General features: G+C 40.4%; 66 protein-coding genes and 1 riboswitch. Of the genes, 22 read left to right on the top strand and 44 right to left on the bottom strand.

The window, feature by feature from the left end; all coding sequences use genetic code 11:
- Window positions 1-173: 173 nt before the first annotated feature.
- From ACN0T8_RS13620 to ACN0T8_RS13600, 5 genes are all read right to left on the bottom strand, one after another.
- Window positions 174-3,128 carry a CRISPR-associated endonuclease Cas3'' gene (locus ACN0T8_RS13620; RefSeq protein ID WP_417881170.1) on the bottom strand — a complete coding sequence of 985 codons (2,955 nt, stop codon included), beginning with the start codon at window positions 3,126-3,128 and terminating at the stop codon, window positions 174-176.
- Window positions 3,125-4,102, bottom strand: coding sequence for a type I-F CRISPR-associated endonuclease Cas1f (gene cas1f, locus ACN0T8_RS13615; RefSeq protein WP_417881169.1), 978 nt, complete (start codon window positions 4,100-4,102; stop codon window positions 3,125-3,127). Before cas1f ends, ACN0T8_RS13620 begins: the two co-directional genes overlap by 4 nt.
- A gap of 110 nt (window positions 4,103-4,212) precedes the next feature.
- Complete coding sequence (locus tag ACN0T8_RS13610) at window positions 4,213-5,046, bottom strand: WYL domain-containing protein (protein WP_417881168.1); 834 nt, start codon at window positions 5,044-5,046, stop codon at window positions 4,213-4,215.
- A gap of 98 nt (window positions 5,047-5,144) precedes the next feature.
- On the bottom strand, window positions 5,145-6,359 hold the full coding sequence (locus tag ACN0T8_RS13605) for a sensor histidine kinase (RefSeq protein ID WP_417881167.1): 1,215 nt from the start codon (window positions 6,357-6,359) through the stop codon (window positions 5,145-5,147).
- Window positions 6,352-7,023, bottom strand: coding sequence for a response regulator transcription factor (locus tag ACN0T8_RS13600; protein WP_417881166.1), 672 nt, complete (start codon window positions 7,021-7,023; stop codon window positions 6,352-6,354). The genes ACN0T8_RS13605 and ACN0T8_RS13600 overlap by 8 nt, the downstream gene beginning before the upstream one ends.
- 122 nt (window positions 7,024-7,145) lie before the next feature.
- Between ACN0T8_RS13600 and ACN0T8_RS13595 the strand changes: the two genes are divergently transcribed.
- On the top strand, window positions 7,146-8,468 hold the full coding sequence (locus tag ACN0T8_RS13595; protein WP_417881165.1) for a DUF5666 domain-containing protein: 1,323 nt from the start codon (window positions 7,146-7,148) through the stop codon (window positions 8,466-8,468).
- Window positions 8,469-8,570: 102 nt separating this feature from the next.
- On the opposite strand, the gene ACN0T8_RS13590 is transcribed toward ACN0T8_RS13595, so the two are convergent.
- The 13 genes from ACN0T8_RS13590 to ACN0T8_RS13530 all read right to left on the bottom strand — a co-directional run bounded on the left by ACN0T8_RS13590 (window position 8,571) and on the right by ACN0T8_RS13530 (window position 36,840).
- Entirely contained in the window at window positions 8,571-8,966 is a 396-nt protein-coding gene (locus ACN0T8_RS13590) for a DUF1090 domain-containing protein (protein ID WP_417881164.1), read from the bottom strand.
- 268 nt (window positions 8,967-9,234) lie between these two features.
- A complete protein-coding gene (locus tag ACN0T8_RS13585; RefSeq protein ID WP_417881163.1) occupies window positions 9,235-9,771 on the bottom strand; it encodes a HEPN domain-containing protein in 537 nt (178 codons plus the stop codon).
- 157 nt (window positions 9,772-9,928) lie between these two features.
- The gene (locus ACN0T8_RS13580) at window positions 9,929-11,476 is read right to left on the bottom strand and encodes a VWA domain-containing protein (RefSeq protein WP_417881162.1); all 1,548 of its coding nucleotides are present in this window, start codon (window positions 11,474-11,476) and stop codon (window positions 9,929-9,931) included.
- Window positions 11,473-13,002, bottom strand: coding sequence for an AAA family ATPase (locus ACN0T8_RS13575; protein ID WP_417881161.1), 1,530 nt, complete (start codon window positions 13,000-13,002; stop codon window positions 11,473-11,475). Before ACN0T8_RS13575 ends, ACN0T8_RS13580 begins: the two co-directional genes overlap by 4 nt.
- Window positions 13,003-13,049: 47 nt before the next feature.
- On the bottom strand, window positions 13,050-16,328 hold the full coding sequence (locus ACN0T8_RS13570) for a DEAD/DEAH box helicase (RefSeq protein WP_417881160.1): 3,279 nt from the start codon (window positions 16,326-16,328) through the stop codon (window positions 13,050-13,052).
- 214 nt (window positions 16,329-16,542) lie between these two features.
- Complete coding sequence (locus tag ACN0T8_RS13565) at window positions 16,543-17,337, bottom strand: hypothetical protein (protein ID WP_417881159.1); 795 nt, start codon at window positions 17,335-17,337, stop codon at window positions 16,543-16,545.
- Between the two features lie 100 nt (window positions 17,338-17,437).
- Complete coding sequence (locus ACN0T8_RS13560; RefSeq protein ID WP_417881158.1) at window positions 17,438-18,880, bottom strand: AAA family ATPase; 1,443 nt, start codon at window positions 18,878-18,880, stop codon at window positions 17,438-17,440.
- 26 nt (window positions 18,881-18,906) lie between these two features.
- Entirely contained in the window at window positions 18,907-25,257 is a 6,351-nt protein-coding gene (locus tag ACN0T8_RS13555) for a DEAD/DEAH box helicase (protein ID WP_417881157.1), read from the bottom strand.
- On the bottom strand, window positions 25,258-28,566 hold the full coding sequence (locus tag ACN0T8_RS13550; RefSeq protein WP_417881156.1) for an STY4851/ECs_5259 family protein: 3,309 nt from the start codon (window positions 28,564-28,566) through the stop codon (window positions 25,258-25,260).
- A gap of 361 nt (window positions 28,567-28,927) precedes the next feature.
- A complete protein-coding gene (locus ACN0T8_RS13545; RefSeq protein ID WP_417881155.1) occupies window positions 28,928-30,139 on the bottom strand; it encodes a restriction endonuclease subunit S in 1,212 nt (403 codons plus the stop codon).
- The gene (locus tag ACN0T8_RS13540; protein WP_417881154.1) at window positions 30,136-31,713 is read right to left on the bottom strand and encodes a type I restriction-modification system subunit M; all 1,578 of its coding nucleotides are present in this window, start codon (window positions 31,711-31,713) and stop codon (window positions 30,136-30,138) included. Before ACN0T8_RS13540 ends, ACN0T8_RS13545 begins: the two co-directional genes overlap by 4 nt.
- 130 nt (window positions 31,714-31,843) lie before the next feature.
- On the bottom strand, window positions 31,844-35,293 hold the full coding sequence (locus ACN0T8_RS13535; protein ID WP_417881153.1) for a DEAD/DEAH box helicase family protein: 3,450 nt from the start codon (window positions 35,291-35,293) through the stop codon (window positions 31,844-31,846).
- Window positions 35,294-35,355: 62 nt separating this feature from the next.
- Complete coding sequence (locus ACN0T8_RS13530) at window positions 35,356-36,840, bottom strand: sigma-54 interaction domain-containing protein (RefSeq protein ID WP_417881152.1); 1,485 nt, start codon at window positions 36,838-36,840, stop codon at window positions 35,356-35,358.
- Window positions 36,841-37,032: 192 nt separating this feature from the next.
- Between ACN0T8_RS13530 and ACN0T8_RS13525 the strand changes: the two genes are divergently transcribed.
- Genes ACN0T8_RS13525 through ACN0T8_RS13515 form a run of 3 tightly spaced genes read left to right on the top strand, consistent with a single transcriptional unit; the run spans window position 37,033 to window position 40,769 of the window.
- Window positions 37,033-38,217, top strand: a complete 1,185-nt coding sequence (locus ACN0T8_RS13525) for a TniQ family protein (RefSeq protein WP_417881151.1) — start codon at window positions 37,033-37,035, stop codon at window positions 38,215-38,217.
- Complete coding sequence (locus ACN0T8_RS13520) at window positions 38,218-40,119, top strand: type I-F CRISPR-associated protein Csy2 (RefSeq protein WP_417881150.1); 1,902 nt, start codon at window positions 38,218-38,220, stop codon at window positions 40,117-40,119.
- A gap of 5 nt (window positions 40,120-40,124) precedes the next feature.
- Window positions 40,125-40,769 carry a type I-F CRISPR-associated protein Cas7f/Csy3 gene (locus ACN0T8_RS13515; protein ID WP_417881149.1) on the top strand — a complete coding sequence of 215 codons (645 nt, stop codon included), beginning with the start codon at window positions 40,125-40,127 and terminating at the stop codon, window positions 40,767-40,769.
- Between the two features lie 114 nt (window positions 40,770-40,883).
- Here the strand turns inward: ACN0T8_RS13515 and ACN0T8_RS13510 are convergent, their stop codons facing one another.
- The 3 genes from ACN0T8_RS13510 to ACN0T8_RS13500 form a co-directional block, all read right to left on the bottom strand.
- Window positions 40,884-41,927 carry a GMP reductase gene (locus ACN0T8_RS13510; protein WP_417881148.1) on the bottom strand — a complete coding sequence of 348 codons (1,044 nt, stop codon included), beginning with the start codon at window positions 41,925-41,927 and terminating at the stop codon, window positions 40,884-40,886.
- Window positions 41,928-42,215: 288 nt separating this feature from the next.
- The gene (locus ACN0T8_RS13505) at window positions 42,216-42,449 is read right to left on the bottom strand and encodes a hypothetical protein (RefSeq protein WP_417881147.1); all 234 of its coding nucleotides are present in this window, start codon (window positions 42,447-42,449) and stop codon (window positions 42,216-42,218) included.
- A gap of 184 nt (window positions 42,450-42,633) precedes the next feature.
- Window positions 42,634-43,170: a DUF3332 domain-containing protein gene (locus ACN0T8_RS13500; protein WP_417881146.1), complete on the bottom strand. Its 537-nt coding sequence runs from the start codon at window positions 43,168-43,170 to the stop codon at window positions 42,634-42,636.
- 484 nt (window positions 43,171-43,654) lie between these two features.
- Between ACN0T8_RS13500 and ACN0T8_RS13495 the strand changes: the two genes are divergently transcribed.
- Complete coding sequence (locus ACN0T8_RS13495) at window positions 43,655-46,024, top strand: fatty acid cis/trans isomerase (protein ID WP_417881145.1); 2,370 nt, start codon at window positions 43,655-43,657, stop codon at window positions 46,022-46,024.
- Between the two features lie 115 nt (window positions 46,025-46,139).
- On the opposite strand, the gene ACN0T8_RS13490 is transcribed toward ACN0T8_RS13495, so the two are convergent.
- Window positions 46,140-47,150, bottom strand: a complete 1,011-nt coding sequence (locus ACN0T8_RS13490; RefSeq protein WP_417881172.1) for an adenosine deaminase — start codon at window positions 47,148-47,150, stop codon at window positions 46,140-46,142.
- A gap of 180 nt (window positions 47,151-47,330) precedes the next feature.
- A riboswitch (purine riboswitch) is annotated at window positions 47,331-47,443 on the bottom strand.
- Between the two features lie 84 nt (window positions 47,444-47,527).
- Window positions 47,528-48,520 (bottom strand): beta-N-acetylhexosaminidase, encoded by a 993-nt coding sequence (gene nagZ, locus ACN0T8_RS13485; protein ID WP_417881144.1) that lies wholly within the window; start codon window positions 48,518-48,520, stop codon window positions 47,528-47,530.
- Between the two features lie 425 nt (window positions 48,521-48,945).
- On the opposite strand from nagZ, the gene ACN0T8_RS13480 reads away from it, so the two are divergent.
- Together ACN0T8_RS13480 and ACN0T8_RS13475 are read left to right on the top strand one after the other, a co-directional pair.
- Window positions 48,946-50,049: an anhydro-N-acetylmuramic acid kinase gene (locus ACN0T8_RS13480; RefSeq protein ID WP_417881143.1), complete on the top strand. Its 1,104-nt coding sequence runs from the start codon at window positions 48,946-48,948 to the stop codon at window positions 50,047-50,049.
- Window positions 50,050-50,257: 208 nt separating this feature from the next.
- Window positions 50,258-51,223: a porin gene (locus ACN0T8_RS13475; protein WP_417881142.1), complete on the top strand. Its 966-nt coding sequence runs from the start codon at window positions 50,258-50,260 to the stop codon at window positions 51,221-51,223.
- A 90-nt stretch (window positions 51,224-51,313) separates the two neighbouring features.
- Here the strand turns inward: ACN0T8_RS13475 and ACN0T8_RS13470 are convergent, their stop codons facing one another.
- A complete protein-coding gene (locus ACN0T8_RS13470) occupies window positions 51,314-54,412 on the bottom strand; it encodes an FAD-binding and (Fe-S)-binding domain-containing protein (RefSeq protein ID WP_417881141.1) in 3,099 nt (1,032 codons plus the stop codon).
- 267 nt (window positions 54,413-54,679) lie between these two features.
- Here ACN0T8_RS13470 and ACN0T8_RS13465 point away from each other — a divergent pair, with 267 nt between their 5' ends.
- Window positions 54,680-55,366 carry a DUF2786 domain-containing protein gene (locus tag ACN0T8_RS13465; RefSeq protein ID WP_417881171.1) on the top strand — a complete coding sequence of 229 codons (687 nt, stop codon included), beginning with the start codon at window positions 54,680-54,682 and terminating at the stop codon, window positions 55,364-55,366.
- Between the two features lie 319 nt (window positions 55,367-55,685).
- Window positions 55,686-55,871: a hypothetical protein gene (locus ACN0T8_RS13460; protein ID WP_417881140.1), complete on the top strand. Its 186-nt coding sequence runs from the start codon at window positions 55,686-55,688 to the stop codon at window positions 55,869-55,871.
- Between the two features lie 165 nt (window positions 55,872-56,036).
- Here ACN0T8_RS13460 and ACN0T8_RS13455 read toward each other — a convergent pair whose 3' ends face one another.
- Window positions 56,037-56,291 carry a hypothetical protein gene (locus ACN0T8_RS13455; RefSeq protein ID WP_417881139.1) on the bottom strand — a complete coding sequence of 85 codons (255 nt, stop codon included), beginning with the start codon at window positions 56,289-56,291 and terminating at the stop codon, window positions 56,037-56,039.
- A 165-nt stretch (window positions 56,292-56,456) separates the two neighbouring features.
- On the opposite strand from ACN0T8_RS13455, the gene ACN0T8_RS13450 reads away from it, so the two are divergent.
- The 3 genes from ACN0T8_RS13450 to ACN0T8_RS13440 all read left to right on the top strand — a co-directional run bounded on the left by ACN0T8_RS13450 (window position 56,457) and on the right by ACN0T8_RS13440 (window position 58,616).
- Window positions 56,457-56,864 (top strand): hypothetical protein, encoded by a 408-nt coding sequence (locus tag ACN0T8_RS13450; RefSeq protein ID WP_417881138.1) that lies wholly within the window; start codon window positions 56,457-56,459, stop codon window positions 56,862-56,864.
- A 222-nt stretch (window positions 56,865-57,086) separates the two neighbouring features.
- A complete protein-coding gene (locus ACN0T8_RS13445) occupies window positions 57,087-58,190 on the top strand; it encodes a phosphoribosylaminoimidazolesuccinocarboxamide synthase (RefSeq protein ID WP_417881137.1) in 1,104 nt (367 codons plus the stop codon).
- Between the two features lie 174 nt (window positions 58,191-58,364).
- Window positions 58,365-58,616 (top strand): DUF2999 family protein, encoded by a 252-nt coding sequence (locus ACN0T8_RS13440; RefSeq protein WP_417881136.1) that lies wholly within the window; start codon window positions 58,365-58,367, stop codon window positions 58,614-58,616.
- Window positions 58,617-58,706: 90 nt separating this feature from the next.
- On the opposite strand, the gene ACN0T8_RS13435 is transcribed toward ACN0T8_RS13440, so the two are convergent.
- The 6 genes from ACN0T8_RS13435 to norR form a co-directional block, all read right to left on the bottom strand.
- Entirely contained in the window at window positions 58,707-59,828 is a 1,122-nt protein-coding gene (locus ACN0T8_RS13435) for a 2Fe-2S iron-sulfur cluster-binding protein (protein WP_417881135.1), read from the bottom strand.
- 43 nt (window positions 59,829-59,871) lie between these two features.
- The gene (gene hcp, locus ACN0T8_RS13430; RefSeq protein WP_417881134.1) at window positions 59,872-61,542 is read right to left on the bottom strand and encodes a hydroxylamine reductase; all 1,671 of its coding nucleotides are present in this window, start codon (window positions 61,540-61,542) and stop codon (window positions 59,872-59,874) included.
- Between the two features lie 267 nt (window positions 61,543-61,809).
- Window positions 61,810-62,718, bottom strand: a complete 909-nt coding sequence (gene secF, locus ACN0T8_RS13425) for a protein translocase subunit SecF (RefSeq protein ID WP_417881133.1) — start codon at window positions 62,716-62,718, stop codon at window positions 61,810-61,812.
- 2 nt (window positions 62,719-62,720) lie between these two features.
- Entirely contained in the window at window positions 62,721-64,589 is a 1,869-nt protein-coding gene (gene secD / locus ACN0T8_RS13420) for a protein translocase subunit SecD (protein WP_417881132.1), read from the bottom strand.
- 226 nt (window positions 64,590-64,815) lie between these two features.
- Entirely contained in the window at window positions 64,816-65,316 is a 501-nt protein-coding gene (locus ACN0T8_RS13415; protein WP_417881131.1) for a hypothetical protein, read from the bottom strand.
- Window positions 65,317-65,477: 161 nt separating this feature from the next.
- A complete protein-coding gene (norR, locus tag ACN0T8_RS13410) occupies window positions 65,478-67,016 on the bottom strand; it encodes a nitric oxide reductase transcriptional regulator NorR (RefSeq protein ID WP_417881130.1) in 1,539 nt (512 codons plus the stop codon).
- A gap of 189 nt (window positions 67,017-67,205) precedes the next feature.
- Here norR and ACN0T8_RS13405 point away from each other — a divergent pair, with 189 nt between their 5' ends.
- A complete protein-coding gene (locus tag ACN0T8_RS13405; protein ID WP_417881129.1) occupies window positions 67,206-68,423 on the top strand; it encodes an NnrS family protein in 1,218 nt (405 codons plus the stop codon).
- Window positions 68,424-68,708: 285 nt separating this feature from the next.
- Here ACN0T8_RS13405 and ACN0T8_RS13400 read toward each other — a convergent pair whose 3' ends face one another.
- Both ACN0T8_RS13400 and helD read right to left on the bottom strand, forming a co-directional pair.
- Complete coding sequence (locus tag ACN0T8_RS13400; RefSeq protein ID WP_069494605.1) at window positions 68,709-69,158, bottom strand: GyrI-like domain-containing protein; 450 nt, start codon at window positions 69,156-69,158, stop codon at window positions 68,709-68,711.
- A 966-nt stretch (window positions 69,159-70,124) separates the two neighbouring features.
- Window positions 70,125-72,275 (bottom strand): DNA helicase IV, encoded by a 2,151-nt coding sequence (gene helD, locus ACN0T8_RS13395; protein ID WP_417881128.1) that lies wholly within the window; start codon window positions 72,273-72,275, stop codon window positions 70,125-70,127.
- A 308-nt stretch (window positions 72,276-72,583) separates the two neighbouring features.
- Here helD and yccS point away from each other — a divergent pair, with 308 nt between their 5' ends.
- From yccS to ACN0T8_RS13380, 3 genes are all read left to right on the top strand, one after another.
- The gene (yccS, locus tag ACN0T8_RS13390) at window positions 72,584-74,794 is read left to right on the top strand and encodes a YccS family putative transporter (protein ID WP_417881127.1); all 2,211 of its coding nucleotides are present in this window, start codon (window positions 72,584-72,586) and stop codon (window positions 74,792-74,794) included.
- A 522-nt stretch (window positions 74,795-75,316) separates the two neighbouring features.
- Window positions 75,317-75,706: a GreA/GreB family elongation factor gene (locus ACN0T8_RS13385; protein ID WP_417881126.1), complete on the top strand. Its 390-nt coding sequence runs from the start codon at window positions 75,317-75,319 to the stop codon at window positions 75,704-75,706.
- 555 nt (window positions 75,707-76,261) lie between these two features.
- On the top strand, window positions 76,262-77,128 hold the full coding sequence (locus tag ACN0T8_RS13380) for a DMT family transporter (protein ID WP_417881125.1): 867 nt from the start codon (window positions 76,262-76,264) through the stop codon (window positions 77,126-77,128).
- Between the two features lie 194 nt (window positions 77,129-77,322).
- On the opposite strand, the gene ACN0T8_RS13375 is transcribed toward ACN0T8_RS13380, so the two are convergent.
- Complete coding sequence (locus ACN0T8_RS13375) at window positions 77,323-78,294, bottom strand: biotin-dependent carboxyltransferase family protein (RefSeq protein ID WP_417881124.1); 972 nt, start codon at window positions 78,292-78,294, stop codon at window positions 77,323-77,325.
- Window positions 78,291-79,043 carry a 5-oxoprolinase subunit PxpB gene (gene pxpB / locus ACN0T8_RS13370; RefSeq protein WP_417881123.1) on the bottom strand — a complete coding sequence of 251 codons (753 nt, stop codon included), beginning with the start codon at window positions 79,041-79,043 and terminating at the stop codon, window positions 78,291-78,293. Before pxpB ends, ACN0T8_RS13375 begins: the two co-directional genes overlap by 4 nt.
- Before the next feature lie 109 nt (window positions 79,044-79,152).
- On the opposite strand from pxpB, the gene ACN0T8_RS13365 reads away from it, so the two are divergent.
- Complete coding sequence (locus tag ACN0T8_RS13365; RefSeq protein ID WP_417881122.1) at window positions 79,153-79,815, top strand: DsbA family oxidoreductase; 663 nt, start codon at window positions 79,153-79,155, stop codon at window positions 79,813-79,815.
- Window positions 79,816-80,009: 194 nt separating this feature from the next.
- On the opposite strand, the gene ACN0T8_RS13360 is transcribed toward ACN0T8_RS13365, so the two are convergent.
- The 3 genes from ACN0T8_RS13360 to ACN0T8_RS13350 all read right to left on the bottom strand — a co-directional run bounded on the left by ACN0T8_RS13360 (window position 80,010) and on the right by ACN0T8_RS13350 (window position 82,193).
- Complete coding sequence (locus tag ACN0T8_RS13360; RefSeq protein ID WP_417881121.1) at window positions 80,010-81,467, bottom strand: coniferyl aldehyde dehydrogenase; 1,458 nt, start codon at window positions 81,465-81,467, stop codon at window positions 80,010-80,012.
- A 110-nt stretch (window positions 81,468-81,577) separates the two neighbouring features.
- Entirely contained in the window at window positions 81,578-81,979 is a 402-nt protein-coding gene (locus ACN0T8_RS13355) for an ATP-binding protein (protein WP_417881120.1), read from the bottom strand.
- Between the two features lie 4 nt (window positions 81,980-81,983).
- Window positions 81,984-82,193, bottom strand: coding sequence for a maltose acetyltransferase domain-containing protein (locus ACN0T8_RS13350; protein WP_417881119.1), 210 nt, complete (start codon window positions 82,191-82,193; stop codon window positions 81,984-81,986).
- 175 nt (window positions 82,194-82,368) lie between these two features.
- Between ACN0T8_RS13350 and ACN0T8_RS13345 the strand changes: the two genes are divergently transcribed.
- A complete protein-coding gene (locus tag ACN0T8_RS13345) occupies window positions 82,369-83,226 on the top strand; it encodes an NAD-dependent epimerase/dehydratase family protein (protein ID WP_417881118.1) in 858 nt (285 codons plus the stop codon).
- 95 nt (window positions 83,227-83,321) lie between these two features.
- Here ACN0T8_RS13345 and ACN0T8_RS13340 read toward each other — a convergent pair whose 3' ends face one another.
- Complete coding sequence (locus tag ACN0T8_RS13340) at window positions 83,322-83,951, bottom strand: TetR/AcrR family transcriptional regulator (protein WP_417881117.1); 630 nt, start codon at window positions 83,949-83,951, stop codon at window positions 83,322-83,324.
- A 217-nt stretch (window positions 83,952-84,168) separates the two neighbouring features.
- On the opposite strand from ACN0T8_RS13340, the gene ACN0T8_RS13335 reads away from it, so the two are divergent.
- From ACN0T8_RS13335 to ACN0T8_RS13325, 3 genes are all read left to right on the top strand, one after another.
- Window positions 84,169-85,335: an efflux RND transporter periplasmic adaptor subunit gene (locus tag ACN0T8_RS13335; RefSeq protein ID WP_417881116.1), complete on the top strand. Its 1,167-nt coding sequence runs from the start codon at window positions 84,169-84,171 to the stop codon at window positions 85,333-85,335.
- Window positions 85,332-88,400 carry an efflux RND transporter permease subunit gene (locus ACN0T8_RS13330; RefSeq protein WP_417881115.1) on the top strand — a complete coding sequence of 1,023 codons (3,069 nt, stop codon included), beginning with the start codon at window positions 85,332-85,334 and terminating at the stop codon, window positions 88,398-88,400. The genes ACN0T8_RS13335 and ACN0T8_RS13330 overlap by 4 nt, the downstream gene beginning before the upstream one ends.
- A gap of 117 nt (window positions 88,401-88,517) precedes the next feature.
- Window positions 88,518-89,549, top strand: a complete 1,032-nt coding sequence (locus tag ACN0T8_RS13325; protein ID WP_417881114.1) for an AbrB family transcriptional regulator — start codon at window positions 88,518-88,520, stop codon at window positions 89,547-89,549.
- A 60-nt stretch (window positions 89,550-89,609) separates the two neighbouring features.
- Here ACN0T8_RS13325 and ACN0T8_RS13320 read toward each other — a convergent pair whose 3' ends face one another.
- The 4 genes from ACN0T8_RS13320 to ACN0T8_RS13305 all read right to left on the bottom strand — a co-directional run bounded on the left by ACN0T8_RS13320 (window position 89,610) and on the right by ACN0T8_RS13305 (window position 93,686).
- Window positions 89,610-90,815: an HPP family protein gene (locus ACN0T8_RS13320; protein WP_417881112.1), complete on the bottom strand. Its 1,206-nt coding sequence runs from the start codon at window positions 90,813-90,815 to the stop codon at window positions 89,610-89,612.
- Window positions 90,816-90,953: 138 nt separating this feature from the next.
- Window positions 90,954-91,898 carry a hypothetical protein gene (locus tag ACN0T8_RS13315; protein WP_417881111.1) on the bottom strand — a complete coding sequence of 315 codons (945 nt, stop codon included), beginning with the start codon at window positions 91,896-91,898 and terminating at the stop codon, window positions 90,954-90,956.
- A 108-nt stretch (window positions 91,899-92,006) separates the two neighbouring features.
- Complete coding sequence (locus ACN0T8_RS13310) at window positions 92,007-92,489, bottom strand: DUF1456 family protein (RefSeq protein WP_417881110.1); 483 nt, start codon at window positions 92,487-92,489, stop codon at window positions 92,007-92,009.
- 153 nt (window positions 92,490-92,642) lie between these two features.
- Entirely contained in the window at window positions 92,643-93,686 is a 1,044-nt protein-coding gene (locus ACN0T8_RS13305; protein ID WP_417881109.1) for a phospholipase A, read from the bottom strand.
- Between the two features lie 235 nt (window positions 93,687-93,921).
- Here ACN0T8_RS13305 and ACN0T8_RS13300 point away from each other — a divergent pair, with 235 nt between their 5' ends.
- Complete coding sequence (locus ACN0T8_RS13300) at window positions 93,922-94,512, top strand: outer membrane beta-barrel protein (RefSeq protein WP_417881108.1); 591 nt, start codon at window positions 93,922-93,924, stop codon at window positions 94,510-94,512.
- A 151-nt stretch (window positions 94,513-94,663) separates the two neighbouring features.
- Here the strand turns inward: ACN0T8_RS13300 and guaD are convergent.
- On the bottom strand, window positions 94,664-95,599 hold a 936-nt coding region (guaD, locus tag ACN0T8_RS13295; RefSeq protein WP_417881107.1), incomplete at its 5' end, for a guanine deaminase.

Here is a 95,599-nt window from a genome sequence, read left to right as displayed (position 1 = left end):
ACCGCCATGTTAGAGGCAGTATTAAGTGTTGGCTTTAGTCAGGTGGCGAAAAATTAGACACTCATGCGGTTGCCCTGCCATTCCAGTTCACTACGCCATGACCTAACGCGACAATCTTAAAATCGACACTTTTAATTCCTGTTACTTTTTCCATGTATTTTTCCCTTCTTCGTTTATGATTGAATAATTTTGCTGAATGGCATTGCACCAATTACTTGTTTGGTGCCTTTTAAGTAATAAATAGCAGATTCGTCATTTTTGTTTTCACCTAATTTTGATAGTAAATCTGATGGTGTATAACTTAAGTAAATTGGAAACTGAGGATCTACTGCAGCCCCTTCTAAAACCTGCTTACGCAAGCCAATATTTTTAGCGGTAATCCCTTTACTTGGGCTAGTTTCATCTATTTGGTGGTGCTTTTTGGCTACGTAATCAATGATCCCTGCGTTGCGCAGCAAATTCAGGGATTCTGTATAACAATTTGAAAAGTCACTATCCGTCTCTTGCCAATCAACTGCGTACTCATTAGTAATCGTAAAGTTATCGAAGCTTTCAATATCCATCACAACCATTTGCACAAAGCGACTATCACCCCGTAGCGATGATTTTTTCAATTTCTTTTTATCACTGGCTTTTCGTTTTTTTATAAAGCGAATTGGGTCATGTACTTTTGCAACAATAACTTTGACACTTTCTTTTAATGCCGCAAACAAATCTTGCCTTACCGCTTCTTGCCCTTGATTAGATTGATAAAAGGATTCATAAAGCTGATAAATCTCATTAATAGTTAAAGGTTGTTCTGGTAAGTTCTTTTGTAAAAACTCATACCACGCATAGGCGCTTCGATAGCTATTACTACCATTTAAAAAGCGAGCACAATTACAGGTGATTTTTCCATTGGATTCCGGAATAACTTTCGGTATAGCAACCGTATATTGATTAATAGACCGACTCTCACTAAAACGGTCTAAACGCCCTAAGCGCTGCAAAAAGTTTTCCGCCGTTGTAAATTCACTCGTCATTTGAGAGCAGGTAATATTAAGTGCAGCTTGCACTATCGGACCACTTCGTAGTACATCGAATTCCCTACTCCCTTTCGCTTTAAAACTTTCATACACTTTGCTGAAAATGGCTTGCTTATCTTTTGTTTTAAATTTTCCATGAAACACAATCGCATTTTCAATCGTTTGGTTTTTAATAAAAGCTTGCTGAGCTAATGTTGCTGTATTACTTATAACAATGGTGTTTTTCGGTTGTACTTTAAATAGAGGATTATTTTGATCTTGTTGTGCTTCATCAAACAATTCGAAATTTATTTGATATTGGCTTTGATTAAAACTCTGTATCGACTTGATGTCTTGTTTATCTATTTCTAAAATATTTTCAATAAAGCTATAATTAGGTGTTGCTGAAACAAGTAATGTATTGGCACGACTCCCCATTAATTTTTTCGCTTGCACCAACTCGGCAAACAATAAGTTAAATGCAGGCATGGGGATATATTCGTGAAATTCATCAAATACAATATGACTATTTAAAAAATCGGTAAGTACCGTCACATTGGTATGCGTAGTAATACTATTAATGATTTGATCGATCGTCGTTAATACAATATCGCCTGAAAATTCTTTCCCTTGTAAGGTGGATTCTTGTTCACCTTGATTATTAATATACTTAAACTCCCCTGTACAAATTTCAATTTTTCCAGATGGTAGATATTCATCACTTATCAGATCTTGGTAAAGTCCTTCACATACTTGCACGCGTGGACAAATCCAAATGATCTTCTTAGCCTCGCTTAATTTCGCCCATTCCAAAGCAATTTTTGTTTTGCCACAACCTGCAGGGCCGTTAAGTACCGCAACATGCTCTACGTCTAGTAACGATTTAGCTGTAACCGCTTGTTCGCTATTTCGTTTACTATTTGGGTATTTTTGCTCAAAACCAGCTAAACAATCTTGTATTTGCTGGGCTAAGTTACTCTCCTGTTTGAGTGTTTTCTCAACCAATAAATTCAACGTGCCAGTTGCTATGTAATTACTCAACTCTTCTGAACTTAATGCAGAAATTTGACGATCAGCACTTATCACACAAGATCTTAAAATATCAGTTTTACTATTAAAACTAATGTCATCAATATAAGGTTTAAACGATCCTTCACATTCGTATTGTTTATAATATGGTAATTCTGTTTTACGGAATCCTGAGGTTAGGTCTTCACTATATTTAATTGAGCATTTTTTAAAGTCAGCACTTAAATTCGATTGAGTATAATTTATTTGGATATCTACTACATCGTGTAGTAACAATTCTGCATGTGCTACTAACTCTTGTATACCTTTATCTTTATATATAACATTCAGTTTACGATGCACATCATTAATCTTTATATATTCATCTTTACGAATTGGCTTGGCATGATGCCAAAAAACCGTGTGCTCAATATATTCAACTAACCCTTTATTTGGGAGCACAGCCTCAAGCCCTATAAACTGACATAGCCATAACGAAATCTCATTGTGTCTAGGATGTTTTTCAAAAGAAAACTTAGCAGCGTCGATATGCACCCCATCATCTTGTAGTTCTACTAATTGCTGTTTATTTTTATTGATCTCTTTTTCAAGCCAAGCTCGGTATTCAGGGTCTAATTTACCAATATCATGTAAAGATCCACTTACAAAAGCGGCTTGCCTTAAGCTTGATTGCTCACTGCCGAATAACTGCTCAATTAATAGTGCTGCTACAGTGCCGACAGCAAATAGATGCTCTGAAAGTAACTGTTTTTGTGTATTTGCATAAACTACTTCTGACATGATTTTTGTTTCATCCATTTTTATATCATTCACTTCGGTGTAATTTACTGGCACCACACCCTCTAGATTAAACTTACTTTTATTTCCCACTACCCACAAAAACTGGCTTCTTGATCTGGAACGAATCCAATGGCAACTAACCGCAGTACTCCGACTGGCTGTTTTTCTTAGCATCCTTTTAACAGTTTGTAGGCCATCTTCAGTAATAACAGTTTGCCAAGTGTTGTCGCCAATTCTATTTGCGAAAGCATCCAACACTCGGCGGGTTTTCTTGAGGGCGTTCTTCTCGCATTGAGAAACAAAGGTCACCATCATAACGATTGCTCCTCTTGCTCTTCGGGTAGTGCAATCGCTTTTACAGTATTAAACATATATTCAAGCGATTTATTATCGGTGAAGGCTTGTAAAACTTGCTGGCGAAACTCTTGTTGGCTATCGCCTTCTTTGGCACAAATAAATGCCCAAGGTAAAACAACTGCATCTTTGATGAGATCAGCAACATCGAACACTAAGGCTCCACGGCGAGTCTTACCATGCATGACAGCAAAACCATGTGGTATTCCAAGCACCCATAAAGTAGTCGCGGCTAATCCATAAGCTAAGTAATTACCATGGTTCAAAAAATCATTCGCAAGGTCTGTAGATTGGTGTTGACGTTTAAAGTTAGTTTGCTTAGTAGCATTTGCAGCATAACGGTATAAACGCTTAGTCAGTTGAGCTTCGGTGAGTAATAGCTCTTGCTGTTTGGTTGCTTCATCTGTGCGAGTATAAAAATCGTCAAGAAAAGCTTGAATTTGTTTATCGTCAAAATCAAAGCCTTCCATTTTTAATTCACGATTGTTCTGCCACGTCTTTTGTAAATAATGAATACGAGCCAGTTGAAACTGCTTGGCTGCGGCAAGCCTTTTGTCACTATCAAACCAAAAACCCAACCAACCTTGTAAATATTCAGTCGGTCGATATTCACTTTGAGGCGTTAACCACTCTATGGGTTGTTCAGCATCGTTCGCCATATAAAGAGGGCTTCCGCCACCACCAGAAAACCCAACTAATACTCCCGCCTGTGCCAGCATTCTCATTGCAGCTTGAGTAATAGAAGTACCATTACCTAGAAGTAAAACGGTGGTATTTGCGATTGGAATATTGAAATATAGGTTTTCTTTTGAGCTTTCTGTTAAATATAAAACTCGCCCATCTTTTTGCATCACTCGACAATATTCTAAATAAAATATATTGGCGCGTTTTGAATGCAAAATGGCTTTCAAATCTGATGGGCTAAAATCATCCATAATATTCATCCTCAATTTCACTATGGATAACTTAGCAAAACCTTTGCTTCATTCAATCCTGTCTATTTACCCATGTAAACTTACTTTACACTCTTACTGCTTTTTCTCTTTTAATCGTATAGCCAAGGCTCAATTTCCTTTTGATTATGTAAAATAAGTTGTTGTGCTTCCGGTACTTTATGCCAATGCCCATAGTTTATTTGCATTGCTTTTAATACATAGCTGACTAATGCCGCTTTGGTTTTGATGACTAATTGCCCATCGTCCATGTTGTAATCTTTCATTAGGATTTGCTGCTGCATGGAATTAAGTCTTGGATCAGGAGCAAGAATAATCTCAACTTCCGTATTCCATGCATTATCATCTAATGAGGAAACATGAGATGTCCCAAGGACTTCGGGCTCACTATAAAATCGAGTTAATACTAGGTCTCTAAAACCTTGGGATTTTTCACAATATCCACGTACATGCCATCGAATACCAGTGTAAACAAAGGTATGAGGATGAAAAATGCGTCCATCTTTTTCTGGGTGAGAAATTGAAACGTAGTCGACTTCAAGTTTTTGTTTTTCTCGTATTGCTTGAACTAAACGACGAATGACCAGTGGTAATACATTACGAACCGGAAGCTCAATTTGGTAAGCGTCTGATTGAATATGACTATGTTTAAGGAAATTTAAGTTACGACTATGCAGCCAGCTAAGGTATTCATCGGCATTCTTGGAGATTAAAAAAGGAGAAAACGCTTCTACGCCTGATGTATGTAAATAGTTAGATTCAAGTTTAATCGGTTGGTATTGCTGGCTATATAAATGAATATCTTTACTCACTTGCTGTCGAGTAATGTTGAACTGCTCGGTAATTTGTTTTTTGGTAAAACCCCCTTCCCAATAAAGCAATAACTCCATAAATTGAAAACGTATTCTCTGCTGCCCAGGCTTCATAACCCCTCCGAAATGATGAAGATTGAGAATACGCTATCTTGTGAAATTTATTTTAGGCGTAGATCTAAATTTGTTGAGGTCACATTTACCCCCTCCTCTTACCCAAACACCACTCTCGCCTTAAATAATTTACCGTTATTTTCGGTATTAAATTGCCAGTTCATTCGGTTGCATACTCGTTCGATAATGACCAAACCGCAGCCGTAACCGGAATTGTGCATGTCGTTGCCATCATGTTGATTTGTGATAATTAAGCTTTTATCTGTTAATTCCACGACGATATCGCCAATGCTATAACTAAAGGCATTCTTTAATAAATTCGTCATCACAATATCAATAAAGCTTGATGGTGCATCGATCGTACCCGGATTGACTTCCTTGAATTGATAGGTGGCATCTTGCGTTGAGAAATACTCAGACATATTTTCTAGCACTGTATATATATGCTCAGAAAGAGGCTCACGGCTAATATGGTGCGCTTCAATGTCTTCTTTACCTAGTAGCAGAAATGCCTCCGTTAAGATCTGCATTTGGTTACCGGCATACTCAATACGATTAACGGCTTTAGTTGCTACGCGAGGCATATCAGGCACTTTACGCAGTAACTCGGTCGACCCTTTGATCACCATAATGGGGGTACGCAGCTCATGTGAAGCAAAGCGACTGAATTCTTGTTCACGCTGAAAATAAGAGGCAATTTTGGCTTTATTATCTAGTAATGTGTATTCAATACTTCGGGTTTCTTTATACGGCGTATCGACCACAAAATCTGGCTTATCAGGGGCCATTGAATCAATTTTACTTTCAATCTGAATCAATGGACGTGAAAATAAGCGAACGAAATATAAGCCATAAGCCATTACCGCCATTAAGAAAACCGCACCAACCAAAAAGGTAATAAGGTGAAGGTTATCTTCGTATTCATCTAGATAATCATCGGCATCATCTTGGAAAACCACGTATAACCAACCGCTACCTGATGGGTGTTTGGTGACTAAAAAGTGTTTATCTTCTGGGCCGAGTTGCACTTCAAAAAAACCGGGAGTTTGATAAGGTTCTAACCAGTCTGGGTGTTCTTCTTTTGACCAATAAGTATCGAGTTCTTGCGGATCTGGTTGAGCTGCTTTGAAACCATAACGTCGATAATTTTTTAAATATTCTTGAGTTTCAGTGGTTAATCGATGTTCAAGACTGATCATTTCTAATCGGTCTTGAGCAAAATAAATCAGTCCCCCAAATAGCAAGAACATCACGCTAGTCAGCACGATAAAGGTTAAGCGTATTTTCTTAAAAAAACTGGGCGCGTTAGTCATCTTTTAATCGATATCCTTGACCATGTAGAGTTTCCAATCGAGTTGAATCAAAGCCTTTATCAAGCGCACTTCTCAAACCATAAATATGACTACGTAATGAATCACTTGATGGGCTTTCTTCTCCCCACACTTCAGAAATTACCGCCTCTTTTGAAACTACCCCTGGTGCGTTTTTAAGGAGTAATTTGAAGATCGTACGTTGGATTTTACTTAATTTAATTGGCTGACCAGAACGGGTAACTTCATTGGTTTGTAAGTTCATCGATAGATCGGCAAAACTTAAATTACCGACATCGAGTCTAGGCCCACGGCGATGTAACGCATGCAAGCGTAAGCATAATTCTTCCATGGCAAAAGGCTTATTTAAGAAGTCATCACCACCTGAATTAAACGCTTCAATTTTATCGTTCAAAGTATCTTTAGCAGTTAAAAACAAAATCGGTGTATTACAGAATAATTCTTCACGCAGCTTTTTCACCGCGCTGATTCCGTCCATTTTCGGCATCATGATGTCCATAATAATCACATCATAATGGTTCTCTTCAATAAGCTTTAATGCACTCTCTCCGTGATAAGCACAGTCAGCGACGATACCTTCAAGCTCTAAATAGTCCATTATCGTTTCAACAACACTATGCGTATCATCCACAATTAACACTTTCATGACTTTATAGACCTTCCTCTGACTTTGTGTGTTTTTTCTTCACGTTTTCTTTACGTTTGGCCAATTAAGATACCTGTAAATCAACGACTCCTACAATACAAATATAAAAATTAAGGTTTATTATGAAAAAGACAATTTTATGCTTATCGGTTGCAGCGCTACTTTCAGCTTGTGGTGGTAGCGGTAGTGATAACAATTCATCAGATAATGCTAATTCTTACTCATCTCCGGAAAAGTTAACCGGAACAGTAACAGAAGTTTCAGAGAGCAAAATTACCGTAAATGGCTTTGAACTTGATGCTTCTAACGCTGAAGTGGAATATGACGAAACACGACTAAACTTAACCGATATTCAAAAAGGCATGCGTGTTGATGTTGAAACTAACCGTAACGGTGTAGCGACAGAAATCGAACTCGATCCTAGCCTAGTCGGTGAAATAACGGCTGTAAACGCTGATACGATTACTGTAAATGGTACAGATATTCCGACAACAACAAGCACACGAACTTACTCATCTGCCCCTCACTATCAAGTTGGTGACTGGGTTTTAGTAGATGGTTACATTGATAACAGTGGCCAATGGCAGGTTATTGGTATTTATGACGCTGCTTTCATTCACAATGGTGAAGCCGAAATTGAAGGTCCAATCTCATCACTTAATACTACAAACCAAACCTTTTACATCGGTCAAACCTTGATTTCTTATGCTGGCGCTATAGAGATAGATGACGATGCTCCATTATCTAACGGACTATGGGTTGAAGTTGAAGGTCATTTTGTAAACACTCAATTTAATGCCATTGAAATTGAAATCGAAGATGATAACCAATACAGCGGTGCTGAATTAGAAGGTATTATCACTTGGGTGAACAATGAACAAACATCGTTCGAACTCAATGGCCGTACTAGCATTACGATCACTAATAGCACTGTATTTGATGATGGCATGCAATCTGACCTTATTGAAGGTGCACATATTGAGGTAGAGCTTGTAAATGGTACGTCAGGTCTAGAAGCGACTGAAATTGAATTTGAAGATGGCTCCGGCTCTCAAACTCAATCTAGTGTTAAGTTTGCACTATCTGGCACAGCAACGTTAATCGATGATACTAGTTTCTCAATTAATGGTTATAAATTTATTACTGATAGCCGTACTCAATTCGAAGATCGCTTAAACATGGCAAGCATTAATAACGCAAACATTGAAATTGAAGGTGTAGAATCTACCGATGCTAGTGGCAATATCATTTACTTAGTCAAAGAAGTGGAAGAGCTAGAAACTAACGATAACGAAATCGACCTAGAAGGTTCTATTGAGAATGACAGTCTTTGGGGATATACCAATATCAATGGATCATTTGGTAATAACGGCTCTCGTACTGATGTTGAATGTACTTTAATCAACCTAAACACCGAGGTCTCTAACTGTCGCGTAGATGACTAATCTTATTATTACAAAAGATAGCTAAACTAAAATGGCGCATAGGCATTAATCCAAGCGCCATTTTCTATTGAAACTTATTAATATATACCGATCATAAGAGCTTTACAGCTTTTGCAATTCAGCCTTTAATTGTTCAAGCTCCTGCTTATCTTCAGCAATTTTTTGTTTGTATTTTTCGACTTTATCAAGCTCTTGGTCTTGAATCGCTTCCGCTAAATCATCTTGATGCTCTGCCAAGTCATCCATTACATCATCGATGTCGTCTTGCAAGTCGTCTTTCAAGCCATCTACTGTACAATGATCTTTCACTTCCGTTAACGCTTTTTGTAAACCTGCTTCTTTATTTGAATTGTTGTGCTGTTTAGCGAATTCCATTTGCTTTTCAATCTGACAAACTTTTGCCTCACAACCAGACAAGCCACTACACTCTTGTGCCGCGACAGAACCAAAAGACATTAACACAGCAAAAACTGACATTGCGACAGTAATAGGTTTCATAATTGCATCCATAAAAAGTATGAAAAGAAGCTAACTATAGCTCAGAGTCATTGTCGATTGACATCAAAATATCAATTTATTTTATATGGTTATTAATAAAAATGGCCACTTAAAAAAGCGGCCTTTGTTGGTATTAGTAATCCAGTTGTTGAAACAACCATAAGTTGATATTTTTGTGAATCAAATATTTCAGCAAAACTACTGCAGTAAGAAAGTTACTTTCAGCTAACTGGTAAGACTCATCTCAAGATTAGAAAACATACAATCATTACAGTTCCGATAACCTTGTATCAGTCACGTTCACCAACTCTCGAAAAAACCTGATGCACTTATTCAACTCTTCACGCTTGACGATGTGAGCTTCAGTTCTATCTGTATGGGCACGATGCACAGCTTCACCTCGTTTTTTGAGCCATTTGTTTAGCTGTGATCGAGATTCATCTGCGGTAATGTAGCTAGCCCATACCCAAGCCTCAGTAACATCAATACCAAAAAACTCTTCAAATAAAGCTTTCGTTTTCCTAGAGCCAGGGTTATGAAAGTACTTAAGCTGCTCCTCTAAACGATTCTCTATAATTTGTCCTAGTTGAGAGCCCATAACTACCCCATATTTGGCATCAACAAGCTCTTTTGCTATATCTTCTACATAGGTTTCCCAAGCAGTAAGGGTCATTATCAGAGTAGCTCTCTTAAGTACCTCTGGAGGTTGGGTATTGGATTTACATCCGTTTAACTGATCGTAACACTCTAATAATTGCTCTGCGTCTGAGATCGCGTACTCAAAATTGGCTTTCGCTTCTGACATCCTTTGTCCTAATTATCATGATTATGTGAATAAAGTGGAATTTACCATATTTAGGATTAAATCAATGTTAACTAGATTCAATAAAGTTGAGTTACTTCAATAATCTAGTGGCGGTTAACTACTAACCTTTCTGAGAGTTAATTTCCCATATAAGCGTCTAATGTCTTAAATTAACCCACTCCGAAAAGTAATGAATAGGGTCACAAATTTTGCTCATTGATGTGTAATGCGAGTGACCAATTTGAATGCCATGAACTTGTAGTCCCTGCTTCTCTCTTCGATTGCTAATTTTCCTACTCAGCCCTGAAGACACTGGAAATTCGCCATCACTCACTAGCAGGATATCGGCTTTATACCACTCTTCCGAATCACATTTTTCTAGAGCTTTGTTGAGTGGTCCTTCAGCATCAGTACCACCTCCAAAAGACATCGTAAGGAAGTTAAGCAAGTCATTAAACCTTGAAGCATCTAATGTCAGGTCAAGTTCACGAACCTCCTTCTTACTTCCAAAGAGATAAACGTAACAACGCCGTTGTTCTTTATAGGCAACTTTCAAGCATTCCAAAACGGTCGCTTTAGCAATGTTTTCTGGTAGCCCTTTCATAGATCCTGAAGTATCCAAACAAATTACCATTGGGCCCCGGTTCTTATTGCTTTTATCGCCCTGCTTTTCACTAACAGACTCTTGATCTAGCTTCTCTTCTGTTTCCAGAACCTCTGTCCCTTCCACGGAGTATGAAAGTAAAGCATGCTCGGCTCGCTTGGCATGCCAGAGTTTTTTGAGTATAGGGTTGGTTAATAGCGAAGCTTCTTGGGGCAACATTCGAGAGACCGAATCTGAGCGAGTAATGCCTTTCGTTTCCATAGGAACAATAGGTGTTGCTACAGACTTCTCTTGTCTAGAAGCGATACTCATTTTGATCACGATCTCTTCAAGTACTGAGCCTTCAGCTTGATCATCACGCCCTAAGTCTCGAATCAAGTTTTGCAACTTAGGGAGCTTTTTAACTAATTTATTTAATCGCGTGATATCGAGCCAACCATGGCTTTGGAAAACGCCTTTTGATAAGTCAAAGCCTAAATCTGTGATCAGCCCAAGTTCAGTAAATACCTCTTCTAATTGAGCCCATACCACTAACCTTTCATGCCATACATCAGGTAAGATGCCAACACCATCCTGTTTAGAGATTAATTGCTGCCATATTTCCTCTGAGGCAGTAACGGCAATTCTTGTTCGTTGAGTATTAGTGAGGGAAATGGGTTTAGTTTGTTTACGCTTGTTCTTACTCTTCTCTAAAGCTTGCTTGATTTGATTTAATGCTTCTTCTTCCAACTGCTTAATCTGGTCAGGAACTAACAACGATGCTTTAGACTGAAGCGTATCTATCGTAGTGAGAATGTCAGATAGCAAAGCATCTGTGACCTCTTCATTCTGTAAGCAGTACCGACTTAATTTTGTTTCTTCTACCGCTTTGCAAATAACATTTGTCAGAGGTTGAGGCGCTAAGGGAGATAAACTTGTCGGACTCCCTCCCCTAAAGAGTTCATTTCTAGAATTAACTAATGACTCGCACCGCTCGACTAAATCACCGGCAGAGCTCGTAATAACCGCCGGAAGAAACTTCTCCGGCACATTATCGATGCATGTAAATTGGCTATCCAAGTTGAATGACGGAGACTGAATTTGATAGGTTTCCGTTATCATATAAGCTCACCTTCAATCGCATCTGACTCTCCCTGTACATCTTTTATTTTTGATGTTAGGACTTTTTCTACTGGCAAGTTTGAGAACTCTTTTGCTAATTTCTCTGCTCTTAATAAAAGCTTCTTGGCTGTCGTTTTCGATTCATTTAGAGACTCAATCACATCCGGTAGTAAAGATAGATCGAGCCATAAACTATTCATAAAGTAGGTATTCACATTTAATAGCTCGTCCTCAATATTATTGAGGTGGCCTGTTATGCTATTAATTAAATCTGTCGCTGTGTTCACCCTGCTATCAATATGGGCTTTAGAAAACGTATTGTTTAAGAAAGCTTGTTTGTGTGTAACCTTTTCTTTGGCTGGTTTATATGTGATCTGTTGATAACCATAAGAGTATTCTTTCTCGATCGTTTCATATCCATCACGATCTAAAAAAAGTAACCTTCCCTTAGCGTCTTTTTTCTGTCTATAACTGCTCTTATCATGTGTTTCTTTCCCATCTGGATCGAGGTAGATTAATTGCCCATCATTGTTGCATTTAAGTGATTGTTTCTCTTCTTTTAACTTAGCTTCCCAAACAGATAAATACTTGATTAAACTTGATGGTGCCTGCTTGCCATCAACCGACACCAAGCGTCTATAAAGATCTTGAAGCCCCTCAAATTGCTCTGGTTGTTCCCATAAACAATGAGGAAGAATCCAAGTATCGTAAATGCTGGTTTCGTTAAAACCAGAAGTGAAAGCGGACACTTTCATTAATTTCACCAGCTTACGCCAACGGCGGTCAGATACCTTAATCTCTTGCGATTTAAGGTAGTGTTTGAACTCTTTACACGCCTCAATCGTAACGGTGGTTAACTCCACTTTTTCAGCTAGCTTCTGTACCTCATCTAGGTCATCAAGCTTTAAACGAATATTCAGATCAGGATCAAACTCTTTCAAAGTACCGCTCAGAAGTTCTTCAAATGCCCCATCAGACACAGGCGACACATAAGAACGCAAAATAAATCTATCGTATAAAGCGCTTAGCTCTTCCCCTTCCGGTAACTCGTTGCTTGCTGCTACAACAGAGATTAAAGGAACATTGACTCTTCGATTTCCATTATCAAACTGACGCTCATTTAACAGTGTTAGAAGACTATTCAAAATTGCACTGTTTGCTTTAAAAATTTCATCAATAAACGCCACGGATGCTTCAGGCAGATATCCACTGGTAAGCCTGTTGTAACGATCCTCTTCCAACGCTTTGATCGAAAGCGGCCCAAACAGCTCTTCTGGAACAGAAAAACGCGTCACTAATCGTTCAAAGTAATTAGCCTCAACAAAGACACTTTTCAGTCGCTTTGCCAATTCACTTTTAGCCGTTCCTGGAGGCCCAACGAGTAAGACATGCTCACCGGAAAGTGCGGCTAGCATCATAAGTTTAACTTGATGCTCCCTTTCCAATAATCCATCGCTCATCTGAGCCATTAGGGTTTGGAGCTTGTCTTTTCTGTTCATCGTTGCTGTACATACTGTCGTTGTCACAATAAATTCCTTCTATTTATATCGTTAGCGTAAATTTGGGAACGGATTTACTCCGAGCACCACACGCGTAAATCAGCCAATGTTGTTTTCTTTATGAAAAGTTCTGTTGTTCCAAGTAATTTGAGCATTTCTTCTGTAATTTGCTCTTTGCTCACTCCCGGTTGCACCACTGCGACTTGAAACTCGATAGGAGTGGTACGTGAGCGATTTTTGATGCTTTCCAACTGAGCTATATTCCCTTTAAGAAAACGGCTGTGACCTCGCCCTTTCCAAGCCCCTTCACGCTTTTGAATATGTTTGTATAGATAAGGAAGACCAACATGCTTCCAACGCACAGAACGTTGAGCCTGCCCGCAGACTTCATAAAGATCACTTAGTCGTCTTCCAGGTTCACTACCATGAGAGTATTTGCAGTGGTATAGGCTTAGAATAATCTTGTCTGGTAGAGATTTAATCGCTACTAAATCAGCAGCTTCTCCATGGTCATCATCATTGATGACGATGTCGTACTCTGAGTCGATAAGCTGCCAAGTTTGGTGCTGTACTGTATCAGTATTTAAGTTCACACCCATTGACTCTTTCGTTATGTCTACGATCCATTCGACGGAATTCAAAGAGTCAGGAGAATAACTACCTATATTGTCCCTAACTTCAACCCAGTAACAGTTATAAGAAAATGAGCCATCAGCGTAGTAGACGAATATTGGATCGTGGTACATCTCTTCTATGAGCGGTCTAGGTTCAGAGTTTCCTACTTGAATGGATATCGGCTCACCTTCTAACAATTGATAGTCATAACCTTTAGACAGCTCTTGGTCGATCAATAATTTGTATTTTGATGTGGTTTGAGAGGACTCAAAAACCAGAATAGGTTCTTTAGTTTGTTCATCCCATGTCACTTTTAAGTCGACTCCGTACAAGTAGAATGAAGATGAACCAAAGTAGATTTTGACGCCCTCTTCATAACGGACTTGAAGTTGCTCCCCCCACTGAATTGATATCGGCATATAAGGATGAGGGTTGTCTATTTTCTGAGGTCTCAAGAAGTCACGTGTAATATTAGTATCCTCATTACCACCCTCTACTACTTTATCCCACGCTGCTTTTGCCCAGAGTAACCAGTCGGCGATTGAACCCGCTTTGGGAGACCAAACTTTACCTTTACGTTCAGAACACCCCCACAATACTTTGTTGCCATCCTCGTACCCCATGGCCGCAATATTGCTAAGAGTTGACGCTGATTTTTCAACTGCGCTTAGCCCCTCAGTAACGTTTGGTCCAAAAAACTGCGTAAAGCTTATCGCTCCGTTTTGTGCAGAACCAAGATTATTCACTAGTGGATATTCGATGTTATTGAGGACATTAAAAATCTGCTTTCCGGACATCACATAAGTCGACTCACCACATAATTTTTCAGCCAGTACTTCTACTTTAAAACCCTTATAATCATTTGAATAAATGAGTAAAGCGTTCCGTTCATTATCCCAATGAGCTATCAGTATTTTGTAGTTGATGTCTTTAACATCTTTAAAGTGGCCCCATTTCACTGACGTGCTGGCTACAGCCAACAGCACCAAAATATTTTCCTCAGCCGAAATTGAATGCCACATTTCATCATGACTGAATTTTATATCCGTGAACTTCTCAGGATTCCAACTTTCACAATCTGTCTTGAATAACATAGCTGAACAAGATGGTCGCAAGTTCCAGAGCGAGAGCTGTTCGTGCAAGTCCCCTTGCTCTCTAAGAGAGTCAACAACCTCTTGTAATCGCACCTCTCGTTCTATTTGATTCTCTGACAAGCGTCTTAATACTTCATCCCAATCAGCACCAAGTGCGTACAATTTCTGCAACGCACCTTCAACGCCAGGGTCAGCTATATTCACAACCACGCTTGCAGAACCGAGTGTTTCTTTATGAGAGACACGGGTAAACCGCCCGATAAACTGTAACGTTATCGCCAAACTTTTATGATGGTCATGAATAGCCGCAATTTTTAAGTTTGGTAAATCGTACCCTTCACCTAGCATATCAACACATACTACCACTTTGGCTTCTCGTGCTCGCAGAGAGGCAAGGCGCTTATTTTGTTCCGTTTTAGAAAGGTCAGAATGCACCAAGACTGGTTTAAGCTCTGGTGCCAGTTTCTGATAAAGAGCAAAGACTTCTTTCGCTCTCTCTTTCGTTTTCACTCTAGCCATCATTAAGTGATCAAGCCGTGACGCCATATCATGCTTTAGCAACTTAATCGCTTTATCTGCGATAGCGAGATCCATAGAGTCTTGGAAATATTCTTCTACTGGTTCGAGTTGTACGTTAGTAAAATAACCTGCTTTTTGAGCTTCTCCCATGGTGTAGTTATAAATGATTTTTGCACCTAAGCTCTGAGTGTCATTACGGAAAGGCGTAGCGGTAAATTGGATAACGCGCTTGCCGACAAATTGCTCTTTTATTCCATTCCAGGTACTCGCGGAAATATGATGAGCTTCGTCAACAAACAGATGACTACAAGCGTTGCAGATTGTTTCAAGCACGCCAGAATTGGCAAAGCGTGATTTCAATATTTGTGGTGTTGCAACGAGCACATTAGCACTATCGAGTAGCTTCTGCGCCTCTTCTACAGTCTTAATGCCCTTTTTAATTTTCACGACAGCAGGATGGAGTATTTTCTCGGGTACAACACCCAGCTCTGCCAAACAACCAAGAGTTTTGAATTTATCGCCGATTTGATCACGCAACGAATTTGAAGGAACCAACACCAGGACTTTATCGCAGCGGTGGTAGATCGTTGTCGCCAACATAGTCTCTGTTTTGCCTGTTCCAGTTGGTAGAACGACTGTACTAGGCTCTATATTCGCTGACCTTGAAAACTCAGCAGAGATTGCATGAAGAGCACCGACTTGAGGCGTACGCAGCCCCATAGTATCCGACTCTTTATCCTCGGCCTTAAACATGAACTGATTCTGCCAAGATTTGGCAATTTGCGTGGGTTTCAAATCGTTCAATTTCGTCAACGGATGATTTAGCCACCGAAGTTCAGATTCAACGACCAGCGCCTTAAAACTCGAAGGTTTTAGTGTGTATAAAACGGGGTAACCTTCAAGGTGTGAAGTACAAACGCACTTACTTTTAACAATATAGAACTGGGAGAAATCACCTCCAATTGGCGACTTGCAGACAACGATATCAGCGTTATCTGTAGCAGCTATCGATACAGCGAGCTCAAACGAGCGACGTCCGAACCTCTCGACTCTATTTCCAGATACTTGGATATCCGGAAAAGAAAATGATGGAATTGTTAAAGTAGTAGAATTAGCGTCTGTCATATTCGATGGCACCTCGATTCGTAAATGTTGATACAACAATGCAATCAACAAGCATGCCAAACGCTAACATTATGATTTAATTGAATCTTTGCAAACTATCACAGTTTCATATGGTAACAATATTTATTAAAGGTAAATATTGTTACATGCGTGCTAAAAAAAACCGCCATGCAGTGGATAGCGGTTTAGTATTTATGGTTCTAGTGTTTGTTTCCTAAGAGCCAACGGTGACAATTGGGTCTCCTTGACGAATAGCTGTGTTTGAAAACTTACGATATTCAGCCTGCCTTGCAGTCTCTGCCAGTCGATGAATATTGACTTCGATTGCACCTTGATAAGCGGCTTCGTCCAAACCATGGCCAAATGAGTAACCAACTTGCTTAGTTAATACAAACCGATCATGCATTTGATTCGACGGCCAAATAGATAGTTCTAACTCAAATCCAGTTGGTAATAGTGGTTGAATATGGTCCTCAAGTCCTCTCTGCAAAACAGCTTTTGTTTTATCTCCTTGGAGAGCTGTATACACTAGCGCTCTTCGGCACGGACGGCGGCCACCAGAAAGTCGCTCAATGAACTCAATAAAAGGCCTTCTATATCTATCGTCAGAAGGGTGAAAGTAGGGGTCGATAAACATAGCGACTTCAGCTAGCGCAAGTGACATGGAAATAGCATCAGCTAACGACTCGGCATTTCTAGGTACGCTATTGGTTTGATTTATTATCCAATCTTTTGGCTGAGTAAACATCATACTTGCGTAATCGTATTCACTATTGGCTTCATTAAAGATAGATGTAATTATTGCTTGAATAACGAAGCTCTCTTTCGCATGTCTAGCTTGAGCTAACCATTCATCAATATGCTCAGGCACTGTAATACCTGGGATCAAAGATGTATTACAAAGTTTTCTGAGCTCATCAAAGCACTTCCTGCGTTCTACTGGTTGCAAATCCATAGCGCGTATACTTGCTTGTTGTGCCCTTTCCCAGTTTTTTGGGATTGCAGACAAACTCTGCCCTGCTCAGCCCGAAAGTCCGTGAAGAAGCGTTGTAGGGAGTCACGATTTCTTGTGTAGGCATCAGGATCAACGGCATATTCTCTGATCATTCTTACACCTCTCCGTAGCGCTCTTCAAAGAAACCTTCCGGCCAATCAAGTTCGAAATCTCCACTGTCCGTAATACGCTGGCGTTGATAATGGATTTCTTCGTCGTGTTTAAACACATTGATAACGCTAATCTCATCAGGCGTTATTGAAAGAGCCCCTTCATCAATCGTTCTTCTTAGAAGGCGTAACATCAAGTGCTCACTATGAGTTTCGATGAGAAACATTCTATCTGGGTTATTCTTAACTGCTTCAATCATCATATCCCCTAAGGCTAACTGCCACTTTGGGTGGATATGCAGTTCGGGTTGCTCGCACGACACGATAAGATCTTGCTCAAGCGATGTAGCAACTACAAATGGGAACACTTGTGATACGCCGACACCGACGCTTGACGGCAATAGAGGGATGTCTGTATGGGAGTCTTTAAGAATGACTGATTTTTCACTCAAACTTGTTTCGCCGTAAGCTGGAGACTCAAAGCAGTAATTAGTGCCAAAGAACTGGCTACTAACGAACTTTTCATTAGTTTTGGCTTTTACTCTTTCATTGGCAAAGGCGAAGGTCTCCCAGCCAGCTGTTCCGTCATACCAGCGCTGCGAACTAGTCTTTTTGTTCAAGACGGTTGCGCGTGTTGGCACAATGCGTAACGGCCCAATATGAAGCAAATCTTCAAGTTTATTCACTAATAGCTTTAGTGGCGCAAGCGCTGCTTGAGAGAGTGAGGCTTCGGCAAACAGCTGGGCGGCTAACGGATGACTTTCGAAAACATCAGACCAATCGAAAGGTGCGTTGGATAGATCAAGCCTTTTATGGATATTCGGCAACGCATCTTGGCCATTTATTGAGACATCTTCCCACTGGCCAGAATCAAAGAGGTTTTCGATTTTAAATGATTCATCTACTTCCCAATGTGGCAGTGGTTGATAGTGAGCAATTTGGCAATCTGGTCGACCGGCTTGAGCTGTTGTTTTGAAATACTCAATGCCGTGGCTTTTACATACATATCGGCTGATAAACGCACGACTTTTGGTATGGTCCCATTTAATGTCTAACTCAAATGATACAACATCAGCGTCTGAATCTGGTGTAAAGCCTAAATGGGATTCTAGTAACCATTGTTCAGAGCTGGACAAATAATCATCCCAAATATCCGCCACTCCATCTCTAAAATCTAGTGTTGCACCTAAGGTGATAACTCCATTTAAATCCTTACCATGAACAATATTGTGAAAACCACCAAAGTAGAGCGACTCCCCAGCGATTGAGCTGTACTGTGCATCAAAATTACGTTTAGCGATCACTTCATACAGATACAGTAATGCATGTAATACAGTGCTTTTACCTGTACTGTTTGCCCCAAAGAACAACGTGATAGGTGCGAGTGGAATCGTGGCTTTATTCTTAATACCTTTGAATCCACCAACGGTAAGTGATGTTATTTTCATTTTTAACCTATTAACATTCGAAATGCTTACAACACGTTAATTGCAATCCAAGTAGACCAGCTGGCACTATTAGACACCTTAGCCAATTTATAAATATCAATTAGCCGCTTTATCTGATCTTGCGTATCTCTCATGAAATCAAATCGATGCATCCCACCAGCAAGACCTAATCGCCAATACCCAAAGCCTTGGTCTAGAGTAACCTCAACGATATCACCGGTAGAAAAATGCAACTGTATTGCTCTTCGGTGCGGTACTTCGCGTTTGTTATCAATTATATTTATATCGATTCTTTTGCCCGCCATATGAGTCAACCAGGCATTAAATATTGCATCGTAATCGTAGCGATTGTTCCAATCATGATTAACGGCAAATGGGCTTCGATTTTGTTCATCAAAACAGCTATTTACTTCTATTTGGCAATCCGCTGTTTCTCCTAGCGCTTTGAGTACTTCAGCTAGCAACAATAAAGAAACCGGACTTTGGAGATATCTATCTGAGTACGAAATGCTCTTCAATTCACCACCTGTGAAGAGCTTTGTTAATCGCTCATCTTTACTCTTCAATAAGTTAACAAAACCTCTGCCGAAGTTTGATAACGACCCATTCAATTCAGTCGTAAGATCAACATGGACGGCTCCTAACAAGTGGGTTGGCTCTATGGAGTCTAATTTGAAAGGGGTTGTCGCTATTTCTGGTTCACTATAAGAAACAATGGAAATATCTTCCGCTGTAAGCCAATGCTCTCCAGGGGTGGTTGCTTTAATATCAAGGTTCGCTAGTGTAGACCAACCGCTACTTGTTAAGCCTTGAAAAACAATAGCTCCACACTCTTTTCCATATTTAAGCTGAACGCCAATTTTTTGTATTTCCCTTAAGAAACTCACAATTTCATCTGTGAATTCAACTTTAGGGACGACTATTGAAACAGCGATATTCTTCGCTAATAGTTCATGCAATTTCGATTTCATCAAGACAAGAGATGTATCCCACCCTTCGACTTCAGAAGAAAGAACAAATAAACATTCCGACACCTTTTCATTGAGTAAATCGGTCAACTGCGCCTCGATAGTTTGAGGGCAGTATTTTCCATCCTTGATAAGGTTTTGGTGCTTAGTCGAGAGTGATACGTAATGTTTAAAATTATCACCTAACCATTCTATCGCTAACATGCGATCGAGCTTATCGGTATCGTGTTTCGAATCCGACTCTAAAAGGCATTCAGGACAAAACGCGTCACATTGCTTCCTACAATCAAGTTTTCCAACTAATCCATTCAATATCTCGGAAATATGAAATGGCGCGGATGTCGAAAATCCGGCACCACCGCCCACGCTGTCGAACAGTTGTAGCACTAATGCGTGTTGATTATCACCAATAACTGTTGGCCTAACGCTATATTGGACCTCGTTTGTAGATATACCGAGTTGCTCTACTAAGCACTTTCGTAGTGCCACCGCTAATGTGGTCGCTATTTTTCGACCCTGCTCATTATCAGGTATGTATTCACCCGTTTTAGGGTTCTTAATCACCAGTTCAAATACATCGGTTCGGGAGTTAATACCTAAATGAATCGAAGATATTATCTTGGCAGACCCGTCACAATCAGCGTGTCGACCTACTTCATCTTTATCGAATTTACTAGGACGCGGTGGTTTATGCGCTTTTTCCAAGTTAAGTGCTTTTGGCAACTCACCTTTCGCTGTCATTGACTCTGCGCGGCCACAAGCCATACATAACGCATACCCTTTACCCGACAATCCAGAACTATGATGGAAGACCTTGCCATTGGCATCCGACACCATATAACCAAGTGCAGGTATTGGTAATGGCGTTGCTGTACCTGATGCAATAACCCAAGAAGGTTGAACGGGAACATAATTATTATTAGAAATATTATTGGTTGGTTCTCGATAATAATCGGTAACAAAGCCTGTAGGTTGAATCACCTTTTTTCGATAATCTTTTTTGCTTGGATCTTTTTCATCATTTTTTGGAATAGCTTGGCCACAAGCTATATTAGTGCACATCAAGTTACTCGAATCAGATTGTGTTGCCAGATCTGTTTTATATCCTGTCTGACCACAACTTGGACAACGCCAGGCTAGGTCAAACTTCTGAGAATCTTTCGCACCATCAACGTGAATTTTCTGCCAATTCAGCGAGATACCTGCCGCTCTATGTACTCTGCCATCGAGTACTATTTCTGAACCGGGAGCATACTCTCGAATTGCTACAGCTAGGTTTCGACTTGGCAATCCTCGATTGATAGAAACATTATCCTCTCGATCGAGTTTGCTAACGTTCCTAAATTGAAGCCGCCTTCTAAAATCAACGATATTATCGGTATCCAAATTTACAACATCAGTAGGGAAACCATATCCAGGGAGAAACGCCTTAGTCGCTAAATCCCGCAGTAAGTACTCTCGGCATAAACGGGACTTTTCACTATTTAGCTTAAAAGCATAAGGGCCATCGGGATCAACGCCAACCAATTCATTTTCTATGTATTGATATTCATTTACCCACCGAGTGGTGATTTCCTCTATTTTCTTTGCTGAGTGTTTACAGATGTGTGCTAAAGGAGCATTTCTCAACGCTGTACCTTTAACTAAAGTAGCTAAGGCTGATTGAAACCTCTTATCACACGTTTTGACCCAGTTGATATAACGTTCTGCTATAGATTTTTCACCATTAAGCTTCGAGTTAAACCACTCAAGATCTAAGTTGAATTTCTCTTTACTGGTTAATCCGACTTCTTCAATTAAAAAGCGTCCCATCAAAAATGAGTTTACATGTCTCTGCACCAATTTCTCAGACGAAAATGCAACATGAGGGGCTGATATAACAGTAGTAAATGGCCATTTCGGGTTATTAAAAACCAACATATCATGGGGATTACTTTTACATAGTGTGTAACTTATCGCTCTCGATTCTTTAGATCGACCAGCTCGGCCTGCTCGCTGAAGATAGTTCGCTGGGTGTGGTGGTACATTATTCATCACTACTGCAGTAATACCACCGATATCAACGCCCATTTCCATTGTTGTAGAGCAGTTGAGGACATTTTTCCTACCAACTTTAAACTCATCCTCATAGATTTTAAGTCGCTCAGCGGATTGTTGTGCAGAGTGTTCTGCTGAAGCATAGTAAAAACCACCCTCTACCGTTCGATCATTAATATCCGTCCACAAATTCTGCTCTCTAAGTGATCTTACTTCCGGTGAATTCGCAATATCTTTGCGCATTAAGATAAGTGAAAGCAAGAAGTCATCACTTCCTTCGAAAGCCCATACGGCGGGAAGTTTCACTTTTTCACATAGGTTGCCATCTAACTGGCCTTTAAACGGAATATAAGGAGTAATTCCTTTAAACGTAGTGTCTAGCAGTTTGTTCGTAATCGGACATATATAAGCCGAATTCATCAATGAAAAACTGACATTAGTCAGGTTCAAACTATATTGTTTATCTGCTGTTGAATCTTGCAAGATTTTCGAACCGGTTAACGCATTCCAAGCAGAAACCAACCAGCCATTAACCGTGTCCTCCCCTGCCGTACTCGTAATATCAATGCCAGTGGCGACAGTGAGCAAAGTAATTATACGTTGTTGACGTTTACTGCCTTTTCGTACTAACGGCCAACTCTTGGCTCTGTTTTCATCGACATCATTCGCGTCAGGCCCTAACAAAGTTTTAGGTGAAAAGTGCATACCGATCCAACGAATCCATTCACGATCAATGGTTATATAAGAGTTTTCACGTACAAAAAAATCCAAACAAACTTTAAGGTAATCACGCCAATCTTTTACCGTTAGACCATAATTCCCCCAAAGCTCCGGGACAGCCTCGATTTTGTCCAATGCCGGGTAGACTATTTTAACTAACCCCTGAGTCTCTAGATTGTTTCTATTTTTTGGCCGTCTCGCAAACTCTCTCGTCAGTAGCATTTGCGTAAGTCGTAAAGGCCCTGTCGAATCATCGAAAATTTCTGGCGATAACCGCTTGTTCTCTTTTAACATCGACTCTTTTAAATCATTATCTTGTTTAATAACAGCTGCAAGATCAGACCAAGTGATTGTTTGAGGCAAAGGTATAGCAACCGAACTACTGGCAATATCAATATATTCTTTTAGTGCCTTAGCATCTTCAGGCATGGATTTTTCGATGGATGGCAGCATAACTCGTAATTTTTCGATAGGCATACTCAAGTAGTCTTTTACGCTGTCGAGTAACGCCTCATCTATAATGACTTTCTCTTCCACATGCCTACGAAGCTCCTTAAATACCAAACCTCGCAATCGCGACCGTTCTGCTTCTTGCTGCATACGAATTGACATTTTTGCCGTTCCTTGTCGACTATCGGTAAAGGTAATTAACCGACGTCCTCGACCAGGAACAGAGTTAGGGCCTATCTTGGATTCTTTATCCACCTCAATATCTGGGCAGTATTCCAATACTGTTGGTACAGCAATCGCTGTATAGAATGGCGCCCCCAGTAACCCTCTTCGTAACGCTTTACTGTACTGACCTCTACCTGAGTAACCACATTCGCAGCACTGTTGCGATTCACTCATCAACTCAGCTAAGTGAATTGAACTGTTTTCCAAAGATTCTTCGCGCCCAGCAGTATCAAATCCTTTTAATTGGTATTTATATTCATCGCTCTGTTTTGCTCCAATAACAACTTGAGTATCACTTGCGGTTCTGTTTTTAGAAAACTGATCTGAGCGCTCCTCGTCTAGCTCTTTTTCTTCTTCATCAAGCAATGAAAACTCATCATTAATTTTTCCGGTCCATTGTTGCAAGTGACCATTGTGATCAGTTGCCAATAAATGTGGTTCGTTACAATCATTGCAAAACGCTAATTCAAGCACTGCTGCCCCACAATGACATTTCTGACGATGCTCACTATAAACAAACCCAAATGGCCATGCGCCATTCAATTTAGACTGCTGTTTATTCGGGCAGTTTGGGTCAATACAGCACCACAAACCATGCAACGTTCGCTGAAAATAATGAGCTCTGAGTTTTAAAAACGCCTCACTGCTATGAGAATGTTTGGTTCCTGTACAAATATCCAGCCATCGGCATAACTCTGCTTCGTTTAAATCATAAGGTTTTAATTTATCGAATAATTCAGCGTAATGTACCGGGCCTACATTGTCGCCAGCTAACAACTCTCGTATTTTAACGGCTAGTGCAGAACTCGCTAAAGCAGAGTATCGACGCTCTGATACTTCCGAATTTTGACTCCGCTTCTTATCTTTGGGTTGTTCACCCTCTGGCTCTATCGCTTCTATTTCACTGATAGTTAAATCTGCTGGCGTAACTTGGGGTAAGCCAGGAACTACACGTCTTCCCCCAATGACAGCTACCTGCTCTACGCCTACATTAGCTAGCCTAGCGAGGTATTCTTTAAGTTGTGTTTCAGCTTCAGCACCCGCAATTGTTGCCGATGTCGCAATAAATCGAATATCCTCAGGCTTAACATCAAAAGCTTGCATCACACGTCTTAGCTGCAAAGCAAGTTCAGCGGCTTGCGAACCAATATACGTATGTGCTTCATCTAGTACGATCCAACGCAACTTACCCTGTGACTTTTGGATGATGGGTGCGTCGGCTTGCCTCACCAACATATACTCCAACATGGTTCCGTTGGTGACCAAAATAGGAGCCGGGTTGTCTCGCATCAACTTTCTAGAAAGTACTTCCTGAGGCTGCTTTGTTTGTCTTTGCCTATCTTGAGCTTTAAGATCATTAGGCGTATTGCCGTTATACAGACAGAATCGAATATCTCCGTTAAAGTGCCTCGTCCAAGCGTTTAGCCGTTCTTTCTGCGAGTTAATTAACGCGTTCAAAGGATACAGAAATAACGCCCTCACACCTGTTAGCGAGCTGTTTGTCTGTTGTGTCTCTCGGTACAAGTCTTCGAGCACCGGAACCATAAAACACTCTGTTTTGCCTGAACCAGTGCCACTGGTAATAATTTGAGATTGAGGGAGAGGATCAAGTAACCCTTTCCATGCTTCCAATTGATGTTTGTACGGTTTTATTTCTCTATTCAATACATACTTACACTTGCAGCGACTGTCTTTTTTACACCCCTCTTTATGTGGTGAAACATCTAGGGCATTTAATAGCTCAGGGCTAAGTAGGTTGTTATAAGCAGAGGTAGAAAGGTCTTCTATCGTTATTTCGTCTGCTTCCCAAGAGAACATTTGCTCAAACACAGGGCCGTGAACAAACTTTTCATCCGTTTCCATTCGCTCACTTAAATGGTTTCTAAGAGCAGGATTGTTAATCCCCAAAATACTTAGAGTTGACTCTTTTGCACGGCTATTCGCTTGTTGTTTTAGTGTGGAAAAATATTGCTTCATTTAAGCTTCCTCTTGAGTAAATACGCACAATGCACTCTGAAATACGGGGTTAAACCAATGACGGTCAAACTCGACAATCTGTCGTAGATGGAAATAATCTATGGGATAAAGCGACGATGACAGTTCTTCTAATTGAGCTTTTCCACACACTACGGCAGCTGCAAAGATTGGAAAATATAGGACGCTCTTATGGAACCCTCGACTAACTTTAAAATGAAGTAGCGATTTACAATGCTTATGGCACCATGTTTCTAACTCAAAACTAAATGCTGTCGGCCATTCACGGTCAGACAAATGAATTCGCATCAAGTCTTGACTCCAATCAGGGAGGCAATATTGAAACACAGCTGATAGATTAGTCTTTTGTTGAATCAATTGATCGTCAATTAGAGTACAGCACTGCTTTTCAAACAGTGGCGTAAATTCAGAAAGAGCTTCTAGCTTGCTCTTAACTTTGTTATCCACCACTTTTTCAGGTAACCCTACATTTAGTAGCATCTGGCGAAACTTAACAACATGTGACTGCCAAATACTCAACGGTATAAGTTCCCAAATAACATTGAATTCTACTTTCAAACGCTCCATTAATTGAACGGGATTATCTGCTTTAAACGCTAGCGCAGATAAGCAAGCAGTATGTTTCACTATTGCTTTCCACACCTCAAAGGTCGCCATTGGAAGATGTGAGTAATTAGCAAACAAGTCGTTAATAAATCGCCAGCTACTATGGTTAAAGTCATTCGCTAACATAGGGAGCACATCGGCTATCGCGTTTGGATTTATTACTGGATGAAACAACGCCACAGCCTTGTTTAAGGTTTTTACATCACTACCATATTCAACAGGCTCACCACCCGGAATAAATTTTGCTCGAAAAGCCAGCTGAGTATTGTTTGAAGGGACGATTAACCCTGGCTGAGATAACTTCGTACTTAGCTCGAATACGCCTGTCGCTACGCCATTGGAATAACGTTGTTGAAGGGCATGCGCTTTTTCTGAAGGGTCACCCAAATTAATCAATTCTGGCTTAATAACTAGTTCTTTTTCCAGTTTTACGTCAAAGCTCACTGTCTCATTGAACTGTTGAGCTTCTATGGCATATCGCCCAATGATCGTTTGTTGCTCTTTACAACCCGCCCCTCCAATGACCATTCGGACTTCATCATCCAGCTCACCAGATGCAGCCAGTAGTTCTTGAACTCGATGACGAAACTCATATAGGCTCACCTCTAGGACTTTATCTGTAACCTTATACTCCCAATAATAAGACGCATCACGAGACCTCATTGGCCCTTTCAATTCAATGTGATAACTCGCCGCTACACCTATACGTGGGAAAAACTGAATACGCGCACCTAATAAATCATCGATGGTGATACGATTGGCTAGACAGTTACCATCTTTGTCAAAGGTTAACGCTCCTGAAGCTGGAAAAGGGACCCGTACTTTTATCGGGTCAGCCATCAAGTTAGCGCTGATAGAGAGAATAATATCCGCTGGCGGTGATCCTTCGGCGCTCACCGTGATTCTCTTACCACCCTCTATATTGGTTTGTTTATAGGAGACCTGTTCGCCTTCTATGGATACAAATAAGTCGCGTCCACAATGAAGATCGACGTAACCGCTATTAGCTTGCTTAGACGGCTTAAGCTCAAGCTGGAATGACTGCGGAAGAATAGCGAGCCGTTTGCGGAGCATTGTTCGATTACCACTCGCCTTTAAACGTACTGATTGGATACCAAACAAGCCAGCTTGATGCGTTTCTCCTAGTGGTTTATCACCTAACCATAATTCTGTATTGGCTTCTTGGCTCGTAATAGTCGGTAAGCCCAAATAGATAGGTTGTCCGGTAGTGGAGTAATATTGTAGTTTGGTCCCTCGAATATCCACTTGTTCCGCCAATACTGCCGACTGACGAGTCGATATTACATAGGTATCGTGCTCATCGTCTTCAGTACTATAATCAACCTTAACTTCCCCACAAAAGTGGACAAACTGGTAGCGTTCAGTCGTCACTAACTCACACAATTCAGGGAACTCAGCTGTGTAAGCCGCATCTTTTATTAAGATGGCTTTAAGTTGGTCAGCTTTAGTACTAACGCTTCCTTGCCCTACGACCCAATCATGCTCGCCGTCTGACTTAAGTACAATCGGCATCTCATTAATCAAAAGGTCAGAGTTAGGAATTTCTTCTCGATGAAGCTCCACACCGGCTTGCAATACGACTAAGTACAGATCTTGCTCTATGGTTTGGCGACGAAACTCACAAGCAGGGGTTCGCAAAATAACCTTGGTTATCTCTCCTTCAAAGGTTGTATGACCAATGCCTAGCTCTGCTATTACTTTATTGCCTTCTTGTATGAACAACTCAACTCGACTGTTAATCAATGCTTCCCGTTTAAAAGGCATAGGTATCGCCTTCATCAATTTAACTTGAGCAACAAAGCCTAAATCATCATTGTTGGAAAGTCTTTGTCTGCAAATAATTCGTTTTGTTTGTTGGGGTTTGTCTTTTCGTTGAACTGAGGCTGAAGTCAGTAGGCCGGTGAGAAATTCACTTCCGGTGTCTACATCAAGCGGGATTGGAAATAGATCTCGCCAATTTGGTAATTGGGTGTCTAAATAATTGGCTGGTTGTTCTTGTTGTTGCAGGTTGTATTCATCGGTTAAACGCAGCAATAGCTCCGCCATATTAGTTATAAGATCAACCGTAGTTTCTTGCCTAAATGCCTCAGGTAAATGTTCAAGGCCCTCCGACACCAACTGAGAGGGCGACTGACCGTATGTCTGTGCATCGTCAAAAACCCTAAGAATACGTTTAAAAATTGCTTGGAAACGGCCACCTTCGCTCGCTAGCAGGCCATAGGGCAAACCGCCCTCTCGAAAAACTGACCCAAGAAAACTATGCCTTTCATCGTTATATTGGCTAACCGTACGCTGCCAATATTTAAAACCAGTTTTTATTACCTTACTACGTTGGTTAGCATCTAACTCAAACTCTAAGCTGCTTGATATACCACTCCAGCTCCATCCACCTTGATATTGACGTCGATACCATTCAGCACTAAAAAGGCAAAAAGCGGCACACCAGCTACTATCTCCGTGCAACCTTGTTGGCAATTTTTGTTTTTTTAAACTGGTTCGTAAGTGATGATATTCGGATTCTGATAGCTGATAGGTAAAGAGCGGTTGACCTGTTGGCTGAGATAGTTCTCGCTTCGTCAAAATGGCTCGTAGGCAACCATTAACCGAAATTGAGCCGAGTATCGCGCCTTTAAGTTCAAATGCCCTGGGGGAAGTAGAATCCATTAATAACCTAACCTTATTTACTTAAACGTAATACAGCCAAATACTTTGCACTTAGCCATTTTTATACAAACCAATGCATTGCAACAAACATTCCAACTAGCAACAAGTTGATTTGTCAAGGAATAAGTCGGTAATCACATTTTAAATTGGGAAGTTAATTTACAAGTATGTAATTAATTTTACGGTTAAGTTAAGAGAGATTATCTGAATAGCCACTGATGTGATATGTATCATTGAGGTCTCAACTTGGCTTTTATGCCCTTGAAATCACCAATGATAAGCGATGTTATTTTCCGGTATTTAAAATAGAAAGGACCTAACCTTTGAGCAAAAAAGAGGCATCCGAAGACACCTCTGAAATTTATAGTTGGCCTGAGAAGGCTTTTTGACTTAAAGAGTTAAATTGTTCATTAGCTGAAGATACTGAGTTTGCAATTCTTCTTTTTAAAACTTTTACTTTATCTACGACCTTTAAGTATCGTTTTTGTTCATCTAGTGGTGGCACGATGAAACCAAACTCCTTAAATGTACTCATAGGTGGGAGGTTAGGAACACCACTTCCTCGATGCTCACCAAAAAACTCATTCTTAAAATTGGGGTGAGTAAAGATTGCCACAAACATGTCATTTAACATTTTTGACTCATCAAGTTTAACCTTAAGCAGAGCCTGATTTATTATTCCTTCAGGGCTACCCTCTGGAACTATTGCGAGCCTACCTAAATTCACACCAGAACAACTAATAATGATGTCACCTACGCTCACCTTAAATGCCTCAAGCTCTTGATATTTGCTTTCGTCAATAAAATATCTCGCAAATTCAAAATCATTGTTTAATGCATGATATTGCTCGTAAACTAAGTATCCAGAATTGACAAAAATCTCTTTCTTTAGTGCGCCACCAAATGGACCTCGTTTGATCGCATGTTTTTCTTTAGCTGCGAGATTAACAATATTCTTAACCTTCCACCCCTTAGGGTTCGTTACCGGATCACCAAACATATCCAAAAACACGCTGCGTAAAAACTCATCGGCAAGGTCAATGGCTTGCTTGCGTTTCTGGCGAATCGCATCGGCTTTATCCAAAATAGCTGCGATGCGTTTTTGTTCTTCTAGTGGTGGGAGTGGGATTTGAAAGCTTTTTAAATCGGTTGCTGATAGATTTGGCTGAGCAGCGCCATTTTCATAGGCTTGAATCTCTCTTTGACATAAAAAACTTCCAAGATAGTGTTTCAAATAGTCAATACACACCTTCTCATTAGCACGAATAATTACTAGAGACGAAGCTATTGCCCCCTTGATGTTTGTGTTGACTAAAGCGAACTTACCTAAAGATCCTCGCAGACAAAAAAGGATATCGCCTTTTTCTATTTTTCCACTTCGTAGTGAATCAAACTTCTCTTCAGTTATGAAATTTAGCTCTGCATGGATTAGAGTATGTTCATTACTTAAGCAACCCGCATTAATAAATGGAGTCCCTTTATCTACAAACGATCCTTTAGAAGGGTAATTTTTTCCTCGGTCACCATTAATGAGCTTTGCGACGTCACCAAGTTTTACCAACGGCCAACTCATAGCATCGACTCCAACTCATTTAGATCAGCCAGAATCTCATTTTCTAGAGTTTTGAGTTTACCTAGGATCACCTTTGGTTCTTCGTAGCATTCTTGCTCGTACACCACTTCCTTATAGCGGTTGATCGACAGGTCATATTTGTTCAATTTGATGTCGTCTTTTGCTACCAAGAAGGCTTTTTGTGTTTTGTCTGCCCATTGTTCAGTAGAGCCGCCTTCAACTACTGCCGCTTGATAGGCTTTGTACTGTTTGACCAAATCTGGCAAGTCGTTGTCTTTGATTGGAGTGCGCTTATCATCGAGCGATTTGCCATCAGCCTGAACGTCGTAGAACCAAACGTTATCGGTACTGCCACCTTTGGTGAAAATCAGAATCGCCGTAGAAACGCCCGCATAAGGCTTAAATACACCGCTTGGTAGCGAGATCACCGCTTCCAACTGGTTATCTTCCACTAGGTGTTTACGTAGCGTTTGGTGCGCTTTAGAGCTACCAAATAACACACCATCAGGGACGATGGTGGCAGTGCGGCCGCCCACTTTCAGCATACGTTGGATCAGTGCGACAAACAGCAGTTCAGTCTTTTTGGTTTTAACGACTTTTAGAATCGCAGGATCGACATCTTCTTCATCTAAGCTACCCTTAAATGGCGGGTTGGCTAGAATAATATCAAAACCGTTTTTCGCCTCATCAGGATAACGCTCAATAAAACTTTGGCTTAGGGTATCTTGGTAATGGATGTCTGGCTGTTTAACACCGTGCATTACCAAATTCATTGCTGCCACGCGCAGCATTGTTGAGTCAAAATCAAAGCCGTGGAACATGTCCGTATCGATATGGTGACGATTTTCTAGTTTGTCACCCGCGTAAAGGTAATTGAAAATTGGCTTGCCATGCACATCTAAAACAGGCTTACCTTCAGTGTCAAAGGCTTGCTCTTTCTCTACACCTTCAGGTGACGAATACTTTTCTAGCAGATATTCGTAAGTCGAAGACAAGAAGCCACCAGTACCACAGGCTGGGTCACACATTCGGTGGGTTTCTTCTACGTCAAGCATTTCAATCATGGCGCGAATAATATGGCGCGGTGTACGAAACTGGCCATTGATACCTGCGGTAGTCAATTTAGACAGAAGGTATTCGTACAAGTCACCTTTTACATCTTTATTTTCTAATGGTAGTTCACTCACCAACTCAACTGCTTTCACCAATAACGATTGTTTTTGGATCATTAGCTGCGCATCTTTCATAAACTCAGCAAACAAGGTGTCATCAGACGTGAGTTCTTTGAAATACGGAAAGAGTTCGTCTTTTACGAGTGGGTATAATTTTTCTGCTCCAAGATGACGGAAGTTTTCCCAACGGATATGCTGCTTATCATCAGGGAATCTACTTGAAAATGGTTTACCTGTACGAGCACTGCGTTTTTCGTCGTTACGCTCGTTCATGTCTAGCATGCGGGCGTACATCAAATAGGTAATTTGCTCAACCACGGTTAACGGGTTGGTGATCCCGCCCGTCCAAAACTCTTCCCATAGTTTGTCAATTTGGCTCTTTAATGCGCCTGATGTAATCATTATCTGTTCTCTATATTCTTTTATGGTAATTGTCGCTGCGGCTTGCTAACAAGTCTCTCACTTAATTAAAATGAATAGCATCAATCATAATTGGTTGTAGTGTACTTAGCAGGTTGGTATCTCTAAAGGATTAATTCACCACTTTCTCGACACTTGCTTGTTTCTCACCCAATTGGACACTAAAGCGACGAACAAACTGCTCCACCACATCCGCTTGGGCTGGGATGGGGAATACACCATCTAAACCAGCGTCATCAATTTGATTGAATGGTGCGTCGTACAACTGTTCAATATCAATGCTACCGTAGCGACAAAGGTGATTTTTTAGCATACCGATAAAGCGCTGTTGTCTTGAATTTAGGTGCGTATGTACTTGTTGCACAAAAGCTGTAAACTCTCCTTCAATCGCTTTCGCATCCATCCCAACAATAGTACGCAAAATCTGATCGAGCCCTGCGGTTGATTCTGGGAAGAACACTTTCAAAATCGAGAGATCGACATTTGGATTTTGAGTATGCACGAGCGCATTGAGCGTGTCTAAATCCGCCTCTGTTACTGATTGTCCTGCACGTATTTTCTGTAAAACTTCATTAGATTCGAACAATGGTGACAGCGTTTTTTCGACCTCTTGTTTATAGATCTGATAGTCCACCGTCACAATATCGGTTTTCACGTCTTCAGTACGATATTCAGCCGCATCTTCTTTCACGTCCAGCACAGGTGCTGGCTTAAGTGGTGGTGTCGCGCCTTTATCACGCAAATGAATCACCGTTCGTAGCTCTCTTCGGCAAGCTTCTAATTCATGGTAATCAGCATCATTCCAAAAATTTGGCTGCTGCACCTGCTTAATCGTACTGGCCTTACTGCGCACTTCGTTAAGGTGCATAGAAAGTGTGGTGACCTTGTCCATAATCGGCATCGCAACAATATCGACCTTGGAAGGTTGTTTGAGTTTGATAAGCTCAAGCTCTAAGAGCTGGAGATCAAAACGCAAAGCTTCACTCTCTCCAGTAATTGGCTTCCATTGCATAAGAGTAGCCATCCTAGTTCGCAGTAGCTCTTTGGTATCCGGAGCCATTTGGTGCAAGATTTTCTCATCACTTAGCTGCGCTTTGATTTGCCAGTTTTCACGCACCTCGATGGTTTTGTCATTAAGCGATTCTATATCGGCTTTAATCTGTGGGATCACTGCATCGAATATATCCATTTCTGCGCGTTTGAGTGCTTCATCAGCCAAGTTTAGCCGCGCTTCAAATACCTTTTGCGCAAGAGACTTACCCTGTGCACCATCATCTTCCTCTGGGTTCATTTTGAAGTATTCAAAGTTGTTCCAGTGATCGAAAATCAAGAAATGCTTTTTATGCTCACCTGGGCCAAACAAGTTTTCACACAAACGGGTACCGCGCCCCACCATTTGCCAAAATTTCACTTTAGATTTAATCGGTTTAGCAAACACAAGGTTGATACATTCCGGCACATCAATACCGGTATCGAGCATGTCGACAGAAACCGCAATGGTGATTTCGTCTTTGTTGCCTTCGGCACTTTTGAAATTGTCGATCAGCTCATCCGCACGTTCGTATTTCGAGTGAATCACTCGACAAAAATTGCCACCCAGATCAGGGTACATTTCAGCAAACAGGTCGGCGATAAGTTCTGCATGTTTAATGCTACGAGCAAAAATGATGGATTTACCCGGTAATTGATTATCGGCATCTTTAAGGCCACGTTCCATCAGATTACGGATGATTTGGCGATTGGTGTCTTTATTGAAGATGGCTTTATCAATCAGCTTTGAATCAAAATCGAGCTCATTCGGGTCAATGCCTTGATCCTCCAGCTCAGCTATCTGATCATCAGTGAGCTCATTGCCTTTAATGCCATCACGTAAAAACTTGGTGGTATGAGAAACAACTTTGAAAGGAACAAGGTTACCCTCTTCGATCGCTTGCTCTAACGGGTAATTGGCCGTTGGCATTTTGTAATCACAACTAAATAACTGACTAGTCGAGCGGGAGATCATCTCTACAGGCGTTGCCGTTAAACCTACTTGTAGCGCATCAAAATACTTAAACAGCTCACCATACTTGTTGTAGATGGAACGATGCGATTCGTCGGCAATAATAAGGTCGAAGTGACCGACATCAAACTCTTCGAAGGTTTGCATCATACCTGGGTAAGTCGCGATCACGATACGCGCATTACTCGCAAGATCTTTTTTGCTTTTACCTTTTACGAATAACGGCTCTTTAGTGAACTCATTAAATGCGTTTGCCGCTTGCTTGCGTAGCTCTTTACGATCGCATAAGAACAACACTCGCTTTGCCCAACCTGCATCAAGTAAACGCTTGGTCAATGCAATAGAAACGCGCGTTTTACCCGTGCCTGTTGCTTGCACAATCAGCGCTTTACGGTGCTTACCGCTAAATCGTTCACATACACGAGTAATCGACTCCATTTGATAGAGTCGACCTGCTACTTCAGTGTCTATCGGTGTACTGTTGAGATCTTTTTTCAAAGCACGCTGTTGGATAAGGTATTGCAGGCTATCTTTAGAGTAGTAACCAAACAGTTTACGTGGTATGTAACCCTGAGCGTCATCCCATAGCCAGAGATCATAGCCATTGGTATAGAAAATAACTGGACGTTGACCCGTTTGTTTTTCTAACGCATCAGCGTAAATTTTGGCTTGCTCTTGCCCTGATCGTGCATCCACTCGGGTTTTCTTCGCTTCAATAACTGCCAATGGTTTACCGTTGTCATCCCACAGTACGTAATCACAACGACCTTTACCTGATTGTGTCGGTTGGCCATCCACTTCGTACTCTTTTGATACTTGCTCGGTACTCACCTCTGCCAGCGCAACGTCCCAGCCTTCACTTCTCAGCTCCGAATCGATTAGACGTTTACGAGTTTCTGCTTCGTTAAAGTCAAAGCTGTTTTTCAACTTAAGGGTGTTACGCTTTAGCTTATCAACCTTAGTTTGGTCAACTTCTAACTTGATCTTATTGGCAGCCTGCTGAGCTAACAACTGAGCTTCTTTCGCCTCTTCAAGCTCTTTTAATGCCTGTGTAAGCTGCTCACTATTCTGAGCGAGTTTTTGTTGTAGTTGTTTGTTTTTACGTTTGAAATCTGCTTTAGATTCACCTTCTAAGGGAGCATTATCAGGCTGAGAATAGCGCGGGCATTCTTCTTGAGAACCATCGCCATGGGCGATGAAAAGCCAGCAACCAATTAAGTAGGATTCTTTGAGTAACCAAAGCGCATCATGCTGATTCACATATCCGTCATGAGCAGCTTTATTGCCACCTTTGCGCACGGCGTGAAATTTATCAAGAATATCTTTATGAATGACGGCAGTAAATGAGGCACTCGTCAGCTTGTCGTGAATCGACGCATTTGGCAATACGGGTAAACGTAGCTCTCGATAAAGATAGCCAACGATTTTTTCGACATAGCAACGAAGCTTAACCATCGAGCTTTGCGGATCTGTCACTGCATAAGCTTCAGCAAATGCACCCAGTTCAGCCAGTTCTGGCCAGTCTTTTCTTAAATGTTCAAAATTCACTGACGTTTTCACTCTTATTGTACTCCTGACCTCAATAAGCAATGGGTATGCCAACCCTGTTTTAGCCAACTTGCTTATTCTTCAATACCTAATTTTGTCATCCAACCGCTTAACGTTTGATGACTCTTTAGACCTAGTACTTCAGCTGCTTTGGATTTATTATTACGACTATACTCTAAAGCTGATTCAACCGCACCTTTCTTAATAATATCAATGTATTGCTGTATATCCCCGGGTACAGAAAATTCTCCCTGTGGAGGTTGTTTTTTACCTGCACTTAATACTGACGATTGAAGGTCTTCAGCAGAAAGAGTGCTAGATTCAGACCATAAGACTGCTCGATTCAGTGTATTCCAAAGCTCCCTTATATTTCCGGGCCATGGATAAGATTTTGCAAAATTTATTGCATCATAGGAAATTTTTTTACTTTCAAACAGAGGGTGTTTTTCAGCCTGTTGGTTAATATCACTCATTAGTGTAGAAATAAGTTCTGGAATGTCTTCCGCTCTTGCTCTCAGGGGTGGCATTTCAATAACCCCGACGGCGAGTCGGTAAAATAAGTCTTCCCGAAAGGCTCCTTGTGATGTCATCTGAAATAGATCTTGGTGCGTAGCCGCAATAATGCGAACATCAACAACCTTTGATTTAACGTCACCGACTCTCGTCACTTCTTTTTGTTGCAACGCTCTAAGTAATTTTACTTGGACATTGAGTGGCAGCTCGCCCACTTCATCCAGGAACAAAGTGCCGCCATTTGCCTGTTCAAATAGCCCAGAATGATCTTTGTCTGCCCCAGTAAACGCCCCTTTGACGTGACCAAACAGAATTGAGTCCACCAAGTTCTCTGGTAATGCACCACAGTTAACCGCTTTGAATGGTTTATCAGAGCGAGAGCTTGCATTGTGAATTGCGGTTGCCATGACTTCTTTGCCTGACCCACTTTCACCAAGCACGAGTGCAGGTAAATCAGATAATGCGAGTCTATGAGCTTTTTTCACTAGAAGCTGCATAATTTTTGAATTTGCTGTTATAGCTTCAAAAGCGGGATTTAATTTAGGGCTGTCTGAAGTAAGAGATTGTATGGCATCAGAGGAGGCTTTGGTGTATTCAGTTGCAAAATCGACAGGAATCTCAACCTCGATTAAATCACCTTTGGGCGATGTTTGAAGGATCTGACATTTTCCGATGCTCTTACCAAGTAAGACAGAAACAACAGCCATTGCTGGCGTTCCAGAAGTAAGATTAAGATAAACTTGTTCAGAGTTAGAGGCTGCTTCATTCAATTGTTTTTGCATCACTCGGGTTATAGATGAATAGTCTATTGGTGATGCCAATCGAACACGTTGGATAGTCACTGAGGCCTTGGAACGCCCCACACAGGCCAGTTTTTTTTCCAACCATTCTTTATAGTCGTACCATTCATCTTCCCATGTACTGGCAAGTATAATAATGCTGTCTAGAGGTTTACCTTTCAAAGCAATCGTTGCAATTGAAGCAGGCTTATCCAGCTTCATTTGATCAAGATCTGTTCTACCAAGCCAACTGAGTAAAGTTGCCATTTTGACGTCCGTAACTATTTTTACCTATGGGAATAGAGTTTACCGCATTAAGCGTTGAGTTAATATTCAATTACACAACTCTACTCTACGCCAACATAACCAAAATCAGAAAGTTGTGGCTAGCCTCTCAATCCCAAGTAAAACCCTGTTAACCGAACTTTTAACTCCTATATTAGAGTGAGGAGGAGCTCTATGTTTTTGCAAAGACCTAAACCTTATAGCGATGAAAGCATCGAGAGCTTCTTTATCCGTGTGGCAAACAAAAATGGATATGATGATGTCCATCGTTTCCTAGAAGCCACCAAACGCTTCCTACAAGACATTGACCATCACGGCTATCAAACCTTTCCAACGCATATCACTAGAATAAATCCATGTGTCGCTAAAAATAGTTCCAGTGCACGAACCGCTTCATTTCTGAAATTTTCTCACATGACATTTAATGAACCCCCTGAAATACTTGGGTTAGCAATAAACAGGACGAACTTACAATACTCCCCCTCAACCAACGCTGTAATACGTGGTGCCGAAGTTTTTCCGCGCAGTTTACTTCGTAGTGCGTCTCTACCTTGTTGCCCTATATGCTTACAGGAAAATGGTTATGCTTCTTACCTTTGGCATTTTGAAGGTTACGATTACTGCCATATCCATGATGTGCCTTTGGTCAACAGCTGTAGTTGTGGTGCAGAATACGATTATCGAGTTTCTGGTTTAAGTGGAATGTGCGGTGACTGCAAAAAAACTATCAGTACGAAAATTCCAGATAATAGCCATAAAGCAATATCCACTGTTTCAAGTTGGCTCGCTGGTAATACATCTAAAGCTCTACCAAATCTTCCACAAAGCTACCGCTGGGGATTGGTACATTGGTGGAGCCACATCAGTGGTAATGAATTCGAGTACTTTTCATTCGTCCAATTTTTCTCGGACTGGCCAAGTTCATTTCATTCAATGATTGATAGTGAAATCGAATTCAACCTAGAACACGCCATTGTTGGACGGACTGAATTGCGTGTAAAAGATCTTATGGGGCGATTCTTTTTTAATTCTGTTCGATTACCAGAGCGTAACCTTCAGCATAATATCGTTCTAGGAGAGCTTCTACGACATATAGAGACGCATTTGTGGGATAACAGTGGTTTGGTCGCCAAACTTCGGATGAACGCTATAGAGGCCGCTGTATTCCTCAATTGCAGCTTGGATGAGGTCGCATCAATGGTTGAACAACGCATCTTAAAGCCAAATCGTAAAACTAAACCAAATCCCCCCCTTGAGGTTAACGATTACCTCTTTTATTTGGGCGACATTTTCTGCCTTTGGTTAGCCGAGTTTCAAACTGATGAATTTAATCGCTCTTTCTATATATCGAGGTGGTAAATGGATAATTTGAAAGAGTTACTACAATCAAAACCAGTTGATTTAAACGTGGAATTAAAGCGAGCATTCAGGCCTCTTACTCCACACATTAATATTGATGGAAAAGAATTAGATGCCCTCACAGCATTGGTTAACTTGACAGATAAGACTGCCGATCAAAAAAACCTTCTTGATCGTGCGAGATGTAAAGAAAAAATACGGGATGAAAAGTGGTGGAGGCTTTGCCTGAACACTATCGCGTATATTCAAAGTCACAACCTAAAGTTCCCTGATATTCGAGCTGAAGGTGTTATTCGAGCATCTACTTTGAACTCTCTTCCAGAACATTTATTGTCTTCATCTAAATTACCACCGCACTTTTGGTCTTACAGCCATGATTCGAAATATGTCAATAAAAGCGCTTTCCTTACTAGTGAGTTCTGTTGGAAAGGCTCAGTTTCATGCCTTGCTATCTTTCTACAAGATGAATCACATATTTTATGGACCAAGTTGCTGAAACTAGGCTGTTACAAGAAAACACAAAAAGCAGTAGTCAAAAAATTGCGGTGCTATGAAGAGCAAAAAATCGACGTAACACTAACGGGCAACTACTTAACTCAACTTTCATTGCCTGATGATAAAGGTTCATATGTTTCGCTATCTCCTGTTGCCTCTCAAGCAATACAAAGTCAATGTTACCAAGCACTAAGCGAGAATTATCAATATCGTGCAATAACTCGCTTTAGCCGTAGTACCAACATGGGTGTACTCCCGGTGACAAGCGGTGGTGCTTTAAGGATGTTTAGATCTGTTCCTAACTTCTCAAATACACATCACCATAAGCTCAACAACAATGAGCATTGGCTATCGAAAGAAAATATTCAATCGTTAAAAGACTACCTACAACTGAACAGGCTACTGATACCTGAGAATCGAAAACAAGCACAGCGTAAGTTGGTAGCCGACAGTATTCAAATTATGATTCGAACATGGATTTCTCGACAAGATGCAGAGATAGATGCAAAAACACTAACAGAGAACTTAAATTACGACCTTTCTCAAGCGAAAGCGACGAAGCGTTTTGCGTATATTCCCAAGCTCACTAGGTTGTTTCATAGCCTACTAAAACTAGAGTTAAATACCCCTCTACTTGAACCAGCCATTGATGAGCCTAGCTCAAAGGCTGGTTCCTTTTTGCTCTTACCCAATATCAAGGTCTCTGGAGCATCTGCATTGAGCTCTTCCGTAACAATCGGTATTCCCTCACTAACCGCATTCTATGGATATGTGCATGCATTTGAACGTAAATTGCGAGAGTTACACTCAGCAACGAAAATTGAGTCGTTTGCTATCTGTATTCATCAGTTCCATTTAGACAAACGTGGTTTAACCAAAGAGTTTGTAGAAAAAACTAACGGCACTATATCTCCCCCATCAATACATGATGATTGGCAGTGTGATTTCACATTTAGTCTTATCTTGAAATTCACACATCAACCAACTATGCCCATCGACTCAATCATCAAAGCTCTACCCAAACGTCTCGCTCGTGGGACTGCCAAAATTTCTATTGTAGACTTTCATAACATTCAGTCAGTCGACAACTTAACTTCCGCCATTAAACATATACCGACACAAACTGGAAAATGGCTCTCGCTCTACAAGCATCCTCTCAACAGCTATGATGACATGGTAACAAACGTAAAAAGCAGCCAATGGTTAACCCCTTCCTGCGTTGGATATCATCTGCTAGAGCAACCAGTAGAGAAAAAGGACACGCTACGAAACTATAGACATGCATTTGCCGAATCTATTATTGGACTCATCAATCCTATAGTTTTTGGGAACACAACTGACCCAAATGAAATTTTATGGTGTTATCAATATCATCATGACCATATCGTATTGCAAACAGAGGAATAACCATCATGGAACTACCAACCAACTTAGCTTATGAGCGTTCCATCACCCCCTCTGATGTTTGCTTTTTTGTTGTTTGGCCCGACGGAGCGAAAGAGCCGCTCAGATATAGCTCTCGCACCGTACTTGGGCAGATGGAGACAGCTGCACTAGCCTATGACTCATCGGGGAAAATTAAAGATAATGCTACAGCAGAAAAACTAGCACATGGTAATCCACATACTGTTGATTTTTGTAGCGTCCCTTTCGGAGCTAGCTACATTGAATGTTTTTTCTCAGTATCTTTCTCTTCAGAGTTACGGAAACCATACAAGTGCAATTCAGACAATGTCAAAAATACGCTAATTAAGTTAATCGAACTCTACGAAAAACGAATCGGTTGGCAGGAGTTAGTGTCAAGATACCTAATCAACGTTTGTAACGGCTCTTGGTTGTGGAAAAATACCAAAAAAGCATATCGCTATGACGTTGAGCTAACTCCTTGGCCGTGGACTGGCAAGCCAGTTTTATTTGAAAATATACGTACCGATTACACAGAAAAATCAGCATTTGAAGCTCATCAACAATGGGTGGCTGTAGAAGGGGAAGGTATATCAGACATAATATTGCCTCTTCACGATTTTGCCGTAAACTTACGTAAGTTTAGACCATGAAGAGGCTATATCAAATTATGGTTGTACTAAATATCAATATATGGTTGTAAATATCAATTTATGGTTGTAAATATCAATTTATGGTTGTATCAACATTATTCACATCCGAAAACTCTACTCTCTACCATACACATTGTTTTCTTGTTCTTGAACACGGATAAAAGTAGTACGCTTGGTTAGCTCTTTAAGCTTCGCTGCACCAACATAAGTACAAGTTGAGCGTACGCCACCTAGAATATCGTTGATCGTGTCATGCACGGTTCCACGGAATGGAATCAATACGGTTTTACCTTCCGCAGCACGGTACTTGGCTACACCACCTGAGTGCTTCTTCATTGCAGACTGACTACTCATACCGTAGAACTTCATGAAGGTTTTGCCATCTTGCTCAATGCGCTCGCCGCCTGATTCTTCATGGCCAGCTAACATGCCGCCTAACATTACGAAATCTGCACCGCCACCAAAGGCTTTCGATACGTCACCTGCACATGTACAACCACCGTCACCGATGATCATGCCACCTAGGCCGTGAGCGGCATCGCCACATTCGATAATAGCGGAAAGTTGTGGGTAACCAACGCCGGTTTTCACGCGAGTCGTGCATACAGAACCTGGGCCAATACCAACTTTAACGATATCTGCACCCGCTAGAATAAGCTCTTCAACCATATCACCTGTAACGACATTACCTGCGCTGATCACTTTATCAGGGAACGCTTCACGAACTTTCATTACGTAGTCAACGAGGTGCTCAGAATAACCATTCGCAATATCAACACAGATAAAGATCAAATCATCACTCATTGCCATGATGTCTTTAGTTTTTTGAAAATCAGCTTCTGAAGTACCAGTTGATACCATTGCGTTATTTAATACGCTCGCATCGTTTGATTCGATAAAGCCTTTCCAGTCTTCTATTGAGTAGTGTTTATGAATTGCAGTCATTACACCATGTTCTGCTAACGCTTTCGCCATATCGAAACTACCAACAGAATCCATATTAGCGGCAATAACTGGTACACCAGACCATTGACGTCCGCTGTGCTTGAACGTAAAATCGCGAGTTAAATTTACTTGAGAACGACTTTTTAATGTTGAACGCTTCGGGCGGAATAACACATCTTTAAAGCCTAACTTAAGTTCTTGTTCGATACGCATAATGCAAATTTCCTTAATGACATAGAGTGTATGCGTCCTTTTGGCGCGGCAATCGTGTATCTATTGCATGCGAGATGACGACTTTGGCAGAAGTGCTCATCTATATTTCGGACACAAAAAAACCGGAGCGTTGGCAGACGCTCCGGTTTTCAGCATTATAGGCTGTGATTTTTTTATTGCTAGTCTGCTATTTTAAATTTTTTTGTGATACCTTACGTCAGAAAGCAACTCAGAAACTGACTACCAAGTCAATACTGGATGAAATGAAATTCATTATTTATCAGTCTTTTATGGAAAGAATGTAAGAATCGCAATCCGAAGAACGACCGCAAAAACTAACAAGCTAACTCCAAACTTATAAAACTTGAACTCGCTCATTGTCATATCAACACGCTTATAGAAAACCGTCACGACTCCTTTCCAATCTTGGCTACGTTTTCCATATTCAAATAAGCTAAATAGCACGCCTGCGATACCAGATAACAGCACCGCTTTTTCAAACACAATCAAGAACATTTCCATTGTCACCCCTCTCCCTTTTCACCTTTAAAATCACTATGCCGTGTTCTGAGGAAGAAATCTGTAGAACTTAAGTCGAACTCATACAGACATAACACCAGTTTCAGATTAAACAAATAAAAAAGAGCCGATCATCACTGATCGACCCTAAACATAATCTTATAGCAATGTCGCTAAAAAATGTTGATTACAGTTGAGCTGATGCTACGTAATCTTCTAGTTCTTGAACGCTTACTGTAGTGATAAGTTCATTGTTCGCGTAGAACGCAACAGCATCACCAGTTTTCACACCACGTAGCGTTTTCTGAGTGCCGTTTACGTAAGAAATATTCATTTCTAGCGTGTTGTTGTCAATTTTTTGGATAGTTGTGTTTTCAACGTCAGCAACGTTACTCTGAACTGGAACACCAGTTAGAGAGCTATCGACTTTATCGTTCACTTTTAACCAAGCTTCAACGCTTTTATCAACAAGCGCTGGAGTTTTATTAGTGATGATGTTTCTACCTGTCCAGAACTCAATTGAGTTGAAAATGAATAAATCGGCAATAGTAGCAATACCGTAAACTGGACTGAGAAGAAGGAAAACACCTTCACGCGCATAACGGTTATCAACAGCCATTAAGTTAACTTTAGTGACTAGGCCTGTAACGCCCATTTGACCCATACAGCCACTTAGAGTTGTCACGCCAAGCGCTGTTACGATCGCTACTTTCAACTTTTTCATTCAATATGCTCGTTTTTAATATTTTAAAAATGTTTATACCCAAGTAACTTAAAGATGCGAGTTTCAGCAAGAGTAAAACAAGCTTTATGCCGCGTCAGATTGGTTTGAAAGGTGCTTACATTCCTTCGCCAATCTTCCTTGCTTAAAGGCTTGGATGATAGCTTTGAATTCTGCATCTTGAAGTCACTTGGGTATAGTGAATTTAGCACACAGCTATAATTAAAATAAACTTTTTTACCTTATTTTTTAAGCAGGTAGAATCCAAAAAAATACAAAATAAATTGTGTAATGCCTTAAGCTAGCAATGCAATAAAGATTTTCACAGAAAACATTCAACAAACTGATTTTTATAGTATTTTACTTAACATAAGACGTGATTATAAAAATTTAAATTCCTAGCTTCAATTGTTTATTTTTCTATTAACCACTTATTTGCTATTCTTGATGATAAGCACTTAATTAAATGGGTTTTCTTGGTATTTATATGAAATTAAAACACCTAACTTTCTTATTTTTGATCACCCTTTTTTCAGGCTGTGCCGTCTATACCGGATTAAATTACGATAATTTATTCGGTAAAGCACAAATCCAAGATAGAACCCCAGAATACAACAGTAAAGCCGCCCAGCACTTTGTTAATGAAATAAAGCCTATTTTAGATAATCGCTGCGTAGTTTGCCATGCCTGTTATGATGCGCCTTGTCAGTTAAAATTGTCTTCCGTTGAAGGTATCGATCGTGGTGCTAACAAGAGCCTTGTTTATAAAGGTACCCGCCTTACTGCATCTAACCCAACTCGTTTATTTGAAGATGCTCAAACCACAGAACAATGGCGCGATATTGGCTTCCATCCTATTTTGAATGAGCGTTCACAAATTCCAGAAGCAAATTTGGAAGCAGGCTTAGTTGCTCGTCTATTAGAACAAAAACAAGCTCACCCATTACCCGACCAAAAACAATTAGAAGGTTTTGATTTTAATATAGATCGTAATCAACAATGCCCAACCATTGAAGGCTTAGACCAATATCAAGCTGACTATCCAACCTGGGGAATGCCTTATGGAATGCCTGCGTTAAATAATACTGAGCACAACAAATTAATGGCATGGTTATCTAATGGTGCAACGATGACGGCACATGCGCCATTATCTAACGATCAGCAAACTGAAGTAAAAAAGTGGGAGGCCTTTTTCAATGGTGGTTCATTAAAACAGCAGCTTACTAGTCGTTATATTTATGAGCACTTATTTTTATCACATCTCTATTTTTCCGATCATTTAAAAGCCACCAAAGATACACCTATTCAATTTTTTGCTTTAGTTCGTTCAACAACACCACCAGGTCAACCAGTCAATCGTATTGCCACTCGTCGCCCTTACGATGATCCAAATGTTGAGCGCGTTTATTATCGCCTAGTCGCCTACCCTGCCACTATTGTTGATAAAACCCACCAACCTTATGCACTCAATGATAATAAGCTGATTCGTATTCAAGAATTGTTTATCAAACCAGACTATGACGTAAAAGAACTACCTAGCTATAAACCAACAGTAGCAGCTAACCCAATGACTGCCTTTGCAGCCCTACCGGTAGAAGCTCGTTATAACTTCATGCTAGATAACGCGCAAAATACCATTATGAGCTTTATTAAAGGCCCTGTGTGTCGGGGCCAATTAGCGCTTAATGTTATTAATGACCGATTTTGGGTGTTCTTTGTTGACCCTAAAACTGCCCAACTACCTGATGTTAAAAAGTTCTATTATGACCAAACGGACAACTTAAAATTACCATCGGAAAAACAAAGTAATGTCGTACCTATTTATCAATGGGTTGCTTATTCTGAACAGCAAGCTCGTTACTTAAAAGCTAAAACGCAAGCGATGAATCATTGGTTCGAAAATGGTGCTCATTTAACCACCGACCTCGTATGGGATGGTGAAGGTAAAAATGATAATGCAGCCTTAACGATATTCCGTCACTTTGATAGTGCCTCTGTCGTCAAAGGCTTAGTAGGTAAACCACCTAAAACCGCTTGGATTATTGACTATGCGTTATTAGAACGAATTCAATACTTATTAGTCGATGGGTTTGATGTGTACGGCAACTTCGGCCACCAGCTGATGACTCGCATGTTTATGGATTTCTTACGAATGGAAGGAGAGGAAAACTTCTTATCCTTACTACCGATTAAAGACAGACATGAATTAATGGAAAGCTGGTATCAAAACCCATCACCACAGCTAAGCGCCTTTATTCAGCGTGATGTGAAAACATTTGAGCAACCAAGCAGCATTCAATATAAAACCGATAAGCCGCAAGATGAATTGTATGCCATGCTTGAAAAACGTTTAGAGCCGGTGCTTGGTCATCGATACGAAATTCGAGATACCGGATTATCTCCACAAAACGAAGCGATATTACGTAAGATTGATGATATTAAAGGCAAAGGGTTACGCCAAGTACCGCAGTTAGTAACGGTTCTTATCACTACAGACAGCGGTAAAGATCAGGTATTTACCTTAATTCACAATAACGCTCATACCAATATCTCTAGCTTATTTGATGAAGAAAGTAATCGTGATCTTGAAAATGATGATCTGACGTTTGTGAAAGGTGTCGTCGGTAGTTATCCTGCCGCCTTTATGCAGGTACAAGAAAAAGACATTGCCGATTTTTATCAAGGTTTATCTAGCATTAAAGAAGATCAAGACTACGTCACTTTGCTAGATAAATATGGTATTCGACGCAGTGATCCTGATTTTTGGGCCTTTAGTGATAAGTTACATAAATGGTATGAAAACGACCAACCGATAGAAGCTGGATTACTAGATTATAACCGCTTCGAAAACCGATAATCCGTCAATTAATATCATATAGATACCCAAGTCACTTGGATATAAATCAGGCTTGAAGCGATATTCAAGCCTGTTTTTTTATACTTGCTCTATGATCTAGATAAGTTAAATCGATTTAAGCCAGAAACTCACGACTAAAGCAAGTAACCTGATCTACCAACCTTTTCTTTTCTTCATCACTAATAAAACTTGCTTCAATCGCATTAAGTGAGAATGCTTGTAGCTCTTCCAGCGATAACGGTAATGCTTCCGCCACCGCCATAAAGTTATCCGTCATATAACCACCAAAATAAGCCGGATCATCAGAATTAATCGTGACACACAGCCCTTGTCGCAATAAATCGACAATATTGTGATCGCTCATATCCTCAAAAACTTTTAGTTTAGTGTTCGATAGTGGGCAAACCGTTAATGGCGTGCGGTCTTCTATTAGCTGTTTTACCAATTCAGAATCTTCAACACAACGTACTCCGTGATCGATTCGTGAAACACCGAGTAGCTTCATTGCATTATGAATATTAGCTGCCGGTCCTTCTTCACCTGCATGCGCTACTGTTAAAAAACCATACTCAATCGCCGCTTCAAATACCTCTTTAAACTTTTCTGGTGGATGACCTTGCTCAGAAGAATCAAGCCCAACTCCGATGATCTTATCTTTAAATGGCAACGCTTGTTTTAAGGTTTCAAAGGCTGAATTTTGATCTAAATGACGTAAGAAACACATGATAACTTGGCTCGAAATACCGAGCTCCACGCGCCCTTTTTGCATCGCCTTATCAATACCACTAATCACCGTTTCAAAAGCAATACCACGCGCAGTATGAGTTTGCGGATCAAAGAAAATTTCAGTGTGGATCACGTTATATTTCTTACAACGCAGTAGGTAAGCCCAAGTTAAATCAAAGAAATCTTGCTCATTAATCAACACATTGGCGCCTTGATAATAGATATCAAGAAACGACTGCAAATCCTCAAATTGATAAGCGGCTTGCACTTCCTCAGGTGACTTAAATGGAATTTCAATGTTATTGCGCCTAGCAAGCTCAAACATGAGATCGGGCTCAAGTGATCCTTCAATATGCAAATGCAATTCGACTTTGGGTAAGCCTTGGATAAATGCGGTTATATGTGGATTCATTGGTTACATCCTTTTCGATTAAAAATGAATGCGCAACGATTTTTCTTTTGTTCGGTAAACCTTTGCTCTAAATCGAGTATAGGTGACTTCTATCAATCAAGATAAGTAAGCTATCCAATTTAATGGGTTTAAAAGTTATGATTGATAGTATTGATACAAAGAGAAAACGATCGCCCGCTTACTCTTCGTAATCAGAATTTGAGGATTCTGGTAGAGACTCTCACACCTAGAACAAACGGTTCAATCAGTGAGATTATACGAAAGGATTGTAGACTAACCTAAGCAGCCTAACTGGTGAGAATTTTGGAACAAAAGTGGTGAGAATGCAATCCCACCACTTCTTTTGGGTTGCAATAAATTCTGTATTACTGCGCGTTATCCCAATACTGATTCATAATACGGTTCGCTTGCTGCCAACGTTCTGTGGCTTGCAATTCTTTTAAACTAAAGCTCTGCTGCTTAAGTAAGCTCATCGCTTGCGGAACTTCTACGATGGGTAGGTTATCGAGTACTTCAACTGCGGATGAGCGGTTATTACACATCAATACCATGTCACAGCCTGATTGCATTGATTTCAAAGAACGCTCGGCTGGTCCGCCCATAATTGCGGCACCTTCCATGTTTAAATCATCAGAAAATACGATGCCTTTAAAACCAAGTTGATTACGCAATATATCCTTCAACCAATAAGGCGAACCGCTGGCTGGTTGGTCATCGTAATTAGGGTAAACCACATGTGCTGGCATCATGGCATCGAGAATTCCAGCATCAATCTGCGCTTTAAAAATCGCCATGTCATTTTCAAAAATATCATTGCGATTATCAAATGGGGTTTCATAGTGAGAATCAACAATCACGCCACCATGGCCAGGAAAGTGTTTACCTGTGGTTGCCATGCCAACTTGCTTCATACCTTTCATATAAGCAGAGCTGTAGGTCAAAATAGTCTCAAGATCTTCACCAAAGGCACGGCTACCAATCGCTTTACATTGAAATGATTGATCGAGTACAGGTGCAAAGCTTAAATCGATATCATGAGCAATCAATTCTGCTGCCATTAACCAACCACCAAGTTCCGCCGCTTCAACACCATTTTCCATTTCAGCATAGGCTTGAGCTGGTGGAATTTTGGTAAAACCATCACGGAAACGTTGTACACGGCCGCCTTCTTGATCAACACCGATAAGAATAGGACGCTTGGCTGCTCGACGAATAGCATGATTTAACGCGATAAGTTGTTCATTATCATGGTAGTTGCGAGCAAATAAGATCACACCACCAACGGTTGGGTGCGCCAAAATGTCTTTATCTTCCGGATCAAGTTCATAGCCTTCAACGTCTAACCACAATGGACCCATTGTATTTTCCTTCTCAGTATCGAATATTGCACCAAAATAATCGACAAACGTGATTTATGGTACTGATTTAAGGTTATATACCCAAGTGACTTCAAGATGCAGAATTCAGAGCTATCATCCAGACCTTTAGACAAGGAAGATTGGCGAAGGAATGTAAGCACCTCTCAAACCAATCTGATGCGGTATAAAGGTTTGGATGAAGCTCCCGAAGGGCAAGTTAAAACAAGCTTTATGCTGCGTTAAATTGAACAGAGATAGAATAACTATGATCATATTCAATTTGCCTTGCCTAAAACTTGTTTTAATCTTGCTGAAACTCGCATCTTGAAGTGACTTGGGTATACACTATTCTGACACTAATCATGTATGTTTAAAACTCTGTCTTTAAACTAATTAATTTTAGATTACGACTCAAAAGGTAAGCTATGGAAAAATATATCGGCATTATGTCTGGCACCAGTTTAGATGGTGTGGATACCGCATTAGTTGAAACCGATGGCAAGTCGATTCGCTTACTGGCACAAGATTTTTTCACCATGCCTGAGGATTTAAAACAAGACGTATTAAGTGTGTGCATTGGCCAACAAACCACGTTATTGAAAATCGGCGAAATTGATCATCGTTTGGGTAAGGTTTTTTCCGATGCAGTGGATCAACTAATCGATAAAAACAGTTTAAATAGAGACGATATCAAAGCCATTGGTAGCCACGGCCAAACGGTGTTTCATGCGCCAGATTCCGCTTACCCTTTCACCATGCAAATGGGTGATGCCAATATTATTGCCGCGCAAACTGGCATTACTACGGTTGCAGATTTTCGTCGTAAAGATATGGCATTGGGCGGTCAAGGTGCACCACTCGTTCCTGCATTTCATAAAGCACTATTTGATCACATTGATAATAATATCGTGATCTTAAATATCGGCGGCATTGCCAATATTTCCATCATTGATGGTGATCAAACATCAGGCTACGACACAGGCCCAGGTAACATGTTAATGGATGCTTGGGTTCAGAAGCACTTTGGTCAACCTTATGATAAAGATGCGGCAATCGCCCGATCTGGCAAAGTAGATCAATCACTTCTTGAAGCACTATTAACCGAAAGTTACCTACAACTTCCTGCGCCGAAAAGCACAGGACGAGAACTCTTTAACCTACCTTGGCTAGAACAAAAATTAACTGGCTTTACTCTAAGTAATGAAGATGTCCTTACCACGCTCGCTGAATTTACCGCTATCACTATTGCTAACGAAGTAGAAAAGCTGACTCAAGCAAATCGCACCAATGAATTATTGGCTTGTGGCGGCGGTGCAAATAACCCATTGCTTATGGAAAGATTGCAACAACGGCTTCCCGAATGGCAAATAGGCAATACATTGAAATATGGTATTGATGCCGATTACATGGAGGCAATGGCTTTTGCTTGGCTCGCACATCAAACGATCAATGGTTTACCGGGTAACCTACCTGCTGCAACCGGAGCTTCACGCTTTGCGGTATTAGGCGCAATCTACTTACCTTCATAACTTAATCTACAAAACCCCAATCAATTTAAAGCCAAAGTGTTCTGCATTTTGGCTTTTTTCGAGATATAGATCACATTTTGTTATCACCTCTAGCAATACATCAAAACGTAATACAACAGACACCAATTCTTAACATTCCTATTCTAGAGTACTTTCAACACCAAGAAGACACGTAAGTCTCTAATTTAAAAAAATAGGATTTAAAACAATGAAAAAAGCAGTTCTAGCCACATCAATTTTGACAGCAATGGTTTCTACTTCTTCTCTAGCAGCGACCGTTTATAAGGATGATACTTCTGAGCTGAAAATTGGCGGCCGTGCAGAGGCACGTTTCAATGTTTCAGATAACAATGAAGAATATGATCTAACCACTGGAGATAAAACCGAAAGTGCATTTAACGATAAAAGCCGTGCTCGTTTAAGTATTTCTGGTAAGACTCAAATAACAGATGACCTTTCAGGTTTTGGTAAGTACGAAAATGAAGCTGACGGATCTGATGGCATCAAAACTCGTTACCTATTCGGTGGTATTGGTACTCAAGTGGGTGATTTCTCTTACGGTAAACAAGATACTGCATTAGTGATGATCACGGACTTCACCGATACCATGGCAACGTTTGGCGCAGATGCCGATGATGCCGTAGCTTTACGTGCAGGTAGCGATAAGCAAGAAAACAACTTCGCATATAAAGGTGAATTTGGCGGCTTTACACTCGGCGCTAACTACCTCGCTGAAGAAGAAGCAAATTCTGACCAATACACGATTGCTGGTATGTACTCATTTGATTTCGGCTTAGATTTTGGTGTGGGCTATGCTGGCGGTAAAGTCGCTGACCAAGACGCTAACCAAGTTGATATCGGTGTACAATACTCTATTGCAGACTTTACTTTCGGTGCTCTTTATCTAATGAACTTTAGCGATGACGCTACTGGTAATAGTGATGACAACGATGGTTATGAAGTTTCAGCTCAATACAAACTGGATAAGTGGACTTTCGTTGGCGTATATAACTACGCAACAGAAAATGATGGCAACGATGACGCAGTTGATAACGTTGCAATCGAAGCAGTTTACAAGTTCAACAGCAACCTACGCACTTACGCTGGTTACAAGTTTGAAATGATTGATGACCTAGATGATCAAATCCAAGCGGGTATCCGTTACGATTTCTAATCATTGAGAAACATGACCAAAACTAAAGGCCTGAAACGATATCTTTCGCTTCAGGCCTTTTTTTATTTAACGATTCAGTTGCTTAATGCTCTACTCCAACATCGTAAGCAAGGCTTGTAGTGGGTGCTTAGGCTTCATCCCCTCAAAACGCTTCACTTGGCTACGACAAGAATAGCCAGTAACCAAGCAACGCTCTTTGTCCAAACGGTTAATATTTGGCTGCCAGCTTAGCTGATAGATACCTTGTGACATTTCAAACTTATCTGCTTCATGACCAAAGGTTCCCGCCATACCACAACAGCCAACAGAAATGCTCGTTAACACACCGCCAAAGTGGCTAAAGATTTCGCCCCAGTGCTTTTCTGAGTTGGGTAACTTGGTTTTCTCGGTACAGTGAGAGAACAAATACCAAGGTTTATCATCCGCTTTTGCCGAATAGACAAATGTCGCGAGGTTTGGCTGTAACCATTCATGCACGCTTAAAACCTGAAACTCTCCCGCTTTCTCACCAAGTACCTCGCGATATTCATCTCGATAACAAAGTACGGTTGCAGGGTCGACGCCAACCATAGGAATATTTAGCTCAGCCAGCTGATTTAAAAACTCAGCGGTTGAAGTGGCGGTTTGAGTAAATTGCTTTAAAAAACCTTTAACATGCTGAGCTTTACCATTGGGTTTAAACGGCAATACGACTGGTTTTTTACCCAGTTTCACGGCTAAATCAACAAAGTCTGACACGACATCAGCATCATAAAAACTCGTAAACGGATCTTGAACGATCAATAGGTAGTCTTGGCGTTTATCTTCTGACAGCGATTGTAGTTGTGACAAACTGAATCGGCTATCCCATTGTTGATTGTCTAAACTCTGTTTTAAGGTTGGTAGTGATAATAACGGGGTATCGATATAGCCAACGGTCTTTTTAGTTAAAGACTGCACCCACCCCATTCCCAACATACCATTGGTAACTTTTGGCATAGCAGCCATTAGCGGCAATAAACTTTCAATATTACCCACTAGGTAATCTTTAACTGGACGCTGATAACGAGTGTAGTAAACGTTTAAGAAGCGTGAACGGAAAGAGGGTACATCAACATTAATCGGACATTGACTAGCACACGCTTTACACGCTAAACAGCCATTTAAAGCATCGAAAACTTCATGAGAAAAATCATATTCATCTTTCTTCTTCATCGAGTTACGCACGCGATCAATCATGCTTTTTATCGACGTTGACTGCTTTAATGTCGTTTCTTCTAAATCGAGGATATCTACTCCGTTTGCGGTTAATTGACGCAACCATTCACGCACTAAACCTGCCCGACCTTTTGGAGAGTGACGACGATCCGCTGTGACCTTCATTGACGGACACATAGGTGAGTTCACATCATAGTTAAAGCACAAGCCGTTACCATTACATTCCATGGCTTGTCTAAAACTATCACGCACCGTAACCGGAATTTGGCGATCATAAAAAGCACGCTTGGTATCCGATACTTTCACGAGCTGATCTTGGCTTTCAAGCGGAGTACAAATTTTCCCCGGGTTCATTTTATTGAGTGGATCAAATGCGGCTTTCACTCGACGCAATTGCGTAAACAATTCATCGCCGAAAAATTCAGGGCCATATTCTGAGCGGTAACCTTTACCATGCTCACCCCACATTAAACCGCCATATTTAGCGACTAACTTAACGACTTCATCCGATACCTGATGCATCATTTTTTCTTGTTCAGGATCACACAGGTCTAAAGCAGGACGAACGTGAAGCACCCCAGCATCAACATGACCAAACATGCCATAATTTAGTGATTTTTCATCAAGTAGCGTGCGAAACTCAGCAATAAAGTCCGCTAAGTTTTCCGGTGGTACACAAGTATCTTCCGTAAAGGCAATCGGCTTGGCTCGCCCTTTTGCCCCACCTAGAAGCCCAACTGCTTTTTTACGCATGTTGTAGATTTTATTAATGCTTTCTAAATCATGACAAACCTGGAAACCAATAATGCCGCCATCTTCCGTTTCAAGCTGTTTTTCTAATGTGTCGACTAACGCACTCACTTGCGCTTTGACTTCTTGATCGTTCTGGCCTGCAAATTCAACAATGTTGATACCTTGCATATCTTTACCCGGAACATCGGTGAGCAATTCACTCACGGTATGCCACACAATATCTTGCTTAGCTAAATTCAATACCCTTGAATCCACCGTTTCGACCGATAACGCTTGCGCCTTAACCATTAATGGCGCACTTCTTAATGCAGAATCAAAAGAATTATATTTAATATTAACCAAAGAACGAGATTTAGGAATTGGCGTTAAATTCAGTTTTGCTTCCGTAATAAAAGCCAATGAACCTTCTGCGCCACAAAGCACTCGACCTAGATCAAACACACCCGATTCATCTTGCTCGAATGACAAAGCGTTTTTCAGATCGTAACCCGTTAAAAAACGATTTAATGGTGGAAATTTCGATTCAATGGCCGCGCGATTTTCACGGCAAACCACTTCGGTCATTCGATACGCTTTATCAGCCAATGTACCTAATTCAGGCTCACCTTGTGATCCATCGGTTTCATACATTGAACCATCAGCAAACACGGCTTGCAGCGATAATACATGATCAGAAGTTTTACCGTATTTTAACGAGCCTTGACCAGACGCATCGGTATTAATCATTCCGCCTAATGTTGCTCGGTTACTAGTCGATAAATCTGGCGAGAAAAAATATCCGAAAGAACGAACGGCGTCATTAAGTTGATCTTTAATCACACCAGATTGAACACGAACCCAGCCTTCCTTTTCATTAACCTCAAGCACTTTGTTCATATAACGCGACATATCGACCACAATACCTTTGGTCAATGATTGTCCGTTGGTGCCAGTGCCCCCACCGCGCGGTGAGAAAGTGATGGTAGCAAATTTGTCTTGTGCCCCTATTTTACCAATGAGCTGCACATCTTTATTATCTTTTGGTAACACTACCGCTTGAGGAAGTTGCTGATAAACACTGTTATCGGTCGCGACAGCCAAACGGCTTGCATAGGTTTGCTCGATGTCGCCAGTAAAGCCAGACGCTTTTAATTCATTTAAGAAAGCATCGACCAAAGGCTCAACATCGTAACCTTGATTTAGAGATGGTAAGAAAGTTTGAGTTGAAGATGATTGTGAAGATTTACTATTTGCCAACATTACGCATCATGCCCCTACATCGCTGATCCCTTCAGCTAGAAATGGATTATACCCAGTGACGTCAAGATACTTGAGTATATATTTTAAATCGCTCCACTTTACCTTATTTCAATCACAGTGAGGAGTAGAAAATACCGTGTTCTGCTGATTTATATTTTGTAACTTAAGCTCACCTGTTGTTCTTTCTTACACGCTCAAAAAACGGTAGAATATGCGGCTCATTATTTTACCCAAACAATCAGCCTATTAATGAGTACACCACAGGTAATGGATAAACAAAAAGCTCTTAAGAAAATTGCCAAATGCCTTGAGCTAGGTAGTTCAACCAATGTCAATGAAGCAGCTCAAGCGATCAAGATGGCACATAGGCTGATGCTTAAATATGGCTTGGATAAGGACGATATTGATTTCATTAAATTGGGTAAAACTCAATCTAGTCATTTATTACCAGCAAGTATTAGTTCCAATATTTTACGAGTGATCCGTGGTATTAATACCCGTTTCGGTGTTGAAGCAGTATTACTCAATCACAAAGGCTTAAAACGTGTTGAATTTATTGGTGAAGCTGATCGCGCTATTTTTGCCGCTTTCGCATTTGATATTATTTATCGTGAAATGAATGAACAGACAGGGCAATTCCGTAATAGTTTCTCAGGTACCGGCACAACCAGTGCGGAAGTGACTCGTCGTGTTAACTCTTTCTTATCTGGTTGGATCGAAGGCGCTCTTGAAAAACTGCCTTTAATCGCCCCAGACGATGACTCGGCAAACAAGATTAACGACTACATTGATAAAGAATTTCAAAACGTCGACCGTGAAACCTTCAAACAACAGCTACGTGACGCCATGAAAAACTTCACAGCAGATTATGAAGTCGGCTTAAAAAAGGGTCGCCGTGTTTCAGTTAACCGCCCTATTAATGGCGCAGCAGAAAAGAAACGCTTAGCCAAATAATCTCAACTCCTCCCCCTTCTATACCCAAGGTAATTAGGGTTGCAGTGAGGCGACAAGTGAATGAGTCTCCATGAGCATAGCTCGCCTATGTGGATTAGGATGATTGAGCGCTGTCAACAACGCTGCAGCTTTAAGTACAAAAGATATATTTTCTTGTCTGAATATTTCCTTTAATTCAGGCAATCGATTCCCTAATTTTTATTGTTGAGTATTGTGATCAAATACACATTTAACTCACCAATAATATTCGAAAGTGTCACTTTACTTCGCTACACTTCTTGGCGTTCAATAATTCGGAATTGTTACGGGAAAATATAAAATGGAAAGTGCTCATGGTACTTGCGACTGGTGCAAACAATTCGTAGGTCAATTAACTAAATTAGAATATATAGATGGAATGAGTCATAACGCTTGTCCAGAATGTCACGATTATGCTCGAATTGATGTTCGACAGTTTAATCTCGCAGAACAGACTTTAAGAGAAAAACAAGCCAAGTTGAAATAGCAGACAGATATATAGATTGGTTTGCAAGGTGCCTACATTCCTTCGACCATCTCCTTGTCTAAAGGCTTGGATGATAGCTCTGAATTCTGCACCTTGAAGTCACTTGGGTATACATTTTAGAAAAAAGAAGGCGCTCATGGTAAGCGCCTTTTTAGATCCAACGATTCAAAAGATGCCTTCTATTAAGGTCCCCTCTTTCAATATTAATGATGCGTTTTCTACTTTTTCACACTCGCTAAAACGGTTGCAATAGCAACTAAGATCGCAACAGCAATTAGTGCAACCCTGAACAACCAAAGTGAGAAGTCGACCAATCACGATGTCAATTAAGCTTGCCGGAACACGTTTGTCAATCACATCAACAATCACCATCAAGAACATCATTATCATCACAACGTCAGTCATTAAAGCCGGATTCATTACGTATATCGTCTAACCCTTTAATTTTTCATCAGTTTTTTAAACCCACAAATAAAGAGTGACATAGATCACGCTTACTAAGTATTCACTCAATAAATCGCTTGATCTTTCATCAATAAAAAACTACTGTATAAAAACACAGTATGGATATATGGACAGTCAATTATGTTGAATCACAATGCCGCTTTACCTCATCAAGCGCTTACATCTTTTGCACATAACGATGATATTTTTTCAGAAAATAGTTCGCTGTTTTCTCGCCTATCAATGCTGTCTAAAAGACCAAACTGGTTACTATTTACCGCAGGTGCCACCTTACCGACTAATCAAGAGCTACAAAGCTTTGGAATTGAAGCCCATAAAGTGATCAAAATTAAAGAATCCCATTCTATGACGGAAAAAGACATCATTCTTAAAGCACTGAATGCTAAAAATGCCAGTGCGATTGTAGCGAGTGACAATTTTTCAATTCAAGATAAAGAAGCTCTAAAAAACCAAGCTCGTCAAAGTGGCTGTGAGATCTTCTTTATGGATAGTACAATTCAACAAACGCTAACTCGTCATCTACATTAATTTATTCCCACATGATTTTGGATAAAGATAGAAAATCTTGATGATGAAATAGACTTTCATTTACGAAAAAATATTTTAATGCAAACGTTTGCTTTTTCTCTGGATAGAATTAGGTGAGTTCTGTTACTATGCGACTTTCAGGTGTGAAAGGCATTCATACCTAGTTCTTAATATACCCTGTTCTTAACATACCCAGTTTTTAAGCCTAGTAGGAAAATGGAAATGAGCATTGCTAATCAAGTTCTTGCCGTGAATGATGACCTTCCCATCCGTACCGACAAACCCGTACACAGTGGTAAAGTTCGTTCAGTATATTGGTTAACCGAAGCTGACAGTCGTCGCCTAATTCAAGAAAAAGGTTACGATGTCGCAGAAGACGCTCCTTTAGCCATTATGGTCATCAGTGATCGCATCTCTGCATTCGACTGCATTTGGCATGGCGAAGGTGGATTAAAAGGTGTTCCAGGCAAAGGCGCTGCATTGAATGCCATTTCCAACCATTGGTTCCAGCTGTTTAAAGATAATCACCTTGCAGATAGCCACATTCTAGACATTCCCCATCCATTTATTTGGATCGTTCAAAAAGCCAAACCGGTCATGATTGAAGCTATTTGCCGTCAATATATCACTGGTTCAATGTGGCGTGCTTATGAAAAAGGCGAACGTGACTTCTGTGGTATCGCACTACCAGAAGGTTTAGAGAAAGATAAAGTTCTCCCTGAATTGCTGATGACGCCATCAACCAAAGGTATTTTGAAAGGTATTCCAAACGTACCAGAAGCAGATGATGTCAATATCGCTCGTCAAGATATCGAAGCAAATTTCGCTGCATTTAACTTCTCTAAACAAGAAGATATCGCCCACTATGAAAAGCTACTCAAAGAAGGCTTTAAAGTGATCAGTGACGCATTAGATAAGGTTGATCAAATCTTCGTAGATACTAAGTTTGAATTTGGCTACGTTAATGATGCAGCAGGGAATGAAAAGCTAATTTATATGGATGAAGTGGGTACACCTGATTCATCACGTATTTGGGATAAAAATGAATACCAATCTGGCCGTATTGTTGAGAACTCAAAAGAAGGTTTCCGCCAATTCTTATTAAGCTACTTCCCAGACCCAGATATTCTCTTAAACAAGAATCGCATGGATGAGCGCTTCGCACTTGCTAAGAATAACGCCCTACCACAAGAAGAAATCATGAAGATCTCTCAAACGTATTTGGATATTGCAGAAAAAATTACCGGTAAGAAAATTGAATTAAGTGACAATCCGAAACAAGAAATCATAGATATCTTAAAACGTGATTACGATTTGATTGTTTAAACGATTACGTCACAAAAAATATTGGGCGACTTTAAAGCCAGTAACAAAACCTTATTGGGCCATCGCTATTCATATTTAGATATTAATATGACCTCAGGAGTGCTTCAAATAGCATCTTGAGGCCACTTAGGTATAAAATACGGCCAATCTATTTAGTCATTGAAAGAGAAGACCATGAACCCAATTTTAGCGTTATTAAAAGAACACAATATTGCCGAGGAACAAATCCGTGATATTTTTCAACAACTCACGGAAAACCCATTGGCTGCTATGGCAACAATAAGCCAACTAGGTTTGCCACAAGAAAAGCTACAAGTGTTGATGACTCAAGTCATGCAAAACCCCGCATTAATTAAAGATGCTGTAGATGAGTTAGGCTTGGATTACTCAAAGGTAGAAGAAGCGAAAGAAAAACTTCAGAAGTAGTTTGAGTCTATATAAAAATTTAGACTAAAAAGGGTCGCTACGATGTCATTGATAGCGACCTTTTTATATTTCTCACGAAGAATGAAATGATTAGTTCAATGCCACTTCAACATCCGACTCGACTTGGCACGAACATGCCAAAACAAAGCCATTATCTATTTCATCTTCCGTTAAAGTCGCGGTACTCGTGCGAGTAAATTCACCTTTTACAACACGACACTTACATGAACCACAAATACCACTACGGCATGCAGCTATCACGGGTACTTTGGCCGCTTCCAAGGCATCAATCAATGCACTACCAATTTTCGCTTCGGCTTGAGCGCCAAATGTAGGTACAAATACCGTGGCATTACTGATCGCTTGCGCTTTATCATCTTGTTCAGCGATTGAAACATCAGGTTGTTCTGACTCGGCTGGTGTGAAACTTTCTTGATAAAAGTTATCCATATTCATACCAAGCTCAGATAGATTTTCTTGCATTGCATTCATAAAGCCAATTGGGCCACATAAAAATGCGCTACGCTCCGCAATATCCGGGCAGAACTGTTTTAAAGCCGCTTGAGTTAAACGCCCTTCTAAATACTCTGATCCTTGGGCATTTTCTAACATCACATCAAAATGAAAACGCTCATGTGACGCCGCCATTTCAAGTAGTTCTTGATGGTAGATCACTTGCTCAAGCTCTGTTGCCGCATGGATAAAATGAATATCCGTGGCATCTTCTATATCTGCTAACAGCGTTTTCGCCATCGACATAACCGGTGTGATCCCACAACCAGCACTGAGCAATACAATGCGTTCGCCATGCGGTTGCTCTATATGAAATTCTCCAGCAGGTTTTAACACTGATACCGCTTGGCCTTCTTGTAAAGAATCCACGATATAGTTGGAAACTTTGCCACCATCAACGCGTTTAATAGTCAGTTGTAATTCGCTTTGATGTGGCATTGAACTTAATGAATAGGCACGGTATTCAGTCTTACCCTCGACTTCAATACCAAGCGTGATAAATTGACCAGGAATAAAATCAAATGTCGTTTCTGAATTTTGATTTTCTGCCACTAAAATGACGCTAACGCAATTGGGTGTTTCTTGCCATTTACGTTGGCAAATAAAAGTGGATGGTTGATTGTCTAGCCATTCAAATTGGTTCATTTCATTCGGTCTCTCATAAACTTTACAAATATAAACGTCATTTCGAGCAATCATGGTTGGCACCCGAAATGACGTCGATTACATAACGCTAAAACAATTAAGCGACTTTCTCGCCCAAGATTGTTTGCATATCCGCTTCAACCGTTGAGATCCCGCGTAGATCAAACTTCTCTTGCATCACTGCCATTAGGTTATCCGTTAAGAATGCAGGTTTAGTTGGACCGGTGTAGATACCTTTAATGCCTAACGCAAGAAGCGTTAGTAGAACCACAATCGCTTTTTGCTCGAACCAAGATAGAACTAAAGTCAGTGGAAGATCATTTACGCCACAATCAAACTCTTTCGCCAATGCCAGTGCTAGTTGGATTGCTGAGTATGAATCATTACATTGACCCACATCCAATAGACGAGGAATACCGTTGATCTCACCGTGCTGTTCTTTATTGAAACGGAACTTACCACAAGCTAGCGTTAGAATTAGGCTGTCATCTGGTGTTTGTTTCGTGAACTCGTTGAAGTAGTTACGCTCGACTTTGTCACCATCACAACCACCTACTAAGAAGAAATGGCTGATGTTGCCTTGCTTCACTTGATCGATAACCGCAGGAGCGGCTTCCATCAATGCATTGCGACCAAAACCAACCGTGATCATCTGTTCGATTTCATCGTGCTTGAAGCCTTCTTGCGCTAATGCACAATCAATCACTTCAGAGAAATCATCACCTACAATGTGAGTCACGTTTGGCCAGCCTACGATACTACGTGTAAAGATACGGTCGTTGTATTGGCCTACTTCTGGGTTTAATAGACAGTTTGACGTCATTACGATTGCGCCTGGGAAGTTAGCAAATTCTTTTTGCTGGTTCTGCCAAGCACTGCCGTAGTTACCCACTAGGTGAGGATATTTGTTTAATTCAGGGTAACCGTGAGCTGGCAACATTTCACCGTTAGTGTAAACGTTAATGCCTTTGCCTTCGGTTTGTTGCAGGATTTTTTCAAGATCATGTAAGTCATGACCAGACACTAGGATACATTTACCTTTTACTGGCTTAACATTCACTTGAGTAGGCGTTGGGTGACCAAATGTTTCTGTTTCACCACGATCTAGAATTTCCATGATTTTGTAATTCATCAAACCAATTTGCATTGAACAATCTAGCAACGCTTGAAGATCTTGAGGCTCAGAACCTAACCAAGACATAATTTGGTGATATTCAGCAAAAATCGCTTCATCCGTTTGACCAAGTACACGCGCATGCTCCATATAAGCTGCTGCACCTTTTAGGCCATATAGAGATAATAAACGTAATCCCATCACGTCTGGATCAACCGTTTCATGGCCGCGATTTACTGCAGCAAGAGGTGCGTATTTTAATAACTCTTCACGCTCAGTTGGTAATGCAAATTGAGCCGCTGGCGTTAACTCAGGTAGTGTTTCATTGGCTAAAGTGGCCGCCGCACGTACTTTTTCTTCTAAACGGAGTTTGTATGCATAAGCTTGATTAGAGAACTCAACGATACGATCCGCATCGAAGTTCACGTTAGTTAAGGTAGAGAAGAAAGCTTGAGGCGCCCACTCATCGACTTCTGTATCCACAATATTAAACTTGCGACCAAGATCTGCCCAGAAAGACACCCCCTGCAATACATAAACTAAAATATCTTGTAGGTCAGATACTTCGCTGGTTTTACCACACATCCCTTGAGTGTAAGAACAGCCATCGCCAACTGGTGTACGGATCGTTTGCTCACATTGAATACAAAACATAATTTAAAGCTCCAGTAATGATTAACATCATCGCCCCTATCATTTGGGGCTAATAATAAATTCATTCCTGTATTGCACTTTGCGTGCCAACATTTAAACCATTGATATAAAAGGATTTAACAAGCCATTAACCAACATTAAAGTTGTAATAATTACAACCTGACGATGTAATTTTAACATCATAACGCAACCAAAGAACATAAGAACCAAACAAGCCCTCTTACTGCACTTTAAATTAACAAGCAGTAAAAGAGCTATTGTTGATATTTATGGCGTGTCAGATAACGTAACCACTTGATAATGCTCGGCCTTTAATCCTAACATCTCAGGTAAAGAAGTTCCGACTGAAATAGATGACCAAGTTCCAGTCATAATGCCGATAAACATGGCGATGGAAAAACCTTCTAATGGTGCACCACCAAGTAACCATAAGGCTGAAACGGTTAATAGTGTCGTACCAGAGGTGATCATGGTGCGATTAAACGTCGCTGCTATAGCTTGGTTATTAATATCCGAAGTAGCGACTTTCGGTTTGATTCGCAGTAATTCACGAATACGGTCGGCAATGATGATGGAATCATTTAACGAATAACCTAAGATCGCCAAAATAGCCGCTAACACAGTTAAGTTAAATTCCATCTGGCTTAATGCAAAGAACCCCAACACAAAAATCACATCATGCAGTAACGCCACCAGCGAACCTAACGCTAAACGCCATTCAAATCGTATGCTTAAATACACCATGATACACAGTAGACAAACAAGCAAAGCCAAACCACCTTGCTCTGCCAGCTCTTGACCAACTTGAGGACCAACAATGCTGGTATTCAACACTTTGGTCTCTGCGTGCAAAGGCGCGAGTAATGTTTCAATTGATGCCGCAGCCTGCTGAGTGCTCTCAGGGATACTGTAGCGAATAATCCAACGCCCTTGCCCTTCACCAGAAACCACGCTGACTTTTTGACCTAATCCTGCTTCTAATAAGGGGCTCAATTCACTACTAGTAATTTGTGGATTTAATTGGACTTCACTTACTATGCCACCGGTAAAATCCAATCCCCAATTAAAGCCTTTTGTTGTAATGAAAAACAACGCAACACACATTAATAAAATAGAAATTACACTGGTGCCATAACGCCATTTATTGGCATTTTTCATATTGATTAATTTACTCATGATTAAATACTCACATTACGGCGGGTATCTTTACCCCAAAACCAATTGATCATTGCGCGAGAAGCAAAAATACCAGTAAACATGCTGGTCAGTAGCCCAAGCCCTAGCGTTAAAGCAAAACCTTGTATTGGTCCATTACCAATGCAATACAACACGATAGCGGTAATCATTGTGGTAAAATTCGCATCGAAAATTGTACTGGTTGCGCTACTAAACCCATCATTTATCGACTTAGCTAAACTATTGCCATCTTTTAATTTGTCACGGATCCGCTCAAAAATAAGAACGTTGGTATCTACCGCCATACCGACAGTGAGTACTAAACCTGCAATACCGGGTAAGGTTAATACCGCACCAGGAATCAAAGCTAACAAACCAAATAACATCACCATATTGGCTAATAATGCGACGTTCGCGATCCAACCTAATCGACGGTACCAAACCGCCATAAACAGCAATGTCATACCTAAACCTAATGCTAAGGCAGAAAAACCATTGGTAATATTTTCAGCCCCAAGTGTTGGTCCAATCGTGCGCTCTTCTACTATGGTCACTGGCGCCGTTAATGAACCCGCTCGGAGCAGTAACGCTAAACTTTGAGCATCTTGCATTGACCCCGCCCCTGTAATTCGGAACTTAGAGCCAAGTGCAGATTGAATGGTCGCTATACTAATGATTTTATTGGTTTGTACGACTTCTCCCTTTTCGTTACGCGAATATTCACTATATGCTGTTGCCATTGGCTTACCAATGTGACGACCTGAAAAATCTGCCATCATTTTTCCGCCTTGACTATCCAAGCTAATATTCACTTCTGGCATCCCCATTTCGCCAAAATTAGCCCGTGCATCAACAATATGATCCCCAGTTAATACAGGTGATGATTTAACACGAACCAATTGACCATTTTGATCTGGTAAGACTTTTCCGCCTTCAGATGGAGAATTCAATACTTCATAAAATGCCAAGCTTGCCGTTGCACCAATGACATTTTTGGCCTGAGCTGGATCTTGCACACCGGGTAGCTCAATACGAATACGTTGATCCCCTTGCCTTTGTACTGACGCTTCTGTAATGCCTAGTTCTTCAATTCGGCTACGCATAATCTGCAAGTTTTGCTGAACCGTTAGATTACGTAACGCGACACTTTCGGTTTCCAAGCGAGTTAAAATAAGGCGATTATCTTTATTGATAACTTTCCAATTCGGATATTGCCCATGAATAAAATCACGTAGCTGTGATATTTGTTTTGCATTAGCAAGTACAACGGTCAATCCATTTTGTGAAATATCACTGAATTTTGCTCGACGTAATTGGTTATCCATCAAGAAGTGGTTGATCCCTTGTTGCATTTCATCGATTTGATTTTGGTAGACTGAATTCATATCCACATCGAGCAGAAATTGCACCCCACCACGCAGATCTAATCCTAATGAAATCGGTTTAAAACCCAGGCTGGTTAACCATTGAGGTGCATTCGCCACTGAAGCTAACGCAACTTGAATGTCCTTGTCTTTTCCTTGTTGATTTACCATTTCGAGCAATATTTTTTTAGCTTGTGCCATTTGTTCTGAATCCGACAATATGACCCAAGTCGTCGTTTTATCTTGCTTGATCTCTTTTAATTCAATCCCTTGATTAGTAAGAACTTTCTGTAGTGTTAATGGTTCAAGTAAAGCCTTATTTATCTGATTAGCTTTATTTACTAAGTCACTGCCTTGATTAATTTGCAACGCAGGTGACTCACCAAACCAAGAAGGCAAAGCGCTTAATAGCATGATAGAAATAGTGACAACCAACACCGTATATTGCCAATAAGAGTATTGGTTTAAGGTACGGCGAGTAGAAGCGCGAGATTTATGTACATTCATTTTATTTACCTAAATAGATCATCAACACTCAATTTTAGACATCGCGAGTTAATGACGTAGCGGCTAGTTTTCCTCCTTCCGAGCCATATAAAGACTCAAAATAATGGAATAAAACCGTCGCAAAGTAGCCGAAAAATAAAGCAATTATGGAACCAATATCCACGAAAAATAGCTAAATAATAACGACCATAATTCAAGCTAAGGATGAAAAATCACTCAAAGCTGGTTAGGAAAATAAATGGGCGTATTGCTGAGGTATATACTGTAGGTTGCTGTCTTTCCAAGCAGAAAGGCGCAATGAGTGGGAGTTCATGTGCATCATCCACTGATGCTGAGGTGTAAAGCGTTCGACATAATGTCGAGCACTTGAAGTAAATGATACTTCTGAAAATTCAAAGACTTTCACATAATCAGGTGCCAGTTCATCGCTGTTAAAATTGCCATGAGCAAATCTAAGAGAGAAGCCATTAACATAAATTGACTGGTTTAAATCACTCGAAGAGGTGAGGTCGAGAAAATGGGACGTCGTAACGCTAGGTTCATTATGTGAATTCGACATAGGAAAAAATTTAACATTGCGTGTCGAAGATTCACCTTGATCCAAAGAAATAGAGGCAAAAGAGTTAGATTCAAAAAAACTAGAATCTGTCGATAAATCAACCAATTGTAAGCTAGATGCGTGCTCAGCTTTAGTGGTAGTAATACCAACCAAGCTAATGCTACTCATAAACAAGCACAGTATCAGAAATCGAATAACGCTCACATTTAGCTCTTCAGAAGTTAATTTTTCAACAGAATGGGGCTTCATAGATAAAATATCAATAGTTATATCGTTTTTTGACGACTTTTTTTTGTATTAATAATTTGTCTCCTTCTTCCATTTCGCGCCTATAGCCCTAATTTTTTACCTAGTTTATACAAGTTCCCTCTGTCAACTTGTAGAAACTGCGCCGCTTGTGCCCATACGCCATCATTTTTCTTCAAAGCATGTTCAATCAATTGCTTTTGATAGGTTTCTACCGCTTGTCTTAAGGCAATGGGCTCATTAGGCATCACCAAACTAGATTGTGAGGCATTTTGGCGTTTAGGAATATCGACAAATTCACTCGTAAAGTGTTGTGGTTTAATCAATTCCACCTGATCTTGAACCGCATGGAGACCTGCGCGCATCAAGGAATGTTCAAGCTCACGAACATTACCTAGCCATGGTTGTTTCTCCAATAACTTTAAGGCTCGAGGGTGAAGGTGCAGTGTTTTAATTTGGAATTGAGTACGAATTCGATCGAGAATATGTCCAACTAGAACCGCAATATCTCCTTCTCTTTCACGTAGTGGCGGTATATGAATTGGAAAGACATTTAAGCGATGAAAAAGATCGGAACGGAATCGCTGTTCTTCTACTTCTTTATGAAGATCTCGGTTGGTGGCAGTAATGATTCGAACATCTATAAAGCTGTTGTGATCAGCTCCGACTCGTTGTACTTCTCCTTGTTGAATCACGCGTAATAACTTGGCTTGTAATAAAATTGGCAACTCACCAATTTCATCTAAAAAGATAGTACCACCATCAGCCAATTCAAATTTACCTGGGCGGTTTGAATTTGCACCAGTAAACGCACCTTTTACGTGACCAAATAACTCACTTTCAGCAATCGATTCTGGTAACGCCGCACAGTTCACATACACCATTGGTTTATCACTACGACTACTTTGTGCGTGAACCTCATGGGCCACCAGCTCTTTACCCGTACCGGTTTCACCGCTAATCAACACGGCGTAATTCGATTGTGCGACCATCTTAATGTTATTTCGTAGCTGGACAATTTGTGGGCTCACACCTACCAGTTTGCCACCTTTATCACGCGCCTCATCGATAAGTAGCTGATTGATTGAGCGTTGTTGATGATTAGCTTTTTCAAGCGCATCGAATAAACTGATATTACGAACAATACCGGCCGCAAGAGCTGCAAACGTAGCAATGGTTTCATCGGTCACTTTTTTGAATGCATCTGAGGCTAAGGCATCAATCGTCAATACTCCCACCAAAACATCCTCGACATACAAACTGCACCCCATGCAAGAATGCACATCAATACTCCCTTCATCGTCTTCGCTAAGCAGTCCATCAAAAGGATCCGGTAAGGTTGAGTTTTCAGGAAATCGAACCGGTAGTCGACTTTGCATGATCATCTCAAGTCTTGGATTCTCATGAGGTGAAAATTTTCGTCCCAATACTTCCATCGATAAACCATTAATCGCAACTGGCACTAAATTTTGCTCATCATCTAAAATAAATAAAGCACTCGCATCACATGGCAACACTTGCTGTAATGCATCAAGTAATTTTTGATAATGCTGATAAGTCGGCTGGTGAGCATTAAGGTTAACAGCAATATTGAGTAAAACTTGTTCGATTGATTGGGACATGTTAAATCTCTTAACAAATATATCATTGAGTATTATTTTCTCACTATACTAGTGATGTAAAATTAACAACACAAGATCTTAGTGTAATTTCATATAATTTAGTAAAATCAACAAATTAAAAAGTGGCACGGAAAGTGCTTAATTATTACTAACCAATTACCATAAGCACTTTATACGAGATCACTATTGATGATAAATATCACCGACAAAAGTAAAGAAGAAAAAATCCTACCCATTTTACGTTTAGGGTTTAGACCGTTCTTTTTATTCGGAAGTTTATACGCTGCCATTGCTATCGCGATCTGGGTCTACGCATTCCAACATGGTCAACCAAATGCCTTGCAAGTTCCGGCCTTATGGTGGCATGTACATGAAATGATATTTGGCTTTGCCATGGCAATCGTAGCGGGTTTCTTATTAACCGCAGTACAAAACTGGACAGGGGTTAACGGCACCAAAGATAAGCGTCTCGGTTTTGTGTTCTTACTGTGGCTATTGCCTAGGCTACTATTTTGGGCTCCGGTTCCGTTATGGCTAACCTCTTCAATTGAAGGGTTGTTTTTAGCGGTAGTCGCCTATGAAATATCGATTCGAGTGATCAAAGGAAAAGGCTATCGCAACCTGATATTTCTCGCCTTCTTTGTATTAGCGATTGTGGCAAACTTTGCCAGCTACGCCACCCTTCCTTTTACAGATCAGCAAGGCATGCCACCCTTTCCAAGTATTGCGGTTTGGCAAGCAATGATCTGGTGGTTCGTTTTGCTGATTTCGATTATGGGCGGACGCGTGATCCCATTCTTTACCGCACGTAAAATGCAGTTTGAAAAGCCACCCGCGTTAATCTGGTTAGATGCACTGGCGAACACACCTTTAGTGATGCTGTTTATCCTCAGTTTTTTCCCAATTACCTTTAACCAAGTTGGCCCTTATTTAATGGTCTTCGCCGCGGTTTTCCAAGCAATTCGTTTCCTACGTTGGAAACCTTGGACGACTTATAAAGAGCCTCTGGTTTGGTCGCTGCACGCTTCGTATGCTTGTATTCCAGTCGGATTACTTTTTAAAGCATTGGCCTTATTTAACCTACTACCGAACGGACAATTTTTTGCTCACAACATGATCCATGTATTTGCCATTGGTGCGATTGGTGGAGTCATTCTAGCAATGATCGCCCGAGTGACGATGGGCCATACCGGACGTGCAATTTATGAAGGCCCAAGCATGTGGCATGCATTCTTAGCGGTTGTCGTGGCAGCGGTTATTCGTGGTTTTGGGGTAGCGATTTGGCCTGAGCATTTGTTTACCTTTGTGAATATTTCCGCCGTGCTGTGGATCTACGCTTTTGCTCTTTTTGTGTTTAAATTTGGCAAAATGCTCCTCACGCCAAGAGCTGATGGACACCCTGGTTAATCTGGATCTCTATCTAGATCCCCATCTAAGTTTCAATGTCTAAATCAAGCGCCAGAGCAATTCTGACGCTATTTTGCCAACTGGAGTAACCACACCGACTTCATTGATGGCGACCAACGTATTGAGTTTAACTACCAGATCTAAACAACGCTGAGGTCGGAGAGGAATCAAGTTTGATAATGAGCTTGATTTGGTTTTGGGAAAGGGAACGATTTAGTGAATAACATTAAATCGTTCGTATTAGATTGGAAAAAGTATTTTGAAGCCATAGCCTCTTGTATGTAACTATCTAACAGCAATAAAGATCTCGACTTCATGAGCACTTTTATAGTATTCAAAGTCTGTTGTGTATGCACGTTTGTAAAGGCAGTTTTCAGAGCTAAAGTAACTCCAGACTTTACCCCAAAGATCTATAACTGCTTGTGGCATTTCACCGCTTGCAGCAAAAGTTACGTATTTGCCAGAAGTAACGTTCACTTTTACTGAGTCTGATAATATTTCTGGTGACAAAGTATCCGAACAAGCGATAACGTCAAAAGCCCCCGTGAAATCAGACTCATAATTTGTGTAAATGCCAAAAACTTTTGATTTTTCATTCAATTTTGGAGCAGCATTTGAGTAAAACTTTGCCCAAAGCTCTCCAATTTTTGCAGTCGATGGATTTACTTCACCCGCATTAGTTGTGCGAATGACGAAACCCGTAGCCTCAAAGCCGTTTATTTCACTGATCTTCATTTTTCCTCCTGGTTACATAACAATTTAATAGACGGAAAAAATCCGTATAGTCTTTCCGTCTATTTTCTCAGTCACTTTTTTAAACAGCAATCTAAAAACTAAATTTATTCATAAAGTATGAGTTCACCTCATATTTACGCAGCATAAAATCCGGAGCTATATCTTTAATTCATACATACCTAGCTTTTCTAACTAAAAAGCCAAATGTTCTAATTCCAAACCATGCATAAATAAGTCACTCACATCAACCCTCCCTCACTTGGCTGTATATCTTGCTGCCAAGTATTTTTCATTGGTAAAGGGAAGGAGTTATTTGTGAACGCTTGTTGTTTAGTGGTATTTGCGTAAAGAAAAAACATTCCAATATTGAGAGCATGATTAGTAGATTCCTGCTCTCGCTTAGGCTCGGCTGGAATGACGGTTTCAAAAACACTCACCGCGGGCTGATTTATTGAGATAAAGAAAGTAGCGGCGACAAAGAACAGCTCTTCCCCTTGGTAGATGAAGCCGATTGGAAGCAGAAGTTGATATAAGGGGAAGCGGGGATGGGGTTGATTGCGTCAAACTCCTTTGAGGCAATAAACATTTTAAAAAAGACAGCAGACCAAACAAAGAAAGCCGATAAACTAACATTTATCGGCTTTCTTTCTATTCGACTTAACGGTGTGCTTTATCGCTTGATTCCTGCTCGCGCTTAGGCTCGGCTGGAATGACGGTTTCAAAAACACTCACCGCGGGCTGATTTATTGAGATAAAAATGAAAGTAGCGGCGACAAAGAACAGCTCTTTCCCTTGATAGATGAAGCTACTTGGCAGCGGTAGTTGATATAAGGGGAAGCCGGGATGGGGTTGATTACGCAGAAGTACTTTAAGGCATAAACATTTAAGAAAAGACAGCTGACCAAACAAAAAAGCCGATAAACTGACATTTATCGGCTTTCTTTCTATTCGACTTAACGGTGTGCTTTATCGCTTTTTCACCACCACCGGATAACGGTTTGCTCTTAACTCTTTGATGAAGGTTGATGGGTTCGCATTGTGTAAGATCCATACCTTTTCTTTGGCTCGGGTCATTGCCACATAGAACAAGCGACGTTCTTCTGCATTCGGGAACACATCACCGGTAGATAACAGCGCATCATGCAAATGCTGCTGACGTTCAACCGCTGGGAACTGCCCTTCATCGACCGAAACAATCACCACATAATCGGCTTCTTGCCCTTTACTGGCGTGACAGGTTTTAAATTCAATATCTAAATGTAGGTTGAGTTTTTGTAGTGTCTTTAAATCGCTCGGCTCATGGTAATGATTACGACCTAGTACCAACACTTTCTTGCGAGATTTCACTTGGTTATTTAAGTCACTTAAAATTGCTTCCAGCGTATGCATTGGCGCAATCGTCACTGCTTTTTGTTTTTGCTGCTTGTGACTATTCAAGGTCTTTTCTAATTGATAAGGGTTGGCTTGAATAAAGCGATTCGCCACTTCACCAATTTGGTTATTAAAGCGATAAGTCGTATCTAGATAATGGATCTGCGCATTAGGGAAACGCTTCTTAAAGCCAGTGGTTAAGTTGACATCCGCCCCTGCGAAACGATAAATCGCCTGCCAATCATCACCGACTGCAAACAATGAACACGGTTGCTGAATCGTGATTTTCCCTAGTTGGGTTTTATGAACACTACCATGGCAAATATTAGTTAATAAATCTAAACGACTCGGTGAGATATCTTGGTATTCATCGACCATCATAAAGCGCCATTGCGATTTAAATTTACCATTGCGCGCATATTGAGTGGCTTTAGAAATCATGCTGTTGAAGTCGATTTGATTCTCTTCTTTCAGCATTTTTTGCCACGCTTGATAACACGGCCAAGCCAGCATTAATTCGCTGTTTAGCTGAGGGTAATTCTCTAACTCAATTAAACGCTCTTGCAACTGTTTTTTCGGTAATTGCAGCATGGAAAGTTGATCGACTTGCTGCTCTAACCACGCCAATAATTTGGGGTTTTCAACATGCGAGCCGAGTTCTACATCCCCTTTCAAAAAGGCAATCGGCCATTCGGCTAAGTGCTTCTGCCAACGCTTAAAGTTGGTTTCCGTCATCCAATGTGTTTTTAACCACTGAGAGAACCAAGCGGTCTTTTGGGCTGGCGTAGTGGCAAGCGGTGAGATTTCAACCTGATTACCTTCAACCGATTTAATAATATCTAAACCTAATTGATGGAAGGTTTGGACTTTGATCTGAGCGCCTTGTTCGGCAAACTTTTCTTTAATACGCTGTTGCATTTCTTTGGCCGCATCTCGACCAAATGCCACCAATAACATTTCTTCTGGTTTTGCCTGGCCACTTTGTAATAAGTAGCCGACTTTCGCCATTAAAACACTGGTTTTTCCTGAGCCTGCGCCGGCTAAAATCAGAGTATGATCATCATTTAATAATACTGCGCGTTGCTGAGAAGGATTAAGTGGTGAACGTTCACATTCTTGGAAGTAAGGTTTCCATTCGATTTCTTGATTAGCCAGCCAGGTTTGATTGCGCTGTTCTAATGAGGCTTTCGGGTGAGTCAGCCAACGTTTCAAACCGCTCATTAAAGAGGGAGTGTGGTGCTGGAATTGATCGTCACCTTCCCATTCATTATGACTTGGGAAAATATGAATCACTTCAGGCAAAGATAATTCTTTTTTCGCCAGATCATCAGAAATGCCTTTCATCCAGAACTCAAGCGATGAGTGGGTTAAATATCCCGGTTGATTGACCAATTCTTTTAACTGCTCTAGCCAGTTTGGTAATAACTCGGCTAATGATTCACTTTGGTTCAACTGCCAACGACGATATTCCCCTATTACTAATTGAGCAAATTGCTGGCAATCCAGCCAAGGTAGCCCCTGAGCGAGCCATTGAACCTGTTCACCTTCCTCTTCTTCATGGGCATGAAAATATAAATTGCCCCAGATTAAGCCTCGCTCTACTGTCACTTCACCATTCCACGCTGCAAATGGGATTTGCAACTCATCAGTTGGCGAAGATAAGGTAATACACTGATCTTTCACTTCAACTTGTTGGTATTCATCTTGAATAAAAAATTGAGCAAAACGGCTAGCGCTTAATTGCATGAACTGTCCTTATGCGATCAGTAAAGTTTTGAATAAGAATATATACCCAAGTCAATTCTGCACCTTGAAGTTATTTGGATATAACCCAATATTCTAACGGGTTTTAGTGTGAAAGGAAGAGGGCTTGAGTCATCACTTTTTTAAACTTATTCTAAAACGGATAAAAATCAGGCAGACTGGCGCAAAACTTGCTTACAATCAAACAGAACAAATTTTTTTGCTGTTATTACAACAGAATATAGTTTGCACAACGAAAGGCCTCTATACTCAAGTTACTTGTAACATCACCTAGGACAATATCGCGCTTTATGACAAATTCGATGCCACAACTTCGACATTATTGGTCGGATAAAATCGTTAACTACTGCATTCGAATCCTTATCTCACTTTTAGGTGTCGTACTGCCTTGTTGGTATTACGACTACTCTACTGAAATTACGCCCCTGATATTAGGTATTATCGCCGCTGCACTAGCCGAAACCGATGATAACTTCATGGGACGAATTCGGGCGCTAATCTTAACTTTCATCTGCTTTGCGATTGCTTCATTTTCAATAGAAATTCTGTTTCCTTATCCGCCATTATTCGCCATTGGTCTATTCACCAGTACCTTTGGCTTTATTATGCTCGGTGCGATTGGCCCACGTTATGCCAGCATTGCCTTTGGTTCATTGCTGATCGCGATCTACACCATGCTGGGTTATCACTTATACGACAATATCACCTATCAACCTGTTCTCTTGTTAATTGGAGCCGCTTGGTATTACCTACTTTCCATGTTGTGGCAAATATTCTGGCCAATGCAGCCAGTACAACAAGGCTTAGCCAATGTATTTGAAGAACTGGCCAACTACCTTGAAACGAAAAGCTCGTTATTTCACCCTGTATCTGGTTTAACTCCGCAGCCTTACCGTATCTTAGAAAGTAAACTTAATTCCGCAACGGTTAATGCCTTAAACCAAGCTAAAAGCACCCTACTCACTCGCTCTAAACGTGGACATGTTGATGGCCCAAGTGACCGTTATTTACAACTGTACTTTTTAGCGCAAGATATTCACGAACGAATCAGTTCTACCCATTACCGTTATCAAGATTTAGCCGAGCATTTCTCACGTAGTGATGTGTTGTTTCGCTTCAAACACTTAATGCAAACTCAAGCGAAAGCCTGTCGTGAGATCTCTGAAGCATTGGAAGCAGGAAAAGCTTATAAATATGATGGCGATTCAATTTGGGCACTGGATGAATTGCAGTTATCAATGCAGTACCTAAAAGCTCAAAACCGACCTGAGTGGAAATATCCATTAAGCCAACTGTTCTACCTATTTAATAATATGGTGACTGTAGAAAAGCAGCTATCAAACGTCAGCAACCCTGATGCATCTAAGTTCACGCCAGAAAATACCAGCGATGAAGCCAACGACTATTCATTGCACGATACAACCGCTCATACGCCAAAAGTCATGTGGCAACGTATTCGCAACAACTTAAATAAAGACTCAATGTTATTCCGCCATGCTTTACGTATGTCGATTGTACTCACCGTAGGTTACGGGGTAATTCAAGGATTAGGACTAGAACGAGGCTACTGGATTATGCTAACCAGCCTGTTTGTATGCCAACCTAACTTTAGCGCTACCAGACAAAAGCTCACAGCTCGAGTGATTGGCACCATTGTGGGCCTACTCGTTGGTATACCACTATTAACCTTATTCCCTTCACAAGGGAGTCAGTTAGTCTTTTTAGTGTTATCCGGCACCTTATTCTTCGCTTTTAGAATGAATAACTATGGTTCAGCAACGGCTTTCATTACCTTATTGGTAGTATTTTGTTTTAACCAATTAGGTGAAGGTTATGCAGTGATCTTGCCTCGCCTTGCGGACACGTTAATTGGCTGTGGTTTAGCGGTGTTTGCGGTACGCTATATTCTGCCTGATTGGGAAGCTAAGAAATTGCATAGAGTAATGTCGGAAGCAATACAATCCAATAAAGATTATCTTGGACAGATTATTGCTCAATATCGAATTGGTAAACGCGATGACGTCAACTATCGCCTTGCTCGACGTAATGCTCACACCATGGACTCCTCTCTTAGCACAACCATCAGTAACATGTTGGCAGAGCCAGATAAGTACAAAAAATCCATTGATGAGAGTTTCCGTTTCTTAACTCTTAATCACGCGATGCTAAGTTATATTTCAGCACTCGGTGCACATCGTAAACGCATCGACAATCCAGAAACCCACCTTCTCATTTTAGAGGCTCACAAAGGGATACACGAAAGCCTAGAACAACTGGAACAGCAGCTTTACTACCACAATGGCGAAATTACTTTAGATTCATTTAATAGCGAATTAGATAAGAAATTAAGTGAATGGCGGGAAGGCGATGAAGAAACTATACGTTTGATCTTACAACAGCTGCATTTAATCTACCGAATGCTGCCAGAAATGTACTCGTTGGCGAATAAGTTTTCAGTAAGATTGCCGATTGCAACGGTTAATAGTGATTCAAAAATATGAGCACATAACGCCTCACTACGCATTCAAAACGCATTCAAAACGCATTCAAAACGCATTCAAAACGCATTCAAAACGCAATGCTTAAAGATCAACATCTTGAAGTATATTAAATCCAAGTGGTTTTTTATCCTGTATTTCATGGTTTTTTGGATAAAAGATTCTTAAAAAAAACAAGCTTACTCTTTTATATCAAAAAAATGGTTTTTTTATTATTTCCATCCAATAATTGATTTATTTTAATTTTTTCGATTTGAAGCTTTTTTTTATCTTGATATAATCATTTCAAATTAGTTACTAACCTATTATTTAAATAAAATTAAAACTAACCATTTGCTTTATTGTAAATAACTTAAAATGTAACTTATTGATATAAAAGTAAAACGAAAACAATCTTACCAACATAATATACTGTTAGTTTTCTTGCGTATTTAAATTAGTTAAGAAATTTTATATGGCGTTTTAACCAAGTGAAATTTAAACAAAATGCAATTTAAAACTAATCTCTTTTTCAGTTGGGAGGAAATGAAAATTTTTAATAATTTATCTTATTACCTTGAATACAAATTACTTACTAGTGTTTTTTTTAGCATTCAATCCCCTGCTACTTTACTTAAAATTTTAGATAAGCTTGAGTTATTATCGAAAGGAGGTTTTTTAAAAAATAAAATAAAAATTGGTGATCGCGTTTATTTATTCGATGTAAGCCGAAATAGAAAATTTCACATGATACTAGTATGTAATAAAAGGAACAACCCTAATGATGGATTGATTTCCATCTATTCCCCACTTGGTTCGTCTATATTAGGATTAGAGGTTAATGATACTTTTAATTTGTATATATTAGGAAAAACAAGAAGATATGAGATAATTTGTGTAAAACCTGAAAAGTCTATAAGTAGTATCGTTTCTTAACAAGTATCGTTATTGTTAACTTTTTATGGAGGTAATTTTCTATTGAAGCTTAAATTTAATCTTGAATGTTAATTTTTATTTAATCAATAGGTGATGTCATGTCTAGAAATGAAAAGAAAAAACCAACGTTAACTTTAAAAGAGAAAAGAAGACAAAAAAGAGAGTCAGAATTAGAAGGGCTCATAAAAAAAAGAAAGAGATAATCATATAGAATTTATATACATTATTATGCTGCGTTATTAAACGCAGCTTTTTGTGTGTACTCACCAGTACGGATTTGGCAGAGTTGTTTGATCCTCAAAAAAAACATAACCAATTGAATCTATAGTACATCTAAATGTTTATCGATCTTTTATGACGAGGTATAACTGTTTATGATAAAGACCTATAAAATCAATAAATGCTTGAGCACTTACGCTTATCTCATACTTATTAAAGATAGAAGTAAGCAATCGATGCCCTTAGCGTAAGGTAATGATTTTTAGAACAAAAACCCAATTACACTGACAAATATATCACCATGACGTCCAACCAAACTTTTAAAGAGAATCAATTATGTGGATAGTTTATGCCTTACTCGCCGCCACTTTTTTTGGAGCTAGAGGTATCATGTACCAATGGACATCACGCCAAAATTTGCATCGTGATTTGATGCTGTTTGGAGTATTTTTTGTCGGATTTATCATTAGTGGCATCGCCATGTATATGCTCGAAGAACAATGGCAATCATGGGCAGAGGTTGGTGTTGGTTTAGCCCTTGGTTTTGGGTCTTTTATGGCAAACGCGGCTCTGCATAAAGGGTTTTCGGTGGGGAAAGCTTCATTGATCAGCGTACTTTCTGGGCTCCCACCTTTATTTGTCGTCCTATTTGCTTTCTTATTGTGGAACGAAACCTTAACCACTGTACAAATGATAGGTTTTGCAGTGATATTTTCTGGACTTTATATTATCCGGTATTCGAATGATATTTCCTTATCTAACTTACAAGGAGCGCAATGGGGGCTACTTGCTGCCTTATGCTTTTCATTTAATGACATGTTAGGAAAACAATCGACTCGATTAGATGCTGACATATTTGCTACGCTAACCTTAATGTTTGGTTTCGGTAGCCTGCTATTTGCTATGAGTTGGCTTAAAAGTCGATCGATTTTTAGAACGAACAACAAAGAAAGCTCTTGGTCAGAACTTAAAACATTTGGGTGTGGTATGGCAGTCGGCCTAACCAATATGGCCGGGATGGTCGCGATATTAAGTGCTTTCTCTTTGGGCACAACGGGTTTGGTATCGGCAATTTCAGCAATGAATATTTTAATTATTTTGCTATACACTCGCTTAATATTGAAAGAGCCTTTCACCCGTCAAGAAGTTATCGGTATCACAGCGGCCGTTGTCGGTATTCTCATCTTACGATTAAGCCAGTAACAAACTTATTCTAGGATTAAGTGTGAGCTTTTTTAATACCAATCTCATTAAAGAGAGGAAATGATTTGTCATCACTTTATGTTTAGTTGTACACGAATAAAAAATAATTCCAATATTCTCAACATGATAAGTAGATGACTGTTCTCGCTTAGGCTTGTTAGAAATGGCATTGATTACACCAAACTGCTTTGAAGCTAAAGATGAGTCAATGATGAAGTTTTTACCTCCCCCCTGAGAAAAAATCTCAACATTTCTCGATATTGCTGTTCTGCTTGCTCTCGTCCAACTAACTGAAACTGAACCTTTGTACCCGGTGAGCATTGGGCAAGTTTACTGATGCTTATTCTTGTTAGGCAGCCGATTTTAGGATAACCGCCTATAGTTTGGTGATCGGCCATTAACACGATTGGTTGACCGTCGCTCGGAATTTGGATCGCACCAAATGTAATACCTTCGGAAATTAAATTTTCACCGCAATATTCAACACTATCACCGGATAATCGATATCCCATACGATCACTGTTAGGGCTGACAGTATAAGTGCTATTAAAAAACTGCTGTCGCGCGGCTTTAGAAAACTGTTCATATTGATAAGTGGCAATCATATCTAGTATGCAAGGGGTCGTTGTCGCAGTTAATTCTGGATACTGCGGAATAAACTCTGTTGGAACTTGACGCAATAGATCATGCTCAGCCGCACGATAAGAAACTTCATCACCTTTAGTTAACGGCTCGCCTCTGCCATGTAAACCACCAATTTCATCACGCATTACAGTAGAACAACTGTTTAATACTTGATTGACTTCAAAACCATGTTGAATGGCTAAATACGCGCGCATGCCTTGTCGGACCGTTTTACATTTCAAAATAGAGCCTGTTTTTACGTGGTAACTGGCCCAAGGTTGAATTTGCTCGCCATCTAGCTCAGCAAACATATTCGCACCAGTCAGCGCTATTTGTGTCGGCTGACTAAACTCACATTGAAACAGACCTAACGTAATTTCAATTTGTACGGCATTCACATCATTACCAAGCAGGTGATTTGCCCAATGAAAAGCATGTTCATCCATCGGCCCACCAACTGCCACGCCTATTCCTTGAAACCCCATTCGTCCAGTATCTTGCAGCAAACTTAATGGGCCAGCATTGAGTACTTTTAATGTCATGATTTCATTCTCTTATCGTTATCAGACAATCGACTTGAATCAAGCTGCCCAGCTAGACCCAGATCTTCATCAAGATCTCCGCCCATATCGAGAAACTTCTGACGTGAAATAGCTTTAAAGCGAATCTGCGCACCAATATAAAACAGCGACAAATTATCTCGCTCAAAATCCACCAGCGAGATTGGCGTACGGCCAATAATGTGCCAACCACCAGGTGAAACTTTAGGATAGACGGCAGTTTGCTGTTCAGCTATCGCGACACTACCTTTGGGTACTTTGGCCCGTGGCGTGCTTTTTCTCGGTATTTGCAAGCGACTATCTAAATTGCCTAAATAAGCGAAGCCTGGTGCAAATCCAATCGCATAAACGCGGTAGTTTGTCTGACTATGTACTTCGATTACTTCTGTCCATGACAAACCGCTATGTTTACAAATTTCAGTCGCATCTAACGCTACTTCTTCCCCATAATAAACGGGTAATTCGATCTCTAAATGCTGTAACGATCTAGAAGTGAAAAGGGGCTGATTAAGTAACGCTTCAACTTGCTGCTGAAAATCACTCATATTCGTTTGCAGAATATCGATGGTAATAAGAATCGAATGGTAAGAAGAAATTGCATCAAGAATAAAATCGCCCAGAGAGCCTTGTAAAGTATAGAGGGCTTGAGTCACTTTCTCTGAGGTTTCAACATCTATGGTGCTAGTAAAATAGACCATGATAGTATTTTCGCTGATTATTTGTGTTTTCATGCGATTCCTTGCATTTTACTTGCCACCTTATCCGCTCACTTACAACTTGACTGTAGCATTGGATCTTTCATAATGAATCGAATTTTAAAATTTCCGACAAGGTAGTGGTATGTCTAATTCAAAACTCAAAATAGATATTATTTCCGACGTAGTTTGCCCATGGTGCGTCATTGGGGTTAAACACCTTAAAGATGCCGTAGTTAAAAACAACTGGCAAGATCGTATCGATATTGAATGGTATCCGTTTGAGTTAAATCCAGATATGCCGCCAGAAGGCGAAAATTTACGTGAACACATTGCGAGAAAATATGGCGCTTCAGCCGAAGAAAGTGAACAAAACCGACAACGTTTAATCGAGTTTGGACAATCTGTCGGCTTCGAGTTTAACTTTACCGACGAAACCCGAATCTACAATACTCGCAAGTGTCATATTCTATTAGACTACGCCCATTCCGTAGGATTACAAACTCAGCTTAAAATCGCCCTTTTCACCGCTTACTTTACTGATGGAAAAAACATTTCTGATACTGACATATTATTGAGTATCGGTGAAAAAGTGGGCTTAGAAGTCAATGAAATGATCGCCTACCTACATGATAATGCTGAACACGATAAGCTAGATGTAATTGAAGACCAATGGCGTGAAATGGATATTTCTGGTGTGCCAACGATTGTGTTTAACAATCAAAAAGGCTTAACTGGTGCGCAAAGCGTCGAAAGCTATGAAGAAATATTGAAGCATTATCTTGATGAAGGTTCTTCTGAAAAATAACCTCTCCAGACAATAGCTACGATTCAACTGAATATTAATAGACCAATTGCACTCATTATCTGATCATTCTTGCTTGCTAAAACTCCGATAACTTCGTTATAAATTTTGATTGTAGAGTGCTTATTGAATATTTATACCTTGTTCTCAAAGCTTTTTTTACGCAATTGCTGGCTCGCTGATTAATTTGATTGGTATTACTTTCTTTTGACGATAAAATCCATCACGCGAGTGGCAAACTTCCCGTAAGGCGGCGCCATCAACTTCATAAAAGAGAAATTGGCTTGATAGAACACTGGACGCATTTTGGAAAAAGTTAAAAAACCTTCGTAACCGTGATAATGCCCCATCCCGCTGCCACCAATACCACCAAACGGTAAATTATGCTGAGCAACATGGAACAGCGCATCATTCACACTCACCCCTCCAGACAACACCGATTTTATATAACGATCCACCAGCACCTTATCATTACTAAATGGATAGAAAGCTAACGGGCGATCACGTTGAACAATGTAATCAATTACATCTTCCGGTTGCTGGTAAGTTTTCACCATCAAGATGGGACCAAAAGTTTCTCTTTGTGCAATGCTTGTATCATCACAGGCATCTAAGATAAGCATCAAAGGAAATTTACGAGTCGTGGCATCCGCATCCTGTTCGCTTAAGTTGATGACGATTGATCCTTTGGCTTTAGCCTCTTCCACCGTATCAACTAAACGTTGGAAAGCAGTATCATCAATGATTGATGTGAAGTCTTTATGCTGAATATCTGGGCAATGTTTCTTCACCCATTTTTGTGCCGTCTTGATAAAGTCTTCGCGTTGGCTTTGATGCACAAAAACATAGTCAACATTGGTACAGATTTGTCCGGCATTGAATTGTTTAACGAACATAATGCGTTCTACGGCTTTTTTCATCGAATAATTAGGATCGATAACCGCTGGTGATTTTCCGCCTAATTCAAGCGTGACTGGGGTAAGATTTTCAGCACAGGCGGCCATCACTTTACGCCCTGTTGCACCTGATCCCGTAAACATCAAATGATCAAAAGGAAGTTTCGAAAACTCAATCCCGACTACACCCGTTTCAGTGAAGAACTGGAGTTTTTCTGGTTTAAAGTATTTTGGCGTTAACTCTTTCAATAGCTCAGTTAAATGCATCGAGTTTTCCGACATTTTAACCATGGCACGGTTGCCCGCAGCAAAAGCAGCAGATAAGCCAGCAAAGCTTAAATTAATCGGAAAGTTCCAAGGCACGATAAAACCCACGACCCCAACAGCTTGTGGAATCACTCTATTTTTCGCTCCAAAATATACCGTATGATCCACTTTACGCTTTTGAACCTTCATCCATTTTTTAAGATGTTGAATGGTCGATGAAATATCATCAGCAACCGTGATCACTTCAGCAAATAAGGTTTCATGGTGAGATCGATTGCCATAGTCTTTATTAATCGCATCAGAAATGGCCTGACGATTTTCCATTAATAGACGTTTTAAGTTTTCTAAATAGGCTTTACGCTCTTCGTAACTTTCTTGCCCATGCTGATTAAAAGCTTGTTTCTGATCATGCAGCACTTGTTGTAACATGGTTCGAACAACTTGATGACTGTCATTGGAAAATCCTTCAATTTGCTTAATGGTTGGATGCATTCTTTATCTGCTCCTTGACTGAATTCTTATATTCTGCGTACTTGAAACTACAGCTTTGTTGACAGCCTTCACTCGTCTCAATTACTTTGGATATACACTAATAACTATTACTACGGCTGCCACTTAGCTTTCATTTTGGCGATGGTAGTCATCTCTATATCATGAATACTGCCATAGTTTTCTTTGCATACATGGATCACTAGTTCAACCTGACAATGCTTAGCAATCTCTTTATAGGCTTTCATTTCCCAGTGACGAACAAAGGTATTCGACACAATCACTGATTGTCCTTGTTTTAAATAGTGTGCGGTTTGTTGCTGACACCATTGATGCGCTTGTTCGAGCTTTAACGGGTTAAAACGATATTCGCCATCCGCCTCAACAAAGTACATATCTGTTTCTAAATGCACAGAGCCTTGCTCTTGAGATAATTGCTTCGCTAATGTGGACTTCCCCGAACCCGGCAAACCTCGAATAAGCATTAATGTTTGAGCGTTCTTTGATTCTGACAACAGATTAATCCCAACCTTCAAGTTGATACTTTTCGATTAAAGCATCAATATCTTCTTGAGTCGGCATTTTGCCCAGCAATTCTTTTCTTAGATCCTGCTCTCTTGGGCGTGAATGGTTAAAATCGTAAAGCCATTCTTTGCATTGCATTTGCTGCTCGATCAATTCACTATCAATCAAAGTTTTTACGGTAAAATCATTAATGGTTTGAGACATAGTGACCTACTAATATAGGGTCTATACCCAAAGTAATTGAAGTTGCAGTGAGGCGACAAGTGAATGAGGCCCTATGAGCATAGCTCGTCTATGTGATTAGGGCGAATGAACGCCGTTAACAAAGCTGCAGCTTCGAGTACGAAGGGTATAAACTTCAATTTGGATGAAAAACGACATGGATAAACAACAAATCACCATCTGTGGCTGCGGCTGGCTTGGACTCGCACTGGCAAAATCTCTGGTCCAGCAAGGTTATAATGTCTATGGCACCAAGCAATCTCATATCGACGCTCAAGCATTAGCAACCTTTGGCATTCAAGGTTTGCCTTTGGTTTTACCTGTGGATGAAAACCAGCTAGACAATCAACAGCAAACGGCTCTGCAGCAGACTTTTGCCTCAGATCTACTGGTGATCAATATACCACCAGGTCGCAACCTTAATAGTGCCGAAGATTTCAAACTAAAAATACAGAGCTTATCGCATATTGCCAAACAAGCTGGTGCTAAAAAGGTATTGTTTATCAGTACCACAAGCGTTTATGCCGATTGCCAAGGCGAGATCACCGAAGACACACCAACCGCACCGAATACGAAATCTGGTCATGCTCATGTGTGGTTGGAAAATTGGTTAAGGGAAGAGTGGCAAGATAACTTAGTCGTGCTGCGTTTATCCGGTTTAATTGGGTCAGATCGTCATCCAACCAAGCATATTGTCAAACGCTATGAATCCACAGGTCAACCTTTAGAAGGTGGATTAACGCCCGTAAATTTGATCCATCAAGAAGATGTAATCACCGCAATTCATTCGATCATAAATCACTGGCCATCTCAAAAAATACTTCACTTAGCAGCTTATTCGCACCCTAGCCGTGAAGAATATTATCAAGCCATGGCGAAACAACTTGGTTTACCGGCTCCGCTGTTTGTCAAAAATGGCGAAGACAATAAAATAATCAATGCACAACAAAGCATTGAATGTCTTGATATTGTATTAAAATATTCAGACTTACTAGCATTGAACCCTTACCAGTAATCTAGGTAACCTAAATAGCCAAGGCTGAAATAAAGTCATAAAAGAGCGGCTTCAGCTTAACCGTTATATTTACCACTTAAAATCATGACTAACATTCACTTTATGGCGGTAATAATCTTCGTTAAAAAATAAGATTGTGCATCAATCAATGGTTGAATTTGTCTACATTCTTGGTCAAAAATTAAACTGCAATAACCATGTAAAGATGCCCATACAAAGTGTGCTTGTAACATCACATCCTCTTGCTTGACGACTCCCTCTTTCTGACATAGCAACAAAAGATCACAAAGAAATTGGAAAGACTCTTGTGAGTTCTGCTCAAGCTCAGGATCCGAAGAATATTGTAAGTTCGATAAACTAAACATCAGTTTATAATATTCCGGATATTGAGCTGCAAATTCGTAATAAGCTTTGCCAACCGCTTGTAATTTTTCTTGAGGTTGAGACTCTGGATATAAATCACTGGCTTGTTTGAGCTTTTGTGTAAAGCGAATATAGCCCTCACTAGCAATAGCGCAGAGCAAGGCATGTTTGTCTTTGAAGTGCCGATATGGTGCAGTGCGAGATACACCTAACTCCGCAGCAATACCACGTAATGTAATAGATTGAATTCCATCAGATTTTAACTTTTTCACACCTGTAAGAATAATCTTAGAACGCAAATCATCATGATGATAACTCGATGTATTTTTCGAACCTTTTTTCTTCTCAATAAACTCTGGCAATGTTCGTTCCTTACTAAAAATCCCCAATAATCACTCTACAAAAAAACTGCCGTTAACTCATTGCTCTTGCTCACCGTGTTTAATTAATACCCTCACCAATGTTGACAGTGTCAACATTTGATTATATTTTTATTTGAGATGAACTTTATTAAGACTCAGAACATGGAAATTCAACCTCAAGTAATGGCAGGTAAACACTTGCTAAGGAAAGCATCCAATGAAAATTTGTACTACAATATTCGTGATGACAGCTTCTGTCTCAGTACTCTCTGCATGCACCGAAAGTGATCCTAAACCGCCTACTACTTCTAAAGCTAACTCTTACACTACAAAGCATAATCAACCAATGGCAGTAGCTGTCTCAATTTTACACCAAGAAAACAGCTATTCCATTACTAATCGTTTTCTTGGCTTGGTTTCTGCTAGTCAACAAGCAAATTTAGGCTTTGAACGTAGCGGAAAAATATCAAGCATTCACGTACAAGTCGGTGACAAGGTGTCAAAGGGACAGGTATTGATAAAACTTGATACCGATATGTTAGAAAGTCAACAAAAGCAAATTCAGGCTCAGCAAAGTAGAATCAAAGCTGAGTTAGATTTGGCTAACAAAAAACTTCAGCGTCAAAACCACTTAAAAAGTAAAGGATTCAGCTCGGATGCAAATATTGATGATCTGACAAGCCAAATTGATGTCCTAAAAGCAAATGCCCTAGAACTTAATGAAAGACTCAAAGCAAACTTATTAGAACAAGAAAAATCGATTTTAACCGCCCCCTACTCTGGTGTGATTAGCTCCCGTTTTATCTCATTAGGTGATATTGTCACTCTTAGCTCACCTACTATCACCTTACTCTCCGATGAAAAACCCGAATTGCATGTTGGCATTCCCACTAAATACCGCTCAGCATTGGCTAAACAGACTCAATTTGAAGTTGATATAAATGATCAACATTACTCAATTGAACGAATTAACCCCGAGGCCGAAGTTAATAAACAATCCAGAACTGTAAACTTACACTTCGAGTTGCCAGAAACTCAACATTGGATGAATGGTCAAATTGGCTACTTAATTTTTCAAGAATCACAACCCATCAGCGGCTTTTGGGTACCGTTATCTGCATTGACTAATGGCATCAGAGGGACATGGAACGTATATGTAATAGTGTCGAATAAAGATCACTTAACCACAGAGCGACGCAGCGTTGAGATTATTTACGCCAATAGCCATCAAGCCTATATTCGTGGAGCAATTTATAATAATGAAAAACTTGTCACTGAGGGACTACACCGCATAGTCCCTGGGCAAGACATTTCTATTGCCACTAAAGAGCCAGTGTTGTCATCAGTATCATCAAATCAAGGTGCATTGGAGGCTCAACAATGAAAGCCATATTAGCCAATTCTCGCCTTCTCATATTACTCATTGCTATACTGATTGTATCAGGCAGTGCCGCCTTATATTCACTACCTAGAATTGAAGATCCCATCATCAGCAATCGCTTTGCCAACGTTAACATCCTATTCCCAGGAGCAACGGCGCAACGAGTTGAAGTGCTGGTTACCGAGCCAGTCGAAACCATATTAAAAGGGATCAGCGAAATAAAAGAAATCTCATCAGTATCAAAAGATGGGGTCTCAAGTTTAACGATTGAGTTACATGACCAAGTCACGGATCCAGAACCTATATGGTCGAAAGTTCGAGATAAACTAGATGATGCCTCAAGAGAACTGCCTTCAGGTGTGAATGAACCTATATTCAGTAGTGACCACACCTATGCATTCACCATACTCACAGCCTTAACATGGCAGCATGATAGTCCCGCTAATTTACTAACGATTAACCGTTACGCAAAAGAATTAGCAATGCAAATGCGTAATCTAACAGGTACTGATTTTGTCGATGAATATGGCAATCCCGATGAAGAAATCCTCATCAATATTCATTCATCGAATATCAGTCAGTTGAAAGCCTCAGCCTTAAGTTTAAGTCATCAAATTCAAAGTGGTGATGCAAAAAATTCCGCCGGTGAAATATTTAATAGACAGCACCGCTTTTCATTAGAATTAAATACCGCAACAGACTCACTGGATTCATTAAGAAGGCTCCCTATTAATACCACTAAAAATGGTGACATCACTCGCTTAGGTGACATTGCAACAATAAAGCATGACGCTCGTTATCCCAGCACCAATATTGCATTAATCGATGGTAAACCAGGTATTATCGTCGCCATTCGCATGCTACCAGAATGGCGAGTGGATTTATGGACTAATATCGTCAACGAGAAACTCACTCAGTTTGAACAATCCTTACCGAGTAATATCAAGCTAACACAGTTGTTCAGCCAACAAGGTTACACTGAAACGAGATTATCTAACCTGATACAAAGTATGCTGTTAGGACTTAGCCTGATTTTATTAGTTCTCCTTTTTACCTTAGGGTGGCGAGGTGCTGTCATTGTCGCAATATCGTTACCACTCACAACGCTTTCAACACTGGCAATGATGAATTTCACCGGTATTCCGATTAATCAAATGTCTGTCACAGGGTTAATTGTCGCGCTCGGGATCATGGTTGATAACACTATTGTAATGGTCGATACCATACAGAGCTTACGGCAAAAAGGGGTAACTCAATTACAAGCTTCATATCGAGCGGTTAAAGCACTCTGGGTTCCATTATTGGGCTCCACATTAACCACTGTTTTAGCTTTCGCCCCCATATTTTTAATGCCAGGTGCCACTGGTGAATTTGTGAGTGCCATTGCCATGACCGTCTCATTTTCATTAATCAGCTCTTATATCATCGCCCATACAATAATTGCGAGCTTGGCTGGTCGATTTTTCCCTCAAACAATGAAAGTAGATGGGAAAAGTATCGCATTTAAATGGTATCAAACAGGGATATCGACACCTTCTCTTAGTCATTGGTTTGCTCGATCGATTCACAGGTCATTAACCTCACCATTTAAAACCATCATTATTATGCTTATTTTACCGCTTTCAGGCTTCTATTTTATGGGGCACCTCACTACGCAGTTTTTTCCACCAGCCGATAGAGACATGTTTGAAATTCAAGTTTATATGCCACCTCAATCCACCATTTACGCTACTCAGGATACTGCTAAAGAAGTCAGCAAATTACTAAAAATCAACCCTGAAATTGAACAAGTAAATTGGATGATTGGAGAGAACTTTCCGGCGTTTTATTACAATATGCTCAGCGGTAAAATGAACACGCCTAATTTCGCCCAAGCGATGGTGAAAGTCAGTGATTATCAATCTGCCAATCGCTTAATTCCGATCATTCAAAGTCAAGTAAACAAAGCATTTCCACAAGCACAAATTCTAGTGAGAAAACTTGAGCAAGGTCCTCCATTTAATGCCCCTATCGAAGTCAGAGTGTTTGGTCCCAATCTTGACCAACTTAAAACCTACGGAGAAAATATCCGACGACTAATGGCACAAACACCATTTGTCACCCACACCAAAGAAACCTTATTAACCGGTGCCCCAAAAATAAAAGTAACCATTAAAGATGAAGCAGATATTCAAGGCTTTACTTTAAGAGGGATCGCTCAGTTATTAAATGCTTCTTTAACCGGTATAAAGCAAGGTTCTTATATCGATGGTACCGAATCAATACCCATAAAAGTACGAGTAAATGACACAGAAAGGGAGAACTTGTCTCAACTAAAAAATCTCTATTTTCCACACCCAAATAATGATGTAGGGATCAGTTTGTCGTCATTAGCCGAATTTACTTTAGTACCCACGACAGGTGAAATCCCCCACCTCAATGGCTTACGCTTAAATACGATTGAAGGCTATGTTGAATCTGGCGTGATCCCACAAGCGGCACTAGATTTATTCACACCAAAACTGAACAAATACATTGAAAGCCTCCCAGCTAACTATTGGGTAGAAATTGGAGGTGAGTCTTCAGAGCGCGATGATTCCGTGGCCAAACTAATGTCAAATTTATTAATGGTTTTCACCCTAATGTTTGTCGTAGTAGTCATCTCATTTAATTCTTTTAAACTCAGTGCAATCATCTTCTTAGTTGGGTTTTTATCATCAGGATTAGGATTATTTTCTATTTATATTTTTAACTATCCATTTGGCTTTACCGTAATTATTGGTCTACTCGGAGTGGTCGGGTTAGCCGTCAATGCTGCAATTGTCATACTAGCAGAGTTAAAACAAAATAAAGAAGCTTGCAAAGCTAATAAACCTGCCATTGTTCACGGTGTTGTATCTTGTGGTCGACATATTAGCTCAACCACCATTACTACCGTCGGTGGTTTCATTCCATTAATTCTCGCCGGTGGCGGTTTCTGGCCGCCATTTGCCATTGCAATAGCCGGTGGAACCGTACTCACTACCCTATTATCTTTTTATTTAGTACCAACCTTATTTTATCTTGCACATCGCCAGTCGAAAAAATAACGGTAAGTACCTAACATAAGCAGTGTTGAATCTGTAGATAAAGCTAAATAATATGACACAGAAGGTATATTTTCTTTATATTATGCCTAAGTGACTGACTACGATGCAGAATTCAACATGCCAACTTTGATGACTTTTATTATTGCACTACTCGGTGGGTTAATTGGCTATTTAACCCACATTCCTATTGGCGAAATGCTCGGGGCAATGCTGGCGGTTTTGATTGCCGGTCGCGTGTATCCAAAACTCTCATTTCCCAAACAGATGCTCACGGTGATTCAAATTGTGCTAGGCATCAGCGTCGGTGCAATCATCAATATCAATGATTGGTTTTCAAGTTTAAGTATTGGCGTCTTAATTGGTCTTTTATGTTGCATGACTAGCCAGATTATTATTGGCTATTTCTGGCTAACCAAACGTTGTAACTGGAGTCGTACAGAAGCTTTTCTCGGCGCAGTTCCCGGTGCTCTGGCTGCAATAATTGTGATGACCGATGCGCAAGAAAAACCATCTTATCGAGTAATTTTCACCCACTCAATTCGATTGATCTTTTTAATGGTTCTCGCCAGTATTATTGCAATATTTAATCATGCGTCAACCGAGGTTCCGACAGAGTTACTCACCCAACTACACAGCGCTTCTTATCTGCTGTTATTTGGAATTAGCCTTGCCGCGCTTACCGCTGGAATACTACTCGATAAAATCGGCATACCGGCGCCATTTATGTTAACTGCTATGCTGCTCACCGCAGGATTAAATTCAGCATTCCCCCAATACACTTACCAAGTACCGGAGTTCTTCTTACTGATTTCAATGACTCTGATTGGTGGCTTTGTGGGACTCAGAATGCAAGGAATTACACTGCAAGAAACCATCGATAGTGTTCGTTCGGGCGTGATGGTGACGCTACTCAGTTGCGGTGTCACTTTAGTGATGGCATTTATCTTTAGCCAACTGCTCAATACTTCCTTTTCGGTACTGGCTCTATCTTGGGTGCCGGGCAGCTTAGAGTCGATGACCGCAGTCGCCATACTTCTAGGATTAGAACCGGCTTTTGTAATGATGAATCATATTATTCGACTCACCCTACTCTATTTACTGCCAGCCTTTTTAGGTCACTCTTTGCTATCGGAAGATAAAAGAGTTTGAGGGTAGATTTACTCAGTTTGATAATTGAAACCTTATCGCGAGAAAGGTTTGTTAATAACATTACGATTTCTGATTCACTGAATACAGCGCACCAATCAAATCAGACTGAGTAATGATGCCACATAGCTTCTGTTCAGCATCCAATACCGGAATATGGTGCAAGCCGATATCAGAAAGCAAAGGCACCAGCGCTACAATATGGTCGGTATCTTTCACGGCGATCACATCCGTTACCATCAAATCCTTTACTTTATTATTCACTTCTTTTCGGTGCTTACGTTTAACCAGCATACGGTTCAAGTGTTTCAGTAATCCTGCATAGCTTGGCACGGATAAGTTTTTCAAAAAGTCGACACTAGAGATCACACCAAGCAATTCACGTTCCTCATTCACCACAGGTAACATACTGATTTTATGCTTGTGTAAGATTTTCCACGCCAAACCAAGTGATGTATCTTCCTTTACCGTGATGACATCAGCAGACATAATATCTCGACTTAAAATCTCACCACTACGACGTTGATAAGCGAGTTTCTGTGCTTGTTGGTAAATCGATTCTAATTCTTCTTGGCTGACCGCTAATACACTGTCAAAACTGTTAATCGCTTGCATTAAATCTTCGGATTGTAGCCCTAGGCGTTTCAATGGTGTGTGGTCGTTATGCAGATGTACCGGATCATAATGCGATTTAGGTACTAGCCAACGCCTTTTCATAATCAAACGATTAAGCAACTGACTGGTGATGAAAAACACGGCGATATTAATCAGAATGGGATAGAAAATATTAATCTCGACATCCATATATTGATCGGCAAGCACGGGCACTAAAGCGGTGGCTGCTGCTGGAGGATGCATACATTCAAAGATGTACATCACCATTAACACACAAGCAATAGTTGACGCAGCTAGCAAAGCTAAATCAGATATGAAAAACGTTAAAACAAAACCAATCATCGCCGATATGGAGTGACCCACCAAAAACGGCCAAGGTTTAGCTAACGGACTACTAGGAAGAGCAAATAAGATAACAGAGGAAGCCCCCATTGAACCGAGTAACACCAACATGGCATCTTGGCCTTGAACTTGCTGACTCACCAACACCACAATGAAAATAGCAATGAATGCGGTTAGTGCAACTTTCATTCGCTCAGCAAGAGGAATAGTTGAAATAGCCTGAGTACTAGCATGATTAATACCAAGTTGTAGTAATAATCGAGAAAAAACTTTTTGACTATGATAAGAAAGCTTCTGAACGAAAGAGTGCATTTAAATGTATCTATTTTTGAATAATGCACTATCTTATACAATCTAGTAACACATCATCAACAAAAATGCATACTAAACAATTTTTCATCCATTATTTCAGGCTGATTTTGTTGTAAATTGCCCTTCTCTATAAAACCTCTATTCCAGAAACCACTCGGCATTGGGATCATTATCTTGCACCCATTGCGGATTTTGTCTTGCTTCAAAATATAACTGCAAACCGTAATAATTTAAGTAACATTGTGGGCCACCTAAGTGAGAAAAATCGTCAAAAAATGCGTCTTCTTGCTGACATAATACCGGTAATGTCATGATCTGATTTTTAAGTGCCCATTGAATGGATTCCACTGTTGCCATGCCATCTCCCACGTGAACAGCTTCTACTCGGGAGTAGTCCCCAGCGAAGCTGGCTTGTCTTTCGATCTCTTGTTGATCGTCAAGCTGTTGGCGAACTTCATCGAGAATTTTGTCTCGTTGGTAACCAATAATCGCTTTATTAAGTTTGGCAATTCTTAGCGCGTAATCGAGTTTTTCAGGCCCTAGCAGGTCTACTAAGCTTGGTAATAACTCTTTATCCAAGCGCAATGATTTGATCAGGTGTTCGATACAAGTATTAAGCGACATATAACGTACACCATCGAACTCAAAGCCGTAGGTTTCATCTTCACCTTCTACCGGAATACTATCAATCGCGACGGTCCAACCTTGATAAGAAAGGCGATCTCTGGCGATTTCATACATCTTCCAAGCACTTTCGCCAAAACCACCAAGTAATGCGCCTGAGAATTCAGATTCTTGCAGTTCTTGTTCGGTCCAATTTTGCCCGATAGCAAGGTGATCTGAATACTTATCCATTAAAGAACGCTTTACGTGATCTCGCACTGCCCAAATCGAAGATACGTCACTGGCGACTCGAATGGCTGCACATTCCTCACAAGCAGGGATGCTCATTGGTCCATGGGTTAAGAAGTGAATATTTTTCGGATTTCTCGGTAAATCAAAAGCCTTGGCAGCTGGCTCGCCACAAAACCAGCAGGTATGTCTGAAATTGAATGGGATATCGATGTAAGTATATTGAGACATAAGAAAAGCCTATTGAGAGACTGAAATGACAAAGGGCTGAAGTCACCTGAAAAAATGCAGGTTATCAGCCCTTAAATTTAGATCCAAGTACTGGAAATACAATACTTCTTAATCTTCAAACTCAGCAGTATGTTCCGGGCGCAATTGACGCTGCACACCAAACAAGAAATTACGTAAAATTTGATCTTTACACTCACGGTAATGCTTGTTGTCCGGCTTGCGGAAAAATGCGCTTAGCTCGTGCTTGCTTAAATTGAAATCGACCAATTTCAGCGTCTCTAAAATATCTTCTGCTTTCATATTCAATGCAATACGCAACTTCATGAAAATCATATTGTTAGTTAAACGGTTTTCCGGTTGAGGCTGATCACCTTCCCGCTTACCGCGTTTAGTATTAATTAAACCATTGAGGAAAACTGCTAGCTCTTTATCGGTGCACTTTACAAAATCCGCATCTTCTTCTTTCTTTAGCCAAGCACTGATTTGTGAACGTGAAACTTCATGATCAGCAGCAGCGTAAATGGCAATCATCTCAGCATCTTTAAAATCAAAAGCGTAGCGGATACGGCGTAAAATGTCGTTATTAGTCAAAATCGTTCCTAAGGTAAAATAGTCATTTCAATCAAAGAAGGGCTGCACATCTGACAGCCCTAGAATACTCCTTCATTTTAACAGAGTTACAGATAGCTACCTATCTATTTAATAATAAGCCCGCTAATGAGACCCCTCTTTGCAGCAGTAAACTTATAAGATCCCTGTAATGGCGATCCCTAAACCTACTCTTTGTTGGTTTTGGTTGTAGTCAATTAAGCTACTGCCATAGCCAGAAGAATATTTCGCATAGCCACGAACTTTACCCCAAATAGGAAAGGTTAAACCTAATTCAGCATAGCCTTTATGGGTCGAAAAGTTCTCACGACCTAAGAAAGAAAACTCTAAATCATTCCATTTATACACGCTAGTTAATTCAAAATGTCCCATGAAGTCTTCAATATCGGGATTATCATCACCACTTGAATCATTAGGGTCACTTTTCTCACTTTCAGGAATACGCCACCAAGGTCGCAACACAATTAAGAAGTTATCTTTAGCAAAATAAAATTGAGTATAAATGCGATTCCAACTACGAGATAAATCCTGCCTTTGTCCGTTAGATTCATGTTCTATACCCACGCCAAATGCAGTGGTGCTACCAAATGGTGTCCAAGCGGTTGGAGTCACATAAAAAAGCTCTGGTCGGTAATTGGTTTCACGAAATGGGCGAGAAATATCATCGGCATAAACCTGCCAGAATGATTTCAATGTCATGCCAAAGAATAAGCCATCGCCTTCAAACATTAGGTCCGAATAATTTAAAGGCACTTTGAAACTAATTTGGAACTCCGCTTCTGCATGCTCAAGCCCTTCCGACCAATCAGTACCTTCATAAGCCTTGTCATTGATATTATCGCTGTAAGTCATAGGTAAAAGGTAATTCAAACGGTGAGCGGTGATCACAAAAGGTTCAAAGGCAGTTTTACGCTCGGTTTCGAAACGATTAACCGCTAAGTTTTCTTGTTTGTTATCCGGCGAATCAGTTTGAGAAACCACGTCCAATTGGCATTCATCACGGATGCTTTGAACCGTTTGATCGCCTTGTTGCTGTTTAATTTTATCTAATAAACACAAATCATATCCGCTCGGCACACGATTTTCCGACACTCGACTTAATGGTTCTAGATCTTCTGCCCATACCAGTGACACACAACACACATTGAACAACAACACTTGCAGCGAGTTCAGTCTCATGACTTATCCTTGTTCAGTATTTAAAAATCAAATCAGCATATCAAGTCAGATTAATAAATTATATAAATGACCGTTATTTATCACAAAAGACAAACATTATTTTACCTATTATTAATAGGTAACTTGTGAAGTTAATCGCTACCAAAGCATTGACAGTTTTACTTCACCGTTTTTTTAAAGCAAATTAAAGTTGTAAGGCGAATAAAACACAATGGAATGTGATTAGGATTTTCCAATGAAAAATAGAAACTGGTTATTAATTGTTGCAGCCGCGACCATGACCTCGACAACCGCTCATGCTGATATGATTATTACGCCAATGGTTGGCTATACACTAGGCGGCGAAGTCAAAGACTCCAATGGCAATGAATATGATCTAAAAGGAAGCGAGAGCTACGGCTTATCCATTGAAGTGCCGGTTGAAAATGGCCAGATCGGACTATTCTATTCCTATCAAGATAATGAGTTGGACTCTTTGGATCATGACTCTTCAATCCAATATTTGATGCTACAAAGTCGCTTGAATATGCCAATCAATAATGATGCATTAGGTTATGTTGGGGTAGGTTTGGGTGGTTCTTATACCGATGAGGATTGGGCAGATAACAAGTATGGTTTTGCAGCCAGTATTTACACTGGATTAGAGTATAAATTTACCGACAACATTGCGATAACTGGACAAATACGTTGGTTAGGCACAATCGTCGATAACGACTCACAAAGTGCCTGTTATGCAAACCAAAACTCAAGCAATTGTTATATTAAATTTGAGTCCGACTGGATGAACCAATTCCAGTCTAACGTTGGTATGGTATTTCGTTTTTAAACGTTTTCTATTAAACGAACGTTTATACCCAAAGTAGTTGAAGTTACAGTGAGGCGACAAGTGAATGAGGCCCCATGAGCATAGCTCGCCTATGGCTTTCTTTCATAAAGACACAGAGGGGTGAATGAACGCTGTCAACAAAGCTGAAGCTTCAAGTACGAAGGGTATAAGCCTTATAAGCTAAATCACCATAAATATACGTCGCATGTACGGTTCGGTCATCACCTAGGCTCATTAATACGAATAGCTTCTCTTCCAAGGTTTTGGCCTGCTGTATGCGAAACTTCATTAATGTGGTAGCACTGGGTTCTAGCACTACAAAATCCGCTTCTTTTCCAACTTCTAAACTACCAATTTTATCATCGAGATATAAAGCTTTCGCGCCGCCGAGTGTGGCTTGATAGAGCGATTTAACCGGGTGCAGTTTCTTTTGTTGTAGCTGCATAATTTTGTAAGCTTCACTCATGGTTTGCATCAATGAAAATGACGTACCGGCGCCCACATCCGTTCCCATTCCAACTCGAACTCCAAACTCTTCAATGCGATTTAAATCAAACAAACCTGAGCCTAAAAATAAGTTTGAGGTTGGACAAAACGCAATCGCAGAACCCGTATCTGACAAACGCTGACATTCGCAATCCGATAAATGTACTCCGTGAGCAAAGACCGATCTTGGGTGCAATAATCCGTGGTGATCATACACATCCAAATAGCCTTCTCGCTCTGGAAATAAAGATTTCACCCATTCGATTTCTTGTTTGTTTTCCGATAAGTGCGTGTGCATGTAAACACTAGGGTATTCTTGCAACAATTTACCCACCATATCGAGTTGTTCTGGCGAGCTGGTCGGTGCAAAGCGTGGTGTTACCGCATAAGATAAACGGCCATTGTCATGCCATTTTTCGATCAGTTCTTTTGAATCTTGATAACCGCATTCTGGTGTGTCGGTGAGGTAGTCTGGTGCGTTGCGATCCATTAATACTTTACCGGCGATCATCCGTAGATTACGGCGCTTGGCTTCTTGGAAAAACACATCAACCGATTGTTTGTGCACGGTACCAAAAACTAATGCAGTGGTCGTGCCGTT

The sequence above is a fragment of the Vibrio sp. genome, assembly GCF_048266485.1.
Taxonomy (GTDB): Bacteria; Pseudomonadota; Gammaproteobacteria; order Enterobacterales; family Vibrionaceae; genus Vibrio.
This window is presented reverse-complemented; position numbering and strand designations above follow the sequence as displayed.

Bases quoted from the DNA above. Each gene is read 5' to 3' on its own strand.
- ACN0T8_RS13505 (WP_417881147.1), bottom strand. From the start codon at position 42,449: ATGGAAATGTTCTTGATTGTGTTTGAAAAAGCGGTGCTGTTATCTGGT.
- ACN0T8_RS13400 (WP_069494605.1), bottom strand. From the start codon at position 69,158: ATGAAGATCAGTGAAATAAACGGCTTTGAGGCTACGGGTTTCGTCATT.
- ACN0T8_RS13590 (WP_417881164.1), bottom strand. From the start codon at position 8,966: ATGAAACCTATTACTGTCGCAATGTCAGTTTTTGCTGTGTTAATGTCT.
- ACN0T8_RS13440 (WP_417881136.1), top strand. From the start codon at position 58,365: ATGAACCCAATTTTAGCGTTATTAAAAGAACACAATATTGCCGAGGAA.
- pxpB (WP_417881123.1), bottom strand. From the start codon at position 79,043: ATGAAAACACAAATAATCAGCGAAAATACTATCATGGTCTATTTTACT.
- ACN0T8_RS13345 (WP_417881118.1), top strand. From the start codon at position 82,369: ATGGATAAACAACAAATCACCATCTGTGGCTGCGGCTGGCTTGGACTC.
- ACN0T8_RS13570 (WP_417881160.1), bottom strand. From the start codon at position 16,328: ATGACAGACGCTAATTCTACTACTTTAACAATTCCATCATTTTCTTTT.
- ACN0T8_RS13365 (WP_417881122.1), top strand. From the start codon at position 79,153: ATGTCTAATTCAAAACTCAAAATAGATATTATTTCCGACGTAGTTTGC.
- ACN0T8_RS13500 (WP_417881146.1), bottom strand. From the start codon at position 43,170: ATGAAAAAGTTGAAAGTAGCGATCGTAACAGCGCTTGGCGTGACAACT.
- ACN0T8_RS13380 (WP_417881125.1), top strand. From the start codon at position 76,262: ATGTGGATAGTTTATGCCTTACTCGCCGCCACTTTTTTTGGAGCTAGA.
- ACN0T8_RS13315 (WP_417881111.1), bottom strand. From the start codon at position 91,898: ATGTCTCAATATACTTACATCGATATCCCATTCAATTTCAGACATACC.
- ACN0T8_RS13360 (WP_417881121.1), bottom strand. From the start codon at position 81,467: ATGCATCCAACCATTAAGCAAATTGAAGGATTTTCCAATGACAGTCAT.
- ACN0T8_RS13350 (WP_417881119.1), bottom strand. From the start codon at position 82,193: ATGTCTCAAACCATTAATGATTTTACCGTAAAAACTTTGATTGATAGT.
- ACN0T8_RS13595 (WP_417881165.1), top strand. From the start codon at position 7,146: ATGAAAAAGACAATTTTATGCTTATCGGTTGCAGCGCTACTTTCAGCT.
- ACN0T8_RS13510 (WP_417881148.1), bottom strand. From the start codon at position 41,927: ATGCGTATCGAACAAGAACTTAAGTTAGGCTTTAAAGATGTGTTATTC.
- nagZ (WP_417881144.1), bottom strand. From the start codon at position 48,520: ATGGGTCCATTGTGGTTAGACGTTGAAGGCTATGAACTTGATCCGGAA.
- ACN0T8_RS13530 (WP_417881152.1), bottom strand. From the start codon at position 36,840: ATGGCAACTTTACTCAGTTGGCTTGGTAGAACAGATCTTGATCAAATG.
- secF (WP_417881133.1), bottom strand. From the start codon at position 62,718: ATGAGTAAATTAATCAATATGAAAAATGCCAATAAATGGCGTTATGGC.
- ACN0T8_RS13520 (WP_417881150.1), top strand. From the start codon at position 38,218: ATGGATAATTTGAAAGAGTTACTACAATCAAAACCAGTTGATTTAAAC.
- yccS (WP_417881127.1), top strand. From the start codon at position 72,584: ATGACAAATTCGATGCCACAACTTCGACATTATTGGTCGGATAAAATC.
- ACN0T8_RS13540 (WP_417881154.1), bottom strand. From the start codon at position 31,713: ATGATTACATCAGGCGCATTAAAGAGCCAAATTGACAAACTATGGGAA.
- ACN0T8_RS13480 (WP_417881143.1), top strand. From the start codon at position 48,946: ATGGAAAAATATATCGGCATTATGTCTGGCACCAGTTTAGATGGTGTG.
- ACN0T8_RS13300 (WP_417881108.1), top strand. From the start codon at position 93,922: ATGAAAAATAGAAACTGGTTATTAATTGTTGCAGCCGCGACCATGACC.
- ACN0T8_RS13620 (WP_417881170.1), bottom strand. From the start codon at position 3,128: ATGATGGTGACCTTTGTTTCTCAATGCGAGAAGAACGCCCTCAAGAAA.
- ACN0T8_RS13445 (WP_417881137.1), top strand. From the start codon at position 57,087: ATGAGCATTGCTAATCAAGTTCTTGCCGTGAATGATGACCTTCCCATC.
- ACN0T8_RS13325 (WP_417881114.1), top strand. From the start codon at position 88,518: ATGCCAACTTTGATGACTTTTATTATTGCACTACTCGGTGGGTTAATT.
- ACN0T8_RS13555 (WP_417881157.1), bottom strand. From the start codon at position 25,257: ATGAAGCAATATTTTTCCACACTAAAACAACAAGCGAATAGCCGTGCA.
- ACN0T8_RS13465 (WP_417881171.1), top strand. From the start codon at position 54,680: ATGGATAAACAAAAAGCTCTTAAGAAAATTGCCAAATGCCTTGAGCTA.
- ACN0T8_RS13550 (WP_417881156.1), bottom strand. From the start codon at position 28,566: ATGGATTCTACTTCCCCCAGGGCATTTGAACTTAAAGGCGCGATACTC.
- ACN0T8_RS13455 (WP_417881139.1), bottom strand. From the start codon at position 56,291: ATGAATCCGGCTTTAATGACTGACGTTGTGATGATAATGATGTTCTTG.
- ACN0T8_RS13525 (WP_417881151.1), top strand. From the start codon at position 37,033: ATGTTTTTGCAAAGACCTAAACCTTATAGCGATGAAAGCATCGAGAGC.
- ACN0T8_RS13385 (WP_417881126.1), top strand. From the start codon at position 75,317: ATGAAAATTTTTAATAATTTATCTTATTACCTTGAATACAAATTACTT.
- ACN0T8_RS13460 (WP_417881140.1), top strand. From the start codon at position 55,686: ATGGAAAGTGCTCATGGTACTTGCGACTGGTGCAAACAATTCGTAGGT.
- cas1f (WP_417881169.1), bottom strand. From the start codon at position 4,102: ATGGATGATTTTAGCCCATCAGATTTGAAAGCCATTTTGCATTCAAAA.
- ACN0T8_RS13450 (WP_417881138.1), top strand. From the start codon at position 56,457: ATGTTGAATCACAATGCCGCTTTACCTCATCAAGCGCTTACATCTTTT.
- ACN0T8_RS13405 (WP_417881129.1), top strand. From the start codon at position 67,206: ATGATAAATATCACCGACAAAAGTAAAGAAGAAAAAATCCTACCCATT.
- ACN0T8_RS13415 (WP_417881131.1), bottom strand. From the start codon at position 65,316: ATGAGTAGCATTAGCTTGGTTGGTATTACTACCACTAAAGCTGAGCAC.
- ACN0T8_RS13375 (WP_417881124.1), bottom strand. From the start codon at position 78,294: ATGACATTAAAAGTACTCAATGCTGGCCCATTAAGTTTGCTGCAAGAT.
- ACN0T8_RS13320 (WP_417881112.1), bottom strand. From the start codon at position 90,815: ATGCACTCTTTCGTTCAGAAGCTTTCTTATCATAGTCAAAAAGTTTTT.
- ACN0T8_RS13495 (WP_417881145.1), top strand. From the start codon at position 43,655: ATGAAATTAAAACACCTAACTTTCTTATTTTTGATCACCCTTTTTTCA.
- ACN0T8_RS13475 (WP_417881142.1), top strand. From the start codon at position 50,258: ATGAAAAAAGCAGTTCTAGCCACATCAATTTTGACAGCAATGGTTTCT.
- ACN0T8_RS13600 (WP_417881166.1), bottom strand. From the start codon at position 7,023: ATGAAAGTGTTAATTGTGGATGATACGCATAGTGTTGTTGAAACGATA.
- ACN0T8_RS13515 (WP_417881149.1), top strand. From the start codon at position 40,125: ATGGAACTACCAACCAACTTAGCTTATGAGCGTTCCATCACCCCCTCT.
- ACN0T8_RS13610 (WP_417881168.1), bottom strand. From the start codon at position 5,046: ATGAAGCCTGGGCAGCAGAGAATACGTTTTCAATTTATGGAGTTATTG.
- secD (WP_417881132.1), bottom strand. From the start codon at position 64,589: ATGAATGTACATAAATCTCGCGCTTCTACTCGCCGTACCTTAAACCAA.
- ACN0T8_RS13585 (WP_417881163.1), bottom strand. From the start codon at position 9,771: ATGTCAGAAGCGAAAGCCAATTTTGAGTACGCGATCTCAGACGCAGAG.
- ACN0T8_RS13330 (WP_417881115.1), top strand. From the start codon at position 85,332: ATGAAAGCCATATTAGCCAATTCTCGCCTTCTCATATTACTCATTGCT.
- ACN0T8_RS13605 (WP_417881167.1), bottom strand. From the start codon at position 6,359: ATGACTAACGCGCCCAGTTTTTTTAAGAAAATACGCTTAACCTTTATC.
- ACN0T8_RS13435 (WP_417881135.1), bottom strand. From the start codon at position 59,828: ATGATTGCTCGAAATGACGTTTATATTTGTAAAGTTTATGAGAGACCG.
- ACN0T8_RS13580 (WP_417881162.1), bottom strand. From the start codon at position 11,476: ATGATAACGGAAACCTATCAAATTCAGTCTCCGTCATTCAACTTGGAT.
- hcp (WP_417881134.1), bottom strand. From the start codon at position 61,542: ATGTTTTGTATTCAATGTGAGCAAACGATCCGTACACCAGTTGGCGAT.
- ACN0T8_RS13335 (WP_417881116.1), top strand. From the start codon at position 84,169: ATGAAAATTTGTACTACAATATTCGTGATGACAGCTTCTGTCTCAGTA.
- norR (WP_417881130.1), bottom strand. From the start codon at position 67,016: ATGTCCCAATCAATCGAACAAGTTTTACTCAATATTGCTGTTAACCTT.
- ACN0T8_RS13305 (WP_417881109.1), bottom strand. From the start codon at position 93,686: ATGAGACTGAACTCGCTGCAAGTGTTGTTGTTCAATGTGTGTTGTGTG.
- ACN0T8_RS13470 (WP_417881141.1), bottom strand. From the start codon at position 54,412: ATGTTGGCAAATAGTAAATCTTCACAATCATCTTCAACTCAAACTTTC.
- helD (WP_417881128.1), bottom strand. From the start codon at position 72,275: ATGCAATTAAGCGCTAGCCGTTTTGCTCAATTTTTTATTCAAGATGAA.
- ACN0T8_RS13560 (WP_417881158.1), bottom strand. From the start codon at position 18,880: ATGAAAATAACATCACTTACCGTTGGTGGATTCAAAGGTATTAAGAAT.
- ACN0T8_RS13545 (WP_417881155.1), bottom strand. From the start codon at position 30,139: ATGAGTTGGCCGTTGGTAAAACTTGGTGACGTCGCAAAGCTCATTAAT.